Below are 115,343 nucleotides of genomic sequence, written 5' to 3'. Positions count from 1 at the left end.
GAGGGCTCGACGCGACCGAGGCCTCGATGGCGAAGTACTGGATCTCGGACCGGGCCACCGAGGTCGCAGACCGCTGCCTGCAGCTCTTCGGCGGCTACGGCTACATGGACGAGTACCCGATCTCCCGCATCTACACCGACGTGCGCGTGCTGCGCATCCTCGCCGGCGCGAACGAAGTGATGAAGGAACTCATCGCGCGCTCGCTCTGACCCCCGACGGAAGGACCGCTCATCGTGAGCACCGAATCATTCCCGCACGACCGCTTGGCCCCCTGATGGAGGCCTTCGGGGTCGAGCAGACCGGGCACGTCACCGAGGTGACGCTGCTCGGTCCGGGCAAGGGCAATGCGATGGGGGAGGCGTTCTGGCGCGAGCTCCCGCTCGTGTTCGAAGCTCTGGACGCCGACGACGACGTGCGCGCAATCGTCCTCACTGGCAACGCGAAGTCGTTCAGCGTCGGTCTCGACCTGCACGAGATGATGCCGCGGTGGGTCGAGGCCCTCGGCCCGGGTGCCGGCGCCCGGGCTCGTGCGCGCACCAGGTTCATGGGCGAGATCAGGCGGCTGCAGGCTGCCGTGACCTCGGTGGCTGCCTGCCGCAAGCCGGTGATCGCGGCCGTCTCGGGTTGGTGCATCGGTGGAGGCGTCGACCTGATCAGTGCTGCCGACGTCCGCCTGGCCAGTGCGAACGCCGTCTTCAGCGTGCGCGAGGCGAAGGTGGCGATCGTCGCCGACGTCGGCAGTCTGCACCGGCTGGTCGGCGTCATCGGCGAGGGCCACCTGCGTGAGCTGTCCCTGACCGGCAAGGACATCGACGCCGGCGAGGCCGAACGCATCGGCCTGGTCAACCGGGTGTTCGACACCCACGAAGAACTGCTGGCCGGGGCACGGGCGATGGCGAACGACATCGCCGCCAACGCGCCGCTGGCCGTGCAGGGCACCAAGCAGGTCCTCAACGAGGAGCGTGAGCACCGGATCTCGGCCGGTCTGCGCCACGTCTCGACGTGGAACGCGGCGTTCCTCCCCAGTGCGGACCTGAACGAGGCGATGGCCGCGTTCGCGCAGCAGCGCACACCGAAGTTCCACGGCAACTGAGACCACCACCGAGAATCGCGACACAGGAGACCGACATGTACCTCACCCAAGGACTGCACCGCGCCATCCAGGCCACTCCGGACAAGCCCGCCACCATCTTCGGTGACCGGGTCCGGACCTTCGCCGTGCACGGTGACCGCATCGCGCGGCTCGCCGGGGCCCTCCAGTCGTTGGGCGTCGTCGACAACGACCGGGTCGGCATGCTGTCGCTCAACAGCGACCGGTACGCCGAGTACCTCCTCGCCGTGCCGTGGGCCGGCGCCGTGGTCAACCCGATCAACATCCGGTGGAGCCCGGCCGAGATCGCCTACTCGCTCAAGGACTCCGGCACGAAGGTGCTGCTGATCGACGACGCCTTCGCGCCGATGGCACCGGCGCTCACGCCGAACTGTCCCGAGCTGACCGTGCTGATCCACTGCGGCGACGGCCCGACGCCGGAGGGAATGCTCTCCTACGAATCCCTGCTGACTGAGGCCGAGCCGGTCGAGGACGCCCGCCGCTCCGGCGAGGACCTGGCCGGCATCTTCTACACCGGCGGCACCACGGGCTTCCCCAAGGGCGTGATGCTCACCCAGGCCAACATGACCACGTCGGCGTTGGGCACCGTGGCCAGCGGCGAGCTCCTCGGCCAAGGTGCGGTCTTCCTGCACGCGGCGCCGATGTTCCACCTCGCCGACCTCGCCGCGTGGGCCGGCCAGGTCGCCCTGGGTGGCACCCACGTGATGGTGCCGTTCTTCGAGCCGGCGGCGGTGCTCAACGCCGTACAGACGCACCGGGTGACCGACGTCCTGCTGGTGCCGACGATGATCCAGATGCTCGTCGACCACCCGGACGTGCCCAACTACGACCTGTCGTCGATGGACCGCATGCTGTACGGCGGCTCGGTCATCTCCGAGGGCGTCCTGCAGCGCACCATGGACGCCTTCCCCGGCATCCGGATGACCCAGGCCTACGGGATGACGGAGGTCGCTCCCGTGGCGACGCTGCTGCTGCCGCAGGACCACCACGACCAGTACCTCCGCTCCGGTGGGCGTGCGGCTCCGCACTCCGAGATCAAGGTCGTCGACGCCGAGGGCAACGACCTTCCGGCCGGCGAGGTCGGCGAGATCTGCGTGCGTGGCGGCCACGTCATGCAGGGCTACTGGAACAAGCCCGAGGAGACCGCCGCCGTCCTGCGCGACGGCTGGTACTTCACCGGCGACGGCGGCTACATCGACGCCGACGGCTTCGTCTACGTCGTCGACCGGATCAAGGACATGATCGTGACCGGTGGTGAGAACGTCTACTCGGCCGAGGTCGAGAGCGCGCTCAGCAAGCACCCCTCCGTCGCCGCTGTCGCGGTGATCGGCCTGCCCGACGAGAAGTACGGCGAGCGCGTGCACGCGTGCGTCGTCCTGGCGCCCGAGAAGACCGTGACCGCCGAGGAGCTGCAGGCCCACTCGCGCGAGCACATCGCCGGCTACAAGACGCCCCGCAGCTTCGACTTCGTGGGTGAGCTGCCGATCAGCGGCGCCGGCAAGGTGCTCAAGCGCGAGCTGCGTGACTCCTACGCCCGATCCGTCGACCTGGCCGACGCGTGAGCCTCGACTCGCTCGCCCCCGCCGACGACGCGCTGGTCGACTCCTTCCCGGTGATGGGCGAGGACGACGTCCGCGCCGTCGTCGCCACGGCGCGCACCGCGTCGACGTGGTGGCGTGAGCTGGGCTTCGACGGCCGGGCCGCGCGACTGGCCGCGTGGCGCAGGCACATGTGGCGCCGCGTCGACGAGGTCGCCGACCTGATCCACCGGGAGAACGGCAAGCCCCTCGACGACGCCGTGCTCGAGGTCGTGCTCACGGTCGAGCACCTGCACTGGGCAGCCGGGAATGCCGGCAAGGTGTTGCGCTCGCACAAGGTCAACCCCGGGCCGCTGTTCTCCAACTACGCCGCACGCGTCGACTACGACCCGCTGGGCGTGGTCGGCGTGATCGGTCCGTGGAACTACCCGCTCTACGCGCCCAACAGCGCCGTAGCGTTCGCCCTCGCGGCCGGCAACACGGTGGTGCTGAAGCCGAGCGAGTTCACGCCCGCCGTGAGTCGGTGGTACGTCGACGCGTTCGCTGCGGCCAACCCCGACGCGCCGGCCGGAGTGCTGTCCCTGGTCACCGGCTTCGGCGAGACCGGCGCGGCACTGTGCAACGCGGGAGTCGACAAGATCGGCTTCACCGGGTCGACCCGCACCGGCAAGCGGGTGATGGCCCAGTGCGCCGAGACGCTCACCCCGGTCGTCCTCGAGTGCGGCGGCAAGGACCCGGTGATCGTGGCCGCCGATGCCGACGTGAAGGCTGCGGCCCGCGCCGTGGCCTGGGGTGCCTTCACCAACTCCGGCCAGACCTGTGTCGGCGTCGAGCGGGTCTACGTCGTGAAGGACGTGGCCGATGCGTTCGAGGCGGCCCTGCTGCGCGAGCTCGAGGGGGTGCGTCCGGGCACGGGGAAGGGCGCGACCTACGGCCCGATGACGATGCCGGCCCAGGTCGACGTCGTACGCCGGCACGTCGCGGACGCGGTCGAGCGAGGGGCGACGTTCCTCAAGGGTGGACCCGACTCGATCGGTGAGCGCCTGATCGAGCCGATCGTCATCACCGACCTGCCCGAGGACGCCGTCGCCGTACGCGAGGAGACCTTCGGCCCCACGGTGACGCTCCGCCGCGTCGACGACCTCGACGAGGCGGTCACCCTCGTCAACGACCACGACTACGCGCTCAGTGCGTCGGTCTTCTCACGTGCGCACGGCGACGAGATCGCCGATCGGGTGCGCGCCGGGCAGGTCACCATCAACTCGGTGATCGCCTTTGCCGGCATGGGAGCGGTGCCGATGGGAGGCGCCGGCGCCAGTGGGTTTGGGAGGGTCCACGGCGCCGACGGCCTGCGTGAGTTCGCCCGGCCGCGTGGCGTCGTCCGCCAGAAGTTCGCGCTGCCCGGCTTCGAGCTGATCACCCTGCGGAGGGCCGGTCACGTCATGCCCCTGATGAAGAAGGTGCTCGGGGTCCGGCACGGGCTCTGAGCGCGCCCTGAGGTCAGCGCTGGGACATCTCGCGCAGCACCATCGGCACGAGGTGGGCGCGGGCGAAGTCACGCAGCTTCTGGTGGGTGTCGAGGTCGACCAGGGCGCGCGGGGTGAGCATGTAGGAGTGCACGATGCGCACCAGGAGCTCGGCCGCGGCCTCCATGCCGTCGGTGGAGTCGAGGAGGCCGTCCTGGACGGCTTCGTCGAAGAAGCCGAGGGTGGCCACCGTGGCGCCGGTGACCAGCAGGCTGCCGTCGGTCGTGAGCTGCATCAGCACGGTCTCGGGCTCGACCTGCAGCATGCGGGCCAGCATCGCGTTGCCGCGCACCTGCTCCATCATCGAGGTGAAACCGAGCTCGACGCGCTCCTCGATCGTGGTGCCGCGACGCGCGGTGGCCGCGACCAGCTCGAAGAGACGGGTGGCCTCGCGGGTGACCACGGCCTGGATCACGGCGTCCTTGTTGCCGACCCGGCGGTAGACCGTCACCCGGTCGATGCCGGCCGTGCGGGCGATGTCGCCGATGGTCGTGCGCTTGATGCCGAACTCGGCGAACTGCTCGAGTGCCGCGTCGAGGATGCGTTGGGTCTCGGGCGACCGGCGTGCGGCGTCGTCAGGGCCCGCGGAGTCGGCGACCGCGGTCACGGCACGGCTCAGGGCGTCCTTCATGACGACGAGCATACGCGACCTTCCCTGAATCATTGCAACAATAAGTGTTGCTTTGTTACAGTCGGATGACCCGTTGATCTGGAGGGAATGACGATGTCAACCACGAAGCAGGCGTACTCCGACGAAGCGCTGGCGATCCACGCTCGAGACGTGTCCTTCGACTGGACAGACGTGCCGACCGAGTACATCCCCGGCCACCCCTACGCCACGCACTTCTGGAACGTCATGCACCTGGTGCTGCCCGAGGGTGAGCGCGCGATGGCCGACGTGCTCGGTCGCGCGCTGCCGCAGATCGACGACCCGCGTCTGGCCGAGGAGCTGGTCGGCTTCATCGGCCAGGAAGAGACCCACGCCAGCTCGCACGAGTCGTTCCGGATCCATCTGCAGGAGAACGGCTTCGACATCCCCAAGATCATGCGGCTGATGGAGTTCCTGATGGACCAGGTCTTCGGCGACCACGGCCTGAAGGGCCGCGCCGGTGAGGCGTGGTTCCACGAGCGCCTCGGCATCTACGCCGCCGCCGAGCACTTCACCGCCACCGTCGGCGAGTGGCTGCTCGACAACCGCACGTTCGACGAGATCGGTGTCGACCCGACCATGCTCGACCTGCTCCGCTGGCACGGCGCCGAGGAGATGGAGCACCGCAACGTCGCCTACGACGTGTTCCAGTACGTCGACGGAAGCTACGCCCGCCGGGTGCGTACGGCGCTGCTCGCCTCGGGCGGACTGCTCGCGCTGTGGCTCTACACCTCCAGCTGGATGTATGCCAACGACCCCAACGTCAAGGGCTCCAAGTGGGCGTGGCCGATCGCGTTCGTCAAGGACACCCGCAGGGGCCTCATGCCCGGCCTGAAGTTCATCTTCAAGGAGATCCCGCAATACCTCCGTCCCGGCTTCCACCCGTCGCAGATGGGCCCGATCGACAAGGCCGTGCGTTATCTCGCCCAGTCGCCCGCCGCGAGCGGTCTCTGATGGCGACGATGACGTCCGAGCGATCCAGCGAGCCCTCACGCGGGCTCCGGGCCCTGGCCAGGGGCGCCCAGGCCTACTCCGCACTCTTCGCGGCCAGCTCTGCCGCGCCGTACCTCTCGCGGTCGAAGCCCGTCCGCCGTACCGGCTTCGACCTCGAGCTCGTCGTCGACGCGGTCACCCGCGAGGTCGACGACGTCGTCAGCTTCACCCTGCGCCGGCCCGACGGTGAGGCGCTGCCGGTCTGGGTTCCGGGCGCACACCTCGACGTCTTCCTGCCCCCGGGCGTGCAGCGGCAGTACTCCCTCTGCGGCGATCCGGCCGACCGCACCAGCTACCGCATCGCCGTACGCCGCATCGACGAGGGCGGGGGCGGCTCCCTGGCCATGCACCGCCTCTCTCAGGGCGACGTGCTGACCGTGCGCGGGCCGCGCAACGCCTTCACGTTCATCGACGTCGAGTCCTACCTGTTCGTCGCCGGCGGCATCGGCATCACCCCGATCCTGCCGATGGTGCGCGAGGCCGCACGCCGCGGCGCCAGCTGGAAGCTGGTGTACGTCGGGCGCTCGCTCGCCACGATGCCCTTCCTCTCTGAATTGCGGAGTCTCGGGGGCGGGCAGCTCGAGCTCCGGCCGGACGACGAGTTCGGCGTGCCCGATGTCGCCGACCTGCTCCTTCGCGCCGACGAGGGCGCCGCGATCTACGTCTGCGGGCCGACCCCGCTGATCGATGCCGCGCGAGTTCTGCAGCCGACGCTGAACCCGACCGGGTCGCTGCACAGCGAGCGGTTCTCCGCTCCGCCCGTGGTGGGCGGCCGCCCGTTCGAGGTGCACCTTGCCCGCACCGGAGTGACCGTTCCGGTCGGCGCCGAGGAGTCGGCGCTGGCCGCGATCCGTCGCGAGGTGCCGGGCGTGCGCTACTCGTGCCAGCAGGGCTTCTGCGGCTCCTGCAAGCACGCCGTCCTCAAGGGCGACGTCGAGCACCGCGACACCAAGCTGCGGCCCGCCGAGCGCGACGACTCGATGCTGATCTGCGTCTCGCGCGCCGCTGGCGACAGCCTCACCATCGACCTGTGAAGCGAGGGAACCTGATGAGCCAACACGTGCGAGTCGCCATCATCGGTGCCGGATTCGGTGGCCTCGGCACCGCGATCCGGCTGAAGCAGGAGGGCATCGACGACTTCGTCGTGCTCGAGAAGGCCGGCGCAGTCGGGGGCACCTGGCAGATCAACGACTACCCGGGCGCCCAGTGCGACGTGCCGTCCCTGATCTACTCCTTCTCCTTCGCGCCGAACCCGAACTGGAGCCGGCTCTACCCGCTGCAGTCCGAGCTGAAGGACTACATGCACCACTGCGCCGTCGACCACGACGTGCTGCCCCACGTGCGCTTCCACACCGAGGTCACCCACGCCTCGTGGGACGACGACGCGCAACTGTGGCGGATCGCCACCAGCACGGGCGACCTGACCGCGCAGGTGCTGGTCGGCGCGATCGGCCCGTTCAGCGCACCGGCGGTGCCCGACATCCCGGGCCTCGACACCTTCGCCGGCACCGTCTTCCACTCCCAGGCCTGGAACCACGAGCACGACCTGCACGGCGAGCGGGTCGGCGTGATCGGCACCGGCGCCTCCGCGGTGCAGTTCATCCCGCGCGTGCAGCCACAGGCCGGTCACCTGACCGTCTTCCAGCGCACCCCCACGTGGATCCTGCCGCACCCGGATCGCCCCGTCAGCAAGGTCACACAGACGGTCTACCGCAGGGTGCCCGGTGCGCAGAAGGCCGCCCGCAAGGCCTGGGAGCTCACCTTCGAGGCGCTCGTGCCCGGCTTCATCCACGAGCCGAAGCTGCAGAAGCCGCTCGAGCTGATGGCCCGTGCGCTGTTGAAGAAGCAGGTCAAGGACCCCGAGCTGAGGGCCCGCCTGACGCCGTCGTACGCCGTGGGCTGCAAGCGGCCGACCTTCTCCAACGCCTACTACCCGGCGCTGACCGCCGACAACGCCACCGTGGTCAGCGACGGCATCGTCGAGATCACCGAGCGCGGCATCGTCACGGCCGACGGCACCGAGCACGAGCTCGACACGATCATTCTCGGCACCGGGTTCCGGATGACCGACCACCCGGGCTTCGACCTGGTCCACGGTCGCGGTGGCGTCAGCATCGGTGACCGGTGGCGTGAGGGCGAGATGGCGGCCTACCTCGGCACGACGCTGCACGACTTCCCGAACCTGTTCCTGATCCTCGGCCCGAACTCCGGCGTCTACACGTCGGCGGTGATCACGATCGAGGACCAGGTGCACTACATAGTCGAGGCCCTGCGCGAGATGGAACGAGCCGACCTTCGCTCACTCGAGGTGACCGCCGAGGCGCAGCAGGAGTTCCTCGAGTGGGCCGACAAGGGGCTCAGCAAGTCGGTCTTCCTCACCGGCGGCTGCCACAGCTACTACCTGAGCCCGACCGGTCGGAACTTCACCCACTACCCCGGCTTCTCCGCCGGCTTCCGGGCGCGCACCAGCACGGTCGACCTCGACCACTACGTCGCACGACGCGTGGCGAAGGAAGGGGTCCCGGCATGAGCGGCCTCTTCGGCAAGCCGGCGTACGACGTCCGCGGCAAGGTCGTGCTGATCACCGGAGTGGGGCAGGGGATCGGCCTGGCCCTGGCCCGACGACTGCACGACCAGGGTGCGTCGGTCGCGATGGTCGACGTGAACGAGGTCGGCCTCAAGGAAGCCGCACTGGGCCTGGGGAGTGCGCGGGTCCTGCCGATCACCGCCGACGTCACCGACCGTGACGCCATGGCTGCCGCGGTGGCCCGCGTGGTCGAGCACCACGGCCGGCTCGACGTCGTGGTCGCCAACGCCGGGGTGACCCCGCCGCCGGCCACGATCCGCACCATGAACCTGGCCGACTACGACCGCGTCGTGGCGATCAACCAGACCGGGGTGCTCAACACCGTGCAGCCCGCGCTCGACGCGGTGATCGCGGCCAAGGGGCATGTCGTCGTGGTGGCCTCGTGCGCCGCCTTCTCGCCCGGCGTCGGGGGCGTCGGCTACATGTCGAGCAAGGCGGCGGCCGAGCAGATCGGCCGTGCCCTCAAGCTCGAGCTCGCGCCCCACGGGGCCAGCGCGGGCGTGGCCTACTTCGGCTTCGTGGACACACCCCTGGCCACCGCGACCCTCGACGACGACCCGATGGGCCGCCGTCTCGACGAGCTGCTCGGCTGGCCGTTGAACCACCGCATCTCGGCCGACGCCGCCGCCGAGTCGATCGCCGACGGCATCGCCGGCCGCGCCGCCGCCACGGTCGCCCCGGCCCGTTGGGTGCCGTACTCCCTGTTCCGCGGGGTGCTCAACGCCGGTGTCGACCGGGTGCTCGCCCGCGACCGCCGGGTGCACGAGATGGTGCGCGACCTCGAGGCCCGCGCGGAGTCGGAGCAGTGAACCGCTTTCTCAAGCTGCTGGGGCCGAGCCTCACCAGCAGGGCCGTGGTCGCCGGTGCGCGGCTCGTCGTGCGGCCGCAGATCGACCATCTGCGACTCGAGGGCGCGCAGCTGCGCTACCTGCGTGGCGCCATCGCCGCCAGCGGAGTGCTTGCCGGCTGGCCCGGAACGGCCCAGGTCGAGCCGGTGTCCACGGCTCGCTTCTCGGGCGAGTGGGTGCGGGCCCGCAACGCCCGCACGGCCGACGACGGCGCCGTCATCTACTTCCACGGCGGGGGCTACGTGGCCTCCTCGCCGCGCGCCTACCGGTGCGTGACCGAGCCGCTCTCGGTGCTGACCGCCCTGCCCGTGCTGGCCGTCGGCTACCGCCGGGCTCCCGAGCACCCGTTCCCGGCAGCCCTCGACGATGCCCTCGCGGCCTACGACTGGCTGCTCGAGCAGGGCTACCCGGCCGACCAGATCGTGGTGGCGGGCGACTCCGCCGGTGGTCACCTGGCGATGGGCCTGCTGGTCACGCTCGCCAAGCAGAACCGACCGATGCCGGCTGGCGTCACCCTGTTCTCCCCGCTTCTCGACCCGGCGCTGACCGAGGCCGTACGCCGCGATGCGCAGGCGCCGGATCCCGTGCTGACCCCGACCTTCGCGGCGCGTTGTGCCGAGGTCTTCCACCCCGGTGGCGGCGACTACCACGACCCGCGCCTCTCACCCCTGACGACGAGCCTGCGCCTGCTGCGCACGTTCCCGCCGATCCAGACCCATGTCGGCGGCACCGAGTGCTTCGCCGGTGACTCGGTGGCCCTGCACGCGCGCCTCACCCGCGCCGGCGTGCTCAACAAGCTGATCGTCTCGCGCGGCCAGGTGCACTCCTACGTCACGATGTACCGAGTCGTGCCGGAGGCGCGCAGAGCCCTCCGCCGGGCCGCCAGCTTCCTGCGCTCCTGCATCGACGAAGATGTCGTCACTCCGTCCTCCAGCTCGCAAAGGATCGCCCAATGACCTGGTATCCCCTCGACCCCGCTGACGACGCCTTCCTGCGCACCGCCCCGGCGATCACCACAAAGGTGATCGAGGTTCCCGTGCCCGTCGAGACGTTGTGGCAGGCGCTCGCCGCCGACGACGCGGTCGTCTCCTGGGGGCCGGGTGCCACGAAGGTGCGGTGGCAGGGCGAGCGGCCGTACGGCGTGGGCACGATCCGCGAGGTCACCGTCGGTGGCGCGGTGACCGTGCGTGAGAAGTTCTACCGCTGGGACGAGAACGAGCGGATGACGTTCGCGGTGACCGAGTCGACCAAGCCCGGCATCCGCCGCTTCGCCGAGGACTACGTCGTCGAGTCGACGCCCACCGGGTCGAAGCTGACCTGGACCGTCGCGGTCGAGGTGGCCAAGTTCGCCGGGCCGAGTGCCGTGATCGTCAAGCAGGGCTTGTCATTGGCCGTCGGGTCGATGATCAACGGCTTGAAGAAGAAGCTCGAAGCCCGCTGATCAGGATGTCGACGGCCAGGTAGGCCGACTCGACGGGGTCGTCGCCGGGGAAGCCGACGCGCCTGGCCAGCTGCTGTGACGACGCCATGCCGCCGATGCCCCACGTGCTCAGGAAGAAGTACGCCGCGGGCACCGGGCCTGAGCGCACGAGACCGGCGTCCTGGAGTTGGGCGAAGGCGTCGATCGCGCGTTGCTGCACCGGCTCGATGTGGTGCGTGAGCATGTGGTCGAAGCGCGGGCCGGGGCGAGCCGCCTCCTGATGGATGATCCTGGCCAGGGCCGGCTGGGCGATCGTGGCATCGACGAAGCGGACCATCACCTCGCGGATTGCCTCGAGTGGGTCGGCCGGGTCGACCTCGGGCTCGGGGTCCCACATCGCCGCGTTCAGGGTGGCGAACGCGTGCTCCACCGCGGCATGCCACGCAGCGTTCTTGGACTGGAAACGCTGGTGGATCATGTTGTGGCTGACCCCCAGATGGCGACACAGGGCGCGCACCGAGGTGCCGTCGTACCCGAGGTCCGCGAAGGCCTCGAGCAGCAGGTCGAGGAGCTGTGGGTCCTCGACGGTGCGTGGCCGCATGTGGTCTCTCCTCTGGTCGGGCGGAACTCTATCGGGGAAGTTACTTGACAGATGTCAACCTAACGCAGCACAGTTGCCACATCATTAATTGACGACTGTCAACTAAGCATTCGGAGTCACCCCGTGATCACTCTCCAGGACGAGAACCTCCACCAGCCCGGCACCGACCCGGACTGGCAGGAGAGCTTCTACTTCAACTGGGCCACCACCGACGAGAGCACCTTCGGTCTCACCCGGATCGGCTTCAATCCCGCATCAGGCAAGGCCGATGCGGTCGTGGTGACCCAGCGCGACGGCAAGGCCGAGCACGTCTACGCCTCGGTCGGCACCACCGTCGAACCCGGCCAGCTCGACGGCCCACCCGAGGGCGGACTGCGGGTCGGCGACCTCACCTACACGATGCTCGAGGCCGGCCGGTCCTGGCGGATCCAGCTCGGCGACCGCCTTGACCTGACGTGGACCGCCTTCACCCCGATCGTCGACTTCCACCACGGCTTCCCCGGTGACGCCGACGAGATCCAGCACCACTTCGAGCAGTCCGGCACCGTCACCGGCACGGCCACCTTCGACGGCGTGACGCACGTGATCGACGGGCTCGGCCAGCGCGACAAGTCGTGGGGCGTGCGGGAGTGGGAGGGCATCACCGGCTGGGACTGGATCGCGTGCCAGTTCGGCCCCGACCTCTCCTTCAACGCGACCCGGACGGACATCAACGGCACCAGCACGCCGGTCGGCTTCGTCTATGACGCCGGCCAGGTCCGCCACGTCACCGCCGTCGAGATCGACTACACGTGGCTGGCCCCGCACCTGCCGAAGTCGGCCACCCTGCACGTGAGCGTCGAGGACGGTACGGCGTACGTCATCGAGGCCACCGCGCTCGGCAGCGTGCCCCTGCTGAAGAACAAGCTCTTCATCGAGGAGACCCACGCGTCCTTCCGGACCGAGATCGACGGGGTCGTACGCCGAGGGGTGGGTGTCCTCGAGCACGCGCACCACGTCAGCCACCTCGGCATCGCCAAGCGACTGCCCAGGCTGCTGCCGGTGTTCGCCCTGGCCAAGCGCGGGAGCAACAAGTGATCGCGCGGCTGACCGTCGAGAGTGGTGCCGACCTGGAGCTGATCGGCGGCAAGGGGGCAGGCCTGGTGCGACTGCTGGCCGCCGAGCTCGACGTGCCCGAGGCCTGGGTGGTGCCCGCGCCGGTGTCGCTGGACAGTGAGGCCCGGGCGACCTGCCTCAAGGAGGCGCTGCCCGACTGGTGGGCCGAGGCGACGGCCGAGTTCCCCGGTTCGCAGTGGGCCGTGCGCTCGTCCGCCGTGGCCGAGGACCTGGCCGACGCCTCGTTCGCCGGGGTCTACGAGACGGTGATGGGAATCGACTCCGTCGACGCCCTCGCCGCCGCCGTCGAGGAGTGCTGGTCGGCACGCGACACCGACCGCGCCGAGGCCTACCGGTCGCAGCAGGCCACCGAGCGCTCCGGCATCGCCCTGATCCTGCAGCGCATGATCCGGGCCGACGTGGCTGGCGTGATGCTCACCGAGAACCCGCTCCGCCCCTTCGACGACGAGATCGTGATCGACGCGTCCTGGGGGCTCGGCGAGGCCGTCGTGTCCGGGCGCACCGACCCTGACCACCTGGTGCTCGACCGGGAGTCCGGCGAGGTGCTCACCGAGCGCATCGGTGCCAAGGAGATCGAGCTGCACCCGACCGGGATCGGTGGGGTCGCCGAACGCGAGGTGCCTGCCGAGCGCCGCGCCGTGCGCTGCCTGGAGGAGCGTGACCTCAAGGCGCTGCACACGCTCGAGCACGACGTCACCGCCGCGATCGGTGCGCGTCGCGACATCGAGTGGGCGATCGAGGGCGGCCACCTCTACGTGCTGCAGGACCGGCCGATCACGGGGCTGCCGCCGCGCGAGCCGAAGGAGGTGTGGACCCGCCGCTTCGGTGACGAGTACCTCGCCGACTACGTGTCCCCACTGGGCAACGACCTGATGATCCCGTGGATCACCGGCCCCCAGATGGACGAGGTCGCCGCGCTCCAGGGCCGCGCGCGCATCGTCGAGATGACCAAGCTGCGCCGCCACAACGGCTACATCTACCTCAACGGCGACTACGCGATCGAGCTGGCCCGCGCGGTGCCGCTGGCCGACCGCGAGGGTCCGCTGACCGCCTGGTTCGACTCGACCTGGGCCGACAAGGTGCGGACCGCTAAGTTCGAGCCGAAGCTGCTGCTCGGCACCCTGCGGGCACCCCGCAAGGACAAGGGCCGCGGGCCGATCACGGTCAACCCGGGCGCCATGGACCAGCACTGCGAGCGGATCGAGAACGAGGTCGTCCCGCTGATGGACCAGGACTTCGCGGCACTCACCCATGAGGAGTGGCAGCGCCAGCTGGACCTGATCCACGAGCTCGGCCGCAACCACTTCCGGGTGATCCGCTGGGGGATGGCCCAGCATGCGCCGATCATCCACGCGCTGCTCGCCAAGCTGCTGCGCTCGTGGGCACCCGAGGAGCCGGCCGACACGTTCCAGCGGCTGATCAGCGGCCTGCCCGGCACCCGCACCGCCGAGATCAACCAGGACCTCTACGACCTGGGCGCCTCGGTGCGCCAGGAGCCGGGGCTGCTCGAGGCACTGCGCTCCGACGCGTCCTACGACGAGGTGCGCGACGCCACCGCCGACTCTGCGTTCTGGGCCGGGTTCGACGGCTTCCTCGCCACCCACGGCCACCGGTCCTCGAGCCGTGAGATCTCCGCCGAGCGGTGGGCCGAGCAGCCCTCACTCGTGCTCAGCCTCGTCCGTGCCCAGGTGGCCTCGCTCGAGGCCGGCACCAGTCCCGCCGAGTTCGAGCACGAGGCGGCCACGCGCCGGGTCGATGCCGAACAGCGGGTGCTCGCGGCCGCGGGTCGCGGCCTGAGCGGGCGGCTCCGCAAGCGGGTGCTGACCAAGGTGTTGAGGCTCAGCCAGGAGTACACGGTCTACCGCGAGAACCAGCGCTACCACCTCGACTACCTCCTGTCGCACGTGCACCAGCTGCTGCTCGAGCAGGGGCGGCGCCTCGTCGCCCGCGGTGCGCTTCCGCACGAGCAGGACATCTTCCTGCTCACCGGTGACCGGCTGGAGTCACTGCTCGCGACGTCAGGGCCGGTCGACGACCCCGAGCTGGCGGCGTACGTCGAGGAGGCGCGCGCGCACTGGGCGCTGCACGGCAACAAGCTGCCCGCGACCTTCCTCTTCGACGAGGTCCCGACCGAGGGGCGGATCCCTCCGGTCGGCGACCTCCCCGAGGGCGCGCTGCCCGGGCTGGCCGCGTCGGCCGGACTGGTCGAGGGCCCGACCAGGGTGGTGCCCACCCTGGCCGATCTCTCCGCCGTGCGGCCCGGCGAGATCCTGGTCGCCTCCAACATCGACCCCGGCTGGACCAGCGTCTTCCCGATCATCGCCGGCCTCATCACCGAGACCGGTGGCGTGCTCAGCCACGGCGCGATCCTGGCCCGGGAGTACGGCATCCCGACGGTGACCTGCCTGCCCGACGCGCTGAGGGCGCTGCCGACCGGCACCACCGTCGAGGTCGACGGCACCCGGGGCTTCGTGCGGGTGGTCAGCGAACCGAGCTGACCCGTCCTGCCCTGGTGAACGTGATCGTCATGCGCACGTTGGGCTCGGTCGACGTGCGGGCGCAGATGCCGTACGTCGTGCCGAGCCTCGTGAACGGTTGACCGACGGCCTTCATCACCGCGGTCGTCGTCATGCCCGGGCGCACGAGGCGCTTCACCGCGGTCGGCGTACGACGCAGGCCGGGGTTGCGGCACGAGTCGGGCTTGATGCCCTGTGCGCGCTCCCAGGTCTGGAGGTAGGCCTCGGGGCCGCGGTTCAGGTCCTCGACGATGGCCGCGCCGTCGGTGGCGCCACCGAGTCGCCGCAGGTCCTCGATCCAGTCCGGGTAGAGACCGTAGTGGGCCACGCCGTCGACGTTGACGTCGTAGACGCGTTCGCCGCTGTGCTGCTTGCCGATCGAGACCCCGTTGAGCCCGGCGAAGGGATAGGTCACCTTGTCCGGGGCGTCGGCCCCGCGCGGCTGGCCCTGCTCGGCGAGCCCGTTGATGTCGGCGCCGAAGCCGAACCCGAAGTAGTAGCGCCTGTCGGCCCAGCCGAGGTGGCGCTTCCACTTCTTCATGAAGCCGGTGGAGTCGCCGGCCATCGGCGCCACGAAGCCGCCCAGCCGGTAGATGCGCGGGTAGGCGTCGGGCGTCGACCACGAGTGGCTCGACACGACGCCCGAGTAGCGTGCCTCCTCGAGCTGGTCGAGGGTGGCGCTGCGGCCCTTCACGCTCATGTGGTCGGGGTCGATCAGCATCTTCCTCGCCATCAGCTGCTCGATCGCGAAGCCGCCCAGGTCGGTCAGCCCACGCTGGTTGCAGTGCAGTGGTGGGCCGTAGAGCGGCAGCGCCGGGAGGCCGATCCCGGCGACCTGCGCGACCGCACCGAACAGGGCGTCCTGCTGTCCGCCGCTGATGTCGGGGAGCGCGAGCTGCGTCTTGTCCGCGGACTCGCCGTCGGCGGGCTCGCAGTGCCTCATGTTCCAGAACGAGCCGGTCTCGAGGAAGTTGGCCAGGTTCACCACGGCCCCGACCGCGCCCTCGTCGCCGGCCACCCCTGAGAGCGCGTTGTCGAACTTGTTGACCAGCTCCATCTGGCGCACGCCGATGTCGTAGAGGTCGTCGAGCTGTCGGGTGATCGAGGCCCGGTTGCACTGCGGGATGTCGAGCTTCATCGTGCACCCGAACGGGATGCTCACCTCGATGCCCATCACCACCGCGAGCTTGCCCTGGTTGATCACCTTGCGCGCCTCGAACGGCGTCGTGACGATGCGGTACCAACCCTTGCCGGGGCCGCCTGCCTGCGCGTCGATGTAGCGCTCCATCGCCCGCATGTCCCTGGCCTGCAGCTTGGCCGACTCCATGTCGTCGCAGGAGTTCTTCTTCATCGGATAGACCTGACAGAGCTTGCCGTTCTCGACCAGCAGGTTGACCAGCAGCCGCTGGCCGCCGCGCCACGATCGCTCCATCCACTTGTAGTAGGTGCCCTCGTGGGTCAGCGACTCCGGCGCCGGCCAGTCCTTGAAGGTCGGCCAGCCGACCGGGTCGTGGGAGGTGTTGCCCGAGAGCACCGCCTCGAGGAGCGCGCCCTTGCCTCCGGTGAGGTTGTGGTCGGCGCAGTCCTCCAGCGCGTACGGCGCGCCGTACTTGTGCCAAGGCCGGCCGCAGTGCACCTTGCCGCCGAGGAACTCGAAGGCCATGCCGTGGACGTGGGCGTCGACGTAGCCGCGCACCTCCTGGAACGACGTGGTGCCGGCGTGCGGGTTGCCCGAGACGTCGACGTCGACCTCGGGGTACGCCGGGCAACCGGTCGTGGCGCGCAACGCGAAGGCCTTCGCGGTCGTGGCCGTGCTGGTGCCGTTGCCGGCGAGGTAGCGGCCGTCGGCCAGCTGGAAGGTGAAGCCGGCCGAGGTCTTGCGGGTGACCCACTCGGCGTCGGCGGACGGCTTCGCGGCCGCGGTCACCGCGCCCGACCGGGTGCCGGTCAGGAACGCAGAGTTCGAGGTGTAGAGCAGGTTCACCCCGAGGTCGGTGGCCTGGAACCGCACCGGCGTGCCGGCCAGGGTGTAGCAGCCACCGGCCACGGCGTAGCGGTTCTCCGGCACGGTCAGCCGCGGGCTGCGCAGCGTCGCGCGGACCAGCGTGGGGTCGGTGCTGGACCGGCTGCCGGCGGCGTACGCCGCGTTCCTGCGCGCCTGCTCGGCGGTGGTCGGGTCTTGGGTGCCCGCCCGGACGGAGGCCTGTGCGTCGGCGGCGAGCTCGTCGGACTGGCTGAGGTCGTTCTTGCGGGCCGGGTCGTGCTTGTGCCAATGACCGTCGGCCGCCTGCGCCGGTCGCGCGTCCTCGTAGGCCTGCTGCGTCGAGGCCGTCCGGGTGAAGGAGTACGTCGGCACGGTGATCGCGCTGGCGACCAGCCCCGCGGCGATCCCTCCGGCGAGCAGGAGTCGCAGGTGATGACGGTTCGGCGTGCACTTCATGTAGGGCACAACGAAAGGGGCTGGCTCAGGTCACTCCGGCCCGTGTGGGCGGGTATGTCCATTCGACTGCGGTACCCCTCCACGTCCCCTATTTTGGGTATGCGGAGCGCCGCTTCGGTGCTCGATGAATGGGTGTGGGGACACATGAACCGGCTTGCTCGAACTGTTTGCACACTCCTTCTTCTGGCCCTCGTGCCGGTGCTCATCGGAGGCCAGGCCACGGCAGCACCTGCCGCGCCGGATCCGGACAGTCCGTCGCTGATCACGCCACTGCCCGACATCCCTGACACGGTCGGCACCGACTTCTGGGTGGCCTTCCCGGACCTGCCGGGCTACCCGCTCCAGACGCGGGTCTACCTGTCGCCCACCAGCGACGGCACCGTCACCGTCGCCGACCGCGCCGGAACCGTCCTCGCCACCGTCCCGGTGACGTCCGGCACGGTCGCCCAGGTCGATCTGCCCTCCGGGCTGATGGTGACCTCGAACGACGGCGTCGAAGCCGCCGGTGTGAAGGTCACGTCGACCACGCCGATCTCGGTCTACGGCGCGCTGATCCACCCTGCCGCGTCCACCGGCTTCCAGGCGACCCCGGTCGATGCGCTCGGCACGTCGTACCGCGTGCTGAGCTACACCCAGAACATCGGCGGCTTCTCGAGCCGACTGACAGTGATCGGGTCGGCCGACGACACCGACGTGACGATCACGCCCCACACCACGGTCGGTGCCCGACCCGCCGGTGTGCCCTTCACCGTCACCCTCGACAAGGGTGAGACCTACCAGCTCGGCACGTCCGGCGACGGCCAGGACGTCACCGGCACCACCGTGACGGCCACGGCGCCGGTCGCGGTGTACGGAGGCAACGCATGCGTGAACATTCCGACCGGTTCTCCCGCGTGCAACCCGATCATCCAGCAGCTTCCGCCGACCTCGGCCTTCGGCACGGAGTTCATCTCGAACCGGTTCGCGACGCGGGCCAAGGGCGACACCTACCGCGTGCTGGCCGACCAGGACGGCACCGTCGTCACGATCGGCGACACCCAGGTCGCCACGCTGAACGCCGGCGAGTTCTACGAGGCGGTCCTGCCTGACGGTGCGACCGCCCCGGGCAACGACGCCGTGGTCATCAAGACCAGCAAGCCGACCCTGGTTGCCCAGTTCGGCAACGGCTCCGGGTACGACAACTCGGCGGGCGACCCGCTCATGGTGCTGGTCACCCCGATCGGACAGCACCTCACGGCGTACACCCTGGCCACACCCGACATCGTCTCGTCGGGCGCAGGAACGCTGCCGTGGATCAACGTGCTGGTGCAGACCCGCGACCTCGGGGCCCTGACCCTCGACGGGACGCCGGTGGATGCCGCGCAGTTCAACGAGGTCGCCGGGACCAACTACTCGGTGGCCCAGCTCAGTGTCAGTCTCGGCCAGCACTCCCTGAGCGCTCCGCACCAGTTCGGCGTGCAGGTCTATGCCTGGGGAAGCTACGACGCCTTCGGCTACTCGGGCGGCGCCGCGCTCGCCCCGATCGCCGACGCGCCCAACCCGCCGGTCGCCGACCCCCTGACCTCCGAGGCCATCGGGGCCCAGTCGGCCACCGTCGCCGTCGGCGAACAGCAGGAGGTGCGCCTGCTCGACGGGGTCACCCTCACCGACAGCATCACGATTCCCGGGCAGGGCACCTACGAGCTCGACAGGCCGACCGGCGTCATCACGTTCACGCCGCTGTTCGGGTACGCCGGTACGCCCACCCCCGCGACGTACCGCATCGTCGACGCATGGAACCAGCAGGCCGAGAGCACCTACACGCCGACCGTCCTGCCTCCGGCCGGGCCGGTCGCGTCGCCGTTGACCACGTCGGGGACCGGCGTGCAGTCGGTGGCGCTCACCCCGCCGACCGGCGGATCGGTGACGCTCGTCGATGCCGGAGGTGTCGAGACGACCACGGTCTCGGTCCCCCAGGGCACCTATCTCCTCGACACCGCCACCTCCACGGTCTCGTTCGTGCCGGACGCCGGGAAGACCGGCCGGGCGACAGCCGTGAAGTACCGCCTCATCGACGCCTACAACCAGACCGCCGAGTCGACGTACACGCCCACCGTGCTGGGCACTGTCGTGCCCCCGAACCCGGGCGCGGACAACCCGCGGGCCACGCTCCGGCTGCCCGGCTTCACCAAGGTTGCGTCCGGTCGGACCGCCCGGGTGCCGGCGACCTGCGTCGTACGACGTGCCACGACCCGGTCCTGCACGGTGACGTTGTTCGCCAACGTGGGTGGCACCCTCACCCGCGTCGGGCACGGCCAGGCGAAGGGCAGGAACGTGACGGTCTCGCTCAACGCGGTGGGCCGTGCCGTGGCCGCCACACCGGGCGGCAAGGTCCTCCAGGGACGCATGGTGCTGAGGACCACGAAGGGCAAGACGCTGCGTGACCGTGCCTCGACCCGGGTGGTCAGCAAGCGGTTCACGCTGCTGCGTGCCCCGTCGTTCTCCGTGTCCGGACAGTCGCTGCGCAGCTCGGATGCCGCCTATCTGCGCGCGGTGGGCACGAAGGTCGGACGGGTGACCACCGTGATCTGCACCGGCTTCACCGACAGCCAGGGCTCGGAGGCCTACAACCGCGGCCTCGGCCTGCGCCGCGCCAAGGCGGTCTGCGATGCCCTGCACCTGCCCGGCCGGGTCCGTACGCAGGTCGTGACCCTGGGTGAGCGGCAACCGGTCGCCGACAACGGCACCAGCAGTGGTCGCGCCCGCAACCGCCGGGCCACGGTGACGCTGGTCTACTGACGGTCCGACCGGTCGCAGTCGGCCTTCACCCGCGCAGTCGGACGGTCAGGATCTGCGCGGTGCGGCGCACCTCGTCGACGTACGCCTCGGAGGACTCCGCGCCCGGGTGGGTGATCGCGACGCCCGCCACCGGGTAGTCGTTGTGGTCGAGCACCGCCGCGGCGACGCTGGCGAACCCCGGGGTGACCTCGCCGTCCTCGGTGGCGTGCCCGCGTTGGCGGGTCTCCTGCAGCACGGCCGTGAGCTGGCGCGGACCCGACGGTCCCTTGCCGTGGCGGTCGACGAACGCGGCGCGGTCCGGGTAGGCGGCGCGCACCTGTGCGGCGGGCAGCGCGGCCAGGATGGCCCGGCCGCTGGCGGTCAGGTGGGCCGGGAGCCGTACGCCGACGTCGGTGACCAGCGGCGGCCGGCCGGGTGCCCGCTCCTCGATCACGTAGAGGACGTCGCGGCCGTGCAGCACCGCGAGGTGCGCACTCTGGCCGGTGCGGTCGACGAGCTCCGCCAGTGGGCGGCGCGAGATCCGCTGCAGGGGCGCCTGGCGGGTGTAGCCACTGCCGACCTCGAAGGCGGCAACGCCCAGCCCGTAGCGCCGCTCCTCGGCCAGGTGCGTCACGAAGCCCTCGTCGATCATCGTGTTGACCAGGTGGTACGCCGTGCTGCGGGGGAGGCCGACGCCGGTGATGATGCGGTCGAGCGGCACCGGACCTGGCTGCGCGGCAAGGAAGCGCAACACCTGGAGGGTCCGAGTGGCTGCTGGGACCTGGCTCATCGGGCACTCCTTCCGCGCGCGATTTAATGACGTGGACTCCCGCGAGCCCGGCACTAGTGTGGAGCATCCAGCCACCCACCCGGCCACGTGCGAGGCAGGAAGCATGCTCGAAGCTCTCGGGATCAGCGCCGAGGAGACCGCCGTCTACCGCGCGGTCGTGCGGCTCGGCGAGGCCAGCCTGATGGACGTCAGCACCACCGTCGGCCAGGAGGTCACCGACGTGGGGGCCGCGATCGGACGGCTCGAAGCGCTCGGCCTGGTCAGCCGGGACCCCGACGACCTCGTGCGCGCAGTGCGACCCGACCTGGCCATCGACGCGCTGGTGGCCGAGCGCGAGGGCGAGCTGCAGCGCGCGGTGCTGGCGGCCCGGTCGATCGCGGACGAGTTCCGGGCCGAGCAGCGCGAGGAGCCCAGCTACGGAGTGGCCGACATCGTGCGCGGTCGCTCGGCGCTCCAGGCACGCTATCGACAGCTGCAGCTGGGCGCCCGTGAGGAGGTGCTGACCTTCGACCGGCCGCCGTACGTCTCGACGCTCGGGGTCAACGAGGACGAGATCGAGCACCTCACCCGCGGCGCCCGCAGCCGAGGCATCTACGACACGGCTGCCTTCGACGTGCCCGGGCAGCTCGACTGGCTCGCCGCCGCGGCCGACGCCGGCGAGGAGGCGCGCGTGCTGGCCGGGCTGCCGTTGAAGATGTCGATCGCGGACCGCCGGGTGGCGCTGATCCCGTTGACGATGGACGCCGAGTCGGTCGGCTCGACCGGCCTGCTGATCGGGCCGTCGGCGTTGCTCGACGCGCTGGTGATGCTGTTCGAGGCGTTGTGGGAGCGCGCCGTACCCCTCGAGTCGGCGTTCGGCGGTGACGCACCCTCCGCCACCGGGGCGGCAGAGGGGCACCTCGTCGACCTGCCCCTGCTGACCCTGCTGACCGCGGGCCTGGGCGACGACGCGATCGCGCGGCAGCTGCAGGTCAGCGCCCGCACGGTGCGGCGCCGGGTCGCGGGACTGATGGACCTGCTCGACGCCCGCAGCCGCTTCCAGGCAGGGGTGCAGGCCCGGGCACGCGGCCTGGTGTGAGCCCCGGCTGAGCCCGTCGGCTGGCCGATAGTGGCGATGTCCGTTCTGGCCAGCGCACGGGCCCCCACGGCCCGCCCGCCGCCCCTAATGTCCTCGACATCGCACCTGTCGATCCGAGGAGCTCTGCCATGCGGGGAACGCAGTTCTGGCGCACCACCATCCTGGTGCTCGTCGTCGGCCCGGTCAGTGTCCTGGGCCTGGCTTCGGCCGGCTCGGGCGCCGTCGGTGCGGCGCGGGCCCCCGGACCGGACCTGCAGGAGACCGCGTCGTCGGCGACGGTCACCCTGGTCACCGGAGACGTGGTCCGCCTCGACACCGCGCCCGACGGCACCCAGCACGCCACCGTCGTACGCCGCGTCGACCCGCGCGGCGGCTATCACACGTTCACCTCCGGGGGAGACGTGCACGTCGAGCCCGGGCCGGCCTCGACGCTGATCGCGGCCGGGCGCCTGGACCCCGAGCTGTTCAACGTCAGCTCGCTCGTGCGCCAGGGGTACGACGACGCCCACCGGGCCACGCTCCCGGTCATCGTCGAGTACACCGCGGCCGCGACCGACCGGGCCCCGCTGGCCCGGAAAACCGCTCCTCGGGGCGCCACCAAGGACCGGGTGCTCGAGAGCATCGACGCGCTCGCCGTCTCGACCGCCAAGGCGCATGCCGAACAGTTCTGGGCTGACGTGGCCGGCACCGTCAGTGGCAGAGGAAGGGCACCAGCGCGACTGGCCACCGGGTTGGCCAGGGTCTCCCTCGACTTCCGTGTCGAGGCCACGCTCGACCGCAGCACTGCGCAGATCGGAGCACCCGAGGCCTGGGAGGCCGGGCTCGAGGGAGACGGGACCACGGTCGCCGTGCTCGACACCGGCATCGACGCGACGCACCCGGACTTCAGCGGTCGCATCGGCGCCACCCGCGACTTCGCGGAGACCGGCTCGGTGAACGACCTGGCCGGACACGGCACCCACGTGGCCTCGATCGTCGCCGGCTCGGGGGCGGCCTCCGACGGCGCCTACCGTGGCGTCGCACCGCACGCGAACCTGATGATCGGCAAGGTGCTCAACGACTCGGGGGCGGGTGCCGCGTCGTGGGTGATCGACGGCATGGAATGGGCCTCGTCCAACGACGCCGACGTCGTGAACATGAGCCTGGGTGGTCCGGTCACCAAGGGCGACGACCCGATCAGCCGGGCAGTCGACGAGCTCACCCGCCGGGACGGCACGTTGTTCGTGGTCGCCGCCGGCAACGGCAGCATCGGTCAGCCCGGCACGATGGACGTGACCGCTCCCGGGGCGGCGGCAAGCGCCCTGACCGTGGGCGCCGTCTCGCGCACCGACTCGAAGTGGTCGGGGTCGCGCAACGGAGTCATGGGCGACGGCGCCCTCAAGCCCGACGTGATGGCTCCGGGCATGGGCATCGTCGCCGCCCGCGCCGCCGGCACCGGGTCCGGCACCTCGCCGTACACCTCGATGACGGGGACCTCGATGGCCTCGCCCCACGTCGCCGGCTCCGCGGCACTGCTCCTGCAACAGCACCCCGACTGGACGCCGGTGCAGGTGAAGGCGGCCCTGACCTCGACCGCCCGGCCGACCACGTCGGGCGACGCGTTCGACCGTGGCGCGGGCGTCATCGACGTCGGTCGTGCCTCCCGCCAGGACGTGTACGTCGACTCCGGCATGCAGTTCATGGGCTACTTCGCCCGGCCGTTCGTCGACGGGCAGCTGACCTCCGACAAGCAGCTCAACTACACCAACACGTCGGACCAGGACGTCACCCTCGACCTGTCCACGACGCTGGTCGAGGACCACGGCGACCCGGTCGACGGCGACGTCCTCACGGTCACGCCGGCGACCTTGACGGTGCCGGCCGGTGGGCAGGCACACGCGACCGTGCACGTGGACGTCTCCGAGGTCGAGGCCGCCGAGTTCTCCGGCCTCGTCGTCGCCTCTGGTGCCTCGGGTGCTTCTGGCGCCGAAGGGCTCGAGCTGCGGACCACGATCGGCTTCCTCAAGCAGGACGACACCGTCGACGTGACCTTCCGGGCGGTCGACGCGCATGGTCGCCCGGCGACGGCGAGGCTGCGGGCCACGCCGTACCTCGCCAAGGACAACCGCTACTACCCGGACAACATCTACCTGACCGGCGACCAGACCGAGTGGACCCTGCGGCTGCCCGAGGGCGAGTACAACCTCTTCGGCCTGATCACCACGTTCGACGCCAGCGGTCGGTTCGTCGAGGAGCAGAGCATCGTCCACGACCCCAAGGTGTCGGTGCAGGCACCCAACTCCACGGTGACGCTCGATGCCCGCAACGCCACGCCGGTCGAGGTGCGCACGCCACGCACCTCGACACCGCGCGAGCTCACCATGAAGTTGCAGCGAGGCGAACCCGGCACCAACCTGGCGACCTCCGACGAGTGGTACTGGAACTACACCGACGGCGAGCCCTCACAGGTCTCCGTGGCGCCGACCGAGCACGTCGACGACGCCCCCTTCGCGCTGCTCTCGCAGTGGGAGACCGGCGTTCCGCTGCTGACCTCGGAGGTGACCGGTCGCGGACACCACACGGTGAACGCCGTGCAGGAAGGTGGGCCGGCGATCGACGGCAGCCGGACGCTGCGCGTGGTCGACGCCGGCCACGCCACCGCCTCCGATCTGCGCGGCCTCCGGCTGGCGGGATCGGTGGCACTGGTGCAGGAGTCCGCGACCATGACCTGGGCCGAGCAGGTGCGGGCAGTCATCGAGGCGGGCGCGCCGATGGTGATGCTCTACTCGGCCGAGGACGGCGTGTTCTATCCGTGGGTCGGTGGACCGATACCGGTGCTCGCGGTCGACCGGGCAGAGGGCGAGAGGCTGCGTGGCCTCTCACACGGCCACGCACCGACCATGCTCCGGCTGACCGGGACGCCGCGGACGCCGTACGCCTATGGCCTGACGTTCGTCGAGCAGCAGGAGATCCCCCGGCATCTCGAGTACGACGTACGCGAACGCGACCTGGCCACGATCTCCTCGCGTTTCCACACCACCGGCACCGGCGAGCGCGGGTGGCGCCTTCGCTACGGCTCGTGGGCACCCTGCGCGTGCAGCACCCCGACGGCCACCGACTACGTGCCCGAGCTGGGCTACACCCGCACCGAGTACGTCACCGCCGACCCCGACACCTCGACGTACGCCGCCTGGCAGTTCCTCTACAACATGCCCGGCGACCTGCTCTTCGCCAGGGACCGCACGGTGTTCCGGCCGGGGCAGAAGGTGACCGAGAACTGGCTCGCCGCCCCGCTGTCTCCCGGCATCGCGAACAACACCGCGACGCCGTACAACTGGAAGATGCTCAACGAGCGCACGGCGGGTGGGCAACTGCGCTTCGACCTGGCCGGGCTGACCGACTCGGCCGGCCACTGGATGAAGGGACTTGCCGGCAGCGCGGAGTCACTGCGCCTCTATCGCGGCGACGAGCTGCTGCTGGAGCGCGCCGGCACCCTCGCCGGGGGCGTCGCGGTGCCCGGCGAGCGGGCGACCTACCGCCTGGAGGCCGACACCGAGCACGACGGCACCGTGCTGGGGCTCTCGACGCGGACCCGGAGCGTGTGGACCTTCGGCTCGGCCGGGAACGGTGCCCAGCAGGTGCTGCCGCTGCTCGACGTCGACTACCCGGGGATCACTCGACGGGACAGCCCGACGCCGGCGCTCGACCTCGAGAACACGGGAAGGCCAGGGGAGGAGGTCACCCTGCACCTGAAGGCCACGCACCAGCGTGGATCGGGGGCCGGGGAGATCGGCACGATGGCGGTCTGGGTGTCGTACGACGACGGCGCCACGTGGACCGCCGCCCCCACGCGGGCCCTCGGCGACGGCGAGTTCGCTGCGGACTACCGGCACCCCCGCCACGGGGAGTTCGTCTCGCTCAAGGTGCGCGTCGGAGACCGGGACGGCAACACTCTCGAGCAGTCGCTGGTCCGTGCCTACCGACTCGGTGGGCGGTGAGTCCGGGCAGCCTGCGAGGCTTCCGCCATGACGATCGCGCAGGTGTTCATGGTCCTCGTGCTGGCGTTCTTCGTGCTGGTCGCGGTGATCGCGGCGCGCCGCTTCCGCGCGCATCGCACCCGCCTGCGCGACTGGGTGCCGGCGGAGGCGACGGTGGTCGGCGCCGAGCTGGTGCAGTCGTGGAACGGCAACGACAACCAGCGGCGCTACCTGGTGACCTGGCGCTACCGCACCCCTGACGGTGTCGAACGGGACTCACCCGGCCGTGACCCGATGTTCTCCGCGCCGGTGATCGGCAGCGTGATCCCGATCCGCTACGACCCGGCCGCGCCGGAGCAGTCGGCCTGGATGCCGCCGATGGGCACGCCCCAGCTCGCGGTCTACGGATGCCTGGGCGTGCTGTTCGTGGTGCTGGCGATCTTCTTCGCGTTCTTCGCCAGACTCATCCTCTGAGTCTTCTGCGGCCGAGGCGTGCGCTCAGCTGAGCGCACGCTCGTCGGCCACCGGCACCAACGCGATCGCGACCAGCGGGAAGAGCGCGGACGTCGCGAAGGCCGCGGCGTACCCCCACTCGGTGATCGCCAGCCCGGCAATGGGGGGTACGGCGGACGCGGCGAGGAACTGGGCGGTGTTCTGGATGCCGAGTGCCCGGCCCGACCAGAACGGTCCGGCGCGTTCGGCGACCGCGGTGAACGCCAGCCCGTTGTCGGCCACGGTGATCGCGGTGGCCAGGACCATCAGGCCCACGGCCACCGACCAGTCGGCACCGGAGGTCAGGCCCAGGAGCAGCATGCTCGCCGCAGCCCCCATCGCGACCCACCGCAGGGGCCGCATCCGACTGCCCACGACGTCGGAGAGGTGCCCGACCGCGATCCGCCCGAACGCGCCCACGAGCTGGGCGATGGCCACCAGCGTGCCGGCCGCCGCGGGTGACCAGTCGCGGTCCTGGACCAGCCAGACCAGCGCGAAGGTCCACACCATGAACTGCGGCACCACCAACAGCACCGACACCCCGTGGATCCGCGACAGGTAGCCGTCGGCGGCATACGGGTTGGGCGCGTCGCCGACCCGACGCTCGGGACGTGGCGGGTCGATCACCACGGCCGCCACCACCAGCAGGGCCAGGCCACAGGCGATGCTCGGCACCAGGAGCGCGGCCGCGATGCCGTGCCGGTCGGCGATGACGGCGATGCTGATCGCCGCGACGCCCACGCCGACGGGTTGGGCCATCTGGCGAATGCCCATCGCCAGGCCGCGCCGCCCCGCCGGGAACCAGCCGACCACCACGCGTCCGCTGGCGGAGCTGGTGGACGCGGCGGCCGCCCCGGCGAAGAACAGGGCCACGGCGAGCAGGACGCTGCTGTCGACCAGCACGGCGGCGATGCCGGCGACGGTGGTGCCGGCCAGTCCGGAGAGCAGCACGAAGCGCTCGCCGAAACGGTCGACGACCAGCCCCCACAGGACCAGGGTCAGCATCACGCCGATCGTGGGCGACGCCGCGACCAGGCCGGCCCGGGCCAGGCTCATGTCGCGCTGGTCGTGCAGCACCGGGATCAGGAATGCGGGACCATGGATCATCACGGCGCCGGCGGCCTGTGCGACTGTGCTGGCCGCGAGCATGGCCCAGCGGCGTACGTCGGAGATGTCGGTGGTGGACGACTGTGTCACCCACCCAGTGAACGTCACGGTCCAACGGCGGACCGTTTGATTCTCGAAATGTGGACGAAAATGTCTTGGAGTGCGAGACGGCTGCGACCTCCTAGGCTGACCGCATGACGACGTACGACTTCTCCCAGGTGGACGTGTTCGCGCCGGCTCCGCTGACCGGCAACCCGGTGGCGGTGGTGCACGACGCCACCGGCCTGACCGACGAGCAGATGGCCGCCTTCGCCCGCTGGACCAACCTGTCCGAGACGACCTTCCTGCTGCCGCCGACCGACCCGCGCGCGGACTACCGGTTGCGCATCTTCACGCCCTCCGCCGAACTCCCGTTCGCGGGGCACCCGACATTGGGCAGCGCCCATGCCTGGTTGGAGATTGGCGGTACGCCGGCCTCGAGCGAGATGGTCGTCCAGGAGTGCGGCATCGGTCTCGTCGAGCTGCGTCGGGACGGCGACGTGCTGGCCTTCCGAGCTCCCGGGTTCCTGCGCTCGGGCGAGGTGGACCAAGACACCCTCGACCACGCGCTGAGTGCCCTCGGTGTGGCGCCGGAGAGGGTGCGCGCGGTCAACTGGATCGACAACGGGCCGGGCTGGATGGGCCTGCTCCTCGACAGTGCGGACGACGTGCTGGCGTTGACGCCCGACTACGCGGCGATCGGGGACCTCGACCTCGGGGTGATCGGGCCGCACGCCGAGGGTGGTCCGGCCGACTACGAGGTGCGCGCGTTCTGCCCCGAGCTGGCCGTGCCGGAGGACCCGGTCACGGGTTCCCTCAACGCCGGGTTCGCCGTGTGGCTGATCGGTGCCGGCCTCGCGGCGTCGGCGTACACCGTCAGGCAGGGCACCGCCCTGGGCCGCTCCGGCGACGTGCGCATCACCACCGATGAGTCCGGTGACCAGTGGGTCGGCGGTGCCGCCAGGACGCTGATCAGGGGAACCTTGACGCTCTGACCCGACGCTCCGGCGGGTGCACGAACCGGACATGTGGTGTAGGACACTGCTATGGACTCTCGGGTAGTACCGTCGCTGTCGCCGCTCGCCGAACCGATCTACCAGGCCGCCGTGAATCTCGGTGATGCGACCGTGAGTGAGATCGCCAGACACGTTGCCCTCGACGACGGCATGGTCCGGCCCGAGATCACGGCTCTCGAGTCGGTCGGACTGGTCGAGCTGTCCGGCGGCAGTGTCCGGGCGCTGGCCCCGCAGCTGCCCCTGGAGCGCCTGGCGCTCGAGCACGCAAGGGCGATCGACGCCGCGCGGCTGACCGGCTCCGTGCTCGCCGAGATCTGGACGCGAGCCGCCAACCGGCAGAGCTTCGTCGAGATCGTCACCGACGAGTGCGCGATCAACACCGTGGAACGTGAGCTCATGGACGACGCCGTGACCTGCGTCGACGCCCTGTGCATCGGACCGGTGGCGCCCAGGCGGCTGCCGCCGGGCATGCAGATCCCCGAACCCACCGTGCATCCGGGATTCCACGAGGCGATCGACCGAGGCGTGAACGTGCGCGCCCTCTACGGCGTCAGCGTGTTCAACGACTCGCTCGGGTTCGCCGCCGTCCAGCAGTGCATGGCAGCGGGCGAGGAAGCGAGGGTGTTCTCGAACGTGCCGATCAACCTGACCGTCTTCGACCGGAAGCGCGGCTACCTCTCGGTGCCCGGAGAGGTCGGGTCGCGCCGCGCGCTCGTCGTCGTCCACGAGTCCGGCCTGCTCGACGCGATGGTCTCGATCTTCGAGGGCTACTGGCAGATGGGCGTGCCCCTCGGGGCCGAGTCCGACGTGCACGATCACGGCGCGAGCGAGGCGGAACGCCAGCTGCTGGCCTACCTTGCGGCCGGCCTCACCGATGAGGCGATCGCCCGCGACCTCGGCATCAGCGCCCGCACCCTGGGCCGACGCATCTCGCGACTCGAAGAGGTGCTGGGCGCGCGCAGCCGCTTCCAGCTGGCGCTGCAGGCCAGCCGGCGCGGCTGGCTCTGACAGGCCCTTGTGGCCACCGAGCTGCCTCGGCGACCACAAGGGCCTTGGGGTGTTCTGTCAGGGAGTGTTGCCTCAGAAGTTGGTGGCCACGTCGTCGATCACGAAACTCGTCTGGAGCGAGGAGTCCTCGGTCGCCGCGAACTTCAGCGTCACGTTCGTGCCCTTGTACGCCGACAGGTCGATCGACTTCTGCACGTACGAGCCCTTCGGTGTCGACGCGTTCGAGTAGCTGTGCTTGGTGACCCCGTTGATCTGCACGGTCGCCTTGTCGTACGGCGTGGAGGTCGAGCCCTCGGACGTGTCGATCCGGATCCAGTACGTCAGCGTCGGGGAGGACGCGCTGGCCGGGACGGCGAAGGTCTGGGACTCGTTCTCGGACGCGGTCTGGCCGTTGCCACCGAGCCACAGCTTCCACGTGCCGGAGTGTGCCGGACGTCCGCTGTTGTTCGTGATGGGTCCGGTGGTGCCGGTCCAGCCGGTCTGGCCGGACTCGAACCCGCCGTTGGTCAGCGTGCCGCCGGGAGGCGGGGTGGTGCCATCGCACTTCTCCGTGCCGGCCGGGACGGAGATGGCCGTGAACGCCGCCTCGACCGCCTTGCACTCCGCGGACGTGGCGCCGTACAGGTCCTTGGCGGACTTGATCGCTCCGGTGCGAGCCGCGGCGTAGTTGCTCTGCGAGGTCAGGTACGTCGACAGGGTGCGGTACCAGATCTTCTCGGCCTTCTGGTGGGTGATGCCGGAGACCGCGGGGGCACTGCCACACACGGGTGAGTTGTAGCTGACCCCGTTGATGGTCTTGGCGCCCGATCCCTCGGCGAGCATGTAGAACCAGTGGTTCAGCGGCCCCGAGGAGTAGTGCGGGTCCAGGCCGCCGAGCGTCGACGACCAGCAGTCGCGCGAGGCACCGTCCTTGGAGGGCTTGTCCATGTAGCGCAGCGGAGTGCCGTTGCCACGGATGTCGATCAGCTCGCCGATCAGGTAGTCCGGCACGTCGGAGGCTGCGTTGGAGTACCACTCGACCGCGGTGCCGAAGATGTCGGAGGTCGCCTCGTTGAGGCCACCAGCCTCGCCCGAGTAGATCAGTCGTGCCGTGTTCTCGGTGACGCCGTGGCTCATCTCGTGGCCGGCGACGTCGAGCTCGGTCAGCGGGGCGGCGTTGTTCACACCGTCGCCGTAGGACATCTGGCTGCCGTCCCAGAACGCGTTCGACATCTCGTCGGCGAAGTGGACCCGCGAGGGTGCGCCTCGGCCGTCGTTCCAGATCCCGTTGCGGCCCAGCTGCGTGCTGTAGTAGTTGAACGTCTTCGTCGCGCCGTAGATCGCGTCGACGGCCGCCGACGCACGGTCGGTGTAGGAGCCGTTGCCCCACACGTCGTCGGCGTCGAGGAACAGGTCACCGGCCGGGCCCTGGCCCGTGTTGGGGTCGCCCTGGTTGTGTACGTCGGTTGCCGTGTTGCCGTGGGTGTCGCGCATCTCGAAGCCACCGCCCGTGTGGGTCCGGGTCTCGATGGTGACGTTGTCGAGGTGGATGCCGTGTCCCTCGCCGGTCTTGATCTCGTCGTCGGTGGCGAGCACCGCGCCGGTGTCGGCGTCGACGTACGTGTGGAGTCGGGTCGGGACCTTGTCTGCCCGGATGCCGGTGGTCAACACGTCGTACGCGAGCTTCGGGCCCTGCGCGGTCACGAAGACGACGAGCTCGCCTGCCGAGGCCTTCTCGCCCTTGGTGGCCTGTGCGGTCGCCAGCCCCTTCGCCTTCGCGGTCGCGCTGCTCACCTTCGGGGAGAACGACGCCGGCGTCACGGACTTCCGGCCGAAGTTGTAGGTCACGTCCTTGATCGAACCGTTGGCGGCCTTGTGCGACACGAAGTCGCCGCCGATCACGCGCAGGCCGTTGACGGTGCGCTCGTAGCGCACGTGGGTGGCGCCGTTCGCGTCCTTGATGACCGACCTGACGGTCAGCTGCTCACCCGAGGCGAGGCCCAGTGCGGACTTCGCGGCGGCGGTCTTCGACTGTTCGGAGGCCTTGAGGCTCGATGACTCCTGGGCCACCGGGGTGGTCCTGTCGCCTGCGGCAGAGTGTTCGGCCGAGGCGGGTACGGCGGGAGCGATGGCCAGGGCCAGGGCGAGCATGCCGCCGGTGGCGGCGAGCCCGGACTTGATGGGATGCACGAACATTCTCCTTCGGACGTGGCCGGCGTCATTGCCGGCGCGGGGCGTCACCGAGTGTTGCCGCGCGGGAATGCGACCGGAAGGCCTTGGGCTGGCACAGATCGGCAGCGCCGAATCCGGTCACCCGCGCAGGGACATCACCCGCGGAGGTAGGTCAGCACGGCCGAGACCCGGCGGTCGCTGCCCGGCTCGAGGTCGAGCTTGGCGAAGATGTTGCCGACGTGCTTGCGGACGGCGGCCTCGCTCACCACCAGCTCGCCGGCGATGCCGCCGTTGGTGCGCCCCTCTGCCATCAGGGCGAGCACTTCGCGCTCACGCGCGGTGAGGCCCGAGAGTGGCCCGTCGTCGCGCCGTCGTCCGAGCAGCTGCCTGACGACCTCGGGGTCGACCACCATGCCGCCGTCAGCGACCCGGTCGAGGCTCTCCAGGAACTCGCGGACGTGGCCGACCCGGTCCTTGAGCAGGTAGCCGGTGCCCCCGCTCCCGGTCGCCTCGAGCAGTGCGGAGAGGTAGGCGTCGGCGACGTACTGCGACAGCACCAGGATGCCCGTCTCCGGGTGTTCGGCACGGATGGTGGCGGCCGCCCTCAGCCCCTCGTCGGAGTGGCCCGGCGGCATCCGGACATCGGTGATCACCACGTCGGGTGGGTCGTTGTGCACCCAGGCCAGCAGGGCCTCGGCCGTGTCGACCGCCGCCACCACTTCGTGGCCACCCCGCTCGACGATGCCGACCAGTCCTTCGCGCAGCAGGGCGAGGTCCTCGGCGATCACCACCCTCAGGGATCGATTCGGCACGGGCACTCCATCCTGATCTGCGTCGGGCCGCCCGAAGGGCTGTCCACGCCCAGCGTGCCACCGAGCGCGTCCAGCCTGGTGACGAGACCGGCGAGACCGCTGCCGCGGCCGACCGCGGCGCCCCCGACACCGTCGTCCGCGACGGTCAGCACGAACTGCTCGCCCTGGATCCAGCCGGTGATCCGGCAGCTCCGCGCGTCGGCATGGCGGGCCACGTTGGTGAGCGCTTCACTGACCACGAAGTACGCCGCTGCCTCCACAGGGGCGGGAAGTCGCCGGGGGAGTGCGATGTCGACCGACACCGGCATCGGCATGCGATCGGCGACCTCCCGCACCGCGGCCTCGACACCGAGGTCCACGAGCACCCGCGGGTGGATGCCGCGCACGGCCTCGCGCAGGTCGGCCAGGGCCGCCTCGGCCTCACCGTGTGCCTGCCGCACCAGGTCGAGCGCCGGGCCGTCGGGCACGTCGAGCTCGGCCCGGCCCAACGTCATGGTCAGCGCGACGAGGCGTTGCTGCACCCCGTCGTGGAGGTGCCTCTCGATGCGTTTCCGCTCCGTCTCGAAGGCGTCGACCAGGTCGAGTCGCGAGCGACGCAACGCACCGACCTGTACCTCGAGCTGTGCGTCGGTGGCACCCAGCAGGATCCGCGCCAGCGCGGACTGGCCAGCAGCGACCGCCGTCAACGCGTAGGCGAACACCACGTACGCGACCGGTACGCCGACCAGCGTGATCGGCAGCGCTTCCAGCGGCGTGTTCGCCTGCCACATCAGGACGTTGACCTGGTCGAACCGGGCCAGCAGGGGGCTGAGCGCCAGGATCACGGTGATGAGGACGGCATTGACCGACAGCACCAGGTCGATGACCCACAGGAGCACGGCGAGCAGCACCGTGTAGCCGAGCTCCCGACGCGGCACCTCCTCCCGCCTCCGTTGTCGGAACCAGGCGCGCACGCCCTTCCCGACGATCGGCGGGTGTGGGCTCGGCACAAGCGGCTGCCCCGGCGCCATCAACCGCAGGCGGCGTCGCTCGAGCGTGCCCACCACGGCACCCATGAGTGGCAGCGAGGCCAGCACGAACAGGCCGATCACCAACAGGCTGGTCACGATCCCGACCAGGACGAGCGCGATGAAGACGACGAGCGCGAGGAGCCCGGTGAGGGACGAGCCCGCGAGGTAGGCCCAGGAACGCCACGGCCATGACGACGTCAGGAAGCGCAGGGGGTTCCCGGCCAGGGCTGCCCAGGCAGTCGTCGGTCGGCGCATGGGCCGAGCCTAGGGGCCCTGCGGCACTCGTGTCGGTAGCGCAGGCGCTACCCCCGACCTCTCGCCCGGGCCATCGTGCGGGCCCAGGATCCCGGATTGGCTGGACGCATGACCCAGACCAGGATTCCCCCGCAGAGCCTGCCGACCCGCGCCCACGCGGTCGTCATCGACGGCATCACCCGCACGTACAAGTCCCGCGCCGGGACGGTCGATGCCCTCCGCGGCGTCACGCACGCCTTCGCCCCGCAGACGTTCACCGCGATCATGGGGCCCTCGGGCTCGGGCAAGTCCACCCTGCTGCAGTGCGCGGCCGGGCTGGACCGGCCCACACGTGGTCGCGTCGCGATCGGCGGCATCGACCTGGCCGGGCTCTCCGAGGTCAGGCTCACCGAGCTGCGGCGTGAGTCGATGGGTTTCGTCTTCCAGGCCTACAACCTGCTACCGGCACTCACCGCGTACGACAACGTGGCCCTCCCGTTGAAGCTGGCCGGTCACCGGCCCACACGGGCGCAGGTGATGGGGGCGCTGGCCAGGGTCGGCCTCCAGGACCACCACCGTCGACGTCCGCCCGAGCTCTCCGGCGGACAACAGCAACGGGTGTCGATTGCCCGCGCCCTGGTGACCCGCCCCGAGGTGGTCTTCGCCGACGAGCCGACCGGTGCCCTGGACCGCACGACCGGGCGACAGGTGCTCGAGCTGATGCGGGCGACCGTGGAGCGGGACGGTCTCACCGTCGTCATGGTGACCCACGACCCGGTGGCCGCGTCGTACGCCGACTCGGTGCTGTTCCTCGAGGACGGCCGACTGGTCGGCGACCTGGCCCGGGCGGACGCCGCACAGATCGCCGCTGCGATGAGCGAGCTCGAGCGATGATGCTGTCACTGAGCCGCCAGAACGTACGCCGCAACCGGGCGCTCTTCGCCGGATCCTTCGTGGCCCTGGGCCTCGGCGTGGCCCTGATCGCCCTCAGCACGATGCTGATCTGGTCGGTGGAGGAGTTCACCGCCACGGTCGACCCGGCCGACGAGGAGCTCCTGCTGGCGCTCGACGACACGATGGCGATGCTCGGTGTGGTCGCCGGCTTCTCCGGATTCATGGCCATCTTCATCGTGGCGAGCACCTTCGGGTTCGCGGTCACCGCACGCCAGCGTGAGCTGGGGCTCCTGCGGTTGATCGGCGCCACGCCCCGGCAGGTGAAACGGTTGGTGCGCGGGGAGTCGCTGGTCGTCGCGGCGGCGGCAGCTGTCGCCGGCTGTGTGCTGGGCTGGCTCCTGACGCCGGTGGCGCTGTGGGCGATGAACCGTCGTGGACTCGCGCCCGGGCAGATCCCCCTTGCTGCTCCCTGGTGGCCGATGGTGATCGCGGCCGGCGTCGGAGTCTCCGTCGCCTTCGTCGGAGCCTGGATCGCGGCCCGACGAGCCGCACGGATCCCCGCGATCCAGGCGATGCGGGAGGCCTCCGCCGAGCGGTCCAGGATCGGCATCGGGCGGGCGCTGACCGGCCTGCTCTGCCTGGTGGGAGCAGTAGTCATGCTGGTCGGCATCAGGGCCGGCAACGCCGAGCTGGCCCTCGCGCTCTCCATCTTCGTGCCGCAGCTGCTCGTGATCGGCCTGGTCTGCGTCGGGCCCCTCCTGATGCCCCTGCTCGTACGGCTGCTCACCCTCGGTCTGCGCGGCAACGTGCTGGTGGCCCTGGCCCGGGAGAACGTGCTCGCCATGCCACGCCGTACGACGTCTCTCGCGGCGCCGATCCTGGCCATCTCGGGGATCGCGGGGACGGTCATCCTGTCGCTCAGCTTCGCCGCGGACTGGGACAACGGGGTCACCAGGCAACAGCTCCAGGCGCCGGTGGTCGTGACCGGCGGCGACGAACGGACCGGCGAGCAGCTCGCCGCACGCGACGACGTCGGGGTGGCCGACACCGGACTCCTCGTGCCGATGGGCATCGGTGCCGATGGTCTCGAGTCGGGCGACACCGCCGAGGGCATCGACCCGGAGGCTGCGGCTGCCGGGCGAGGAACCAGGGCCCACAGGGGCGATCTCTCGGCGCTGACGGGCAAGAGCATGGCCGTGAGCCGCAGCTTCGCCTGGGATGCCGGGGTGTCGCTCGGGGACGTCGTGCCGGTCACCTTCGGCGACGACGCCAGGCTGGAGCTGACCGTGGTCGCCGTCGTCGACGATGCCAACACCCTTCAGGAGTCCGTGCTGGTGCCGCGCCGCCTGGCGGAGGAACACGGGGGACAGGGCACGGGCACCTGGTTCGTGGACCCAGCGAGCGGCGTGACTCCCGCGGCCATGGTCAGCGACCTCTCACGGGACCTTCCGGACGCGGAGGTGCTGGCGTCGGAGCAGTGGGTGGCCGACCGCGACGAGGAAACCCGGGCCAACAACGTGCTGAGCATGGTCGTGGTCCTCGGCCCGAGCGGGGTGTACGCCGCGATCGCCATCGCGAACACGCTGCTGATGGGCAGTCTCCAGCGACGTCACGAGTTCATCGCGACGCGTCTGGTCGGCGCCACCGAACAGCAGGTACGCCGGCTGGTGGTGCTCGAGGCGGGTCTCGTCGCGGGTGTGGCACTGCTCCTCGGAAGCCTGATCACCGTGGGGGTGGCGGTGCTGCTCCGCGCGCCGATGACCGACGGTCTGCACGACGTACCCCTGACGATTCCGTGGGGCAGCCTGCTGTCGATCGGGGTCTCCTGCGTGGTCATCGCGGTGGTTGCCGCGGTGGCACCGGCACGGGCCATCCTGCGCGGGGCCTCCCCGGCCCAGGCCGCGGCAGGCTGAGCCGATCGGCGCGTCGATTTGACGTGTACCAAGGTGATAATTTCTACTGGTCTACTATATAAACAAAGCCAATCACCTTGATCCACTATCGAAGGGACTCCGGCAATGCGGAAACTCCTCGTCCTCGGCGTCGTCGGGCTGCTTGCGCAGCTCATCGACGGCTCGCTCGGCATGGCCTACGGCGTGACCTCCTCGTCGCTGCTGCTGGCCGCGGGTGTCGCCCCGGCTGCCGCGTCTGCCGCCGTCCACTTCTCCGAGATCGGCACGTCGCTGGTCTCCGGTGCCTCGCACGCGAAGTTCGGCAACGTCGACTGGCGCACGGTCGGCATCCTCGCCGTACCGGGATTCGTGGGAGCGTTCGCTGGAGCCACGTTCCTGGTCAGTCTCGACGGTGACGCGGCCAAGCCGATCGTCGGCGGGATCCTGCTGGTCCTCGGTGCCTACGTGATCTGGCGATTCCTGGTGCTCGGCGGTCGCCGTCCGCAGTTCAAGGAGCGGCCGTCGGTCGCGTTCCTGGCCCCGATGGGACTCTTCGGTGGCGCGCTCGACGCGATCGGCGGCGGTGGCTGGGGTCCGGTGGGCACGACGTCGCTGCTCTCCTCGGGTCGCCTCGAGCCGCGCAAGGTGATCGGCTCGATCGACACCTCGGAGTTCGTGGTCGCGGTCGGCGGCTCGCTCGGCTTCATCCTCGCGCTCGGCTCGTCGGGCATCGAGTGGGGCTACGCCGTGGCGCTTCTCGCTGGTGGCGTCGTGGCCGCCCCGATCGCCGCCTGGCTCGTGCGGGTCCTCCCCGCCCGCGTGCTCGGCGTGGCCGCTGGTGGCCTGATCGTGGTCACCAACGCGCGCACGATCCTCGAGTCGCTCGGCCTCGAGACCTCCACGGTCTGGGCGATCGTCGCGGGCCTGGCCGCGGCCTGGATCAGCGGCATCGTCTGGGCCGTCAAGCAGGAGCGCCTCGCTCGTGAGCAGCTTGCCGCCGACGCCGACGCCGACGCCGACGAGGCCCTGGCTCCCGCCTGACCAACCGTGGCGCAGGCGTCAGGCGCGGTGATTGGGCCCGTTGAGGTCGAAGAGGCTGCCGTCGCTGTTGCGCAGGCTCCCGTCGGGGTAGGTCAGCGTGCCGTCGGGATTCGCGAGGGTGCCCTGTGGGTGCTGCGGCGCGTGGCTCGGGTCGCCCGTTCCGGCGGAGTGAGTCGTGCCCATGTGGGTGGTCGAGCCCGGCTGGGGCGTCGGGTCCGGGGTGGTGGGTGAGTAGTCCTTCGCCTTGTGGTCGACGTCCGGGTCGAGGCGGTCTGCCTCGCGCACCCTGCCCTCGACGTCGGCCTGCTGCTGGTCGACGGCGCGCTGCTTCTCGGCGGCCCGCTGTTCGGCACGCTCGGCCTCGAGTCGGACCTGATCGGCCTCCGTCTGGGCGGCTCGCGCTTCCTGGTCCGTGTTCTGAAGGCTGCCGGCCCGGCCGGCTGCCTCGTGGCGCAACTCGTCGGCCCGGGCCCGACGTGACTCGGCCCGCTGCTTGTTGATCAGTGCGGCGATCACGGCCGCCAGCGCCAGTACGACGACTACGGCGACGATGATCCAGATGATCGTGCTGGTCTCCACGGGAATCTCCAACCTGTTGGCGGGTGGCGCGCGCCCGGGGTGCAGGCGCCGCCCAAGGGTGTCCGGTACCCGTCCGATCCGGTCTTGCACCTTCTTGTCGAGATTTGTGTCGCGCAACAAGAATCCGGTGTTCGCGCATCAACGACACGCGGTTCGCGCATCAAAAACCCACGGTTCGCGGAGGGGAGGGAGGGGGAGTCTGGGATTCGAGACTGTGGGCGGCGGTAGGCACTGGTCGGGGGTGCTGGACCGGAGTTGGATGGTCGGCATGGACACCGTCGCAGTTGGTATCACCGTGGGCACCGGCCCGGTTTCGTTCGAAGAGCTCGTCGCCGTCACCCGCGACGGCGCCGCGGTCGCCCTCGGCGAGGACGCGCAGGCCGCGATCAACCAGGCCCGCGAGGTGATCGAGGAGCTGGCCGCCGGCGAGACCCCGACGTACGGCATCTCGACCGGGTTCGGGGCCCTGGCCACCCGCCACATCCCCACCGAGATGCGGGCCCAGCTGCAGAAGTCGCTCGTGCGCTCGCACGCCGCGGGCTCCGGCCCCGAGGTCGAGCGCGAGGTGACCCGCGGGCTGATGCTGCTCCGGCTCTCGACCCTGGCCACCGGGCACACCGGCATCCGCCTCGAGACCGCGCAGCTGATGGCCGACCTGCTCACCCACGGCATCACCCCGGTCGTGCACGAGTACGGCTCCCTCGGCTGCTCCGGCGACCTGGCACCTCTGAGCCACTGCGCACTCGCGCTGATGGGCGAGGGCGAGGTCCGCGACGCCGCCGGCACCCTGATGCCCGCCGCCGACGCGCTCGCCGCCGCCGGGCTGAAGCCGGTCGAGCTGGCGGCCAAGGAGGGCCTCGCGCTGATCAACGGCACCGACGGCATGCTCAGCATGCTGGTGATGGCGATCGCCGATCTGCGCATGCTCCTGCGTACGGCGGACATCGCGGCCGCCATGTCCGTCGAGGGCCAGCTCGGCACCGACCGGGTCTTCGCCCCCGAGCTGCAGGCGATCCGCCCGCACCCCGGGCAGGCGCTGTCGGCGGCCAACCTGACCTCGCTGATGGCCGAGTCCGGCATCGTCGCCTCGCACCGCGGGCCCGACTGCAACCGTGTGCAGGACGCCTACTCGCTGCGCTGCTCGCCGCAGGTGCACGGCGCGGCCCGAGACACCGTCGAGTACGCCGCGCAGGTGGCCGGCCGCGAGCTGGCCAGTGCCGTCGACAACCCCGTCGTGCTCGCGGCCAGCGACGGCCAGGGCGCGAGGGTCGAGTCCAACGGGAACTTCCACGGTGCCCCGGTCGCCTACGTGCTCGACTTCCTGGCGATCATCGCCGCCGACGTCGCCTCGATCAGCGAACGCCGTACCGACCGGTTCCTCGACAAGGCGCGCAACCACGGGCTGAACCCGTTCCTGGCCGACGACCCGGGCGTCGACAGCGGCCACATGATCGCGCAGTACACCCAGGCCGCGATCGTCTCCGAGCTCAAGCGCCTGGCCAACCCGGCATCGGTCGACTCCATCCCGTCGAGCGCCATGCAGGAGGACCACGTCTCCATGGGCTGGTCGGCCGCCCGCAAGCTGCGCCGATCCGTCGACGGGCTCACCCGGGTCGTCGCCATCGAGGTGCTCACCGCCGCCCGTGCGCTCGACATGCGGGCCCCGCTCGAACCGTCGCCGGCCACCGGTGCCGTCGTACGACTCCTCCGCGACGCGGGGGTGCAGGGCCCCGGCCCCGACCGCCATCTGTCGCCCGAGATCGAGACCGCCGTCTCGCTCGTCCAGTCCGGAGCGGTGCTGGCCGCCGCCGAATCAGTGATCGGAGAACTCAAGTGACTGAGCAGAACCCGCGCCTGCCGATCCACGCACCGCACGGCACCGAGCTGACCGCGAAGTCGTGGCAGACCGAAGCCCCGCTGCGGATGCTGATGAACAACCTCGACCCCGAGAACGCCGAGCGCCCCGAGGACCTCGTGGTCTACGGCGGCACCGGCAAGGCGGCCCGCAACTGGGAGGCGTACGACGCCCTGGTGCGCACGCTGCGCACCCTCGAGGACGACGAGACGATGCTCGTCCAGAGCGGGAAGCCGGTCGGCGTCATGCGCACCCACGAGTGGGCGCCGCGGGTGCTGATCGCCAACTCCAACCTGGTCGGCGACTGGGCCAACTGGGAGGAGTTCCGTCGACTCGAGGACCTCGGGCTGACGATGTACGGCCAGATGACCGCGGGCTCGTGGATCTACATCGGCACCCAGGGCATCCTGCAGGGCACGTTCGAGACCTTCGCCGCGGTGGCGGACAAGATCTCGACGAGTTCGATCGCCGGAGAGGGCGGCACGCTGGCCGGGACCATCACGCTGACCGCCGGACTCGGCGGCATGGGTGGCGCGCAGCCGCTGGCGGTCACCATGAACGACGGCGTCGCGATCTGCATCGAGTGCGACCAGTCCCGCATCACCCGCCGCATCGAGCACCGCTTCCTCGACGTGCAGGCCCGCGACCTCGACCACGCCCTGGAGCTGGCCGTCGAGGCCCGCGACGCCCGCAAGCCGCTGTCGATCGGCGTGCTCGGCAACGCGGCCGAGCTGCTGCCCCGGCTGCTCGAGCAGGGCGCCCCCATCGACATCGTCACCGACCAGACCTCCGCCCACGACCCACTGTTCTACCTGCCGGTGGGTGTGCCGTTCGAGGAGTGGCAGGCCCGGCGCGAGGCAGACCCCGAGGGCTTCACCAAGGAGGCCCAGGCCTCGATGGCCACGCACGTGCGGGCGATGGTGGAGTTCCAGGACGCCGGTGCCGAGGTCTTCGACTACGGCAACTCGATCCGCGACGAGGCCCGCAAGGGCGGCTACGACCGGGCGTTCGAGTTCCCAGGCTTCGTGCCGGCCTACATCCGCCCGCTGTTCTGCGAGGGCAAGGGCCCGTTCCGCTGGGCCGCACTCTCCGGCGACCCGGCCGACATCGCGGCCACCGACCGGGCGATCAAGGAGCTCTTCCCGGCCGACGAGAAGCCGGAGTACGCCCGCCTGCACAAGTGGATCGACATGGCCGGCGAGCGGGTCGCGTTCCAGGGCCTGCCCGCCCGCATCTGCTGGCTCGGGTACGGCGACCGCCACCGCGCCGGCCTGAAGTTCAACGAGATGGTCGCCTCCGGCGAGCTCAAGGCGCCGATCGTGATCGGACGCGACCACCTCGACTGCGGCTCCGTCGCCTCGCCCTACCGGGAAACCGAGGCGATGAAGGACGGCTCCGACGCGATCGCCGACTGGGCGCTGCTCAACGCACTGGTCAACACCGCGTCCGGCGCGAGCTGGGTCTCGATCCACCACGGTGGCGGCGTCGGCATGGGCCGTTCGATCCACGCCGGGCAGGTCTGCGTCGCCGACGGCACCGACCTGGCCGCGCAGAAGATCGAGCGGGTGCTGACCAACGACCCCGGCATGGGCGTGATCCGCCACGTCGACGCCGGCTACGAGCTGGCCGCCGAGGTCGCGGCCGAACGCGACGTACGCATCCCGATGCAGGAGTCCTGACCGCTTCCAGAAACACTGCCAGCACTGCTGGCAGGATGACGGGATGAGTGAGTCCCGGGAGGTCGTGGCAGCGGTCGCCGACCTCGTCGCCGACGTACGCCGGCCGGTGCTGGTCGGCATCGACGGCCCGGACGGCTCCGGCAAGACGCACTTCGCCCGGGCACTGGTCGACGAGCTCGCGGCTCGCGGCCGGCCCGTGGCGCGCTCGTCGGTCGACCACTTCCACCACCCCCGCGAGCACCGCCACGCGCTCGGGCGGACGCCGGAAGCGGTGTGGGGCCGGCACTTCGACTACCGCGCGATGCACCGCGAGCTGCTCGACCCGTGGCGCGTCGGCCCGGGGTCGACGTACACCCCGGTCTGGCACGACGTCGACACCGATGCGTACGTCGACCCACAGCCGGCCAGCGTTCCTGCGCAGGGGGTCCTCGTGGTCGACGGGGTTTTCCTGCAGCGTCCCGAGCTGGTGGGCCGGTGGGACCTCGCGGTCTACCTCGACGTGCCGCCCGAGGTGACGGTGGCCCGGATGTCGGAGCGTGACGGCACGCCGGCCGACCTCGCGCACCCGGACCAGCAGCGCTACCTGCGCGCCCAGGAGATCTACCGCGAGACGTGCGATCCGGTCGGGCTGGCCGACGTCGTGATCGACAACGCCGACTGGGAGAAGCCCGCGTTGCGCGTGGTCGGTGCCGCCGACGTGTGGCGTCGCGAGGGCGCCGAGATCGTCCGCGAGGTCAGGCTGCCCGCCGACGACGTCGCACGCGCAGCGGCGATCGACCGGCTCGCCGACGCAGGGTCGTAGATCAGCCCCTGCGCCACCAGCGTCGTCGGGCCTCGTCCGTCTCGCGTTGACGGGCCGCGGCAGCCTCGCGCTTCGCCGTACGACGAGTGCGCCACGCCTCCACCTCGGCCTCGACGTCACGCAGGGCCGTGACCACCGGCGGGCCACCCTCGAGCTGCCGGCGGGCGTTGACGATACGGCGGTTGAAGTCCTCGAGCGTCGAGCGGACCTGCTTCTCGCCGGCCTGCTTGTCGAGCACGGACTCGAGCTCGAGGTCTTCCTTGCGCAGCGCCAGGGCGGGCGGCAGGATGCTGATCTTCTCGCGCTCGACCAGCTTCTTGAGCCACCAGTCGGGGTCGTGGTGCTCGCCGAGGTCGTCGATCGGCTTGCCCGCGCCGGGCAGGTCGTCGAACTCGCCGCGCTCCATCGCCTGCTTGACCTGCAGGTCGACCCACAGGTGCGGTTCGCGCATGCGGGCAGCCGCGGCAGCACTGCCCTCAGGCGTACTTCTCTCGGGTCGGTCCTCGGGCTGGTTCTCACTCGCGGACACGTTCACCACCTCCTCGTCGACGGGAGCTCCGGCTCCAGACTACGTGGGTTTGGGGTGCCACCGAGGGGGCAAGAGGTGCGTGCTGCGCAACCCCGGTGGCCTCTCGGGCGTCACCGGGGCAGCGCGTGGCCCCGGTTCCGCGTCCTCAGCACGACACCGACCACGATGCGCACCAGCAGCGTCGCGGCCGCGACGATCACCAGCGTCCACAGGCTGGTCCAGAGCGACGACGCCAACGTGTCCCACACCGCGCCGAGCAGGTCCTCGTCCGGCGAGCGTTCGACGACCCGGTCGCGCGCGACGGACAGTACGGCGGCGAGCAGCAACAGCGTGATGATCGACCCGACGGCCAGGCGGCCGAGCGTCGCCAGGCGGCGGCGCGCGGTCAGCAGCAGCACGATCACCAGCACCACCCAGGCGATCGGCAGCCAGTAGCCAAGCCGGTCGATCGCGACGTAGCCGCTGCGGAACTTCTCCAGGTCGGAGGTCTTCATGACGTTGATGAACGTCGCGCCCGCCACCCGCGGCGTCGGGATGCCCGACCGGTCGAGGTCGCGTTCGAGGTAGGTGACCAGCGGCTCGAGGTCGATGGTGACGTAGCTGCCCGAGGTGTCGACGTTGCTGTTGTCGTTCTCCAGGACGGCGATCGCCTGCTGGTGCACGGTGCGGTTGGCGCTGGCCCAGACGGTGCGGAAGCGCCTGTCGGAGGTGACCTGCTTGATCACCCGGTTGACCTGGGTGGTCTGCTGGCCTGCTGCCGGGGTCCTGGCCATCGCCCGGACGGCTGCGATCTCGAGCTCGCGGCGTACGCCGGCCAGTACGTGCGGGTCCTCGGCCAGCGGCGTCACGGTCTCGACGTACTCGTCGGTGTCGGTGACCACCGCTGCGGTCCAGCTGCTGACCAGGGCGAGAGGGAGCAGCAGTGCGGCGATCAGGACCAGCAGGAAGGTGAGCGGACCGGGAAGGCGAGGGACGTGGGTCCGGCGTCGTTCATCGGTCACTCTGGCTCCTGGGGCTCCTTGGGGATGACGAAGAGCGCCAGTGCCGCGATCAGGGCGGCTGCGGCGCACACCGACCATACGGTGAGGTAGCCGCCGAGGGCGGCATGCCCCTCCTCGGGCCCCTCGAGGGATCCGGTTGCCGAGAGCGCGATCGCGAAGACCGCCGAAGCGATGGCCCCGCCGACCGTCTTGGTGGCATTGGTCATGCCGGTGGCGAAGCCGGTGCGCTCGGGTGGTGCGGCCGCCGCGGCCGCAGCGGGCAGCGCCGCCACGAGTGCGCCGGAGCCGATGCCGGCCACCGCCATGTTGATCAATGCCTGTGCGGTGGAGTCGTGGAACGGCAGGAACAGGGCGTAGCCGAGGGCCACCAGCAGGCAGCCGACGATCATCGCGCCGCGGGCACCCACCACGCGCGCCACGAGCGGCAGGGTGAGGGCTCCGATCACCAGTGCGACGACGTACAACCCGATCAGGGTGGACACGAACCCGGCGTCGGCGCCGAGGCCGTAGCCGGCCTCCGCGGGTTCGGTGCGGGCGAACGTCGACAGCGGGATCTGCGCGCCGAGCACCGACATGCCGAACAGGAACGCGGTCAGCTGGATCGGCCACTGGTCCGGCCGGGCGAAGAGGCGTACGTCGATCAACGGCTCGGACTGGCCTGCCTCGTAGCGGATGAACGGCACCAGGCTCAGCGCGCCCAGCACGATCAGGCCCCAGGCGAGCAGGCTGTCGACGCCCTGGAGGCGGACCACGATCAGGCCGCCCATCACCAGCCCGAGGGTGAGTGTGATCAGGCCGAGGCCGGGCAGGTCGACGCCGCCGGACGAGACCCCGCGGACGTCCTCGATGCCGAACCAGATCACGAAGAAGCACGCGGTGACCACGATCGCCGGCAGCGACAGCAGGAACGTCATGGACGTCGCCTCGACCAGTGCGCCGCTGGTCAGCGCGCCGATGATCACGCCGGTCTCGAGCGCCGCGACGAGGAACGCCGCGGCCCGTCGGGTGAGCACGGTCTGCTGGCCCGACGCGGCGGTGCGGCGGTGGATGATCGCGACCTCGAGCGGCAACCACACGACGTATGCGCCCTGGAGCGCCCAGCCGATCAGGAACGTGGTGAACGACGGCGAGAAAGCGAGCATCCACGAGCCGAACGCGGTCACCGCGGTCGAGATGAGCAGCACGTTGCGGTGGCCGATCAGGTCGCCCAGGCGGGCCAGCAGCGGTACGACGAGCGCGGAGAGGATCAGCTGGGCGGCCTCGAACCAGTTGACGTCGGCGTCACGGATGCCGAGGTGGTCGGCGATGTCACTGAAGATCGGCGTGTAGTAGCCCTGCAGGACGCCGCTGGCCAGCTCGACGCAGACCAGGAAGCCGACGATCGCCCACAGCCCGGGGACGACCGGGCCCTTCTGCTGCGCCGGTGCCATCGGCTGCGTCATCGGAGTCCCTCGACCAGGCGCCGGTAGAAGCCGACACCCTCGAGGTAGTCGTCCACCCCGATGCGTTCGTCGTAGCTGTGGATCGACTCGCGTTGCGCCTTGGTCATCCGGAACGGCGCGAACCGATAGACCCGCGGGCAGATCGCGGTGAAGAAGCGGGAGTCTGTCGCGCCCATCATCACGTACGGCGTCGCGACCGCGTCGGGGAACGTGGTCGCGATGGTGGCCTCGAGCAGCCGGAACGCGTCGTCGTCGGTCGGGGAGAGCGGGCTCGGCTCGTTGCTCTCGACGATGTCGACCTTGACCCGTTTGTCGTTGACCACCGTGCGGATCCGGTCGACCACCCCGGCCACGGTGTCGCCGACCATGATCCGCACGTTGATGCCTGCGGTGGCCCGCGAGGCGATCACGTTGTTGGCCGGCGATCCGCTCAGCGTGGTGACCACGGTCGTCGTACGCGTCATGGCGGCGGACTCGGGGCCGGCCGCCACCAGTGCCCGGGCCAGCGCGGGCCTGAGCCGGTCGACGTTGCGGGCGATCGGCCGCAGGGGCAGCGGCAGGTGCGCCGCCAGGCGTCGGAACATCTCCACCGTGGGCTCGGGCACCGAGCTGGGGAACGGGCTCTGGTCGAGCCGGAGGATGGCCCGGGCCAGACGGGCCGTGGTGTCCATCCTCGTCGGCATGCTGGCGTGCCCGCCGCGGCCCTCGACGGTGAGCCGGACGTTGGTGATGCCCTTCTCGGTGACGCCGATGACGGCCAGTGGCTTCGAGACACCTGGGAAGGCGTCGTAGGCGACGGCGCCGCCCTCGTCGAGCACGAACCACGGCTCGACGCCACGTTCGGTGAGGATGCGGACCGCCTCGGGGGCGGCCTTGCCCATCACCTCCTCGTCGCAGCCGAAGCTGAGCCAGACGTCCTGCGCGGGCGTGAATCCCTGCCCCAGCAGGGATTCGACCGCCTCGCAGATGCCGGCCAGGCAGCCCTTGTCGTCGAGGGTGCCCCGGCCCCAGAGCACGCCGTCGTGGATCTCGGCGCCGAATGCCGGGTGCTGCCAGGTGTCGGACTCCTCGACGGGGACGACGTCGATGTGCGCCATGAGTACGACGGGCCTGGCGTCGCTGGCGCCTCGCCAGTGGAAGAGCAGGCCGTGGTCGAGCACGACGGTCCTGTCGAGTTTCGCGTGCAGCAGGGGGAAGCTCTCGGCCAGCTGCCGGGCGAACTCCTCGAACGCCGTCGTGTCGGTGCGCGCGCGGTCGGCGTACGACACCGTCGGTATGCGGATCAGTGCCTGGAGCCGCCCGATCGGCGTGCTGGGGTCTCCCATGGCGCGACCCTATGCGCTACCAGCCGTTGCGGTGCACGACTTCGTCCACTGCCCTTCGCCTGCGCCGCGAGGGCGATCCCTTCGAGCCGGTGTCGGGGAGCCGGTGGCCGACGGTGATCGCGCCGATCGGCTTGAACTCCGGCGGTACGCCGAACTCGTCGCGGAACGACTGCGTGCACCCGTCGGGGATGCCGAAGAAGCACGCACCGAGGCCCTCGTCGACCGCGGTCTGCAGGATCAGCATGGCCGCCATGCCGGTGTCGATGTGCCAGTAGGGCACCGGCCAGCGCTGGTGGGAGGACTCCTTGTCCTCCTCGGCGTAGCGGGTCAGGTAGGCGTCCTTGTGGGACAGCGGCACGATCACCACCGGCGCCGTGCGCATGCCGTCCAGCCAGTCGTTGCTCGCGCCCTCGTCGGGGCTGGTGGCGCGCCAGAACCGCGCCACCGACTCGGGGGTGTCCAGACGCAGGAACGCCCAGCCCTGGGTGAATCCGGCGCTCGGTGCGCGGGTGGCGTGCTCGAGCATCCGGTCCAGCACGGCCGGGTCGACCGGGCGGTCGTCGTACCGCCGAACCATGCGCCGTCGTCGGACGACCTCACTGAACTCCATGGGCGGGAGCATCCCACGTCTCGGATCCGAGACGCGTCGCGGGCGGGCCGCGTTGACCCGGGGACCCGCGACCGGTGGACTGTCGGGGTGACCTTCGAGCAGCTGTGGCGTGACCTCGACCCGATCGGACGCTCGGCGAGCAGCGGCGGCTACTTCCGACAACCCTTCGGATCCGCAGAGCGCGAGTGCCACGCCTGGTTCCTCGAGCAGTGTGCGACCCGCGGGCTCGAGGTCGAGTCCGACGGCAACGGCAACACGATCGGCTGGTGGCGCGCCGCGTCGGCGGGGGGTCCGGGCGTCCTCACCGGCTCCCACCTCGACTCCGTGCTCGACGGCGGGGCGTACGACGGTCCGCTGGGCGTGGTCTCGTCGTTCGCGGCGATCGATCACCTGCGCGACCGTGGCTTCGTGCCCGCGCGTCCCATCGGCATCGGCGCCTTCGTCGAGGAGGAGGGCTCACGCTTCGGGCTCGCCTGTCTCGGCTCGCGCCTGATGACCGGTGCCACCACTCCCGAGCAGGCCCGGGAGCTGCGTGACCGCGCCGGCGTCCCGTTGCTCGACGCGATGTCGGCGGCCGGTCTGGAGCCCGAGCTCGGCACCGGTCACCTGCTCGAGAACGTCGGGGTCTTCGTCGAGCTGCACGTCGAGCAGGGCCGCGACCTCGTCGACCGTGGCGCGGCCGTGGGTGTGGCCAGCGAGATCTGGCCCCACGGGCGCTACCGCTTCGACTTCACCGGCGAGGCCAACCACGCCGGCACCACCCGCATGGAGGACCGGCACGACCCGATGCTGACCTACGCGATGACCGCCCTGGCGGCCAACAAGCAGGCCAGGCTGTCGGGGGAGCGGGCCACGTTCGGCCGCATCGAGGCCGTCCCCAACGGCACCAACGCCGTGCCCTCGAGGGTCACCGCCTGGCTCGACGCGCGCTGCGCCACCGACGACTCGTTGGCGGCGCTGATGGCCGAGATCGAGCGGATGGGCCACGACCGGGCCGGACTCGACGGCACAGTGCTGGCGGTGACCGCGGAGTCGGTCTCCGGGGCGGTGCACTTCGACGACGACCTGGCCAGGCGGCTCGCGACCGGCCACGCTGTCGGTGACTGGCCGATCATCCCGACCCAGGCCGGCCACGACGCCGGCGTCCTCTCCGCCGCGGGCATCCCGACCGCGATGCTCTTCGTCCGCAACCCCACCGGGGTCTCCCACTCGCCTGCCGAGTTCGCCGAGACCGCCGACTGCCTGGTCGGCGTCGAGGCACTCGCCACGACGCTGGAAAGACTGGCTGGAGAGGGTGCGGCCGGGTGAGCACGTCCTACCTGCTGGAGAAGGCACTGGTCGGCGATCGGGTCGAGGACGACGTCGTCGTGACGGTCGAGGACGGCCGCTTCGTCGACGTACTCCCCCGGCACACGGGCGACGGGGACGCGCGGCCGATCCGGCTGGCCGGGCTGAGCCTCCCGGGGCTGGCGAACTGCCACTCACACGCGTTCCACCGGGCCCTGCGCGGCCACACGCAGGGCAGTCACACGCGGGGCGGCCTGGGCAGCTTCTGGACCTGGCGCGAGCAGATGTACGCCGTCGCCGAGCGCCTGACCCCGGAGACGTACTACGAACTGGCCCGGGCCACCTACCGCGAGATGCTCGCCGCGGGCATCACCGCGGTGGGTGAGTTCCACTACCTGCACCACCAGCCCGACGGCACGGCGTACGCCGACCCGAACGAGATGGGCCACGCGCTGATCGCCGCGGCGAGGGACGCCGGGATCCGGATCGCGCTGCTCGACACGTGCTACCTCGCGTCCGGTATCGGCAAGGAGCCCGAGGGCGTGCAGGTGCGCTACTCCGACGGTGACGCGGACCGCTGGGCGGAGCGTGTGGACGCACTGAAGGGCGATGACTCGACCGTCATCGGTGCCGCGATCCACTCCGTGCGCGCCGTCCCGAAGGACCAGATCCCGACCGTTTCCCACCAAGCACGAGGCAAACCCCTCCACGTGCACCTCAGCGAGCAGGTCGCCGAGAACGAGCAGTGCCTGGCCGCCCACGGTTGCACGCCGACCGAGCTGCTCGAGGGTGCCGGCGCCCTGGGCGAGATGACCAGCGCGGTCCACGCCACCCACCTCACCGACCACGACCTGGCCCTGCTCGGCGGGTCACAGGCCCGCGCCTGCTTCTGCCCGACCACCGAACGGGACCTCGGCGACGGCGTCGGACCGGCCCGCGCCCTGGCCGACCACGGCGCCCGGCTGACCCTCGGGTCCGACAGCCACGCGGTGATCGACCCGTTCGAGGAGATGCGCGCGGTCGAGCTCGACGAGCGCCTGGCCACCCAGAAGCGCGGCCACTGGACGGCGATCGACCTGCTGCACGCCGCCACCCACGAGGGCCACGTCAGCCTGGGCTTCCCCGACGCCGGCCGCATCGCGGTCGGGCAGCGCGCCGACCTGGTCACCCTCGACCTGGCCAGTCCACGCACCGCCGGCACCGGCGCCGGCCCCGAGACGGCTGTCTTCGCAGCCGTCGCCGAGGACGTCCGCTCGGTGATGGTCGACGGCGTGCTCCACGAGACCGCAGCCACCCGTCACGAGATCGGCCACGAACTGCAGGCCGCGATCGAAGGAGTCCGATGAGCAGTCCGATGAGCAGTCCGATGAGCACCCTGGTCACCAACATCGGCGAGCTGGTCACCTGGCAGCACGACCGGCCCACCCTCGACCGGGCGGCGATGGTCATCGAGCACGGCAAGGTGGCCTGGGCGGGCCCGGCGATCGACGCACCGGAAGCCGACACGACGTACGACGTCGGCGGCCGGGCGGTCATCCCGGGCTTCGTCGACAGCCACAGCCACCTCGTCTTCGCCGGCGACCGGGCCGAGGAGTTCACCGCGCGGATGGCCGGCGAGGCCTACGCCGCCGGCGGCATCCGTACGACGGTGCGTGCGACGCGCGCCGCCACCGACGAACAGCTCACCTCCCACGTGGGCCGGCTGGTGCAGGAGATGCGCCGGCAGGGCACCACCACCCTCGAGATCAAGAGCGGCTACGGACTCAGCGTCCTCGACGAGGCCAGGTCGCTGGCCGTCGCGCGACAGTTCACCGACGAGACCACGTTCCTCGGCGCCCACGTCGTGCCCGACGGCACCACTCCCGAGGAGTACGTCGACCTGGTCACCGGCCCGATGCTGGCCGCGGCGGCACCACACGCCAGATGGGTCGACGTGTTCTGCGAGACCGGCGCCTTCGACGCCGACCAGGCCCGCACCGTCCTCGAGGCCGGGATCGCCGCCGGACTGCGGGGCCGCATGCACGCCAACCAGCTCGGAGAGGGCCCCGGCGTGCAGCTCGCCTGCGAGCTCGGGCTCACCGCGGTCGACCACTGCACCTACCTCAGTCGCGCCGACGTCGACGCGCTGGCGCAGAGCGGCACGATCGCGACCCTGCTCCCCGGGGTCGAGTTCTCCACGAAGCACCCGTTCCCCGATGCGCGTGCCCTGCTGGCGGCCGGGGTGTCGATCGCGATCGCCACCGACTGCAACCCCGGGTCGTGCTTCACCAGCTCCATGCCGTTCTGCATCGCCCTCGCCGTACGCGAGATGGGGCTGACCCCGACCCAGGCGCTCGACGCCGCCACGCGCGGTGGAGCCGGGGCGCTGGCCCGCGACGACGTCGGCACGCTGACGGTCGGGAGCCGGGCCGACTTCGCCGTCCTCGACGCCCCGAACCACCTGCACCTGGCCTACCGGCCCGGCGTACCACTTGTGCAGGAGACATGGGTGGCGGGTCGGCGAATCTGACCCCCCGGATCTGAGGCACCCAGGAGCCCACCTAGGGCTCACGCCCCATGTGGTGGCCTACCTCAGGCGCGCAGTCTCTGTGGCATGGACACGAACAGCATCTACTACGCCAACGCCGAGATCGACTACCGCAACAACCGGAACCGTGAGCTGTGGAAGCCCGTCCGCCGTCGTCGCAAGCTGCGCGACGCGGACCGAATCCCTTCAGTACGCCGCCCACTGGACGACGACATCGCGAGTTGAGCACCGTGCGGGTGAAACCCGCGAGCGAAACCACCCACGAACCCGGCATCATGGGGGACGTGGCGTCTCTCGGAACTCAACAGGCCCTCGTCGGACGCGACACCGAACTCGCTGAGCTCAGCGAAATGCTCGGAGTCCGTCCGCCGAGGGTCGAGGCGCGCCAGAACGCCCAGCCCACTGCCCAGTCCAATGCCCAACCGAATGTCGTGCTCCTGGCCGGTGACGCCGGGGTCGGCAAGACCCGCCTGCTGACCGAGCTGCGCGACGTCGCCTTCGCCGAGGGCTGGCAGGTCGTCGCCGGCCACTGCCTCGACTTCGGCGACAGCGCCCTGCCCTACCTCCCGTTCTCCGAGGTGATGGGCCGCCTTGCCACCGACCTGCCCGACGTGGTCGACACCGTCGCCGGCATGCACCCTGGCCTCGGCCGCCTCCAACCCGGCCGCCGCATGCTCAGCGGCGACGCCGGAGAGGGCTCGGTCGACCGATCCGACATCTTCGAGGCCGTGCACGCCCTGCTCGAGGCCGCCGCCGCGAAGGCCCCGACGCTGCTGGTGATCGAAGACGCCCACTGGGCCGACCAGTCCACCCGCGACCTGATCAGCTTCCTGTGCAGCCGGCCCTTCCTCGAGCCGGTCGCGATGGTGGTCAGCTACCGCGCCGAAGACCTGCACCGCCGCCACCCCCTGCGTGCCCAGGTTGCCGAGTGGTCCCGCATCCGCGGCGTCGAGCGCCTCATGCTCAGCCCCCTCGGCCCGGCAGCCGTGCGCGAGCTGATCCGCGAGCTGCACCCCGACACCCTCACCGAGTCCGGTGTCTCCGACATCGTCGACCGCGCCGAGGGCAACGCCTTCTTCGTCGAGGAGCTGGTCGGCGCGACCTGGGCCTCCCGTGTCCCCGAGGACCTCGCCGACCTGCTGCTGGTCCGGCTCGACCGGCTCGACGACGTCGGCCGCCAGGTGGTGCGCGCCATCTCCGTCGCCGGACGCCGGGTCTCCCACCGCCTCCTCGTCGAGGCCAGTGGCGTCTCCGAGGGCGACCTCGACCGCGCCCTGCGCTCCGCGGTCGACTCCCACGTCCTGGTCACCTCGCGCGACGACGCCTACGCCTTCCGCCACGCCCTGCTGGCCGAGGCGATCTACGACGACCTGCTCCCCGGTGAACGGGTCCGGCTGCACGCGTCGTACGCCGGGGCCCTGCGCGACGGTCGCGCCGGCGGTACGGCGGCCGAGCTCGCGCACCACGCCCGGGCGGCCCGCGACTTCGCCACCGCACTCGATGCCAGCATCCGTGCCGGTGACGAGGCGATGGCCGTCGGTGGGCCTCAAGAGGCCTCGCGTCACTACGAGCACGCCCTCGAGATCGCCAGCGACCCGAAGCTCGCCGCCGACATCGACGTGACCGACCTGGTGGTCAAGGCCAGCGACGCCCTGCTCGCCGTCGGCCAGCCCCACCGCGGGCTGACGTTGCTCGAGCGACACCTGGCCTCCCTGTCCGACGACACCGACCCCGAGGCGCTGGCCCACCTGCACCTGGCCGCTGCCCAGACCGCCCAGCTGTTCGACAACGACGCCAACTGGGAGGCGCATGCCGAGCAGGGCTATGCCCTGATCCCCACCGAGCCGACTCGCGGACGTGCCAAGCTGCTGGCCATCTTCGCCCGGGTGATGCTCGGCAGCGACACCAAGGAGCGCGCCCGCGAGGCCGCGATGGAGGCGCTCGCGCTCTCCGAGACGCACAGCCTGTCGAAGACCGCGGCCGACGTGACGGTGACCATGGTCGGCCTCGACAAACGAGTGCCGATGGAAGAGCTCGAGGTCGCCCTCGAAGACGCCGTACGCCGCGGCCTCGAGACCGGTGCGATCAACTCCGAGCTGCGCGCGCTCTATCTGCTCGGCCGCGCCTATCAGGACCGTGGTCGGTTCACCGAGGCCTGCGAGGCTTTCGCCCGGGGCACCGCACGGGCCAAGGAGGCCGGCGTGCCGTGGGCGCCGTACGCCTTCGACTGCCGGTTCCAGCACGCCCAGATCGCCTACGTGGTCGGCATGTGGGAGTCGGTGCTCGCGCTCACCGACATGACCGGGCAGTCGCCGCCGACGATGGCCGAGGACATGCTGGTCGCGCTGCGGCTGGCCGTCCTCACCGCCCGCGGTGGGGCGCACGCGACCGAGCTGCGCAGGCTGCGCAAGCACTGGGCGCGCGACGGGGTGCTGGCGATCATCTCGGCGCCGGTCGAGATCGAGGCGCTCGGACGGGCCGCCAAGCCGCAGGCCGTGGTCGACACCCACGACCTGGTCATCGACACGCTCACCCCCAACTGGCCCGAGCTCTTCCAGGCCCGGGTGCGCTTGTCCACGGTCACCATCGCCGCCCTCTCGGCGTCGGTCCCGGTGATGAGCACCGACGAACGGGCGACGTACGCCGCCACTGCCGAGAAGCTGCTCGCCGTCGGGCACCGCGTCCTCGACGCGGCCGCGGAGTCCGCGGTGCTGTGGGGTCCCGAGGGGCGGGCCTGGGGCAAGCGGCTCGACGCCGAGATCCTGCGCTTCCGCTGGCTGGCCGGCATCGACACCCCGCCGGTCGACGACCTCATCGAGATCTGGCGCGAGACGGTGATCCTCTTCGAGGACTTCGGGCACGCCCTCGAGCTGGCCTGGGCGCGCACCCACCTGGCGTCGGTGCTGCGGGCGTCGGGTGACGTGGCCGGAGCCCGCGAGCTGGCCGACCTGGCCCGCGAGTCCGCGCAGACGCTCGGCGCCAAACCTGTCCTCGACGCGTTGAAGTCGCTCGGCACCACGCCGGTGCGGGCCGAGTCGGCGGCCTCGACCACGCTGACCCCCCGCGAGACCGAGATCCTGACCCTGGTCGCGGTCGGGCGCACCAACGGCGAGATCGCCAAGCAGCTGTTCATCAGTGTGAAGACGGTCAGCGTCCATGTGTCCAACATCCTCGGCAAGCTCGGCGCGTCCGGACGCACCGAGGCCGCGGCGATCGGGCGCAGACGCGGGCTCATCCGGGACTGATCCGGGACTGATCGCCGGGGGCTGACGGGTGCTGGCAGACTGCGGGGTGTCCACCACCACCGTCAGGAGCCGGGTTTGACCACAGCCGCGCGTCGGGCACCCACGTGGGCGGTCATCACGGTGCTCTCGCTGGCCGGCATGCTCGCCGCGCTGCAGCAGACCCTGGTCGTCCCGCTCACCCCCGAGATCCCGCAGATCCTGGACGTCTCCGAGGCGAACGCCTCGTGGATGGTGACGATCACGCTGCTCACGGGCGCGGTGGCCACCCCGATCGTGTCCCGGCTGGCCGACATGTTCGGCAAGAAGCGGATGATCCTGACCGCGCTGGTCTGCATGGTGCTGGGCTCGCTCATGCTGGCCATCGGCACGGTGTTCCTGACCGCCCTGATCGGCCGGGCGCTGCAGGGCTTCGCCGCGGCGATGATCCCGGTCGGCATCAGCATCATGCGCGACGAGCTGCCGCCCGCCCGGGTCGGCTTCGGTGTCGCGCTGATGAGCGCCACCCTCGGCATCGGCAGTGCGCTCGGGCTCCCGTTGTCCGGCGTACTCTTCGAGCACTTCGGCTGGCACTCGCTGTTCTGGGTGTCGGCGTCGTTCGGGGTGCTGGTCACGGCCGGCGTCTACCTGCTCGTCGACGAGTCCGACGTCCGTTCTCCGGGGCGCTTCGACTACCGCGGCGCCGTCCTCCTCTCGGTCGCGCTCACCTCGTTCCTGCTCGCGGTCACCAACGGCGGACAGTGGGGCTGGACCAGCCCCGAAGTGCTCGGCTGCCTCGCGTTGTCCGCCGTCGTGATGGCGGGCTGGTTCCCCTACGAGCTGCGGGTCGGCGAGCCCCTGGTCGACCTGCGTACGTCGGCACGCAAGCCGGTGCTGCTGACCAACGTCGCGTCGGTGCTGATCGCCTTCTCGATGTACGTCAACATGCTGCTCACCGTGCAGCAGCTCGAGCTGCCCAAGGCCACCGGCTACGGCTTCGGCCTCGACGTCAGTGCCGCCGGGCTGGCGATGGTGCCCTCGGGACTCGTGATGGTGCTGCTGTCCCCGGTCTCCGGCATCCTGCTCGCCCGGTACGGCGGGCGCAGCACCATGTTCCTCGGCTCCGCGATCATGGCCAGCGGCTACGTGTTCCGCATCTTCGTGCACGAGTCGGTGCTCCAGATCATCATCGGGGCGACGCTCGTCGGCATCGGCACGGCGTTCGCCTTCGCGGCCATGCCGACGCTGATCATGGCCTCGGTGCCGATCACCGAGACCGCCTCCGCGAACGGCCTCAACTCGCTGATGCGGGCGGTCGGCGGGTCGACGTCCAGCGCCGTGCTCGCCGCGATCCTGACCTCGATGACGGTCGGCTTCGCCGGGCGGCAGATTCCCGCCGAGCACGCGTTCACGCTGATGTTCTGGCTCTCCGTGCTGGCCTGCTTCGTCGCCTGCCTGGTCATCCTCCGCATCCCGGTGCCTTCGACGGTGGCTGCCGGACGCGAGGGCGTCCCGGCGGTGGCGGTCGCCGGAGACCGCAGCGAGACCGTCGTGCGCGGCCGGATCCTGCCCGGCGGCGACGTGCCCCGCCAGACCCACACCATCGTCACGGTCACCCGCATGGACGGCCGGCCGGTCGACTGGGCCCGCTGCGACAACGAAGGCCGCTTCTCGGTGGCGCTGCCCGGCGCCGGGCAGTACCTCCTGATCGGCAACGCCGGCGGCTGGGCGCCGCAGGCACAGGTGCTCGACTTCCGTGGTGGCTCGCTGCAGCACGATGTCGCGCTGGAGCGACAGCTGACCCTGTCGGGCACGGTCACCGACGGTGGCGCGGTCGTCCCCGGAGCCCTGGTCACGCTGCACCAGGGCGGCGGCGACTTCGTGCTCTCCGACCACGCCGACGACGAGGGCGAGTTCACCGTGCCGCTGCCGCTGGCGGGCATCTACATCGTCAGCGCGGCCGGGGCCGACTCCGGTCGGGCCGCCTCCCGCAAGCTCACCGTCGGCGCCAAGTCAGAGGTCATCGACATCGACCTTGCCATGGAGATCAGGGCCGACGCGTGAGGCTCCTGCTCACCGGCGACTCGATCACGGCGGCCGGCCGCGACCTCACCGACCCGACCGACCTCGGCACCGGGTACGTCGCCCGCGTCGCCGCGGCCCTGCCCGCTCACGAGGTGCTGAACACCGGCATCAACGGCCACCGGGTCCCTGACCTGCAGCAGCGCTGGGGGCGCGACGTGCTCGCGCACGCCCCGGACGTCGTCTCCGTCATGGTCGGCGTCAACGACATGTGGCGCCGCTACACCCGTCAGGAGCCGACGCCGGTGTCCCGGTTCGAGACCGGATATCGCGACCTGCTGGTCCGCACCCGCGCTGCCGGCGTCGAGCGCATCATCGTGCTCGAGCCGTTCCTGCTGCCGGTGCGCGACGAGCAGTGGTCGTGGCGGGCCGACCTCGACGAGAAGATCGCCATGGTGCGCCGACTGGCGCAGGAGTTCGACGCGGACCTGGTGGCCACCGACGGGCCGATGGCGCAGGCCGCGTCGTCGGTCGGGGCTCGCGCGCTCGTCAGCGACGGCGTGCACCCGACGCCCGAAGGGTTCGACGTGCTCGCCGACTGCTGGCTCGGGGTGTTCGGCGCATGACGGACCCCGCGAACGTCTCCTCCGACCGGTTCCGGTGCTCGGTCGGTGCACTCGACGAGCAGTTGGCCGGATCGGCGGCCGTCGACGCGGCGTACCTCCTGGTCGAGCAGACCGGCCCCTGGGGCAAGAAGGCCCTCGCCGAGAGCGGCCTGCCCGAGCACGTACGGACAGGTCTCGCCGAGACCGCCGCCGCGGCCGGCGTACGCGTCCAGCTGATCAGGCGGCACGGTCGCTCCTCGACGACCGAGGCCTTCCGGGTGTTCCTCGGGTACGCCGCTCCGGGTCGCGCGTGGCTCGAGACCACCGTGTTCGAGGTGGCCGACGACCTGCTCGACCTCGATCTCGACGGGCTCGCCGAGGGCCGGTCGTCGGGCCTCGAACCAGTCGAGCACCCGCTGCTCCTGGTCTGCACCAACGGACGCCGCGACGCGTGCTGTGCCGAGTTCGGCCGGCCCGTCGTGGCCGCGTTGAGTGCTGGGCACCCGCAGGAGACCTGGGAGACCACGCACCTGGGCGGGCACCGGTTCGCCGGCGCCATGCTCACCCTGCCGCACGGCATCTCCTACGGTCGCCTCGACGTCGAGTCGGCCGAACGGGTGGCCTCGGAGACTCTCGCCGGCCGCCTCGTGCCGTCGCTCATGCGCGGCCGGACGGCGTACGACCCGCCGGTGCAGGCCGCGGAGATCGCCCTGCTGGAGGCCCGCGGGGAGACCCGGGTCGACGGTCTCGAGCTGGTCGAGGTCAGCCCGCCGGCCCAGGCGAGCTCGGCGCGGGCCACGACCAGCAGCGTGGTGTTCCGGCACCGTGTCGCCGGATCGACGACCCTGCACCGGGTGACCGTGACCGAGACCCCGGGCGATCCGGTGCGGGCGAGCTGTGCCGATGCGAAGACGAAGCCCACGAAGGCGTTCCGGGTCGAGATCGGGCGCTGGTAGCAACGCGCTTGTAGCATCCAAGGATGGCTCTCACCGACCAGCAGGTGTCCAGGCTGACCGACGAGCGACTGGCGCGCACCACGCTCCGCTCCGGCAGTCGCAGGAAGTTCCGCCGCGACGAGCTGCCGCCCAGCCTGCCGTGGCCGGCCCTCGCGCAGAGTGTCGGGCTGCTCCGCTTCCGGCACCGGTTCGTGCCGTGGATGCACCGGAAGTTCGGCGACGTGTTCACTGTGCGGCTGATCCCTGGGAGCCAGCCACTGGTGCTCTTCGCGCGGCCCGAGGCGGCCCGCGAGATCTTCGCCGGAAACCCGGAGTTCTTCCATGCAGGGAAGGGAAACGCGGTGCTCGGCCCGATCATGGGTGACCACTCGCTGCTGCTGGTCGACGGTGCCGACCACAAGCGGACCCGCAAGCTGTTGATGCCGGCGTTCAACGGCGCCGCACTCCACTCCTACGAGTCACTGGTCGCCGACGTCGCACGCGACGAGGTCTCGACCTGGCGTGACGGCGAGACCTTCCGCTCCCTCGACCGGATGAACGCCCTCACGCTCGAGGTGATCCTGCGGGTGGTCTTCGGCGTCACTGACGCCGAGCGGCTCGACGCGATGCGCCCCCGGGTGAACCAGATCGTCAACATCAGCCCGGTGATCCTGCTCGGCTGGGGATGGCCGAGGCTGCAGAAGTACGGGCCGTGGAAGGCGCAGGTCGAGAACCAACGTGCCCTCGACCGGCTGATCTACACCGAGATCGCCGAGCGACGGGACGCGCCCGACCTGGCCGAGCGCACCGACGTGCTGTCAAGGCTGATCCTCATCGACGACGCGGGCGACCGGCTCAGCGACGAGGAGCTGCGCGACCAGCTGGTCACGCTGCTGCTCGCCGGCCACGAGACCACTGCGACCGCCCTGGCCTGGGCGCTCCACGAAGTCGGTCGCGACCCGGAGCTGCTGGACCGCACCCGCACCGCTGCCCGTGAGGGCGACACCACCTGGTTGGAGGCGGTGCTGAAGGAGTCGATGCGCCTGCACCCGGTGATCCCGATGGTGGTCCGGACGTTGATGAGGCCGGCCACGATCGGTGGGGTCGACCTTCCTGCGGGCGTCACGGTCGGGCCGTCGATCATCCTGGCCCACGCCCGCGAGGAGAACCACGCCGAGGCCGGCCGCTTCCACCCGGACCGCTTCCTCGAACCGCACGGCAACCGGGTTGGCCCGGCGGCCAACACCTGGATCCCGTTCGGTGGAGGCGTACGGCGCTGCATCGGCGCCGGGTTCTCGTTGATGGAGGGCGTGGCCGTGCTGCGTGAGGTGTTCGCGGCGTTCGACGTGGAGGCGGTGGGCGAGGACGAACCGAAGGTCCGCAACATCACCAGCGTGCCGCGCGAGGGCGCGACGATCAGGGTGACCGCGACCCGGCGGTGACCGCGCGCATCAACTGACCAAGGCCGCTCGGTCGAGGTCGAACGTGGCCGCCACGTCGTCGAAGAGATCACTGAAGTCGGGATGGTCGCGGTGGTCCGCGCTGCAGGCCAGCGACCAGACCCGGCCCTCGCGCAGCCAGCTCCAGACCTCGACGATCACGTCGTGGCGCGGAGTGCGGTGGAAGAACCGGAGGTAGCCCACGTCGGCGCCCTGGAAGTCGTAGATGTCGGAGTCCTCGATGTCGACGCGGTCGAAGGTGCTCGCGACGAGCTCGCGCAGGGTGGCCTGGTGCTCGCGCATCCGGAGGTCCGTGGCCCGCGAGGTCAACGTGATCACCGGCTTGAACCCGCTCGGCGGCATGGTCTCCGGCGACACGGTGAGCAGGATGCCGGGCCCCGGCAGAGTGGTCGACCGCCACCCGCGGGGGACGTCAACGGGCAGCACGTTCAGCCGCCCAGAACAGGAAGTCGCCCTCAGCCTTGCCGTACACCTTCCCGGCATCCTGGGTCGCTTTCACGCATCGTGCATAGGCGAGGCGGTCCTTTGCGGCCCGGCAGAAGTAGAGCCCGGCGCCTATGCCGACGATTTCCCCGTGGTAGCGGTAGAGCGTGCGAATGTCGCGCTCGAGGGAGCCGTCGGCGTAGCGCCGCTCCAGCTCGTTCATGCCTGCGTCGAAGGTTCGGGTGAGCACTTCCTTGCCGACGGTGAACCCACCTTGGAGGAGACCGATGGTCGGCTGCGAGATCGGACCCACGGGCACCGGGACCTTGGACAGATCAGGCAGGTCGGGGATCAGGTCACCGAGCTTGCTGCCGGAACCGCCGGACGCGGCCTTGCCGAGGGTGCTGTAGTCGAACTCCTGCCAGACCAGAGTGTTCACCTGGCCCAGGGCGAGCAGCAGGGCCTCGTGCAGTCGGTGTTCGTGCTCGTGGGCCCGGGTGGCCACACCGACCGCATGGTCGAGCGCTCCCTCCTGCTCGGGCTTGAGGGCGACCTCGCCGACCTCCGGCAGCGAGGTACTGACCGGAAGGTCGGCCGCCACGGCGATCGCCCGGGCTCTCTTCATCTCGGCCTTCACGTCGGCCAACCCGGCGCCGAACCCCTCGAGTGCGCCGGCGAAGAGGTTTATCTCGTCGGCCACCCCGTCGGCGCGGTGGATGCGCTCCTTCACGAAGTCGGTGAACGCGTCGGAGCTCTCGCCGGTCCAGCAGCCGGCAGCAGTACCCATCGCGCGGGCGAGCATGTCGGAGGCGGCAGTGACCCGGCCACCCAACTCGCGCAGGTCGTGGGCGGCCTGCCGGCACGAGGCGGGCGACCCGTCGACGACCAGGTTGATGCTCATCGGAACGCCACCGCCGCGTACTGGTCCAGGACCCAGTTGACCTGGCCGTCGGCGTCCTTCACGACGTCGACCACGCCGTCCAGGCCGTCGGCGCAGACCCCGAGATCGGCCGCGAACAGGCCGACGGTGACGACGACACGGTCGATGGCGTCTCGGGTGTTGGTGGTGTTGACGCCGGTGTCCGGCGACGGCACGCTGCTGCCGCCCGTCAGCAGGTCCTGATGGGTGCGCATCGGCCCGGGCAGTGTCTCGATCTCGTCGAGGTCGATCTCGAATCCGCTCATGGCCACCACGCTAGGAACCGGTCAACACCCCGGCAACGCGTCGTACGGCGACCTGTGGAAACGAGCGTGAATTCCGTGCAGCCAGATGCACGCAGGCCAAGTTCACCCTCTCAGAACGCGGCGCGGACCTGCTCCTCGGTCAGCCCGTAGTCGTCCAGCGAGTAGCGGTGCGAGGGTCGCTTGCCGCCCTGCCGGGACTCGGCGTCGATGGCCTCGACGGCCGCCGCGACCGACGGCGTCCAACCCAGGTCGAAGCCCTCGTAGATCCGTCGGGTGGTCGCCACCGGGTCGGCCACGAAGTCGGCGTACTCGACGTCGATGAACTGCGCGGGGTCGTAGCTGGTCCGCGCCGACGCGAAGGTGTGCCACGAGCGGGACAGCATCTCGAGCTGGGTGCGGCCGATGGTGTCGCCGACGAACGTGGTCGACCATCCTGCCGTAGCCTCGGCCGACAGGGAGCACGACGACGCGATCGAGACCACCGGGTCACGGTGCGTCTGCACGATCAGCGCGTCGGGATAGACCGCCATGATCGCGTCGAGCGCCACCAGGTGCGACGGGTTCTTCAGCACCCAGCGCCGGTCGGGGTCGTTGAGACCGATCAGCTGCAGGTTCGCCTTGTGACGTTCGTAGGCGGGTGTCCAGTCCTGCTTCGCCAGCCAGGACGAGTACGTCGGCACATGGGCCAGTGACTCGTAGCCGATCGACATCCCGGCCTGTCGCAACAGGCGCCAGCACTCCTCGACCGATGCGGCATCCATGTAGTGGATGCCCATGAACTCGGGGTTCTCGACGTGGTGCTCGGCGTACGCCGCGTTGATGCCGTTGAACACCGGGTTGTCGGCCCAGGTCGCGCGCGGTGGCCGTGGCTGGGGGAACTCGGTCAGCCACAGCTCCAGTCCCTGGTGTCGCGGGTCTGCGGCGAGTAGTCGGTGCAGCGCGGTCGTGCCCGTGCGCGGCAGGCCCACCACGAAGACCGGCCGCTCGACCGGCACCTCGGCGTACGACGGGTTCTGCGTGAACCCGAGCTGCGAGAGCAGTCGACCCACCAGCGCGCTCTTCACCATCGAGCGCTGCATGTAGTTGCCCTCGCCGGTGAGGCCGGCGGCGGGCGCGTTCAGGTCGTCCACGAGGATCCGCAGACCCTCTTCGTGGTCGGTGCCGCCGAAGTCGGAGAGCCCCGTCGTGCGCACCGCGGCGGCCGCGATGTCGTCGTACGACCCGACGTCGTTCCGGACCCTAGTTGTCATGGAACTCGCCGCAGTCGACGTTGAGCATCGTGCCGGTCACCGCCGTGGCCAGGTCGCTGGCGAAGAACAGCGTCGCCTTCGCCACCTCGTCGGGCGTGGCCAGGCGCTTGAGGTCGGTGGGCGCGGCCTTCTCGTCGTAGATGTCCTGGTGCGTCACCCCGGCCTCGGAGGCCAGCCAGTCGAAGTAGGCCTTGTTCACGTCCTCATAGATGTACGACGGCGCGACGCTGTTGACCCTGATGCCACGCGGCCCGAGCTCGGTCGCGAGTGACGAGGCGAGGTGCTTGAGCGTGCCCTTGCTGAGCTTGTAGCCGGAGTACTCCGGCTGCGAGCTGTGCACGACACACGAGTTGACCATGATGATCGAGCCGCCCGGCTTGGTGGGAGTCTCGGCAAGGGCGTCCGCGAAGAGCGACGAGAGACGTAGCGGCGCGAACACGTTGGTCTCCTGCGCGGCCCGCAGGCTCTCCAGCGAGAGTGTGCTGATCGGGTCCATCGGCGGGATGCCGAACGCGTTGTTGATCAGGCAGTCCACGCGCCCGAACTCCTCCAGCGCCGCCTCGACCAGTGCCGCACGCTGCGACTCGTCCGTGATGTCGGTGGGTACGACGAGCGCCCGGCGACCGAGCTCGTGCACCACCGCGGCCATCTTCTCCAGCCGCTTCTCGGTGCGTGAGGCGAGCACGAGGTCGGCGCCCATCTTCGCGGCCTCCTCGCCGAGCGCGCGGCCGAGGCCGGGCCCGACGCCGGAGAGCACGATCACCTTGTCCTGGAGGAGATTCATGCGGAGTCCTGGAGGAGATTCATGCGGAGTCCTGGAGGAGATTCATGCGGACCAGAGTAGAACGTGTTTCAGTTTTAGTCGAGTGATTCGCCAACTGGTCACCTCTGCGCCACCGGGGTGCCGGTTGGCCGTCAACCGCCGCCACCATCGTGCACGCATGGCCCCTCGCAAGCTCCTGCCCTTCGTCGACCAGGCCCACGCCGGCGGTCGCAGCTCGATGACCTGTCTCTACCGCTGCGGAGACGCATGCGCCCACCCCGTGCCGAACGAGTCCGGCAACGAGCACTTCGAGCAGGTCGTGGCCCGTGCGGTGTCACGTCGCTCCGTCCTTCGTGCGGGGGCGGTGGGCGCGGCCGCGGCCGGCGTACTCGGCACCACTGGGTGGGGCGCGATCTCCCCGGCGGCAGCCACTCCGGCCGCGCGCGCGGCGGCGGCTGGCAGCGGACCCCTCTCGCGGTTCACCGGCATCGCGCCGACCCCCGCCACCACCGACGAACTCGTGGTCCCGAGCGGATTCGCCTGGGCGCCCGTCATCTCCTGGGGAGACCCGATCACGAGTCAGGCCCCGGCCTTCGACTTCGACAACCAGGACGTCGAGGCGCAGCGCAACCAGGCCGGCTACAACTGCGACTTCACGGCATTGCTGCTCGACGGTCGTGGGCGCGGCGGCCGCAGCGGCGTCCTCGCCTTCAACAACGAGTACACCAACGACGAGCTGATGTTCCGCGGGGTGGCCGGTTCCGCCGACCTCTCCGACGACCAGCTGCGGATCGTGATGGCCGCCCACGGCATGACCATCGTGGAGGTGCGGCGTGAGCGCGCCGGTGCACCGTGGAGCTACCAGCAGGACGGTCGCCGCAACCGCCGGCTGCACAGCGAGACCGAGTTCGCCGTCGACGGCCCCGCCGCGGGGCACGACGCTCTGAAGACCTCCGCCGACCCGACCGGCACGAAGGTCCTCGGCACGTTGAACAACTGCGCCGGAGGCGTCACGCCGTGGGGCACCGTGCTGTCGGGTGAGGAGAACTTCAACCAGTACTTCGACACCACCGGCGCACTCGACCCCGACCAGCACCTCAAGCGCTACGGGATCACCTCGACCGGTCGCGGCTGGGAGCGCGTCGACCCCCGCTTCTCGGTGGCGACGGAGCCCAACGAGGTCAACCGCTTCGGGTGGATCGTCGAGGTGAATCCCCAGGACCCCACCTCGACCCCCGTCAAGCACACCGCGCTGGGTCGGTTCAAGCACGAGGGTGCGACGATCCGGTTGGCCGACGACGGTCGTGCGGTCGCCTACATGGGTGACGACGAGCGCAACGACTACATCTACAAGTTCATCTCTCGCAAGAAGCACAAGCCCGGGAACCTGCGGCACAACCTGACGTTGCTCTCCGAGGGCGACCTGTACGTCGCGAAGTTCACCGGCGACGGCTCGGACGACGGCCTGTACGACGGCAGCGGCGTGTGGCTCCCGCTGGTGGTGAACGGCACCTCCCACGTGCCCGGATGGACAGTCGAGGAGGTGCTGGTCTGGACACGCCAGGCGGCCGACCTGGTCGGCCCCACCAAGATGGACCGCCCCGAGGACGTCGAAGCCAACCCGGTGACCGGCAAGGTCTACGCGGCCCTGACCAACAACACGGCCCGCCAGCCCGGCCAGGTCGACGAGGCCAACCCGCGCGGACCGAACAAGCACGGCCACGTCATCGAGATCACCGAGCGTCGCAACGACGCGGGTGCCCTCACGTTCACGTGGCAGCTCGTGCTGATCGCCGGCGACCCGACCGACCCGTCGACGTACTTCGCCGGCTACGACCGCAACCAGGTCAGCCCGATCAGCTGCCCGGACAACGTCACCTTCGACAAGGCCGGCAACCTGTGGATCTCCACCGACGGCATGCCCGGCACGCTCGGCTTCGCCGACGGCCTCTACATGCTGCCGCTCGAGGGCCGGGAGCGCGGCAGGCTGAAGCAGTTCCTCTCCGTGCCGGTCGGCGCCGAGTGCTGCGGTCCGGTGATCAGTGGTGACGAGCGCACCGTCCTGGTCGCCGTGCAGCACCCGGGCGAGGTCAGCGGCGCCAGCCCGGAGAACGTGGTCAGCAACTTCCCCTACCTGGGCGACGGCCAGCCACGGCCCGGCATCGTGCAGGTCTATCGGGAGTGATCAGCTGATCATCCTGCGCGCGATGCAGACCTGGCGGGCCTCGATGCGGGCTGTGTAGTCGTCGGGAGTGACGCGTTGGTCCTCGAGGTCACCGCGGGTCGCCAACGAGTCGAACGGCACGACCTCGACCCGTGGTCCGTCGTCGGCGCCCAGCGGACGCGCGACCCGCTGCCAGCGCAGCATCATCACGCCCTCCGGGTGCCCACAGGCCTCGAGCCAGTTGGCGACGCCCGGGTTGCGTTCACTGATCACGTAGCGCAGCAGGCCGTCCTGCCCGACGTACGACTGGGCGCGGGTCAGTGAGGTCTGGTGGTGCTCGTAGTCGGTCGAGACGTACCACCGCGAACCGATCTGGATCGCCTGGTACGGCGCATCGGCGCAGGCCGGCACGGTCACCACCATCGCCTCGTCGTCGTTCAGTGAGTAGTGGCCGATCGAGGAGAACTGCGAGGCCAGCCCGCCCGGCGTCGAGGCCGGGACGGTCAGCGTGTTGACCGGCTCCTTGTAGGTGAACCACTCGGGGAACGCGAACCACGTCTTGATGCGGCCGACCAGCATCTTCGCCGCGACGCCGTACCGCTTGTCGACACGTTCGGTCGTCAGTGCTCCGCGCGGCACACCGGCGGTGTCGAGCCGCTGGATGCGCAGGGTGCCGCGCTCCTCGGTGTTCCAGTCGTCGTAGACCTCGCGCACGATCAGCGTCGCGCCCTTGCCGACTCCGAGCTCCGGGCCGAAGTGCCACTCGAACGACCCGTCGTCGCCGATCTCGAGCTCACGGTCGTCAAAGGCCGCAACGCTTGCGGGGAAACCCGCGTCCGAGTAGCTGCCGTCCATTACCTGGAAGGACAGGTCGGTGGTCGTGCCGCGCACCCCGGACACGACGTACGACGCCCCGGAGTCGAGGTAGGCGTTGAAGTAGATCGCGTCGGGATTGTCGAGACCCTGGCGGGCGTACTGGTGCGTCGGGTTGATCAGCACCGGGTGCTCGAGGTCGTAGTCGAAGGCCATCTGCAACGACGACCGGATCGAGCCGGCGAGGTAGTCGAGGCCCTCGGCGAGGTCTTGTTCGCTGATCGGGAACGGTGGGTTGCGGATCAGCTGCTCGGCCTCGGCGATGGCCCGCTGGAACGCGTCTGTGCTCACAGCTTGCCGATCACGTTCTCTGCGTAGCCCTGGAGGTGCCGGACCTTCTTCTCCAGCGGCTCGGTGTCTGGTCCCTTGATGTAGGGCACCCGGAAGCCGACGATGCAGTCCGTCACGCCCTTGTCCTCGAGCCGCTTGATGCCGTCGGGGTCGTAGGCGTCGTACGAGATCACGTGCACCTCGAAGTCGTCGCGGGTGTCGCCCTCCTCCTTCCGGATCTCGGCGAGCCGGCCCAGCAACCGCTCCAGCTCCTCCCCGTCGCCGCCGGCGTGCATCCACCCGTCGCCCTTGCGTACGGCGCGGCGCAGCGCGGCGTCGCTGTGTCCGCCGACCAGCAGCGGGATCTTCTCGGTGGGGGCCGGGCACTGCTTGAGCGGGTCGAAGGAGAAGAACTCGCCGTCGTACCCGAAGAACTCACCTGAGGTCAGGCCACGCAGGACGTCCATGCACTCGTCCATCCGCTTGCCGCGCCTGGCCCAGGGCACGCCCATCACGTCGAAGTCCTCCGGCCACGGCGACAGTCCGACGCCCAGGCCGAGCCGGTTGCCGGAGAGGAATGCGAGCGACGACGCCTGCTTGGCGACCAGCGCCGGCGGCCGGATCGGCAGCTTGAGCACGAACGGCGTCAGCCGCAGGGTCGAGGTGACCGCGAAGAGGTGGGCGCAGAGGATCATCGTCTCGATGAACTCCTTGTCCTCGAGGAACTCCCGGTCGCCGGTGTCGGTGTAGGGGTACTTCGAGTCCGACTCCTTCGGGTAGATCAGGCTGTCGGCCACGGTCATGCTCGTGAAGCCGGCCTGCTCTGCGGCCTGGGCCAGGGGCGCGTAGTACTCGGCGCGGGTCATCGCCTCGGCGTAGGTGAATCGCATGGACCCCACACTAGAACGTGTTCTTGTTTCATGCCAGAGCGAGTCCCACTGGCGCTGTGCCAGAGTCTGGTCATGGACCTTCAGGAGCTCAGCGACCGCCAGGAGATCACCGACCTGCTGACCCGCTACACCCGTGCCGTGGACACGAAGTCCTTCGACGACCTGGACACGGTGTTCACCGAGGACGCCGTCCTCGACTATTCCGGTGCCGGCGGCCCGGTCGGCCCGCCTGACGAGGTGGTGCCGTGGATCGCCAAGGGCCTGGCCGGTTTCGTGCGCACCCAGCACGTGCTCGGCCAGATCTCCTGCGCCTTCGAGGGACCGGACCGGGCGGCCGTGACGGCGTACTTCACCAACCCGATGGTGGTGATCGACCCCGACGGGAACGAGTCGCTGTGGGAGGTGGGTGGCTACTACCACCACGACGTCGTGCGCACGCCGAGCGGCTGGCGCTCGACGAAGATCGTCGACGACGTGCAGTGGAGGCGTGGCTTCTAGAACGGCACTGCCTGAGCGGGCCCTGGGAGACGCGGCCTTGGCTGAGTCGCTTTCAAATCTGTGGATCCAACATCGGCCTGTAACAATGGGCACCGTCCCCCTCGACCCGAGAGAGCGAGCCCGTGAGCGATTCCGAAGACAAGCCGGTCGTCAACGGCCTGGTGGCTCTCGTTGCCGTTGCCGTCGTGGTGGGCCTGCTCGCCGGGATCGCGGCGATCATCGGCACGAAGGTGCTCGGGGTCGGAGGCGGTGGTGGAGGCTCTGACGACCCGGCTGCCGGTGACTCCCTCGTGATGCCCGACCCTGAGCGCACCACGCGGGCGTCCGACCCCCTGATTACGCTGGAGCCCAGCGACGATGAGGAGTCCGAGTCCGCGGCGGCCTCCGAAACGGCCAGCGAAGAGACGACCAGGAAGCCCAGGAAGCCGAAGGCGGAGATCACCCTCAGCCAGGGGGCGTTCCAGGTCTCGCCGGGCGAGGACCTCTACCTCTCCGGCATCTATCCGCAGGGCGAGGGCGCCGTGCTCGACGTACAGATCCGGGTCAACGACGGGGCCTGGGCCGACTTCCCGGTCGACGTCAACGTGTCGGACGCGACCTTCAGCACCTACGTCAACACCTCACAGACCGGCGAGATCGAGTGGCGGGTGGTCGACAGCGACCGCAAGCTCAAGTCGAACGCCATCAAGGTCACCTACGGGGGCTGATCCCGGTCCCTCGCCTCTGGTCGAGTCGGCGGGTCCAGTAGCCGACCCAACCGGTGCCGGCCAGGGCAGCGAGACCGAACACGACCGATGCCGTCGCGAGTGGCGCGACCAGCGTCACTGCGCTGATCAACAGGGGCCCCGACGTGCCGCCGAGGTCTCCGCAAAGTCGCCAGCCGCCGAGGTACTGCGAGCGCCCGGCCGCAGGCGCGGTGTCCGCGCCCAGCGTCATCACGATGCCCGAGCCGAGGCCGTTGCCGGCCGCGATGAGTACGGCGACCGCCAGCACCGCCGGTTCGTTCGTGGCCAGCGGCAGCACCAGGGCGCCGATCGCGACCGCCAGTACGACGGGCACGGCGACGACCGAACGGCCGCGATGGTCCATCAGCCATCCACCCGGGATGAAGCAGACGATGTCGACAGCGGCGGCCACCGCGAAGACCAGTGACGTCTCGGAGCCGGTCATCCCGATGTGGTCCGCCCACAGGGGGAGCAGGGTGCCGCGCGGATCGAGCGCGAGGCGCCGATCACGATGACCCCGACGCCCAGGGTCAGCAGGGTGTGGCGGTGGGCGAGCAGCACTGACGCGACGCTGGCGTGACCGGAGACGCCCTGCTCGGCGCGCGACTCGTGGCCCAGGTCGCGCATCAGTGAGGCCATCACCGCGGAGGCGAGCGACATGACCGCGGCCAGCACGAAGACCGCGGAGAGCCCGAGCCAGGCGATGACTCCGGCGCCGATCAGCGGACCGACCAGCATGCCGACCCGGTGGCTGGCGCCGAGGCTGGACATCGCCCGGGCCCGGTGCGTGATCGGAACCGCCTCGATCAGGAACCCTTGCCTGGCCAGCAGGAACCCCGTCCAGGACGCTCCGGAGAGCACCATCGCGACCGACAGCAGGAGCACCGACGAAGCCTGCCAGGCGATCAGCATGACGACGCAGTCGAGCAGCCCGCAGGCGATCAGCGTCCGGCGTTCCCCGATCCGCGCGACGACCGCTCCGGCGGGCAGGCTGGTCAGCAGCGACCCCACGCCCAGTAGTGCGACCACCAGTGCCGCCGTACCCACGTCCGCGCCGAGGTCCCTGGCCTGCAGGGCCAGGACGGGCAGTACGGCGCCGTGCCCGATCGAGCTCACGATCGTGGGACCGAAGGCCTCGAAGGCGACCGAGCGCAGCTTGAAGTCTGTCGCGGTCACTTCCGGATCCTGTCGGTCCAGACCTGCACCTCGACGTAGTGCTCGAAGTCCCCGTGCTGGTGCCCCGCGTAGTCCTCGGGGCTGGGGCTGTCGGGAAGTCCGTGCCGCGCTGCGACGCTCTCGAGCTCGTCGAGCAGGAAGACCTCGCCGTGGTGCGCCCGCGGGGTGACCTCGATGCCGAAGTCAGCAAGCAGGCCCATGGACGTGACGCTGTCCGGGACGGTGAAGCTGGTCTGCTCGCGCGGCAGCTCTTCGAGTCGCAGGCGCACCTCGCGCGCGTCGGCGTACAACCCCCTGAACCACGCGGACTCACCCAGCACGAAGTAGTGCGGACTCAGCCGTTCGGGACGTCCGCCGCGTTCGACGAACCGAGCCCACAAACGCTCCTCGGTGGCGCGCCGCAGCGCCATGTAGCGCGGTCCGAAGCGCCGTTCCGAACCGGGCACGGCTGCCAGTTCCGTGAGTACGTCGGCCAGCGCCGGCTCGTCGAGCTCGGAGAGATTGAGGAAGGGCTCACGATCCGGCAGGTGGTAGTGCGTGACGTAGTCCGGGATCGTGGGCACCACGCCATCCTGTCAGGGAGTCGGGTGGACTGTCGGTGGTGACGGCTTCAATGGGTTCATGGCGGATTTCAGTGATCTCGATGCGGGCGGCACGTTGCTGTTCGTCGAGGAGACGCTGCTCAAGCGCCGCGAGTGCGAGGTCCATGACCTGGAACTGGCCCTGCGGTGGGCCGACCTGCACGCCGACGACCCGAAGGAGTGGCCGGAGCATCGGCAACACCGTGGCATGCCGCACCTGGTCACCGTCGGTGGGGCGGGCACACCGCGGGTGCAGGACCTCTCCATCGCGGAGCTGGCGATCAGTCGACAGGCCCACCACCTCGCCACGCGCTGGCTTCTTGCCGATGCCCTCGACCTGCGGCACCGGCTGCCGTTGTGCTGGGCGGCGCTCCACACCGGCCGGGCCGAGGTCTGGCTGGCGCGCCGCATCGCCCGCGCGACCCGTGACCTGAGCCCGTCCGAGGCGGCGTACGTCGACGCGGCGCTCGCGGCGGCGCTGACCGGGGAGCAGCCGGCCCGGGTGCTCGACCTGCTCGAGGCGAAGGTGATCGAGGCCAACCCGAAGGCACACGCCGACAAGATCAGTGCCGAACGGGCCCGCCGTTACGTGAGCGTTGGTCGTGTCGACGAGGCCGGTCTGCGGCATGTGATCGCCCGGGTCGAGCACGGTGACGCGGTCTGGGTCGACGCGATGATCGACCGGATCGCTGCGATCCTCGCCGCCCAGGACGAGGCGGCCGGGCGCACCGACCGTGACCGAGACCGGCTTCGCTCCGATGCCTTTGGGTGGCTGGCCCGTCCCGCCGAACTGTTGAGGCTGCTGCTTGAGAACCAGGGCGACCTCGGCGGCGACAAGGGCGACGAGGGAGACAAGGGAGACAAGGGAGACAAGGGAGAAACGCCGGTCGATGATGCGAAACCTGCCGGCAGTGACAGCGAAGGCGACGGGGACGGCGCGGAAGACGGGGACGGCGCGGAAGACGGGGACGGCGAGTCGGCGTCCGGCAGCACGCACGCTGACAGTGCCCCGGGGAGCGAGGGCGACGACGCAGGTCACGGCGACCAGCACTCCGCCCCTGATCTGCTGCGCGGGATCAACGAGCGCCTGCTCGAACTCCTTCGCAGCGCCGACCTGACCAAGACCCGCCCCCGGGCCGTGGTCTACGTCCACCTGCACGCCGCCGCCCTGGCTGGCGTCGGCAACGGAGTCGCGCGCGTCGAGGCCGGCGGAGGTCCCCGCCTCTTCGAGCACCTTGCCGAGCTGCTCGGCAACGCCCAGGTGAAGGTCAGTCCGGTCATCGACCTCAACAAGAAGGTCGCCCTGAACGCCTATGAGACCCCGCAGTGGTTGCGTGAACGCATCCACCTGATCAGTCCCCGCGATGCGTTCCCGCACGCCACCACAATCAGCCGCAACGTCGACATCGACCATCCGGTGCCGTTCCAGCACGGGCAGTTGGGCAAGGACGCGCCGCCGGGCCAGTCAGGCACCCACAACTGCGCTCCACTGGGCCGATTCCACCATCGGGCCAAGACCCACCTGCGCTACCAGGTCCGACAACCCGGGCCAGGCACCCATGTCTGGCGGACCCCGAACAACCTCTTCCGACTTGTCGACACGAACGGCACCCACCGACTCGACGAGGCGATCGGTGACGCCCTCATCGAGGGCACTTCGGTGGAGAAGGGCTTCGCGCTCACGGTTGCCGAGCACGCCAACCGGGTTCCCGTCATCTGACGCTCGGCTACCGGTAGGCCGGCTCGGCCAGCGGGGGCCTGGAAGACTCCGGCTGCGGTTGGCCGGTCGCGGGCAAGTCAGTCGCGGGCAAGTCAGTCACCGGCAAATCAGTCACCGGCAGGGCACTCACGGACAGGTCAGTCACGGGCACGGCAGCCACAGGATCAAGGCGCGCGCCACCTACCTTGCGGCGCACGGCGGACACGACCGCCGGCTGTCCGAGCAGGACGCCCAGCAACACCAGGGCCATGCCCGCCGCCTGCACGGGGCCGAAGATCTCGTGCGCCAGCGCGACGCCGAGCAGGGTTCCGGCCACCGGGTTGAGCAGGCCGATCAGCGAGACCGACGCGGCCGGCATGCGCTGCAGGCCGCGAAACCAGACGTAGTTGGCCAGCGCGGTGCCGATCAGGCCGATGTAGAGGAAGCCCAGCACTGCGGGGCCGTCCACGCGGGGCGGTGCACCCTCCACCAGGAGGGCCACCGGCAGGAGCAGCAGCCCGCCGGCCACGAGCTGCCAGGCGGTCAGGGTGAGCAGGTCCACCGGGGCCTTCCAGCGCTTCAGGAGCACATAGCCGACCGACGACATCGCCACCGCGGACAATGACGCCAGGACGCCGATCATGTCGACCGAGAACCCGGCGCGGAGCACCAGCAGGGAGACGCCGAGCACGCCGACGACTGCCCCGAGCACGGAGGCGAAGCGCGGACGCTCGCCGATCAACAGCCAGGCGACGGCCATCATCGCGATGGGAGCGGTGGCGGTCAGGGTGGCGGCCATGCCGCTGGGCAGGCGGTAGGCGGCGATGAAGATCAGCACGAAGAACGCGCCGATGTTGAGGGTGCCGAGCACAAGGCTGCGCCACCACCAGGACCCCGTCGGCAGGGTCGGTCGCAGTGCGAGCAGCAGGAGCCCGACCGGCAGCGCCCGCATGAGCGCGGCGAACAGCGGTCGATCCGGAGGAAGGAAGGCTCCGGTCACGTAGTACGTCGACCCCCACGCGAGGGGAGCGATCGCGGTGAGCATCACGGTGCGCCACATTGTTTCCATGGAAAGTATAATCGCTTCCAAGGAAGGTATATTCCCGGCATGGCGAATGAACCTGATCACGTCGGTCGCATCATCGAGCAGTGGTCGGTCGAACGCCCCGACCTCGACACCGCCCCGATGGGCGTCATCGGCCGACTGCACCGCGTGGCCGACGCCGTCCGTGAGCGTCTCATCGAGGTGTACGCCGAGTTCGGGCTCAGTGAAGGCGAGTTCGACCTGCTGGCCGCACTGCGTCGCAGCGGGTCGCCGTACGAGCTCAGTCCGAGCAACCTCGCCGCCTCCACCATGGTCACGTCGGGCGCGATCACCAAGCGGGTCGACCGGCTCGAGGCCCGCGGCCTCGTCGTACGCCGCAAGCAGGAGCACGACGGCCGAGCCAGGACGATCGTCCTGAGTCCGGCCGGCCGGAAGCTGATCGACCGCGCGGTCGAGGCGCACTACGCCAACGAGAAGCAGCTCTTGGAGGGTCTGCCCGACATCGACCGGGCCCGGTTGGCCCGCATCCTCCAAGCATGGGGAGAGCTGCTCGAGTTGGAATGAGCAGGTCAGGCGAAGCTCAGATCAGATCAGCTCAGATCCGGTCGAACACCTTCGGGTCCGGTCCGATCCGTCCTTCGTCGCCACGATCGAGCGCGCTGATCGCGTTCACGTCGTCGGGCGTGAGCGAGAAGTCGAAGATCTCGAAGTTCTCCTGCATGCGCGAGACGTGCATCGACTTCGGGAAGATGATGTCGCCGCGTTCGATGTGCCAGCGCAACGTCACCTGCGCCGGGGTCTTGCCCAGGCGGGTTGCGATCTCGCCGATGGTCGGGTCGTCGAGGACGGCGCCGCGACCGATCGGGGACCAGGCCTCGGTGAGGATGCCGCGGTCGAGGCCGGCCGTCCGGGCGGCCGTGTTGGCGAACTGCGGGTGCACCTCGATCTGGTTCACCGCCGGCAGTACGCCGGACTCGTCGATGATCTTCGCCAGGTGGTCGGGCTCGAAGTTGGAGACGCCCACCGACTTGGCCCGCCCGTCGCTGGTGAGCTCGGTCATCGCCTTCCAGGTGGAGACGAAGTCGCCGTCGTACTGCGTGGGCAGCGGCCAGTGGATCAGGAACAGGTCGACGTGGTCGAGCCCCAGATCGGTCAGCGACTGGTCGAAGGTGCGGCGTACGTCGTCGGGCTTGTGGTTCGGGTTGCCGAGCTTGGTGGTGATGAAGAGGTCGTCGCGCTCAATGCCCGACGCGGCCAGCGCCTCGCCGACGCCCTTCTCGTTGCCGTACATCTGCGCCGTGTCGATGTGGCGGTAGCCGATCTCCAGCGCCGAGGTCACGGTCTCGGCGGTCTCGTCCGGCGGCACCAGGAACACGCCGAAGCCGAGCTGCGGGATGGAGTGGCCGTCGTTGAGCGTCAGGGAGGGAACAGTCATGCCTACTAGACAACCACGCGCGTGCAATTGTTCCGCGTGGTCAGGGTGCGATCGCTCGAGCCGTCAGACGGCGCAGTCCATGACCTCGGGCAGGACCCTCGCGAGCGCTTTGACGTCGTCGTCGGAGAACTCGCCGTCGTCAGCGGCCGAGATCGAGCCCGCGATGCGTGGCTTGTCGAGCTTGTCGTCGGCGATCAGCTCCAGGCCCTCGTCGGAGATGTCGGAGTCGTGCAGGACCTTCGCCATGCAGTCGATGACCTCGTCGTCGGCCTCTGCGAACGACCGCGCACCCAGGTATCCGAAGAAGTTGTTGTCCTTCTCCTGCAGCGCCTCAGCCAGGTCGTCCTCGGATGGTCGGCCCCCGCACCCGGCCAGCGTGATGAGCAGGAGTACGGCGAGGGCAGGCCCGAGGCGCTTCTTCATGGGGAACAGCCAACCACGTGACAGGCTGTTCGGGTGACCAATGCAGTCGTGGTCGGCAGCGGGCCCAACGGACTCGCCGCCGCGCTGACCCTCGCCGAACGGGGCGTCGACGTGCGCGTGCTCGAGGCCAGGGATCGGGTCGGCGGCGGCACGCTCACCTCCGAGCTGACCGTTCCCGGACTGCTGCACGACGAGTGCGCGGCATTCCACCCGACCGGCGTGGGCTCGCCGTACTTCCAGCAGCTGGGCCTGGAGGAGCTCGGGCTCCGCTGGCTGTGGCCCGAGATCCAGCTCGCCCATCCCCTCGACGGCGGCGGAGCCGGGCTGCTCTGGCGCGACGTGGGGCGTACGGCGGCCGGGCTCGGCGTCGACGGGCCGGCCTGGCAGCGGCTCTTCGGCCGCACCTCCCGCAACTTCGACGCCCTCGCCACCGACGTGTTCCGGCCCATCGCGCACGTGCCGAAGCACCCCTTCAAGCTCGCCCACTTCGGCCTCCACTCGCTGCTGCCGGCGCCGTGGGCGGTCCGACGCTGGAAGACCGAGGAAGCGCGGGCCCTCTTCGGAGGGATGGCGGCTCACAAGTTCGGTTCGCTCACGACTCCGCTCTCCGCGTCCGTCGGCCTGATGCTCGGTGCCGCCGCCCATGCCTACGGGTGGCCGGTCGCCGAGGGTGGCACGGAGTCGATCACGCGTGCCCTCGTCGCCAAGCTCGAGCACGCCGGCGCCCGCATCGAGACCGGCGTCCGCGTCATGTCGTACGACGAACTGGGCGACCCCGACATCCTCATCTTCGACACGGCGCCCGACGCGGTCGCCCGGATCATGGGCGACCAGCTCCCGTCAGGCACCCGGAAGGCCTACCAGCGCTATCGATTCGGCCCGGCCGCCTTCAAGGTCGACTACGCCATCGAGGGCGACATCCCCTGGGCCAACCCCGACGTGCTCAGGGCCGGGACAGTCCACCTCGGCGGCACCCTGGAGGAGATCGTCGCCAGTGAGGCGAAGGTCGGTCGCGGTGAGATGCCCGACCTGCCGTTCGTCCTGCTCGGCCAGCAGTACCTCGTCGACCCGCTGCGCTCCGGCGGCGACTCCGGCCTCAACCCGATCTATGCCTACGCGCACGTCCCGAACGCCTGGACCGGGGATGCCACCAAGGCGATCACGGCGCAGATCGAGCGGTTCGCTCCGGGGTTCCGCGACCGGGTCCGGCACGTGCACGTGCGTGACACGGCCGGGCTCGAGGCGCACAACGCGAACTACGTCGGCGGAGACATCTCTGCCGGGGCCAACAGCGGACTCCAGCTCGTGATGCGGCCCAGGATCGCGCGAAACCCTTATTCCACCGGGGTTCCGGGCGTCTTCATCTGCTCGGCGTCCACGCCTCCGGGCGGCGGCGTGCACGGCATGGGCGGGCACAACGCGGCCCTCTCGGCGTTGCGCGGACTATCCGGCTGAGCGGGCCAACCGCAACGTGACGATCTGGAACGGCCGCAGGGTCAGCGTGATCGGCTCTGTCGCGGCCAGCGCATCGTTCTGCAGCGGTCGCTCAAGCAGGTCGACCTCGGTCACCGCTGACGCCTCGAAGGCAGGCGTCAGCGTGACCGTGGTCCGTGCGCCCAGCGGCTCATAGAGGCGCACGACGACGTCGCCCGACCGGTCCTCGGCCAGCTTCACGCACTCGACGTACGCCGTCCCGCCACTGACGGTGACCAGTGGTGGCACCGACGCACCGACGACCCGGCGCACCGGAAGGTTCAACGCGTAGCCGGCTGCCGCGGCCTCGGCGACCCCCGCGCCCGGCACGAGCGACGAGCGGAACGTGTGCCTGCCCTGGTCGGTCTCCGGGTCCGGGTAGCGAGGCGCCCGCAGCAGCGTCTGGCGCACCGTGGAGAAGGTGCCACCACCGGTGCGGGGATGACGGGTGACGTCGTGTCCGTACGTCGAGTCGTTGGCCACCGCGACGCCGTACCCGCCGTCCTCGACCTGCACCCATCGGTGCGCGCAGACCTCGAACCGGGCGGCGTCCCACGTGGTGTTCTCGTGCGTGGGACGAGTGACGTGGCCGAACTGCGTCTCGTAGCGCGCACGGTCGGTGTGCACGTCGGTGTCGAAGGCGAGCTTGAGCACCTTCTCGCGCTCGTGCCAGTCGACGGTGGTCTCGATGTCGACGCGGCCGCCGACGAGCGTGATCACCTGCGTGTACGTCGATTCGCCGAATGCGCCGTGCACCTCGAGCGACCCGTCCGTTCCTGCTGACACCGACCCGGCCAGGTCGGTGACCTGGTTGCGGTAGAAGCGGTCGAGGTCCCAGGCGTCCCACTTGTTCGGGAAGTCGGGGTGGATCTGCAGCAGGTTGGCCGCACCACCGGGAGGCAGCACCTCGCGCCCGACGCCCAGGTCGCGGATCGACCTGATGACGCCGGTCTCGTCGACCTCGACCCGCAGGTGCTCGTTCTCCAGCACTGCGTGGCCGGTCGGCTCGGTGGTCGAGCGCTCTCTCTCGTCGGTCGAGTAGCGAGCGCCAGCGAGCGTATCGAGACCCCGTCCCAGGAAGGCGACCGGCGAAGCGTCGAACACAGCCCCGTCAGATCCAGCGCCAGGACCAGTCTCGGAACCAGCCTCAGCACCCGCCAACGCGGAGATCGCACGCTCGATGATCGCCTCGAGCTCACCGGCGACCCGGGCGTACTCGAGCTCGGCCTCGCGGTGCACCCAGGCGATCGACGAACCGGGCAGGATGTCGTGGAACTGCTGCAACAGGACGGTCTTCCAGATCGCCCGGAGCTCGTCGTAGGGGTAGTCGACCAGGCCGAGCAGGTCGGCGTACGTCGACCACAGCTCGGCCTCGCGCAGCAGGTGCTCGGAGCGTCGATTCCCTTGTTTGGTGCGGGCTTGCGAGGTGTACGTGCCCCGGTGGATCTCGAGGTAGAGCTCGCCTGACCACACCGGCGCGGCGGCGCCGTACTCGCCCTCGGCGGCGGTGAAGAACTCGGCGGGCGACTCGATGGCAACCTGCGGCGAGCCCTCGAGCGAGGCCGTACGACGAGCGCGCGAGAGCATGTCGCGGGTGGGGCCGCCACCGCCGTCGCCGTGGCCGAACGGGATCAGCGACCGCGTGGCGATGCCCTTGTCGCGGAAGTTCGACGCGGTGTGCGCGAGCTGGCTGGCGGCCAGGGTGCCGTTGTAGGTGTCGGCCGGCGGGAAGTGCGTGAAGACGCGGGTGCCGTCGATGCCCTCCCACCAGAACGTGTGGTGGGGGAACTTGTTGACCGTGTTCCACGAGATCTTCTGGGTGAGGAACCAGCGGAAGCCGGCCAGCTTCACGATCTGCGGCAGCGCGGCGGTGTAGCCGAACGAGTCGGGCAGCCACACCTCCTCGCAGTCGACGCCGAGCTTGTCGATGAACCACTGCTTGCCCATCACGAACTGTCGCGCCATCGCCTCGCCGCCGACCATGTTGGTGTCGGACTCGACCCACATGCCGCCGACCGGGATGAACCGGCCCGTCTCGACGTGCCCACGGACCCGCTCGAACAGCTCGGGGCGACTCTCCTCGAGCCACTCCCACTGCTGCGCCGAGCTCATGCAGTGCCGCAGGTCGTCGGTGGTGTCGAGCAGGTGGGTCACGTTCGCGACGGTCCGCGACACCTTGCGCACGGTCTCGCGCACGGGCCACAGCCAGGCCGAGTCGATGTGCGCGTGCCCGATCGCGGTGATGCGGTGCGCGCTGGCGTGTGCCGGCCGCGCGAGCACGTCGGCCAGTTCCGCACGTGCCGCGGCAGCAGTGCCGATCACGTCGTGGGGATCGAGGGCCTCGACCGCACGCTCCAGGGCGTAGCGGATCTCCCAGCGGCGGGCATCGCCCTCACCGAGAGTGCGTTGGAGTCCGTCGAGCACGTCGACGTCGGCGTTCAGCTCGAAGACGTCGACGTTGCGGGTGCAGATCTCGGCCCGGCTGATGCGGTAGAGCGGTTCGCGGGTCGAGGTGTCGCGATCGCCTTCCCTGGTTGGCGTGTAGCCCGGGCCGATGGTCGGGTTCGCCGCCGCCTCGACGTACAGGTCGATCTCTTCGCCGGGCGTCACCGCGATCCAGGAGTTCTGCGGGTTGAGGCCCTTCACGACGCTGCCGTCGGGTCGGTGGACCAGCGCCTCGGCCTGCATGCCCGGGCGCCGGGTCGACCAGCCCAGGTCGAAGACGATCTCCGGCGTCGCCACGTCAGTGGTCGCGGGATCGGCAGGCACGGTGCCGGCCAGGTGGAACCAGCTGGTGCCCCAGGCCGGTCCCCACCGGTCGCCGACCGAAGCCGGGGCGTACGTCGCCGCGCGCGCCACGTCGAACCCGACCGGCTCGCCGACCGTGCCGTCAGGGGAGGGCGGCACGTGCCACACCTCGACCCGGAGGTCCGCGATCCCGCGATGGATGGCGGGTCTGACCCGCTCCTCCATGACACGCCCGAGCCGGTCCTCGATCTCCTTGCCGCGATCATGCATGGCCCGACACTAGTGGGGTCGAACCGTCGAATCAGTTCTTGAAGCTCTCGACCGGGTCGAAGTACTCGTCGCACTCGCACGTGTAGCCGCCCCAGTCGGCGGGTGCGGCGAAGTCCTTGCCCGACGACACGAACACCATCGTCCGGCGCTCGACGGGGCCCTCGCCGGCCGAGAAGCGCACGAGGTCGTCCTTGCCGTCACCGTTCACGTCGGAGACCGACGTGTTGGGGTTCGAGTCGAGCAGGTTGAACGCGTCCTTCGTGTCGTCGAGCCAGATCTCGGAGTCCCAGGCGTCGCCTTCGCGGCGGAGCACGACGATCTTCTGCGAGACGCCGTCGACCTCGACCACCTCGTCGGCACCGTCACCGTCGAAGTCGCCGACGACGATGTCGTAGGCCGTGGTGTTGGTGGCCATGAACCCGGTCGAGGTCAGCGCCTTCCCGTCGGACTCCAGGACCCCCAGCTGTTCCGCATCGGGCTCGGCCAGCACGAGGTCGTCGTCGCCGTCACCGTCGACGTCTGCGGGAACCGCCTGCGCGACGGCGTCCGAGGAGCTGTGCACCCGCTGCAGGTCCTCGAACCCGTCACCCGTGCTCACCGCCAGCCAGACCACGAAGTCGTCACCCGTGGCGTTGTTCGCGGGTGCGATCACGAGGTCGTCGCGCCCGTCGCCGGTCAGGTCGCCCATCATGGCGCCCTCGGTGAAGTCGGGCTGGTCGGCGTCGTCGACCCCCACCTCCATCGTGCGCTGCTTGCCGCCGACGGACGCGACCGTGACCTCGCTGCCACCCGAGCCGGGTGCGACGGCCACCAGCTCCTGCGTTCCGTCGCCGTCGATGTCGCCCTTGATCACCGAGAAGGCCCCCGACATGACCTGCTCGGTCGGACCGAACGCGGAGCCGGTGCTGGCCATGACGACGGCCCGCATCGCCTCGCCGTCCCAGTCGTGGAGGGTCAGGTCGCCCCGGCCGTCGCCGGTCAGGTCGCCGGTCACTGCCTTCTTCGTCGAGCCCCCGGGAGTCGCGGACTCGCTGTTGCCGGAGTCGTCGCCGCGCAGTGCCAGTGCAGCCACGATGCCACCGGCGACCAGCACCCCGACCAGCGCCAGTACGCCGACCAGCGCCGGCACGCCCACCAGCCGACCGCGCCGACCGCTCGGATCCATCCCGGGTGGGCGCGGTGCAGTGGGCGGGTCCGGCCGCAGAGGTGGCATGGCAGCAGGGATCTCGGCCTCGAGCGCGGCCAGCGCGGCCCGCAGCTCGGCCGCGGTCTGGAACCGGTCGGCCGGGTTCTTCGCCATCGTGCGCCGCAGCACGCGGTTGAGGGCGGCAAGCCCGGGGCCGGTCTCCGGCACCTGGGGCAGCTCACCCTCGAGGTGGCCGATCGCCACGTCGACGTCGGAGCCCGTGTACGGCGGCTGGCCGGCCAGGCACGCCCAGAGCAGGCACCCGACCGCGTAGATGTCGGTGGTCGGAGCAGCCGGACTGCCCGAGGCGCGTTCGGGTGCGAGGTACTGCCACGTCCCGGCAACACCGCCGGCCACGGTGAGCCGGTTCCCGGTGTCGGCGATGCCGAAGTCGCACAGGTAGGCGTGCAGGTTGGTCGCATCCGGATCGCGCAGCAGCACGTTGCTGGGCTTGACGTCACGGTGCAGTACGCCGACCGCGTGGGTCGCCCGGAGCGCCTCCGCGACCTGCCCGCAGACCTGCACGGCGCGGTGTGGCGGGAGCGGGCCACGCGCCCGGAGCAGGTCGCCGAGCTCGCCCCCGCGGATCAACTGCGTGGCGATCCACAGGTGCCCGTCGCTCTCCCCGTGGTCGTAGATCGTCGTGACGTGCGGGGAGTCCAGTCGGGTCAGCACGTCGGCCTCGCGGCGGAAGCGCTCCCGGAACTCCTCCCCGCTCGCGAGGTGGTCCGACATCACCTTCAATGCGACGAGGCGGTCGAACCGGGTGTCGGTGGCGATGTGGACGGCTCCCATGCCGCCGGCGCCCAGACGCTGGCCGACGACGAAGCGCTGTGGTTGTTCAGGCACGCGCCCACACTGCCCTACGCCGCCTCACCGGAAACTCTCAGGCCGTTCGGCGAAAGCTCACTCGGTCGGCGCAGGGCCGACGGACTGCGGGTAGTCCTCCGCGCCGTGGGCGTACTCGCGCCACGACTCCACGGTCTCGAAGGCGAGGCCGCTCGAGAGGGCCACCTTGAAGTCGTACGACGGCGCGTCGTACTCGCCGCTGAAGAGGAGGACGTCGTCGCGCCGATCGCCGTCGAAGTCCGCGACCGACGGGGCCTTGATGCTGGAGACGAATGTGTCGGCCTGCAGGGTTCCCCGCACGTCGTCCTCCCACTGCTCGTCGGCGTAGGTCCACACCACCAGCCCGCTTCCCGTGCCGGTGGAGGGGACGCCGACGAGCTCGTCGGTGCCGTCGCCGTCGAAGTCGCCGGGCGCCAGGAGGCCGGAGGCCTGGGCCAGCCCCTGGGGCGTCGTGGCCGTGAGCTGCGAGCCGTTCGAGACCAGCAACCCCAGCGAGTCGGCCCCGTCGAGCAGGGCCAGGTCGTCGTCGCCGTCGCCGTCGAAGTCTCCGGGCAGCGGTCGGGGCACCTCGGTGTCGGAGGTGTACCACTGCGTGAACTCGGCGAACCCGTCACCGGTGCTGAGGCTCACCCAGATGCCCTGCGAGCCCGTGACGCTTCCGTCGCTGGCCAAGGCCAGGTCGTCGTTGCCGTCCCCGTCGAAGTCGCCCAGCGCCGGATAGAGGGAGCTGGACCCCCGCGGGGCTGCCAGGTCGGTGCTCTGGACACCGTCGACCCCGTCCCGGAGCACGGAGATGCGGTACTCCAGGTCGGCCCCCGGGGCCGTCTCGACAGAGAGGAGGTCGAACTTCTCGTCCCCGTCGACATCACCGCGCAGTGGGACGCCGACCTCCTCGGCCCAGGGCTGCGGCTCGCCGAGGGTGGTGCCGTCCGAGGAACGCAACAGCTCGACGTCCTGTCCCACGTCGGCGAGGTGGCTGACGATGAGGTCGCCGAACCCGTCGCCGTCCACGTCGCCGGTGATCGGTCGGTCGACCGGTTCGGCGGCTTCGTCGGCCGGGGGAGCGGTGCTCCGCTCGTCTGAGGTCGCGTCGGCCGGGGCGTCGTCCGAGGTCAGCGCCTTGATCCCGATGGCCGCACCGAGGACCGCGACCAGGGCGACCACGCCTCCGACCAGGAGGCCGCGGCGCCTGCCCGGCGTACGCCCGGGCTGGCCAGCAGCAGCCAGCAGACCCGCCCCGGCGGCGCGCAGCTCGGAAGCGAGTTCGGCCGCGGATCCCTGTCGCTGCAGGGGGTCCTTGCTCATCGCCCGTCCGATGACGGCGTTCAGCCGGCGCGCCAGCGGGGCCGTCAGACCTCGTCCCGGGCGAAGGGTGGGTGGCGCCTGCCGGGCATGGGCCAGGGCGACCTCGATCTCGGTGCCGTCGTACGGCGGGTGCCCGGTGAGGCAGGTCCACAACAGGCAGCCGACTGCGTACACGTCGCTCGCGGGGGTCGCCTGCTGCCCGGAGCCGCACTCGGGGGCCAAGTAGTCCCACGTGCCGGTGGCGCCGCGTACGGCGGTCAGGTCGGCGCCGATCTCACGGGCCAGGCCGAAGTCGGTGAGGTAGGCGTGCTGCTCCGCGGAGCCCGGGGAGGAGACGAGGATGTTGGCGGGCTTGACGTCGCGGTGGACGACTCCCCGCGAGTGGGCGTCCTGGAGCGCGTCGGCCACCTGGGTGCACAGCCGGATCGCCAGGGCGGCGGGCAGCGGCCCGTTGTGCGCGATGAGCTGGCCGAGGTCGCCGCCCTCGACGAGCTGGGTGGCGATCCACAGGTGACCGTTCTGCTCGCCGTGGTCGTAGACCTCGACGATGTGCGGGGAGTCGAGCCGCCCCAGCACCGTCGCCTCGCGCAGGAAGCGGGCCCGGAACGTCGGGTCCTCGGCAAGGTGGCCGGACATCACCTTCAGCGCGACCCGACGGTTGAGGTGTTCGTCGCGCGCGGCGTGCACGACGCCCATGCCTCCCGAGCCGATGACTCCCTCGACCCGGTAGCGCCCGACCACGGAGCCCGGTGTCAGCGACTCGAACATGCAGCGTCCCCCTTGGCACGTCGTCTCGATCGGTCCCCACACCCTAGAAGGTGCGGGGACCGATCGAGGCGCCGTGGTCGCCCAGGTCGACGCCTAGCTCACTTGAGCTTGAAGCGGGCGCTGATCGAGGATCCGTCCTGGGTGGTCATGGTGGCGGTGTAGCAGGTGCCGGCGCCGGTCGGGGTCTTCCAGTTCTGGATGAACTGGCCGCCGGTGGTGTCGTAGCGCAGGGACGTGCCACCGGTGGACAGGATCTCGATCGGGTCCTCGGTGCCGGTGCCGGAGGTGCAGCTCACCTTGGCGGTGCGGAAGCTGGCGACGACCGCGGTGTCGGTCAGCTCGGTCGGCCCGGCGAACACCTCGAACTTCAGGGGCACGGTGCTGCCGCCCTTGACGGTGTTCCAGACGCTGCCCATGTCGACCGGCTGCCTGAAGCCGGTGAGGGTCCACGCCAGCACCGTGTAGGTGAGTGTCGAGGTCGACGAGTTGCCGGCCACGTCGGTGGCGGTGGCGGTGTAGCTGTGCGTGCCGACGCTCGTCCCGCCTCCCGTGACCACGCAGTCGACCAGGCCCGACGTGGCGTCCGTGGACTCACACGTCGGGGCGGACGGGTCGTCGCCGTAGTAGTAGCTGCCGTCCGGCCCGCCGACGAGGGTCGGCGTGGTCGGCGCGGCCTTGTCGACCTTGTAGGACTTCGTGACCGCGCCGGTGGGCGTGGTGTTGCCTGCGGCGTCGGTGAAGGCCGGGCTGGCCACCTCGATCGCTGCGCCCTCGCCGGAGGAGGTCGCCGTCGTGCTGGCGCTGGCCGGACCGGAGAGTACGTCGGTCGCGGTGAACGTCACGGCCACGTCGGAGGTGTACCACCCGTTGTGTCCCGCGGTGCCTGACACCGTGACGTCGTTGTCGACGACCGGTGCTGTGGCGTCGCGCTTGAGGCTGACGGTCTGCTCGGCAGCAGAGCCGCCGGCACTGGTCGCGGAGCACGTGTAGCCGGTCAGCGACTGGTCGGTGGTGACCAGCTGGTCGACGCAGCCAGTGAGAGCCACCGAGCCCGGCGACTCGGGCTCGGACACGTGCCAGGTCAGCGAGACGTCGGAGCGGTACCAGTCATTGTCGCCGTCCGGCGTGGCCGGGTCCAGCGTGTAGGTGATGACCGGAGCACTCTGGTCGACGATCGAGTAGGTCTCTGACGCGGAGGCTGCCAGTCCGCCGCCGTCGGTGTAGGTGCAGCTGGCGGTCTGCGTGCCGATGCCATCGACGGCATAGGGGCCGGTGACCGCGCTGAGTGTGGCCGGGAACGACGACGGGCCGTCCTCGGTGTCGGCGACCTCGCAGGTGGCGTCCGGTACGGCGCCCTTCGCGTAGCTTGCGCCGCCTTCGATGCCGGAGACCGAGAGGGACGGTGCGGAGTTGGCGGGCGGAGCCACCGTGACCGTGAAGGTCGCGGGCGACATGTTGAACGAGCCCTGGCTGGTGTTGGTCATCTGGGTGGCCGACACGGTTGCCGACCCCTCGGCCACCGGCGTCACGGTCAACTGCTGGACGGTGCCGCACGAGGTGAAGGTCACCGACGCCGGACTGACCGTGGCGACCGCGGTGTCCGAGGACGAGACGGCGAGGGTCAGTGCGGTGCCGCCGGTCAGGTTGCAGCCGTTCTTCCCGTCGCCCCCCTGTGGCTTCACGTAGAGCGACGTGGTGCCGTTCGCGCCGCCGACGTTGAGCGGCAGCACCTCGGCGGCGGTGTCGACGGTCAGGTCGAGGTCGTTGGTGATGTCGTCGGCGACGGCGACCCCGCTCAAGGCCAGTGCCGCCGACATGGTGAGCGCGGTGAGTGTCGAGGCCCGGGCGAGCTGCTTCCGGGCGCGGCGGTGATTCTCGGAGACTCGCATGCGGAGCCCTCTTCCTGCTGGAACCCCCTGGCGTGGTCCCCGCCCCGGGACCCCCGGGGACTCGCACAGTGCCCTCGCTTCGGGAGGGATGTTCGCGATCCTGCCCCCGGGCTCGCCCCGACAGCCGGCGAAGCGGGGGATCTGATCAGCGAACCATCCGAAAGGGCTGGTCCAGACAACCGATCGGGCAGGGATCGGTCACATGTTCTCTCGCGGAGCGATGGGAGCCGTGTAGTCCTCGCACCCGCAGGTGTAGGTCCCCCAGTCGACCGGCGGCGCGAACTTCTTGCGTGAGGCGACGAACACCCGGATCGTGCGCGACTGAGGATCGGTCGTGCCCGCGAACTGCACCAGGTCGTCCTTGCCGTCTCCGTTCACGTCACTGATCGCGGCTCCCGGTTGCGACCACCCGACCCCGAACGCCCCGGACTTGTCGGTCAGCCACACCTGCGCATCCCAGGCACCGCGCTTGCGCTGCAGGACGACGGCCTTGCTGTCGACGCCGTCGAGGGTCAGCACGTCGTCGGCACCGTCGCCGTTGAAGTCGCCGATCATGAACTCGTCGACGGTGGTGAGGGTCTGTTCGAAGTCGGTCGGCGTGAAGGTTCCTCCGCCCGACTCGAGGACGGCCAGGCTCCCTTCGCTCTCGTCGGCCAGGACCAGGTCGTCGTCTCCATCCCCGTCGACATCGGCAGGTTCGACGTGCGAGACGACCTCCGGCCCGCTGTACAACCTCTTGAGTCGCTCGAACCCGTCGCCCGTGCTGATCGCGGCCCAGACGTCGAAGCTCTCGGCGTACTCCGCATTGGCCGTGGCCAGCACCAGGTCGTCGCGCCCGTCGCCGTCGAGATCGGCAAGCATCGCGCCGCCCGACCAGTCCGACTGGACACCCATTGCGCTTCTCGCCTTCAGGACCTGCGGCGTACCGGATGCCGAACCGACCGTGACGGTCATCGTCGTGTTTCCCTTGGTGCCGTCAGCAGAGTATTCCGAACCCTTCTCGACGCCGACGATCTCTTCGGCTCCGTCACCGTCGAGGTCGCCCCGCACCACCATCGTCAGGCCCTTCCTGAGCACCTGTGCCGGTGCGGCGAAGAAGCCGCCGCCGTTCGCCATCATGACGGCGGGCGTCGCGTCGAACGCATCGTGGAATGCCAGGTCACCTCTCCCGTCGCCGTTGAGGTCGAAGGTGACCGCCTGTTTGGTGGACGGATCGCGGACCGGCGGGGCCGGTTTCGCGGATGCGGACGGGGAGGGCTCGGCTGACGGCGACGTTCCCCCGTCGGACGGACTGGCGGACGGGCTGCCGGACGCGCTGGGGGAGGCGGAGCCGTCGGAGCGGTCCCCGTCGTCATCACGCAGTGCCCATGCAGCGCCGATGCCACCGCCTACCAGCAACAGCGCCAGGACTGCGGCCCCGATCATGCGGCCACGGCGTCGGGGTCGCGCTGTGGGCTCGGACGGAGCGGAGGGGCGCAGCGGGGGCATCGACGCCGGCAACTCGGCCTCGAGTCGGGCCAGGGCGTCCCGAAGGTCGGCCGCCGAGGAGTATCGGTCGGCCGGGTCCTTCGCCATGGCGCGCCGCAGGACCTCGTTGAGCCCGGCCTGCTCGGGTCCGTCCCCCGGAAGCTGTCGGATGTCTCCTTCGAGGTGTCCGACGAGGATCTCGACTCCCGAGCCGGAGTAGGGAGGATGGCCTGTCAGGCAGGCCCACAACAGGCAGCCGACGGCATAGATGTCGGTGGCCGGGGTGGCGGGAGCGCCGCCACCCCGCTCGGGTGCGAGGTACTGCCACGTGCCGGCGAGCCCGCCGGCAGCCGTCAACCGGTCGTTGCCCGTGTCGGCGATGCCGAAGTCGCACAGGTAGGCGTGCAGGTTGGCGGCGTCGGGGTCCCGGAGCAACACGTTGCTGGGCTTGACGTCGCGGTGCAACACCCCTGCCGAGTGACTGGCGCGCAATGCCTCGGCCACCTGCCCGCACACGCGCACGGCCTTGCGCGGTGGGAGTGGGCCACGGAGCCGGAGAAGGTTGCCCAGCTCGCCGCCCCGGACCAGCTGGGTGGCGATCCAGAGCGTGCCGTCGTCCTCCCCGTGCTCGTAGATGGCGGTGACGTGGGGGGAGTCCAGACGCGCGAGGACGTCGGCCTCCCGCCGGAAGCGCTTGCGGAACTCGATGCCGCCGGCGAGGTCTTCGGACATCACCTTGAGCGCGACGAGGCGGTCGAAGCGTGTGTCGGTGGCGACGTAGACCGCTCCCATGCCACCGGCGCCGAGTCGTCGGCCGACCTCGAAACGTCCGAACACTTGCGGACCCGCTCCTGGTTGGTCGTTCACTGGCCTGTCCTTCCCACGAACGCCAGGTCACGGTCCCAGGCAGGATGCAGCCAGGTCTCCCGATTCGCGAACGTGCTTCCCTTGGAGACTGCGACGAGGAGATTCGGCGCGTCGTTGAGCTCGCCCGCCAGGAAGAGGGCGTCGTCCCGGCCGTCCCCGTTGACATCGGCCACCGCCGGTGCCGCGTTCTGATGAACGCCGGGGTCCCTCTCGTCCGAGCTGCTCACCCGGGCGTTCCACTGGTTGCGGACATGTCGCCACACGATGATTGCTCCTCCGGCCTGGCTGTCTCCGACGAGCTCGTCCGTGCCGTCGCCGTCGAAGTCGCCGGCCGCGAGCGGGCCGAGCTCCTGGGGCATCTCCTGGACGCCGACGCCGGCGAAGGACGATCCGTCGGACTCCAGCAGCTTGATGCTGGTGGCGGCCACCAGCGCGAGGTCGTCGTCACCGTCACCGTCGAAGTCGCCCGGCACCGGCCGGACCTCCTCGTCCTCGAACTCGCGCCAGGTGCGGAGCCTGCCGAACCCACTCTCGGTGCTGCGGCTGACCCAGATCCGTGCCCGCTCGCCGGAGCGGACGTTCTGCGTGACCACCGCAAGGTCGTCGCGACCGTCACCGTCGTAGTCGCCGAGTGCCGACTTGACGTCCAGGGCCTCACCGGGTGCTCTCAGGACCGACTTCTCGACCTTCTTCGTGCCGCCGTGGGTCACCGTGACGCGAAAGGCGTCGTTGAAGCCCGTGGTGACGATCGACACGAGGTCCGACGTGCGGTCGCCGTCGACATCGGCCTGCATCAGCAGGTCGGCCCCTCGGGCCCACGTCTCCGCCGAGGACAGCGACTTCCCGTCCGAGACCATCAGTCGCGCGGACTTGACCGAGTCGTCGCTGGTCATGAAGACGTCTCCGAAGCCGTCGTCGTCCTGGTCGCCGGTGATCGGGCGGCCGGTCACCTTGACCGGGTTCGCGGACTCAGCCTCGCTCTGCTCATCGGTCGGTGGTGTGGCATCGGCCTGGGGAGGCGGGTTGCCGGGATCGGGCAGGTTGAGAGCCAGACCGACCCCGAGAATCGTGGCTGCGACTGCCGCCACGGCCAACAACGTGCTCCGACGCCTCCGGCGCGTTCCGGGAGCCCGCCCGGTGACCCGGCCTCGCACGTCGGCGGCAAGTTCGCCCGCGGACGCCTGCCGCCGGTGGGGGTCCTTGCTCATCGCCTTGGTGATGACGGTGTTCAGCTCGCTGGCGTCGGCCGCGGTGACCGACGGACCGGCGACCAGTGTCGGAGGCGCGTTCCGGGCGTGGGCCAGGGCGACCTGCGCCATGGTGCCGGCGTAGGGCGGACGCCCGGTCAGGCAGGTCCACAGCAGACACCCGACGGCGTACACGTCGCTGGCGGCGGTGGCCGGCCTGCCGGTGCCGCACTCCGGGGCGAGGTAGTCCCACGTGCCGGCGGTGCTGCGCACGGCGGTGACGTCGTCGCCGATCTCGCGGGCCAGACCGAAGTCGGTCAGGAAGACATGGGGCTCGGCGGCCCCGGGATTCGCGAGCAGGATGTTCTCGGGCTTGACGTCGCGGTGGACGACGCCACGCGCGTGGGCGTCCTGGAGTGCGTCCGCCACCTGGGCGCAGATGTGGCGGGCAAGTCGCGGCGACAGTGGCCCCCGCTCTGCGACGAGCCGGGCGAGGTCGCCCCCTTCGACGAGCTGGGTCGCGATCCACAGATGGCCGTCCATGTCTCCGTGGTCGAAGACCTGCACGATGTGCGGGGAGTCGAGACGGCCGAGCACGGCCGCCTCGCGGACGAAGCGCTGGCGAAACGTCGGGTCCTCGGCCAGGTGTCCGGTCATCACCTTCAGGGCGACACGACGGTTGAGGTGCTCGTCACGTGCGGAATGGACGACGCCCATCCCGCCGGAGCCCACGACGGCCTCGATGCGGTAGCGCCCGCCGACCAGGGTGCCGGGGCGCAGCGACGTGAACATGCACCCTCCCCCTCGTGCGATCAGATGCGGACGACCCTAGGACATTGCGACGGCCTTCCCGAACGCTCCTTCCCTGAAGCGTCGGGAATGAACCCCCGAAGTCCTGTGTTGGGCTCAGTGAGCAAACTTGAGTTGATTCGACTCAACTTATTTGCCACACTTCCTGCGGCGGCGCAGGATGGGCCCCACTCAGACTCCCCGGACGGTCCGACCAGGACGCCCGGGACCACCAGAAACACACACCGGAGGTACTCCCCATGGCACGAGCGGTCGGCATCGACCTCGGCACGACGAACTCCGTCGTCGCCGTCCTCGAAGGTGGCGAACCCACCGTCATCGCAAACGCAGAAGGCGCCCGCACCACCCCGTCGGTGGTCGCGTTCGCCAAGTCCGGCGAGGTCCTCGTCGGCGAGGTCGCCAAGCGTCAGGCGGTCACCAACGTCGACCGCACGATCCGCTCGGTCAAGCGCCACATGGGCGAGAGCTGGACGACCCAGATCGACGACAAGTCCTTCACCCCGCAGCAGATCAGCGCCTTCATCCTGCAGAAGCTGAAGCGCGACGCCGAGGCCTACCTGGGCGAGCCCGTCACCGACGCGGTCATCACCGTCCCGGCGTACTTCTCCGACGCGCAGCGCCAGGCCACCAAGGAAGCCGGCGAGATCGCCGGCCTCAACGTGAGCCGCATCGTCAACGAGCCGACCGCGGCCGCGCTGGCCTACGGCCTCGACAAGGGCGACGACCAGACCATCCTCGTCTTCGACCTCGGTGGCGGCACGTTCGACGTGTCCCTGCTCGAGATCGGTGAGGGCGTCGTCGAGGTCAAGGCGACCTCGGGCGACAACCACCTCGGTGGCGACGACTGGGACAACAAGATCGTCGAGTGGATGATCGCGAAGTTCAAGGCCAACAACGGCGTCGACCTCGGTGCCGACAAGATCGCCAAGCAGCGCCTCCAGGAGGCCGCGGAGAAGGCCAAGATCGAGCTGTCCAGCTCGAGCGAGACCCAGATCCACCTGCCCTACATCACTCACGGCGAGTCCGGCCCGCTCCACTTCGAGGAGAAGCTGACCCGCAGCGAGTTCCAGAAGCTCACCGCCGACCTGCTCGAGCGCACCAAGGCGCCGTTCCAGTCGGTGCTCAAGGACGGCGGCGTCGCGATCGCCAACATCGACCACGTGGTCCTCGTCGGTGGCTCGACCCGCATGCCCGCCGTGACCGAGGTCGTCACCGACCTGCTCGGCGGCAAGCAGCCCAACAAGGGCGTCAACCCCGACGAGGTCGTCGCGGTGGGTGCCGCGCTCCAGGCCGGCGTGCTCAAGGGTGAGGTCAAGGACGTCCTGCTCCTCGACGTGACCCCGCTGTCGCTGGGCATCGAGACCAAGGGCGGCGTGATGACCACGCTCATCGAGCGCAACACCACGATCCCGACCAAGCGCTCCGAGATCTTCACGACCGCTGACGACAACCAGCCGTCTGTCGAGATCAAGGTCGCCCAGGGCGAGCGCCAGATGTGGGCCCAGAACCAGGGCCTCGGCAACTTCGAGCTGACCGGCCTTCCGCCGGCCCCGCGCGGCGTGCCGAAGATCGAGGTCACCTTCGACATCGACGCCAACGGCATCGTGCACGTCTCCGCCAAGGACCACGCGTCCGGCCGCGAGCAGTCGATGACGATCTCCGGTGGTTCGGCCCTGTCCAAGGACGAGATCGACCGCATGGTCAAGGAGGCCGAGCAGTACGCCGACGAGGACCGCAAGCGCAAGGAAGCCGTCGAGGCCCGCAATCAGGCCGACGGTCTCGTCTACACGACCGAGAAGTTCCTGGCCGACAACGGCGACAAGGTGCCCGACGACGTGAAGACCGAGGTCCAGGCTGACGTCGACGCGCTCAAGGCGACCCTCGAGAACGCCGAGGCCACCGCCGAGGAGCTCGAGGCCGGTGTCTCCAAGCTCGGTGAGTCCAGCCAGAAGATGGGTGCCGCGATGTACGCCGCCGCCGAGGCCGACCAGGCCGCCGCCGGTGGAACCACCGGCGCGACCGGCGAGGCCGACGACGACGTCGTCGACGCCGAGATCGTGGACGAGGAGCCTGCCGAGGGCGCCGAGGGTGAGTCCAAGTGACCCAAGGCCCTGGTGACGAGTCCCCCGAGGACCCGGCTGCTGAGGAGCGCTCCGAGCAGTCCGCCGCGCCCGAGGAGCAGCCCATCGCGGGCCACTCCTTCGGCGAGGCGGCCGCCGAGATGGCCAACGAGTCGGAGGTCGAGGAGCCCCAGCAGTCGGGGGAGCGCTCCGACCCGGCCGACGACGAGCTGGCCGTCGCCCGCATGGAGCTGGAGGAGCGCACGCTCGACCTCCAGCGCCTGCAGGCGGAGTTCCTCAACTACAAGCGACGGGTCGACCGCGACCGTGAGCTGATCAAGGAGAACGCCACGTTCTCCGCGTTGGCCCCGATCACCGAGGTCCTCGACAACATCGACCGGGCCCGCGCACACGGGCCGCTCGACGAAGGCTTCCGGGCCGTCGCCGACCAGCTCGAGCGGGTCGTCGCGGGCCAGGGCCTGGTGCGCTACGGCGCCCCGGGCGAGGCCTTCGACCCGTCGCTCCACGACGCCCTCTCCCACATGGGAGAAGACGCCGAGGTCGAGGTCACCACGGTCAAGGTGGTGGCCAAGGCGGGCTACAAGATCGGTGACCGCGTCGTGCGCGCGGCCCAGGTGCTGGTCGTCGACCCGGCGCCCGACGCCACCGACGGCTGACCCACCACTGAACACATCGAGAACTGACGAAGGGAGGCGCGCGTGAGCGGCAAGGCTGACTGGGCGAGCAAGGACTACTACAAGGAGCTCGGGGTCTCGAAGGACGCAGGTGCCGACGAGATCAAGAAGGCCTACCGTCGTCTCGCGCGCGCCAACCACCCCGACTCCAACCCGGGTGACAGTGCCAAGCACGAGAAGTTCAAGTCGGTGGCCGAGGCCTACGACGTCGTCGGCGACCCCGAGAAGCGCAAGGAGTACGACGAGATCCGCAGCGCGCCCCGGTTCCCGACCGGTGGCGGCGGTGGGGGCTTCGACGTCAGCGACCTCTTCGGCCAGCGCGGTGGAGGCGGTGGCGGCGGAGGCATCGGTGACATGTTCGGTGACCTCTTCGGCGGCGGGCGCCCACGCCAGGCCCGGCCGCAGCGCGGCGCCGACGTCGAGAGCTCGGCGACGATCAGCTTCGAGGACGCCATGGAGGGCGTCACGATCAGCCTGCGGCTGACCAGTGACGCGCCCTGTCCGAGCTGTTCGGGCACCGGCGGCAAGCCGGGCACGAAGCCCCACATCTGCATGGTCTGCGAGGGCGCCGGCATGGTCGCCTCGACCGCGGGCGGTGCGTTCACGCTCAACGAGACCTGCCCGGCCTGCGGCGGTCGCCAGCTCGTGTACGACGAGCCGTGCCCCACGTGCCACGGGTCCGGTCGCGGCAGTTCCGCGCGCTCGATCCAGGCCCGCATCCCGGCCGGGGTCAAGGACGGGCAGAAGATCCGCCTTCGCGGCAAGGGTGCCCCGGGCGAGAACGGCGGCCCGGCCGGTGACCTCTACGTGCACGTCAAGGTCACGTCGCACCGGCTGTTCGGGCGCAAGGGCGACAACCTCACCCTCGACGTGCCGGTCGGGTTCGACGAGGCCGCGCTCGGTGCCGAGATCAAGGTGCCCACCCTCAAGCACGGGCCGGTGACGTTGAAGGTGCCGGCCGGTACGCCGAACGGCCGCACGTTCCGGGTCCGCGGCAAGGGTGCCCGCAAGGCCGACGGCACCAACGGCGACCTCCTGGTCACCCTTGAGGTCCAGGTGCCCGCCGTACTCGACACGGCGGCTCGTGAGGCCGTCGAGGCCTACCGCGCGGCGATGGTCGGCAAGCCGCTGCGTGGCGGCCTCTTCGAGGAAGTCTGAGCATGGTCACCCCCGACCCCACAGTCGGTGTCTACGTGATCAGCGTGGCCGCCGAGCTGGCCGGGCTGCACCCCCAGACGCTGCGCACCTACGAGCGGATGGGCCTGATCACTCCTGGCCGCACCGGTGGCGGCGGGCGTCGCTACTCGCACCACGACATCGAGATGCTGCGGGTGATCGCCGACCTGACCTCCCACGGCATCGGCATCGAGGGGGTCCGCCGCATCCTCGACCTGGAGAACCAGGTGCTCGCCCTCTCGGCGCGCAACGAAGAGCTCGCCGCTGAGGTCATGGGTCTGCGCGAGACCCTGCGCGGGCTCCTCGGCAGCTCTCGCGCCGCGGCGGCCGGCAACCTGCCGGTCCTCCGGTCGCCCTCGACCGGCCAGGTCGTGGTGTGGCGCCGCAACAAGCCGTGAGCACCACGTCGACCCCGACATTCGGGCGTCGAAGTCTTTGACGTTCTTGGGGTCATGTAAAGTTGCCGCATGAGCCAGTCGAGCGGTCGCGCCAAGGGTGCCGAGTCCTTCAAGGACAAGGTGCACGGGTTGCTGCGTGAGTCGATCCTCGACGCCGCCTGGGCGCGGGCCACACACGCGTCGTGGGGGCAGGTCCGCATCGCCGACATCGCCGAGGACGTCGGCGTGAGCCGGCAGACGATCTACAACGAGTTCGGCACCAAGGACCAGCTCTCGCTGGCCCTCTTCGACCGGGAGCTCCAGCGGGTCCTTGCCGAGCTCGAGACCCGGCTGGCCTCTTCGGAGAGGTTCGAGGAAGGCATCCGCCGGGCGCTTCTCTGGATGCTCGACGAGGTCACCGACCACGCCCTTCTCGGTCGCATGGTGACCGACGCCAGGTCCGGCGGCGGCGACGGGCTGGTCCCGGTGCTGACCGTCCGTTCCGACATGATCATCACCCCGGTGCGCGCCACCCTCACCCGCATCGCGATGGAGCGCTGGCCCGAGGCCGACGCGTCCGCCGTCGAGGTGGTGTCGGACATGTATGTCCGGTTCATCCTCAGCCAGATCATCACCCCCACCGATCTCGACCGCGTCGCGATGGTCGACGCGATGGTCACCATGGCCAAGCACATCCAGATCCCGGCATCCGCGAGATGAGGGACCGCACCCGCGAGGTCGGCGTCTTCGCTGCCGGCCTCGTCGCCGGCGTCGTGCTCGCACTCCTGCTGCCGATCGTGATCAGCAAGATCAGTGGTCTGGTCCCCGACTCCGACGACCCGCTCGACTACGTGACTGTCGTCGACCCGACGGCCCCCATCTCGCCGAGGCTTTCCGCGGTCGCCAAGCGCCTCGACCTGAGCACCGACGTCGACTGGCGGGCCACCCTGCTGGAGCGCTCCACGGTCGTCTCCCGCAGGTCGACGCTCACCCCCGCCGCCCTCAAGGCGCTCAAGAAGTCGGTGACCGTCCCCGACGCGGAGCAGTTCGAGCTCCTCGGCGTGGTCAGCAACCTCGACTCGCCGAAGTCAGTGCGCACCAACGGCGCGTTCTACATGGTCGCGCTGTCCCGACAGGCACCGGCCGAGACCTGGCTGCGCGAGGACCACCGCATCTTCGCCGACGACGCCATGGAGAAGACGCGCGTGACCTACCAGGCGGGCGCGCTGATCTTCTACTACGCGCCGGTCGGCACGGCCGACTACTCCCAGGCGATCCGCCGCTACGTCGGTGAGGTGGTCAGGTGTCCGCGCGACACCAGCGCCTGCCCGGAGTGAGCGCTCCGGGCTGAGCGACCCTAGTCGTCGACCGGCTGCAGTGACGCGGGGTTGTCGACCGTGCCCATCCGGCTGAACGGCTGGATGCGGCGGTTCATGATCGCTCCGATGTCGTCGGCGGCGACGACACCGAAGACCCGGGAGTCGTCGGACCCTCCCCAGTTGTCGCCGATCAGCCAGTAGTGGTCGTCGGGCACGGTGAACGCCTTCGCACGGTTCTCCATCACGCCGTCGGCCGAGCAGCACTTCTGACCGACGCGGTCGCCGTACTGGCTGGCCCAGGCGTCGCTGACGACCTCCTGCCAGGCCTTCTCTCCCGCGGGCCGCAGGAGTACGACGGGCTTGCGGTCGCGCTGGCGTACGACGATGCGGTCGCCGGGAACTCCGATCACCCGCTTGACCACCTTGTTGCCGTCGACTGTGGCCTCGATCACATCGAAGCGGTCGATGTCGCCGCGTCCGAGGATGTTGGTGAAGAGGCGATCGCCCGGCTCGAGGGTCGGTTCCATGCTGTGCCCCTGCACCTTCACGGAGAAGGTGAACGCTCCCACGGGAACGAGAATTGCCAACAGCACAAGGGCGATCAACACAAAGCCGAGGAATCTGCCTGCCCGTCCGATGTCGCGGTCGCGGAGTGCCATGAGGGTGCCTGATTTCGGTGGTGGGGCAAGGGGTCGAGCGAAATCTACTCCCGGGTGGCCGGGTTTACATGAATTGGTCAACGTAAAGCAGAAAGACCTTGGACGGTATCTGTCGACAAGGTGTTGTTTCGGACATATGGTGTCCCACGTCATGACGAACCGGGGCGCTTGTCGCCCACTTCGCATGCAGGGTTGGGAGGCCCGGTGCGGAGCGTTCTCGGGGTCGGCGATCGATGTCGCCGGGTGCAAGGGGAGTTGGGACATCCGATGGTGCGAGCGTGCCATCGTCGTGTTCTTCCTGGGAGGGAAGCATGAAGGAAAAGGGTATGGGGCGTACGCGCCTCGGCCGCTTCGCAGCAGTGACGGTCCCCGCCACGGCAGCAAGCCTGGGTCTCGGTTTCGCCATCGTCACCGGCATGGTGTCGGCGTCCGTGTCGTCGGCCGGCGGCTTCCAGGTCGGCGGTGACGCGGCTCGGGCAGACGGCATGAAGATGTCGCTGGCGAGCACCGACGTCGCCCAGAACGAGGCAGACGCGACCGGTCAGGCCTCCGAGGCCGCACTGGTCACGCTGGAGGACGGTTACCTCGACGGCATGTGCCTGGCCGTCAACCAGAGCCTGCCGGTCATCGGCCAGGTGAGCCTGACCCTCGGCGTGCCCACCGGCACCGTCGGAGTCGGCACCATCGACCTCAACGCCTCGCAGGTCAACACCGGAACCGCCAACCTGCCCTCCACCACCATCGGTGTGGCCGCGGGCGAGACCGGACAGAACGTCGCCGCCAGCAACGTCGGTGGTTTCGGCCTGAAGACGAACGACACCACCGGTGTCGAGGGCACGGACGAGGCGGCCGCGTCGGCCGTCAAGCTCGCCGACCTCAACGCAACGGCCTACCAGCTGACGCTCAACAACGGGCTGGACGTCGGCTCGCTGGAGATCGGCGTCTCGCGGAGCACGGCCACCTGCTGATTGCAGGCAACGCCCCGATGACCGCTTGAGGGAGCGGGCGGGCCGGTGACCCCGGCCCGCCCGCTCCACCTGCGGCCCCCGAATGCACCAGTCGCAGCACCCCGCATGACTTTGGAGAAGCACATGAGCGTCGCGAACGAGATCGACCCGAACCACACGGACACTGACCCGAACCACCGTGAGATCGACCAGAACCACGCCGGCACCGACCCAGAGCGTTCGCGTCTCGGCTCGATCGTCCACTCCGTCAACCGCTTCCGGCGTACCCGCCCGTTCTGGGGGTGCATCATCCTGGCCCTCGGCGGCTGGTTCGTGCTCAAGCCGGTGATCGGCTCGGCTGCGATGACCCTCGAGCTCGGCGTGGGTGGGGTGTCCGGCTACATCCTCGGCGGCGGCATGATCGCCGCGGCCCTGATCGCCTTCGTGCTGCCCGCCCAGCGTCACTTCCCGGCCCTGATCGCGACCATGCTGTCGGTGGCCTCGCTGCCACTGGCCAACCTCGGCGGCTGGCTGATCGGCATGTTCCTCGGCATCGTCGGGGCCGGCATGGTCTTCGCCTGGGCGCCGTACAGCGACAAGCAGCTCGCGAAGTTCGCGGCCCGCGCGGAACGTCGCGCCGAGCGCAAGGCCCTGCGCAAGTCCGGCAGCTCATCGGCCAGCACGTCCGGCAGCGCCGCGAGCGCCTGATCAATCTTTTCCTGGGGAGGGAATGGCAGTGAGCAGCAGCCACAAGAATGCCCGCAGTGTGCGGTCGCGCGTCGGTGAGGTCCTGGGAGGGAGACTCGACTCGGCGCGCAGCAACATCGATGCGATGGTCGAGCAGGCCGAATCGACGCGTCGAGGCACCCGGCGGCGCGCCCTTGCGCCGCTGTTCGGCGGGGTGGCTGCGCTCGCTGCCATGTTCAGCATGGTCGGCAGCGGTGTGCTGGCGGTGAACTTCACGTCGGCCAACCAGTCCTACAAGATCTACACGGACCGGGTCGTCGGCCAGTACGCCGCCGGCTACCTCAGCTCGCAGGCCCAGCAGAGCGGGTCGACCGCCGTGGCGCAGATCGGGTTCCAGCAGGCCGACCTCTTCGGCTTCTGTGCGATCGCCAAGCAGACCATCGGCGGGGTGCCGGTCTCGCTGCTCGTCACCGGCGGCGAGCCGGTCAACGGGACGGTCACCGACCCGAGCAAGAAGATCACCGCGAACCAGCTGTTCATGGCCAGCAACACCCTGACCGGCAACGGCGAGAACATCTCCAAGATGACCCTGGGCCAGTCGGCGGACACCCTCACCATGGGCGAGGGCAACCCCAACCCCGGCACGCCCGGAGCCTTCGGTCTCCAGGCCGAGCTGATGCAGATCGCCAACCTGGACGGCGACTCCTACGGCATCGACCTCAAGGGCAACATCAACCTGCCCGACCTCAAGATCCGGGTCCTGCCCCGTGAGCTGACGAAGGCGGACTGTGCATCATGAGCGTTGAGGCGATGAAGATGACGGAGTCGACTGCGAAGACGAGCTTGTCGACCAGGACGTGGCGCGGGATCGGGCTGGCCCGCCGCTGGTTCCGCGCGTTCCGGCGTACTCGTCCGTTCTGGGGTGCGCTCTGGCTCGCCCTGGGCGGCCTGGTGATCATCCACTTCGCCCGCTCGCCGATCACGATGGTGATCGGTGGCGGCTGGAACTCCTCGGCCGGCTACATCCTCGGTGGCGGCATGGTCATGTTCGCCCTGGTCGCGCTGTTCGCGCCGCTCTACCGCAGCCTGGTCGGAATCGTCGGCGTGCTGCTCGGCCTGGCTGCCTTCATCGCCGCCAACCTGGGTGGCTTCCTGATCGGCACCCTCCTGGCGATCTTCGGTGGCTCGATGATCTGGGCCTGGGGCGAGAAGAAGCCGCGCAAGACCAAGGCTGACCGGACTCGCAAGCGCGAGATCGCCGAGGTTGCCGAGACAGCCGAAGGCACCGACGATCGATGAACCTGACGAAGAGCAAGCAACGGCTCCTCGTGGGACTGGCCCTGTTCGGCTTCGTGCAGGCGATCGGGACGCAACCGATCGGCTCGGGCGGTCCCGAGGCGGCACACGCCGCCGTGGCGGACTGCGGCAGGGACGCGCAGGCGCTCGCGGGCCTGGTCACGGGGAACACGCTCACTCTCGGCAACGGCACCACCGTCAAGCCGTGCATCCCCAACGCGCCCATCCACATGCGGATCGGCTACAGCGACGGCGGCACCGGCGGCGCCACTGGCAGCAGCACCGCGTTCACCACGGACGGAATCACCTTCCCCGACGGCAAGTTCACCCGCAAGTACACGAGCTGCGGAGCCTTCCAGCGCAACGACTCGACCATCGCCAAGCCCACGATCCTGAAGTTTGCCGACGGCACGCAGTCGGCCGGACCGAGCAACGTCGCCACCAGCTCGAAGTGGGGCGCGTTCGGCACGTGCCCGTTCGACCGCACTCTCTACCAGGACAACGGCTGGTCGACCTCGTTCGCGAAGAATGACAACGCGATGCTTGTGCACATGCGGTTGAAGAACCTGCAGATCAACCGGAACGCCTACATGACGGTGGTGCCGCAGGCGACCCCCGACAACCCCTCGGCCGCGGGCACCGGTGAGTACAAGCTCACCTTCAACCCGGCCAACCAGGGCAGCGCCGGCTGGAACATCGGCGACGGCTGTGTCTACACCGATCTGTGGCTGCGGGCCGACACGCACATCAAGGTCAACATCTTCGGCATCAACACCTCCGTGGGGTCCCTGGCCGGAGACGACAGCCTGTGGGGCAGCATCCTGGCGTCCATCGCGAGTGGCGACGACATCCCCGGCCTCGAGCTCGATGCGTGGGTCTACTACATGAACACCAACAAGGGCGGCGACTGCACCGGCACGCCCACCACGCTCAACCTGCCCAACACGAACATCCAGGTCACGCCGTGAGCGACGAGGTGGAGGAGGCCCCCCGCATGGGGGTGCGCTGGCGCCGGGCGGCCGGGATGAACCTGGTCGGCATGGGCCTGCTCGCCTACATGGTGAGCCAGCTGTGGACCGGAACCGTGATGGGCCTCGGTGCCGGACTGGTCTTCTCGGGCAAGCAGTCGCAGTTCAGCAGCGCGAAGCTGAGCACCACCAACGTCGGCATCGGCGTCGTGCCCATCCAGCTGCGCGACGCCGCGTCCCAGACTGCCTCGAAGTACGCCCTGCGGATGGGGTTCGCCGGCGGAACCCTCGACGGGTTCTGTGTCTCGCAGACCGAGTCGATCCTCGGCCAGGACTGGACCATCCGCCTGACCGCACGCGACAACCAGCTCAACGTCAATGACGTCAGCGGGAAGAACGTGCAGTTCGACGTGAGCAACGTGACCTCGTCGAGCGCTCCGAACACGAGCGGCAACGGCATCGTCCTCCGCGGGAACGTGGCGCTCGGGGTGACGCCGCAGACCATCACCACCTGGAAGGACGCGGGAGGTGTCGATGCGGTCAACCCGCTCGACGCGCCGGAGACCTATGCCGGGACGAACGGACGACTCTTCGGCATCGACTCCGACGTGGGTGACCTCTACAACGTCAAGGGTGAGCTGTACGACGCCGTCATCGAGGGACCGCTCAGCCTGAAGAACCTGAAGATCGAGGTGCTCCACGCCAGCGCCGCCACCGCGGGCTGCAAGAACATCCCGATCGTGTACTGACTGATGGCCGTGGACCGACTGATGACGAACGTGAGAGGCGCCGGCGGCGTCGGCCTGTGGCGCTTCCTGTTGGTCACCGGGCCGGCCACAGTGATCAGCCTGGGCATCGGAGCGTTGGCCGTGCTCGGCTATGTCTCGGTGGTGATCACCAGCACCCAGCCGATCACGATGGCCAGCTCCGGCGGTACGTCGGACAGCATGGTGCTCGGCGTGGGCACCGTCGGCACGATCGTCGAGGACGACGACGCGCTGGCCGGCGACTCGGCGGCCGCGATGGTGCGCATGGGTACGACGCACCTCGACGACCTCTGCCTGGTGCCACGCGTGGAGTTGCCCCTCGTGGGTGACCTGCTGAGCATCCGCATCAGGAGCGCCGCGCCGGTGACCCTCGGCGACGTCACGCTGGCTGCTTCGGGGGCCAGGCTCGGCGGACTGCACACGCCACGGACCACGATGGGACTCGGCGCCGGGTTCGAGGCGCGCACCGAACCGGGGCCGGACGCGATCACCCTCGGCGATCTCGACCTCGAGACCCACGGGATCGTTCTGGACGGCGGACTGCGCCTCAGCTCGCTCGGCGTACGCACGTCTGCAAAAGAGTTGAGCTGCTGACCGGAACCCGGTGCGTGATACATCGTTACAAGAACTGTTGCACATGGATAGGCTCACGCGTCAGGGACGGGTGACTGAGTAAGGGTGTGAGGAACTCGCTGGACGCACTGGGTGACTACTTCAGTCACGTCGACTGGTTCTTCCAGGACGTCGACGAGCCCATGGAGTGGGTCGCGCTCGTCTCGATCCCGCTCTTCACGGCCGTCATCGGCTGGCTGATCAACTGGACCGGCCTGATCATGCTCTTCTACCCGATCCACTTCCACGGCTTCAAGATCCCGGGCATGGCCGAGCTGGCCCGCCTGGCCCCTCGAAAGCTCCAGGAGGTGCCGGGCGTCCTGCAGGGCGGGGTGGGCTGGCAGGGCATCGTGCCCGCGCGTGCCGCGAAGATGGGCAGCATCGCGGTCGACAAGGCGATCGCCAAGCTCGGCACGCCCGGCGAGTTCTACCAGCAGCTCGAGCCGGACCAGATCGCCGAGCACATCGTGAAGATCTTCACCCCGGAGATTCCCTCCCTGGTCGACGAGGTCATGCGAGAGAGCCACCCGGCCCTGTGGCGCGACCTGCCCAACGCGGCGAAGAAGGCCGTGATCGCACGGGTCCAGGCGCAGCTGCCCGCCGTCGTGAAGACCGTGACCGACGAGATCGGCACGCACATCGACCAGCTCCTCGACCCGAAGATCATGGTCATCGACCACTTCCGCACGCACCCCGAGCTCGTGGTCCGCGTCTTCAAGGACGTGGGGCAGAAGGAACTGAACATGATGGTGACCTTCGGGTTGCTGTTCGGCTTCCTGCTCGGCATCCCGGTCGCGTTCGCCGACCACTGGTTCCACCAGTGGTGGCTGCTCCCGGTGCTCGGCATCGGGGTCGGCTGGATCACCAACGCCTTGGGCATGTGGCTGATCTTCGAGCCGACCGTGCCGACGAAGAAGTTCGGCATCACGTTCCAGGGACTGTTCCTGCGACGTCAGAACGAGGCCGCCGAGGTCTACGCCAAGATCATCGCCGACGACGTGATCACCCTCGAGCGCATCGGCGACTTCCTGCTCGACGGACCGCGCGGCGACCGGACCCGGCAGATGCTCGCGGTGGCCCTCGGCCCGGCCATCGACCGCGCCGCCGGACCGACCCTCGGCGCGGCCAAGGTGGTCATCGGGCGCGGCAACTATCGCCGGATCCGGGAGTCGTTCGCCAAGGAGGCGGTCGGGCGTACCCTGACGCCGTTCAAGGACCCCGAGTTCAGCAGGCAGCAGTCCAACAAGATCCGGGCGATGGTCTCGCAGCGCACCAAGGAGCTGCACCCTGACGACTTCGTCGAGATGATGCGCTCGGCCATCAAGGAAGACGAGTGGATGCTCTACGCACACGGCGCGATCATGGGACTGGCGGGTGGGTTCATCCACCTCGCGATCTTCGGAGTAGGTGGAGGATGACGGACGAGAAGGGCCTGGAGCGGGCCGACCATGAGCAGTCGCCGGCGCTCGACGCGATTCCCGGGCTGATCCGGATCGCCGCGTCGTCGTGGGTGCGCACCGCGGAGTGGAGCGTGGTCGCCGGGCTGCGCACCGGGCGTCGCATGCTCAAGGCGGCCACCGACCCGCACACCGCGGTCGAGCTGGCCCAGGGCGCCGCCGCGGCCTCGGGCATCGTCGCCGACATCGCCAAGGCGGTCAGCTCCGGCGAGTCCGTGCCCCAGGCCATCCAGCAGGTCGCCGCCTCGCTCGGTGGTACGTCGGACCGCAGGGCCGTCGAGCTCCACAACGGGCGTGACCGCGATGTCGAGAGCACCGACCTGCGCAGCTCGTTGCGCGAACAGGGCGCCAAGCTGCTCGAGCGCTCCCGTGACGTGTGGAGCAACGACACCGGCCACCCGGCGTACGCCCGGATCCTGACCGAGCTGGCCCCCGACGAGGGCCGCATCCTGATGTTGCTCCTGCGCAGCGGTCCGCAGCCGATGGTCGACGTACGCACGGGCGGTGCGGTGGGCATGGTCAGCTCGACGCTGATCGCGCCGGGCCTGAACATGATCGGTCCGCGGGCCGGCACGCGCTACGTCGACCAGGTGCCGTCCTACCTCAACAATCTGTTCCGGCTCGGCCTCGTGTGGTTCTCGAAGGAGCAGCTGAAGGACCCGCTCGACTACCAGGTCGTCGAGGCGCAGCCCGACGTCCTGGCTGCGATGCACTCGGTGCGTTCGGCGAAGCTGGTCCGCCGCAGCATCCACCTGACCCCGTTCGGCGAGGACTTCTGCCGCACCTGCCTGCTGGAGGAAGAGGTGCCGCCCGAGGACCTGCCCGTGCACCAGGCGCCGAACGACCTGGAGTAGCGGCGGCAGCAGCAGAGCTGCGAAGCAATGTGGGAGTCCGTGTCTGGGAGGGCCGGACGGATCGAGGGAGCAAGCACATGTCTGTACGCGAGCACGTCCGGACGCAGAGGCGTCGACTGGTCGAGCTGGTGGCGTTGTTGGCCATCGGCGCCCTGTGGGTGGCGGTGATCGTGGTCGGTGCCGGGTTCGCCCTGGCGCAGGTGTACGACGGCCGCACGGTCGCGGCCGTCGGCCTGACCGGGGGCGGACTCGGACTGGTGTGCGTCGGCGCGCTGCTGGTGTGGGCACACTTCACGGGCAACGGTCGCGTCGCGCACACCGACACGTCCGGGCACGGCGGCCGGGAGGTGTCCGTGGTCTCGCGTGACGGCACCCGGCTCCATGTCGAGGTCGACGGGCCGGACGACGCCGAGGTGACCGTCGTGTTCGTGCACGGGTGGACCTGCCAGCTCAGCGCGTGGCGTCACCAGCGTCGCCACCTGGCCGGCAGGCCGGTGCGTTCGGTCTACTACGACCAGCGTGGCCACGGCCGCTCGGACTGGATCGGCATGGGCGAGGGGGAGCGCGGCGTGCGCCATCTGGCCGACGACCTGGACGCAGTGGTGGCGGCGACCGCGCCGACGGGTCGTCTGGTCCTGGTCGGCCACTCCATGGGCGGCATGACGATCATGGCCTCGGCGCAACGGCACCCGGAGGTCGTCGCGTCGCGGGTCGACGGCGTGCTGTTCTGCGGCACCGCCGCGGGGCCGCTCTCGGAGTCGATGGCCCTGGGCCTGCCGGAATCCATGCGGCCCCTGCACCACTTGGTGCGCCGGCACGCGGTGTCGATGCTGACCCTGCTCGGCTTCATGCCGCGGCCGATGGCCCGCCTGCTCGGCGTCGGGCCCTACCTGTTCTTCGGCAACCTGCTCGCCGTCGGCAGCCGCTCGGAGTCGGCGAAGCAGGTCACCGCGCAGGGCCTGTGGGACACGCCGCTGCCGGTCGCCGGACGGATGCTCAAGGCCGTGATGACCCACGACGAGCGCGACGCCGTGCCGTCGCTCGACCCGACCCGCGTGGTCGTCGTCTCCGGGAAGGCCGACCGCCTGGTGCCGTACGCCGACCAGCTCGAACTGGCCCGCCTCGTCGGGGACGCCCGCGTGGTCGGCCTCGAAGGGATCGGCCACATGGTGGCCCAGGAGGCGCCCGACGTGGTGAACGCCGAGCTCGACGGCGTGCTCGCCCTGGCCGGGGTGCAGGGGGATCACGAGGCGTCCGTGCTCGCCTGAGACACGTCAAAATATTTGGAGAAGGGCAAAGTTGAGTGGAACAGACTCAACTTCTGGCGCGTTGAGATGAATGACGGACACACTGGGTGCCGTCACACTCACGCATGAGGGGGCCCTCGACCTATGAGCACTTTCGGTGCCGAGAAGTTCACCACCCGGAGCCGCGCGGCGATCGAGGCCGCGCAAGTGTCGGCGACCACGGCCGGCAACTCCCAGACCGACCCGTTGCACCTGCTCGTCGCGCTGCTGCGCGACCAGGAGGGCACGGCGCGCAACCTGGTCACCAAGGCCGGCGCCGACGTCAACACACTCACCCTGAAGGCCGAGCAGGCGATGGCCGCCCTGCCCAGCGCGAGCGGTGCGACCGTGCAGCAGCCCGGCGCCTCCGCCGCGCTGACCCGGGTGCTGGCCGGCGCGATCGACCTGGCGTCGTCGATGAAGGACGACTTCGTCGCCACCGAGCACCTGCTGATCAGCCTGGCCACCGTCGAGAGCCAGGCCCGCACCCTCCTGACCGACGCCGGCCTCACCGAGGACGGACTGCGTGAGGGCCTGACCGCCGTACGCGGCAACCGTCGGGTGACCAGCCAGGACGCGGAGTCGACGTACGAGTCGTTGGAGAAGTACTCCGTCGACCTCACCGCAGATGCCCGCGACGGCAAGATGGACCCCGTCATCGGCCGTGACGCCGAGATCCGCCGGGTCATCCAGGTGCTCTCGCGGCGCACCAAGAACAACCCCGTCCTGATCGGCGAGCCCGGCGTCGGCAAGACCGCCGTCGTCGAGGGCCTGGCCCAGCGCGTGGTCGCCGGCGACGTGCCCGACTCGCTCAAGGGACGCCGCGTGCTCAGCCTCGACCTGGCCGCGATGGTGGCCGGTGCGAAGTACCGCGGCGAGTTCGAGGAGCGGCTCAAGGCCGTCCTCGAGGAGATCAAGGACGCCGGTGGCCAGGTGGTCACCTTCATCGACGAGCTGCACACGGTCGTCGGTGCCGGCGGAACTGGCGACGGGTCGATGGACGCCGGCAACATGCTCAAGCCCATGCTGGCCCGCGGCGAGCTGCACATGATCGGTGCCACCACGCTCGACGAGTACCGCGAGAACATCGAGAAGGACCCGGCCCTGGAACGGCGCTTCCAGCAGGTCTTCGTCGGCGAGCCGTCGGTCGAGGACACCATCCAGATCCTGCGCGGCATCCAGGAGAAGTACGAAGCCCACCACGGCGTCCGCATCACCGACGCCGCCCTGGTCGCCGCGGCCACCCTGAGCGACCGCTACATCACCGGGCGCCAGCTGCCGGACAAGGCGATCGACCTGATCGACGAGGCCAGCTCGCGGCTGCGCATGGAGATCGAGTCGTCGCCCGAGGAGATCGACCAGCTGCGGCGTTCGGTCGACCGGCTCAAGATGGAGCAGTTCGCCCTCGAGAAGGAGAGCGACCCGGCCAGTGTCGAGCGGCTCGAGAAGCTGCGCGCCGACCTCGCCGACTCCGAGGAGCAGCTCCGCGGGCTCGAGGCCCGTTGGGAGCGCGAGAAGACCTCACGCGAGGGGGAGGGCGAGCTGCGTCGCCAGCTCGACCAGCTGCGCAGCGAGGCCGAGAAGCTCCAGCGCGAGGGTGACCTCGACAAGGCCAGCGAGATCCTCTACGGCCGGATCCCGGCACTGGAGGAGCAGATCCGTACCGCCGAGTCCGAGGAGGCTGCCGAGACCGCCGAGATCGAGCCGCTGGTCGGTGAGGAGGTCGGCGCCGAGCAGATCGCCGACGTCGTCGAGGCCTGGACCGGCATCCCCACCGGCAAGATGCTCCAGGGAGAGACCTCACGCCTGCTCGACATGGAGGCCGAGATCGGCCAGCGGTTGATCGGCCAGGAGGCCGCCGTCAACGCCGTGAGCGACGCCGTACGCCGGTCGCGTGCTGGCGTCTCCGACCCCAACCGGCCCACCGGGTCGTTCCTGTTCCTCGGCCCGACCGGCACCGGCAAGACCGAGCTGGCCAAGTCGCTGGCCGACTTCCTCTTCGACGACGAGCGCGCGATGGTGCGCATCGACATGAGCGAGTACGCCGAGAAGCACTCGGTCTCGCGCCTGGTCGGTGCCCCTCCCGGCTACGTCGGGTACGACGAGGGCGGCCAGCTCACCGAGGCGGTGCGGCGTCGGCCCTACTCCGTCGTGCTCCTCGACGAGGTGGAGAAGGCGCACCCCGAGGTCTTCGACGTCCTGCTGCAGGTGCTCGACGACGGTCGGCTGACCGACGGGCAGGGTCGCACCGTCGACTTCCGCAACACGCTGCTGATCCTGACCAGCAACCTGGGCTCGAACTTCCTGGTCGACCCGTCGCTGTCCCCGGAGGCGAAGCACGAGTCGGTGATGGGCGTCGTACGCGGCCACTTCAAGCCGGAGTTCCTCAACCGGCTCGACGAGATCGTCATGTTCGAGTCGCTCAGCAAGGAGGCGTTGACCCACATCGTCGACCTCCAGCTCGCGCTGCTCGAGAAGCGGCTGGCGGTCCGCCGGATCACGATCTCGGTCACCGACGAGGCGAGGACCTGGCTGGCCGACCAGGGCTACGACCCGGCGTACGGCGCCCGTCCGCTGCGCCGGCTGATCCAGACCACGATCGGAGACCCGCTGGCCCGGCTGCTGATCGGTGGCCAGGTCGCCGACGGCGGCTCGGTGACGGTGTCGGTCGGCGACGACGGACTCGTGCTGACAGCGGGCTGAGTCTCACGGCGCGGGCGCCGAGACTGCGATGACGCCGTCGGCCACCTCGGTGCTCCCGCCATCACCGACCAGGGTCAGCGTTCCGGTGGCCCGCTGACCCTGGGACTGGCCGGACGGCGGGGCGCCGGAGTCGGCGACCAGCTCCACGTGTGCACCTGAGGGCAGGTCGCGGGCACCCAGCACGGGCCGCCCGTCGTCGAGCACCCACGTGTCACCGTTGAGGCGCCACTGCTGGATCGGGATCTCGGGCGTCGTGCCGGCCTCCCAGTCGCAGTCGAGGCGGTGGGAGCTGGCGCGCAGCACTCCGTCGTCCCCGAACCACACGTCGTCGATGGTCTCGATGTACATGAAGTCCTGGGCGGACTCGGGGAACATCGCGGAGGTGTCCGTCTCCAGAGGTTTCGCAGGGTTGGCGGGATCGACCAGGAGCACCTCGGCGCCCTGCGTGCAGGCGCCGCCGCTGCCGTAGGCCACCACGGCCGCGCGCGGACCGCCGTACGCCGTCTCGCCGGCGTACGCCATGTCACCCACCGAGCTGCCGACCAGGGTGTCGCCGACCTGGGTGGCGGTGCCGTCCTCGTCGAACAGGTAGAGGTCCGCCGCGCCGTGGGCTCCTGCCTCCTCCTCGTTGTTGCCGGAGGCCAGCACCTGGTCGCCGGCGGCGGCGACGGTGTACCAACTGACCCCGAGCGAGTCTTTGGGGGTGAAGTCCTCCGTGGTGTCGAGGGACCCGAGCCGGCGCCACTGCATCGGCTGGAGCGCCGGATAGGTCACGCCCTGGTCCACGGTGATGACCTTGTCGTCCCAGGGCAGTGCGGCCGTCGGCGCGCACTCGGCGCACGGGGTCCGTCTCGTGGTGCCCTTGTCGACGTCGACCAGGGTCAGTGTCGCGCCGTCTGCCACCGCCAGTCGGCTGCCGTCGTCGCTCCACGCCATCGCGGGCTCCTCCCACGCCTGCATGGCGGCGGTCTTCACCGCGGTGACCCGCTTGCCGTCCTTCATGACCACGATCTGGCCGGCGGTCGCGTAGGCGAACACGTCGGGCGTCACGGCGACCTGCTGGGTCGCCGAGCCGTCCTCGTCACGGTTGGCCACGTAGACGCCGGCCGCGGTGCTGGCGGCGACCACGGAGGCGACGCCGATCGCGGCGACCTTCGCGACGCCGATGCCGCCGATCGTGGCGCTGGCGCCACCGGCACCTGCAGCTCCACCCGCCGCTCCACCCGCGGCTCCACCTGCAGCTCCGCCAGCCGCTCCACCCGCGGCTCCACCTGCAGCTCCACCCGCCGTGCCGCCTGCGGTTCCCGCCACGCCGATTGCTCCACCTGCCGACCCGGCGACCCCGGCGGTACCGGCCGCTCCACCCACCACGGCCGCCGTGCCGAGCATGCCGGCACCGGCGGGCAGGGCCGCGATCACGGCACCGATCACGCCGCCCAGGCTCGCACCGGCCAGCCACGCGGGGCCGTACTTCGCACGGGCCGCGTGCTCGAGGCTGTTGTGGAAGGCCGTCGCGTTCTGGTGCCGCACCGATGGGTCCTTGGCGAGGTCCTGCAGGCAGATGCCGGCCAGGTCCTCGCCGAGGTCGGGCACGGTCGCCCGGGGATCCGGGACCGGCTGGGTGAGGTGCAGCTGGGCCGTGAGGTCGGCCGTCTCGCCCTTGTAGGGCTGCCGTCCGCAGAGCAGCTCGAAGAGGACCACGGCCGTGGAGTAGATGTCGCTGCGCGCGTCGACGTGGCTGCCGGCCACCTGTTCGGGGCTGATGTAGGCCGGCGTCCCCGACCACGTGCCCGGCCCGTCGAGGCGGCGCGGTGGGCCGGCGAGCCCGAAGTCGATCAGCCGGGACGTGCCGCTGGAGTCCACGAGGATGTTGTCCGGCTTGAGGTCGGCGTGCACGAGGCCGGCGGCGTGTACGGCGGCCAGGCCGTGCAGGGCGCCGTACAGCACGCCGAGGGACTGGGGTCCGTCGAGCCGACCGCGCTGCCTGAGCACCTGTCGCAACGAGGCGCCTTCGACGTAGTCGGTGACGATCGCGGCCAGGCCGGGCTCGTCGATCACGTCGCGCACCCGCACCACGTTCGGATGGTCGACCCGGAGCATCGCCGCGGCCTCGGAACGGAACATCGCCCGCAGCCGCCCGTCACCGGGCAGGTTGAGCACCTTGATCGCGACGGTCTCGCCGGTGCCGGGGGCGGAGCCACGGTAGACGGTGCCGAATCCGCCCGCGCCGAGGATCCCGCTGATCCGGTATCTGCCGATGCGTTCCATGGACCACATCCTCGGTCATCGGCCCGGTCCCGGCCATGGGCGGATCGACCCCAAACATGTGGGTAGTCGGCGGGGTCGCGTGTGACAGGATCGGAACGATGATCCGGTTGAGCCTCCAGGACGGCACCCAGCACCATCTGCTGGAGGTGGAGCGACTCCCGGCCCGTATCGGCCGCTCAGCCGAGTGCGACGTACGGCTGCCCGGCGACCCCACGGTGTCGCGCGTGCACGCGTTCGTCGTGTCCACCGAGCACGGGCTCGAGATCCAGGACGCCGGCAGCCGCAACGGGACCTTCCTCAACGGTCAGAGAGTCGAAGGGAGCGCACTGCTCACCGCCGCGGACCGGGTGCGGATCGGTCCGTTCGTGCTCAGCCTCGTGGGCGACGGCGACGACCAGCAGGAGACGGTCGAGGCCGGTGGGCCGGCGGCCTCCCGGGTGCGCATGGAGACCGGCCTGTCCGCACGCGAGATCGAGGTGCTGGGCCTGGTGGCGGCAGGATGCACGGACCAGCAGGTCGCGGAACGACTCTTCCTGAGTGTGAAGACCGTGCACTCGCACCTGGACAGGATCCGGGACAAGACCGGCTGCCGGCGCAGGCCCGAGCTCGTCCGCTTCGCCCTCGACCACGGGATCGTCTGACGCCCGCCGGAAGGTGCGTGTTGGTCGCCCTGAGAGACTGGGCCGCATGACGCAGAGCAGCGCCCCCGCGAGACCGCCCCAGGTGACCATGGCCGGATGGATGACGGTCGGTGCATCGCTCTTCATGCTGGTCAACGTCTTCACCTACGTGTCCCAGCTGCGCACCATCGAGAACCGCGAAGCCGTCGCGAAGACGCTCTCCCGGGACCCGCTCAAGGGCATGGGCATCGACCTCGAGCAGGCGCTCTCCATGCTGCACGGCGCGTCCCTCGTGGCCGGCGCCTGTGCTGCGGCCACGGCGATCCTCGGCTGGTTCGCCCTGCAGCGCAACCACCACGCCCGCATCGCGCTGAGCGTGCTCGTGCTGCCCCTCTTCTTCACCGGCCTGGTGGCCAGCCCGTTCCTCTCGTCGATGATCGCCGTCTCGGTCGTGCTGCTGTGGGCCCGTCCGGCCCGCGACTGGTTCAACGGCGTCACTCCGGAGCCACCGGCCCGGAAACCCGAGCAGCCTTCCTCGTCGGTGACACCACCGCCGCCCCCGGAGGAGCCGCGCGCCTTCGAGGGCTTCGGCCAGTCACAGCCGACCCGTCCCAGCGATCCGACGCAACCGGTGTCGATGCAGTCGATGCCGCCGTTCCCGGCTGCCCGGCCGGTGCGACCGGGTGAGCTGCTGCAGGCGTGCATCATCACCTGGATCATGAGCGGTGTCGTGCTGCTCGGCATGGCGATCGTCGTGATCGGCCTGTTCACGACGCCCGATCTGCTCAAGGACGTCTACGAGAGTGACTCCCGCTTCGGCGAGTCCGGCGTCAGCGTCAGCCAGCTGAAGGTCGCCTCGATCGTGATGGCGTTGGTCTTCTCCGCATGGTCGGCCGTCGCGATCGTGCTGGCGTTGTTCGTCTTCAACGGCCACAACTGGGCGCGGATCACTCTCGTCGTCTCCGGCTCCGTGGCCGGCTTGCTCAGCCTGGTGCTGGTGATCAGCTCGCCGGTGCTGCTCGTGGTCACGGCGGCCTGCGTGGCCACTGTCGTGCTCCTGCTGAGGCCGCCGTCGACGCAGTTCTGCAAGCGCTAGCAGGGCACCTAGGCGCGCAGGTCCGCCGCGGACAGCCGGTCGATCCCCTCCGCGATGACGTCGGGCTCCTTGCAGAACGCCCAGCGGATCAGGTGCCGTCCCTCCTCGAGGTCGTCGTAGAACGCCTGGCCCGGAATGGCCACCACTCCGGCGCGCTCGGGGAGGGCCCGGCAGAAGGCGTCGCCGTCGGCCCAGCCGAGTCGGCGTACGTCGGTGGTCACGAAGTAGGTGCCCTCCGGGACGCGTACGTCGACGTCAAGCTTGTCGAGCCCCGCGCACAGCTGGTCGCGCCGGTCCTGGAGCGAGCGGGTCAACCCGACATAGAAGTCGGACTCGTGGTCGAGTGCGTGGGCGACCGCGGGCTGGAGCGGCGTGCCGCTCGAGAACGACAGCCACTGCTTCGCCCCCAGCACCGCCTGCACGAGATCGCGCGGACCGGTGGCCCAGCCGATCTTCCAGCCGGTGAAGGAGAACATCTTGCCGGCGCTGGAGAGCGTGACCGTGCGCTCGAACATGCCGGTCAGGGTGGCCAACGGGATGTGTTCGTGGTCGTCGAAGACCAGGTGCTCGTAGACCTCGTCGGTGACCACCAGCAGGTCGTGCTCGACCGCCACGTCGGCGATCGCCTGCAGCTCGTCGCGGTTCAGCACGGTGCCGGTCGGGTTGTGCGGAGTGTTGACCAGCAGGAGCTTGGTGCGGTCGGTGACCGCGGCCCGGAGCGCGTCTACGTCGAGCCGGAAGTCCGGAGCACGCAGGGTGACCGGGCGTCGTACGCCGCCGGCGAAGGCAATCATCGCCAGGTAGGAGTCGTAGTAGGGCTCGAGGACGACGACCTCGTCGCCCGGGTCGACGAAGGCCAGCAGCGCGGCGGCGATGCCCTCGGTGGCGCCGGTCGTGACGACCACGTCGTGGCCGGGGTCGAGCTCGAGGCCGTAGTGCCGCGCCTGGTGGGCGGCGATCGCCTCACGCAACGGGAGAATGCCGCTGCCGGGGGCGTACTGGTTCTCTCCCGCGCGCAGGGCGGTCACCGCGCGTTCGACCACCGAGGCTGGGCCGTCGACGTCCGGGAAGCCCTGGCCGAGGTTGATCGCACCGGTCGCGACCGCCAGCGCGGACATCTCGGTGAAGATCGTGGTCGGAATGCCGTCGAGTCGTTTCGCTGGGCGTGCCATGCGTTTCAGGGTAGTCGGGCACAATCGCGGCATGACCTCGACGACCCTGCCGCGCGGCCGTTCCCGAACCTGGTGGGCCGGGCTCGTGCTGCTCGTCGGTGGGCTGGCCGTCCTCGGCTGGGTGGCCTGGCAGTTCTGGGGCACCAACTGGGTCTCGCACCGCGCCCAGGACCGCATCGTCAAGCAGGTCGAGAAGAAGTGGGAGGCCGACAGCGTCGACGTCGTCGAGGTGCCCGAGGGGAACGTCAGCGCGCTGATCCGCATCCCGGAGTTCGGTGACGACTACGTGATCCCGGTGCTCGAGGGCACCTCGGACGACGTGCTGTCGTCGGGTTTCGGGCACTTCGACGACACGGCAGGGCCGGGGGAGGCGGGCAACTTCGCGCTGGCCGCCCACCGCATCACGCACGGCGAACCGCTGCGTGACATGCCCAATCTCGAGGCCGGCGACGAGGTCGTCGTCGAGACCCGCGACGCGACGTACACCTATGTGCTGACCACCGGCGGCGACGACCTCACGGTGTCGTTCGAGGACGGGTGGGTGCTCGACGCGCTCCCGAAGAACCCCGAGAAGGGCGGCGTCCAGCCCGACCAGCGCCAGGGCCAGAAGCTGATCACGCTGACCACCTGTGCCGAGCTCTTCCACACCGACGAACGACTGGTGGCGTTCGGCGTGCTCAAGGAACGCACGCCGCGCTAGACGGGATCCTTGGCACTCCGGTGACGCCACCACTCGAAGAGCATCGGGAGCACCGAGATCGCCACGATCACCAGGATCGCCGCCTCGATGTTGTGCTGCAGGAACTCGACGCCACCGAGGAAGTAGCCGAGCACGGTGATGCCGGTCGCCCAGAGGACGGCACCGACGGCCGACCAGAGGAAGAAGTGTCGTCGGTCCATCTTGCCGACACCGGCCACCAGCGTGATGAACGTGCGCACGATCGGCACGAAGCGCCCCAGGACCAGCGCCTTCGCACCGTGCTTGTCGAAGAACGCCTCGGTCTTGGTGAAGTGCTCCTGCTTGAGGAAGCGGCCGCGGTGCTCGTAGATCTTCGGGCCGATCGCCCGGCCGATCTCATAGCCGGTGATGTTGCCGAGCAGGGCCGCGGCCGAGAGCAGGACGCAGGCCACCACGATGTTGACGTCGATGCCGGCCTCGCCGGCGCCGGAGCGGTGGATGAACAGGCCCACGCTGAACAGCAGCGAGTCACCGGGCAGGATCGGGAAGAGCAGTCCGCACTCGACGAAGACGATGGCGATGCTGACCCAGAACATCTCCTGGCCGAACTTGTCGAGCAGCCACTCGGGGTCCATCCAGCTGATGCCGAGCAGCAACGGATGCAGGAGGTCGGGGATCACGCGCGCAACCCTAGCCGGGCGCACTCAAGCGCGGGCCGGGCGCACTCATGCGCAGGGAAAACAGCGGCCCGTGTCCAATGGGGGACATTTGGACACGGGCCGCTGGGCTTGTGCGGGCTGGATCAGGCGCGGCGCCTCCGCTCGCGCATCATCAGCCAGGCCCCGAGGACCACGAACAGTCCGCCGACCACGCCGTACAGGCCGCTACCCGAAGGTGCGCCAGTGTTGGGCAGGACGCCGTCGTGGGTCTTCGGTGCCGCGTGGGTCTTGGGTCCGTCGGTCTTGGGCCCGTCGTGCGTCTCCGGCCCGGTCTCGGGCTGCTGCGGGTTGGCGCACGCCGTCGTCGCCTGCGGGTACGCGACGACCAGCTCGTAGTGCGGGTTGACCTCGAAGGTCACCTTCACTCCGTCTCGGGTCCAGGCGTAGTTGCCGGTCGTCTCCGTGTAGCTGCCGTCCGGGTTGCGCACCCAGCCGGGCCAGCCGGCGGGATCCACCGAGGCACCCGGCCACAGGAGCTTGCCCGACAGCGGCTGCCCGGTGACGACGTAGTCCTTGCCGCTGGGGTTGACGAACGTGATGGTCACGTCGGTCGGTCCCACGTAGCCCTCCTCGAGGATCAGTGCGTAGCTGAGGTAGGGCACGGCGTCGACACACGTCGACTCGATCGCACCCGGCTCGAGCGTGCACTCCTCGCCGGAGTCGGCGGAGGGCTGGAACCGCACCTCGGTGACGCCGGGGCCGAAGGCCGCGCCGTTGATCGCAGTGGCGACCGCCTCACCGGTGGCCTCGTCGACGGACCACGCGACGTTCTCGAGCGTCGGGAAGGTGTCCCACTTGACGTTGTTCGTCACGTTGCCCGGGTTGCACACGTCGAGCTCGGCCGGCTGTGCCGGGACCTCCAGGCAGCTCGGGGCTGCGGGGATGTCGACCTCGAAGGTCCAGTAGGCGTCGGTGTTCTCGTAGCCGGCGAGGACCGTGGCGGTCAGGGTGCCGGACAGCGGACCGGCGTACGTCCCCGGTGCGACCGTCGTGCCGTCGAGGGCGTAGACGACGCCCTCGGTGGCCGGGACGGTCAGGGTGCCCTCGACCTCGCAGCCCGTGGACTGCGTGACCTCCGGGTCCACCGGTGCGGCGCAGATGATGCCGTTGTCCGTGGGCAGCGGGTAGCGCTTCTCGGTGGCACCGCCGGCGAAGGCCATGCCGTTGGTCGCGGTGGCGACCGCGTCACCGGTGGCCTGGTCGACG

97 protein-coding genes (1 of these 97 running past the window's edge) are annotated in these 115,343 nt (G+C 70.1%); 59 read left to right on the top strand and 38 right to left on the bottom strand.

Annotated elements, in window-relative coordinates; all coding sequences use genetic code 11:
- From ASD66_RS15640 to ASD66_RS15625, 4 genes are all read left to right on the top strand, one after another.
- Positions 1 to 209: the final stretch of an acyl-CoA dehydrogenase family protein gene (locus ASD66_RS15640; protein WP_235530125.1), read on the top strand. It extends 961 nt beyond the left edge of the window; only the last 209 of its 1,170 coding nucleotides appear in the window; its start codon lies beyond the left edge, outside the window; it ends in the stop codon at positions 207 to 209.
- Positions 210 to 274: 65 nt separating this feature from the next.
- The gene (locus ASD66_RS15635; protein WP_056683260.1) at positions 275 to 1,093 is read left to right on the top strand and encodes a crotonase/enoyl-CoA hydratase family protein; all 819 of its coding nucleotides are present in this window, start codon (positions 275 to 277) and stop codon (positions 1,091 to 1,093) included.
- Between the two features lie 35 nt (positions 1,094 to 1,128).
- Positions 1,129 to 2,673 (top strand): acyl-CoA synthetase, encoded by a 1,545-nt coding sequence (locus ASD66_RS15630; RefSeq protein ID WP_056683257.1) that lies wholly within the window; start codon positions 1,129 to 1,131, stop codon positions 2,671 to 2,673.
- On the top strand, positions 2,670 to 4,136 hold the full coding sequence (locus ASD66_RS15625) for an aldehyde dehydrogenase family protein (protein WP_200950082.1): 1,467 nt from the start codon (positions 2,670 to 2,672) through the stop codon (positions 4,134 to 4,136). The genes ASD66_RS15630 and ASD66_RS15625 overlap by 4 nt, the downstream gene beginning before the upstream one ends.
- A gap of 13 nt (positions 4,137 to 4,149) precedes the next feature.
- On the opposite strand, the gene ASD66_RS15620 is transcribed toward ASD66_RS15625, so the two are convergent.
- Complete coding sequence (locus tag ASD66_RS15620; RefSeq protein WP_162254284.1) at positions 4,150 to 4,806, bottom strand: TetR/AcrR family transcriptional regulator; 657 nt, start codon at positions 4,804 to 4,806, stop codon at positions 4,150 to 4,152.
- Between the two features lie 93 nt (positions 4,807 to 4,899).
- Here ASD66_RS15620 and ASD66_RS15615 point away from each other — a divergent pair, with 93 nt between their 5' ends.
- From ASD66_RS15615 to ASD66_RS15590, 6 genes are read left to right on the top strand one after another with little or no spacing between them, the layout of a single operon-like run.
- A complete protein-coding gene (locus ASD66_RS15615) occupies positions 4,900 to 5,778 on the top strand; it encodes a metal-dependent hydrolase (RefSeq protein WP_056685093.1) in 879 nt (292 codons plus the stop codon).
- A gap of 8 nt (positions 5,779 to 5,786) precedes the next feature.
- On the top strand, positions 5,787 to 6,851 hold the full coding sequence (locus ASD66_RS15610) for a PDR/VanB family oxidoreductase (protein WP_200950081.1): 1,065 nt from the start codon (positions 5,787 to 5,789) through the stop codon (positions 6,849 to 6,851).
- A 14-nt stretch (positions 6,852 to 6,865) separates the two neighbouring features.
- Positions 6,866 to 8,347, top strand: coding sequence for a flavin-containing monooxygenase (locus ASD66_RS15605; protein ID WP_056891728.1), 1,482 nt, complete (start codon positions 6,866 to 6,868; stop codon positions 8,345 to 8,347).
- Positions 8,344 to 9,213 carry a short-chain dehydrogenase/reductase gene (locus tag ASD66_RS15600; protein ID WP_056891543.1) on the top strand — a complete coding sequence of 290 codons (870 nt, stop codon included), beginning with the start codon at positions 8,344 to 8,346 and terminating at the stop codon, positions 9,211 to 9,213. The genes ASD66_RS15605 and ASD66_RS15600 overlap by 4 nt, the downstream gene beginning before the upstream one ends.
- Entirely contained in the window at positions 9,210 to 10,208 is a 999-nt protein-coding gene (locus tag ASD66_RS15595) for an alpha/beta hydrolase fold domain-containing protein (RefSeq protein WP_056683239.1), read from the top strand. The genes ASD66_RS15600 and ASD66_RS15595 overlap by 4 nt, the downstream gene beginning before the upstream one ends.
- Positions 10,205 to 10,693, top strand: a complete 489-nt coding sequence (locus ASD66_RS15590; RefSeq protein ID WP_056683235.1) for an SRPBCC family protein — start codon at positions 10,205 to 10,207, stop codon at positions 10,691 to 10,693. Before ASD66_RS15595 ends, ASD66_RS15590 begins: the two co-directional genes overlap by 4 nt.
- Here ASD66_RS15590 and ASD66_RS15585 read toward each other — a convergent pair.
- Positions 10,659 to 11,273: a TetR/AcrR family transcriptional regulator gene (locus tag ASD66_RS15585; RefSeq protein ID WP_056683231.1), complete on the bottom strand. Its 615-nt coding sequence runs from the start codon at positions 11,271 to 11,273 to the stop codon at positions 10,659 to 10,661. The two genes, ASD66_RS15590 and ASD66_RS15585, sit on opposite strands and share 35 nt — an antisense overlap.
- Positions 11,274 to 11,396: 123 nt before the next feature.
- Here ASD66_RS15585 and ASD66_RS15580 point away from each other — a divergent pair, with 123 nt between their 5' ends.
- Both ASD66_RS15580 and ASD66_RS15575 read left to right on the top strand, forming a co-directional pair.
- Positions 11,397 to 12,350, top strand: coding sequence for a hypothetical protein (locus tag ASD66_RS15580; RefSeq protein ID WP_056891542.1), 954 nt, complete (start codon positions 11,397 to 11,399; stop codon positions 12,348 to 12,350).
- Positions 12,347 to 14,887, top strand: coding sequence for a PEP/pyruvate-binding domain-containing protein (locus ASD66_RS15575; RefSeq protein WP_056891541.1), 2,541 nt, complete (start codon positions 12,347 to 12,349; stop codon positions 14,885 to 14,887). Before ASD66_RS15580 ends, ASD66_RS15575 begins: the two co-directional genes overlap by 4 nt.
- Here the strand turns inward: ASD66_RS15575 and ASD66_RS24500 are convergent.
- Positions 14,871 to 17,345, bottom strand: a complete 2,475-nt coding sequence (locus tag ASD66_RS24500) for a hypothetical protein (RefSeq protein WP_056891540.1) — start codon at positions 17,343 to 17,345, stop codon at positions 14,871 to 14,873. The genes ASD66_RS15575 and ASD66_RS24500 overlap by 17 nt on opposite strands.
- A 192-nt stretch (positions 17,346 to 17,537) precedes the next feature.
- Between ASD66_RS24500 and ASD66_RS15565 the strand changes: the two genes are divergently transcribed.
- On the top strand, positions 17,538 to 20,123 hold the full coding sequence (locus ASD66_RS15565; RefSeq protein WP_056683217.1) for an OmpA family protein: 2,586 nt from the start codon (positions 17,538 to 17,540) through the stop codon (positions 20,121 to 20,123).
- Positions 20,124 to 20,148: 25 nt separating this feature from the next.
- Here ASD66_RS15565 and ASD66_RS15560 read toward each other — a convergent pair whose 3' ends face one another.
- Positions 20,149 to 20,892 (bottom strand): IclR family transcriptional regulator, encoded by a 744-nt coding sequence (locus ASD66_RS15560; RefSeq protein WP_056683214.1) that lies wholly within the window; start codon positions 20,890 to 20,892, stop codon positions 20,149 to 20,151.
- Positions 20,893 to 20,995: 103 nt separating this feature from the next.
- Between ASD66_RS15560 and ASD66_RS15555 the strand changes: the two genes are divergently transcribed.
- The 3 genes from ASD66_RS15555 (at position 20,996) to ASD66_RS15545 (ending at position 26,400) form a co-directional block, all read left to right on the top strand.
- Positions 20,996 to 21,970 (top strand): helix-turn-helix domain-containing protein, encoded by a 975-nt coding sequence (locus ASD66_RS15555; RefSeq protein ID WP_056891539.1) that lies wholly within the window; start codon positions 20,996 to 20,998, stop codon positions 21,968 to 21,970.
- Between the two features lie 128 nt (positions 21,971 to 22,098).
- Complete coding sequence (locus ASD66_RS15550) at positions 22,099 to 25,947, top strand: S8 family serine peptidase (protein WP_056891538.1); 3,849 nt, start codon at positions 22,099 to 22,101, stop codon at positions 25,945 to 25,947.
- A 27-nt stretch (positions 25,948 to 25,974) separates the two neighbouring features.
- The gene (locus ASD66_RS15545; RefSeq protein ID WP_056683205.1) at positions 25,975 to 26,400 is read left to right on the top strand and encodes a DUF3592 domain-containing protein; all 426 of its coding nucleotides are present in this window, start codon (positions 25,975 to 25,977) and stop codon (positions 26,398 to 26,400) included.
- Between the two features lie 24 nt (positions 26,401 to 26,424).
- On the opposite strand, the gene ASD66_RS15540 is transcribed toward ASD66_RS15545, so the two are convergent.
- Complete coding sequence (locus ASD66_RS15540; protein WP_235530124.1) at positions 26,425 to 27,615, bottom strand: MFS transporter; 1,191 nt, start codon at positions 27,613 to 27,615, stop codon at positions 26,425 to 26,427.
- A gap of 104 nt (positions 27,616 to 27,719) precedes the next feature.
- On the opposite strand from ASD66_RS15540, the gene ASD66_RS15535 reads away from it, so the two are divergent.
- The gene (locus tag ASD66_RS15535) at positions 27,720 to 28,559 is read left to right on the top strand and encodes a PhzF family phenazine biosynthesis protein (RefSeq protein ID WP_056891537.1); all 840 of its coding nucleotides are present in this window, start codon (positions 27,720 to 27,722) and stop codon (positions 28,557 to 28,559) included.
- Between the two features lie 51 nt (positions 28,560 to 28,610).
- Positions 28,611 to 29,588, top strand: a complete 978-nt coding sequence (locus ASD66_RS15530) for a helix-turn-helix transcriptional regulator (RefSeq protein WP_056891536.1) — start codon at positions 28,611 to 28,613, stop codon at positions 29,586 to 29,588.
- Between the two features lie 72 nt (positions 29,589 to 29,660).
- Here the strand turns inward: ASD66_RS15530 and ASD66_RS15525 are convergent, their stop codons facing one another.
- From ASD66_RS15525 to ASD66_RS15515, 3 genes are all read right to left on the bottom strand, one after another.
- Positions 29,661 to 31,757: a M4 family metallopeptidase gene (locus ASD66_RS15525; RefSeq protein ID WP_082563972.1), complete on the bottom strand. Its 2,097-nt coding sequence runs from the start codon at positions 31,755 to 31,757 to the stop codon at positions 29,661 to 29,663.
- A gap of 137 nt (positions 31,758 to 31,894) precedes the next feature.
- Positions 31,895 to 32,551 (bottom strand): response regulator transcription factor, encoded by a 657-nt coding sequence (locus ASD66_RS15520; RefSeq protein WP_056685085.1) that lies wholly within the window; start codon positions 32,549 to 32,551, stop codon positions 31,895 to 31,897.
- Positions 32,533 to 33,816 carry a sensor histidine kinase gene (locus ASD66_RS15515; protein WP_056891535.1) on the bottom strand — a complete coding sequence of 428 codons (1,284 nt, stop codon included), beginning with the start codon at positions 33,814 to 33,816 and terminating at the stop codon, positions 32,533 to 32,535. The genes ASD66_RS15520 and ASD66_RS15515 overlap by 19 nt, the downstream gene beginning before the upstream one ends.
- Positions 33,817 to 33,924: 108 nt before the next feature.
- Here ASD66_RS15515 and ASD66_RS15510 point away from each other — a divergent pair, with 108 nt between their 5' ends.
- The 3 genes from ASD66_RS15510 (at position 33,925) to ASD66_RS15500 (ending at position 37,622) form a co-directional block, all read left to right on the top strand.
- Positions 33,925 to 34,689, top strand: coding sequence for an ABC transporter ATP-binding protein (locus tag ASD66_RS15510; RefSeq protein WP_056891534.1), 765 nt, complete (start codon positions 33,925 to 33,927; stop codon positions 34,687 to 34,689).
- Positions 34,686 to 36,602, top strand: a complete 1,917-nt coding sequence (locus tag ASD66_RS15505) for an FtsX-like permease family protein (protein WP_056891533.1) — start codon at positions 34,686 to 34,688, stop codon at positions 36,600 to 36,602. The genes ASD66_RS15510 and ASD66_RS15505 overlap by 4 nt, the downstream gene beginning before the upstream one ends.
- A 105-nt stretch (positions 36,603 to 36,707) precedes the next feature.
- Complete coding sequence (locus ASD66_RS15500; protein ID WP_056683188.1) at positions 36,708 to 37,622, top strand: sulfite exporter TauE/SafE family protein; 915 nt, start codon at positions 36,708 to 36,710, stop codon at positions 37,620 to 37,622.
- A gap of 18 nt (positions 37,623 to 37,640) precedes the next feature.
- Here the strand turns inward: ASD66_RS15500 and ASD66_RS15495 are convergent, their stop codons facing one another.
- Complete coding sequence (locus tag ASD66_RS15495) at positions 37,641 to 38,201, bottom strand: hypothetical protein (protein ID WP_056891532.1); 561 nt, start codon at positions 38,199 to 38,201, stop codon at positions 37,641 to 37,643.
- Between the two features lie 268 nt (positions 38,202 to 38,469).
- On the opposite strand from ASD66_RS15495, the gene hutH reads away from it, so the two are divergent.
- The 3 genes from hutH to ASD66_RS15480 are packed head-to-tail and all read left to right on the top strand — an operon-like array spanning position 38,470 to position 42,537.
- Positions 38,470 to 40,038 (top strand): histidine ammonia-lyase, encoded by a 1,569-nt coding sequence (gene hutH / locus ASD66_RS15490; RefSeq protein WP_056891726.1) that lies wholly within the window; start codon positions 38,470 to 38,472, stop codon positions 40,036 to 40,038.
- The gene (gene hutU, locus ASD66_RS15485) at positions 40,035 to 41,735 is read left to right on the top strand and encodes a urocanate hydratase (protein WP_056683182.1); all 1,701 of its coding nucleotides are present in this window, start codon (positions 40,035 to 40,037) and stop codon (positions 41,733 to 41,735) included. Before hutH ends, hutU begins: the two co-directional genes overlap by 4 nt.
- A gap of 43 nt (positions 41,736 to 41,778) precedes the next feature.
- Entirely contained in the window at positions 41,779 to 42,537 is a 759-nt protein-coding gene (locus tag ASD66_RS15480) for an AAA family ATPase (protein ID WP_056891531.1), read from the top strand.
- Position 42,538: 1 nt separating this feature from the next.
- On the opposite strand, the gene ASD66_RS15475 is transcribed toward ASD66_RS15480, so the two are convergent.
- The 5 genes from ASD66_RS15475 to ASD66_RS15455 all read right to left on the bottom strand — a co-directional run bounded on the left by ASD66_RS15475 (position 42,539) and on the right by ASD66_RS15455 (position 47,444).
- Positions 42,539 to 43,066: a DUF1992 domain-containing protein gene (locus ASD66_RS15475; RefSeq protein ID WP_056891725.1), complete on the bottom strand. Its 528-nt coding sequence runs from the start codon at positions 43,064 to 43,066 to the stop codon at positions 42,539 to 42,541.
- A 110-nt stretch (positions 43,067 to 43,176) separates the two neighbouring features.
- Positions 43,177 to 44,067 (bottom strand): hypothetical protein, encoded by an 891-nt coding sequence (locus ASD66_RS15470; protein WP_056683174.1) that lies wholly within the window; start codon positions 44,065 to 44,067, stop codon positions 43,177 to 43,179.
- Positions 44,064 to 45,509 (bottom strand): MFS transporter, encoded by a 1,446-nt coding sequence (locus tag ASD66_RS15465; RefSeq protein ID WP_056891530.1) that lies wholly within the window; start codon positions 45,507 to 45,509, stop codon positions 44,064 to 44,066. The genes ASD66_RS15470 and ASD66_RS15465 overlap by 4 nt, the downstream gene beginning before the upstream one ends.
- On the bottom strand, positions 45,506 to 46,834 hold the full coding sequence (locus ASD66_RS15460) for a M20/M25/M40 family metallo-hydrolase (protein WP_056891529.1): 1,329 nt from the start codon (positions 46,832 to 46,834) through the stop codon (positions 45,506 to 45,508). Before ASD66_RS15460 ends, ASD66_RS15465 begins: the two co-directional genes overlap by 4 nt.
- A 16-nt stretch (positions 46,835 to 46,850) precedes the next feature.
- Positions 46,851 to 47,444, bottom strand: coding sequence for a nitroreductase family protein (locus ASD66_RS15455; RefSeq protein ID WP_056683163.1), 594 nt, complete (start codon positions 47,442 to 47,444; stop codon positions 46,851 to 46,853).
- A gap of 87 nt (positions 47,445 to 47,531) precedes the next feature.
- On the opposite strand from ASD66_RS15455, the gene ASD66_RS15450 reads away from it, so the two are divergent.
- From ASD66_RS15450 to ASD66_RS15415, 9 genes are all read left to right on the top strand, one after another.
- Complete coding sequence (locus ASD66_RS15450) at positions 47,532 to 48,752, top strand: allantoate amidohydrolase (protein WP_056683160.1); 1,221 nt, start codon at positions 47,532 to 47,534, stop codon at positions 48,750 to 48,752.
- Entirely contained in the window at positions 48,749 to 50,077 is a 1,329-nt protein-coding gene (locus ASD66_RS15445; RefSeq protein WP_056891528.1) for a formimidoylglutamate deiminase, read from the top strand. The genes ASD66_RS15450 and ASD66_RS15445 overlap by 4 nt, the downstream gene beginning before the upstream one ends.
- 20 nt (positions 50,078 to 50,097) lie before the next feature.
- Positions 50,098 to 51,240: an imidazolonepropionase gene (gene hutI, locus ASD66_RS15440; protein WP_056891724.1), complete on the top strand. Its 1,143-nt coding sequence runs from the start codon at positions 50,098 to 50,100 to the stop codon at positions 51,238 to 51,240.
- 84 nt (positions 51,241 to 51,324) lie between these two features.
- Positions 51,325 to 51,483 carry a hypothetical protein gene (locus ASD66_RS24495; protein WP_156388729.1) on the top strand — a complete coding sequence of 53 codons (159 nt, stop codon included), beginning with the start codon at positions 51,325 to 51,327 and terminating at the stop codon, positions 51,481 to 51,483.
- 59 nt (positions 51,484 to 51,542) lie between these two features.
- The gene (locus tag ASD66_RS25640; RefSeq protein ID WP_162250981.1) at positions 51,543 to 54,503 is read left to right on the top strand and encodes a helix-turn-helix transcriptional regulator; all 2,961 of its coding nucleotides are present in this window, start codon (positions 51,543 to 51,545) and stop codon (positions 54,501 to 54,503) included.
- A 75-nt stretch (positions 54,504 to 54,578) separates the two neighbouring features.
- On the top strand, positions 54,579 to 56,543 hold the full coding sequence (locus ASD66_RS15430) for an MFS transporter (protein WP_200950080.1): 1,965 nt from the start codon (positions 54,579 to 54,581) through the stop codon (positions 56,541 to 56,543).
- Positions 56,540 to 57,127 carry an SGNH/GDSL hydrolase family protein gene (locus ASD66_RS15425; RefSeq protein WP_056891527.1) on the top strand — a complete coding sequence of 196 codons (588 nt, stop codon included), beginning with the start codon at positions 56,540 to 56,542 and terminating at the stop codon, positions 57,125 to 57,127. Before ASD66_RS15430 ends, ASD66_RS15425 begins: the two co-directional genes overlap by 4 nt.
- Positions 57,124 to 58,062 (top strand): sucrase ferredoxin, encoded by a 939-nt coding sequence (locus ASD66_RS15420; protein ID WP_056891526.1) that lies wholly within the window; start codon positions 57,124 to 57,126, stop codon positions 58,060 to 58,062. Before ASD66_RS15425 ends, ASD66_RS15420 begins: the two co-directional genes overlap by 4 nt.
- Positions 58,063 to 58,085: 23 nt before the next feature.
- Positions 58,086 to 59,483 carry a cytochrome P450 gene (locus tag ASD66_RS15415; protein WP_082599551.1) on the top strand — a complete coding sequence of 466 codons (1,398 nt, stop codon included), beginning with the start codon at positions 58,086 to 58,088 and terminating at the stop codon, positions 59,481 to 59,483.
- Between the two features lie 9 nt (positions 59,484 to 59,492).
- On the opposite strand, the gene ASD66_RS15410 is transcribed toward ASD66_RS15415, so the two are convergent.
- The 5 genes from ASD66_RS15410 to ASD66_RS15390 all read right to left on the bottom strand — a co-directional run bounded on the left by ASD66_RS15410 (position 59,493) and on the right by ASD66_RS15390 (position 63,143).
- Positions 59,493 to 59,858 carry a hypothetical protein gene (locus ASD66_RS15410; protein WP_156388727.1) on the bottom strand — a complete coding sequence of 122 codons (366 nt, stop codon included), beginning with the start codon at positions 59,856 to 59,858 and terminating at the stop codon, positions 59,493 to 59,495.
- Positions 59,859 to 59,913: 55 nt separating this feature from the next.
- Complete coding sequence (locus ASD66_RS15405) at positions 59,914 to 60,825, bottom strand: WXG100 family type VII secretion target (protein WP_056891524.1); 912 nt, start codon at positions 60,823 to 60,825, stop codon at positions 59,914 to 59,916.
- Positions 60,822 to 61,109 (bottom strand): hypothetical protein, encoded by a 288-nt coding sequence (locus ASD66_RS15400; RefSeq protein WP_056891523.1) that lies wholly within the window; start codon positions 61,107 to 61,109, stop codon positions 60,822 to 60,824. The genes ASD66_RS15405 and ASD66_RS15400 overlap by 4 nt, the downstream gene beginning before the upstream one ends.
- Positions 61,110 to 61,219: 110 nt before the next feature.
- On the bottom strand, positions 61,220 to 62,359 hold the full coding sequence (locus ASD66_RS15395; protein WP_056891522.1) for a sulfotransferase family protein: 1,140 nt from the start codon (positions 62,357 to 62,359) through the stop codon (positions 61,220 to 61,222).
- Positions 62,349 to 63,143: an SDR family oxidoreductase gene (locus ASD66_RS15390; RefSeq protein WP_056683134.1), complete on the bottom strand. Its 795-nt coding sequence runs from the start codon at positions 63,141 to 63,143 to the stop codon at positions 62,349 to 62,351. The genes ASD66_RS15395 and ASD66_RS15390 overlap by 11 nt, the downstream gene beginning before the upstream one ends.
- A gap of 157 nt (positions 63,144 to 63,300) precedes the next feature.
- On the opposite strand from ASD66_RS15390, the gene ASD66_RS15385 reads away from it, so the two are divergent.
- Positions 63,301 to 65,307, top strand: coding sequence for a PhoX family protein (locus ASD66_RS15385; protein ID WP_056891521.1), 2,007 nt, complete (start codon positions 63,301 to 63,303; stop codon positions 65,305 to 65,307).
- Here the strand turns inward: ASD66_RS15385 and ASD66_RS15380 are convergent, their stop codons facing one another.
- On the bottom strand, positions 65,308 to 66,450 hold the full coding sequence (locus ASD66_RS15380; protein WP_056891520.1) for a hypothetical protein: 1,143 nt from the start codon (positions 66,448 to 66,450) through the stop codon (positions 65,308 to 65,310). It abuts the gene before it with no gap.
- The gene (locus ASD66_RS15375; RefSeq protein ID WP_056891519.1) at positions 66,447 to 67,319 is read right to left on the bottom strand and encodes a TIGR03619 family F420-dependent LLM class oxidoreductase; all 873 of its coding nucleotides are present in this window, start codon (positions 67,317 to 67,319) and stop codon (positions 66,447 to 66,449) included. The genes ASD66_RS15380 and ASD66_RS15375 overlap by 4 nt, the downstream gene beginning before the upstream one ends.
- Before the next feature lie 72 nt (positions 67,320 to 67,391).
- Here ASD66_RS15375 and ASD66_RS15370 point away from each other — a divergent pair, with 72 nt between their 5' ends.
- Both ASD66_RS15370 and ASD66_RS15365 read left to right on the top strand, forming a co-directional pair.
- Complete coding sequence (locus ASD66_RS15370; RefSeq protein ID WP_056891518.1) at positions 67,392 to 67,817, top strand: nuclear transport factor 2 family protein; 426 nt, start codon at positions 67,392 to 67,394, stop codon at positions 67,815 to 67,817.
- 122 nt (positions 67,818 to 67,939) lie between these two features.
- Positions 67,940 to 68,524, top strand: coding sequence for a hypothetical protein (locus ASD66_RS15365; RefSeq protein ID WP_056891517.1), 585 nt, complete (start codon positions 67,940 to 67,942; stop codon positions 68,522 to 68,524).
- On the opposite strand, the gene ASD66_RS25005 is transcribed toward ASD66_RS15365, so the two are convergent.
- Genes ASD66_RS25005 through ASD66_RS15355 form a run of 3 tightly spaced genes read right to left on the bottom strand, consistent with a single transcriptional unit; the run spans position 68,508 to position 70,281 of the window.
- Entirely contained in the window at positions 68,508 to 68,987 is a 480-nt protein-coding gene (locus ASD66_RS25005; protein WP_200950079.1) for an MFS transporter, read from the bottom strand. The two genes, ASD66_RS15365 and ASD66_RS25005, sit on opposite strands and share 17 nt — an antisense overlap.
- The gene (locus ASD66_RS25000) at positions 68,984 to 69,718 is read right to left on the bottom strand and encodes an MFS transporter (protein WP_200950078.1); all 735 of its coding nucleotides are present in this window, start codon (positions 69,716 to 69,718) and stop codon (positions 68,984 to 68,986) included. The genes ASD66_RS25005 and ASD66_RS25000 overlap by 4 nt, the downstream gene beginning before the upstream one ends.
- Positions 69,715 to 70,281 carry a hypothetical protein gene (locus ASD66_RS15355; RefSeq protein WP_156388726.1) on the bottom strand — a complete coding sequence of 189 codons (567 nt, stop codon included), beginning with the start codon at positions 70,279 to 70,281 and terminating at the stop codon, positions 69,715 to 69,717. Before ASD66_RS15355 ends, ASD66_RS25000 begins: the two co-directional genes overlap by 4 nt.
- Positions 70,282 to 70,339: 58 nt before the next feature.
- On the opposite strand from ASD66_RS15355, the gene ASD66_RS15350 reads away from it, so the two are divergent.
- Positions 70,340 to 72,019, top strand: a complete 1,680-nt coding sequence (locus ASD66_RS15350; RefSeq protein WP_056891515.1) for a DUF222 domain-containing protein — start codon at positions 70,340 to 70,342, stop codon at positions 72,017 to 72,019.
- A 7-nt stretch (positions 72,020 to 72,026) separates the two neighbouring features.
- Here ASD66_RS15350 and ASD66_RS15345 read toward each other — a convergent pair whose 3' ends face one another.
- Positions 72,027 to 73,067 (bottom strand): DMT family transporter, encoded by a 1,041-nt coding sequence (locus ASD66_RS15345; protein ID WP_082599550.1) that lies wholly within the window; start codon positions 73,065 to 73,067, stop codon positions 72,027 to 72,029.
- Between the two features lie 39 nt (positions 73,068 to 73,106).
- Here ASD66_RS15345 and ASD66_RS15340 point away from each other — a divergent pair, with 39 nt between their 5' ends.
- On the top strand, positions 73,107 to 73,607 hold the full coding sequence (locus tag ASD66_RS15340; RefSeq protein WP_056891514.1) for a MarR family winged helix-turn-helix transcriptional regulator: 501 nt from the start codon (positions 73,107 to 73,109) through the stop codon (positions 73,605 to 73,607).
- 31 nt (positions 73,608 to 73,638) lie between these two features.
- Here the strand turns inward: ASD66_RS15340 and ASD66_RS15335 are convergent, their stop codons facing one another.
- Positions 73,639 to 74,478, bottom strand: coding sequence for an aldo/keto reductase (locus tag ASD66_RS15335; RefSeq protein ID WP_056891513.1), 840 nt, complete (start codon positions 74,476 to 74,478; stop codon positions 73,639 to 73,641).
- Positions 74,479 to 74,541: 63 nt separating this feature from the next.
- Complete coding sequence (locus tag ASD66_RS15330; protein ID WP_056891512.1) at positions 74,542 to 74,901, bottom strand: hypothetical protein; 360 nt, start codon at positions 74,899 to 74,901, stop codon at positions 74,542 to 74,544.
- Positions 74,902 to 74,934: 33 nt separating this feature from the next.
- Here ASD66_RS15330 and ASD66_RS15325 point away from each other — a divergent pair, with 33 nt between their 5' ends.
- Positions 74,935 to 76,356 carry a phytoene desaturase family protein gene (locus tag ASD66_RS15325; RefSeq protein WP_056891511.1) on the top strand — a complete coding sequence of 474 codons (1,422 nt, stop codon included), beginning with the start codon at positions 74,935 to 74,937 and terminating at the stop codon, positions 76,354 to 76,356.
- On the opposite strand, the gene ASD66_RS15320 is transcribed toward ASD66_RS15325, so the two are convergent.
- The 6 genes from ASD66_RS15320 to ASD66_RS15295 form a co-directional block, all read right to left on the bottom strand.
- Entirely contained in the window at positions 76,345 to 79,392 is a 3,048-nt protein-coding gene (locus tag ASD66_RS15320) for an alpha-mannosidase (RefSeq protein WP_056891510.1), read from the bottom strand. The two genes, ASD66_RS15325 and ASD66_RS15320, sit on opposite strands and share 12 nt — an antisense overlap.
- Before the next feature lie 31 nt (positions 79,393 to 79,423).
- Entirely contained in the window at positions 79,424 to 81,427 is a 2,004-nt protein-coding gene (locus ASD66_RS15315; protein WP_156388725.1) for a serine/threonine-protein kinase, read from the bottom strand.
- 57 nt (positions 81,428 to 81,484) lie between these two features.
- A complete protein-coding gene (locus tag ASD66_RS15310) occupies positions 81,485 to 83,500 on the bottom strand; it encodes a serine/threonine-protein kinase (RefSeq protein WP_056891508.1) in 2,016 nt (671 codons plus the stop codon).
- 98 nt (positions 83,501 to 83,598) lie between these two features.
- Positions 83,599 to 85,389 carry a PxKF domain-containing protein gene (locus ASD66_RS15305; RefSeq protein WP_056891507.1) on the bottom strand — a complete coding sequence of 597 codons (1,791 nt, stop codon included), beginning with the start codon at positions 85,387 to 85,389 and terminating at the stop codon, positions 83,599 to 83,601.
- 198 nt (positions 85,390 to 85,587) lie between these two features.
- The gene (locus tag ASD66_RS15300; protein WP_056891506.1) at positions 85,588 to 87,693 is read right to left on the bottom strand and encodes a protein kinase domain-containing protein; all 2,106 of its coding nucleotides are present in this window, start codon (positions 87,691 to 87,693) and stop codon (positions 85,588 to 85,590) included.
- 26 nt (positions 87,694 to 87,719) lie between these two features.
- A complete protein-coding gene (locus tag ASD66_RS15295; RefSeq protein ID WP_056891505.1) occupies positions 87,720 to 89,702 on the bottom strand; it encodes a serine/threonine-protein kinase in 1,983 nt (660 codons plus the stop codon).
- Positions 89,703 to 89,959: 257 nt separating this feature from the next.
- Here ASD66_RS15295 and dnaK point away from each other — a divergent pair, with 257 nt between their 5' ends.
- The 6 genes from dnaK (at position 89,960) to ASD66_RS15265 (ending at position 95,365) form a co-directional block, all read left to right on the top strand.
- A complete protein-coding gene (gene dnaK / locus ASD66_RS15290; RefSeq protein WP_056683083.1) occupies positions 89,960 to 91,822 on the top strand; it encodes a molecular chaperone DnaK in 1,863 nt (620 codons plus the stop codon).
- A complete protein-coding gene (gene grpE / locus ASD66_RS15285) occupies positions 91,819 to 92,457 on the top strand; it encodes a nucleotide exchange factor GrpE (protein ID WP_056891504.1) in 639 nt (212 codons plus the stop codon). Before dnaK ends, grpE begins: the two co-directional genes overlap by 4 nt.
- Before the next feature lie 42 nt (positions 92,458 to 92,499).
- Positions 92,500 to 93,633 (top strand): molecular chaperone DnaJ, encoded by a 1,134-nt coding sequence (gene dnaJ, locus ASD66_RS15280; RefSeq protein ID WP_056683077.1) that lies wholly within the window; start codon positions 92,500 to 92,502, stop codon positions 93,631 to 93,633.
- A gap of 2 nt (positions 93,634 to 93,635) precedes the next feature.
- Positions 93,636 to 94,049 carry a heat shock protein transcriptional repressor HspR gene (locus ASD66_RS15275; protein ID WP_056683075.1) on the top strand — a complete coding sequence of 138 codons (414 nt, stop codon included), beginning with the start codon at positions 93,636 to 93,638 and terminating at the stop codon, positions 94,047 to 94,049.
- 69 nt (positions 94,050 to 94,118) lie between these two features.
- Complete coding sequence (locus ASD66_RS15270; RefSeq protein WP_056891503.1) at positions 94,119 to 94,748, top strand: TetR/AcrR family transcriptional regulator; 630 nt, start codon at positions 94,119 to 94,121, stop codon at positions 94,746 to 94,748.
- Positions 94,745 to 95,365 carry a hypothetical protein gene (locus ASD66_RS15265; RefSeq protein ID WP_056891502.1) on the top strand — a complete coding sequence of 207 codons (621 nt, stop codon included), beginning with the start codon at positions 94,745 to 94,747 and terminating at the stop codon, positions 95,363 to 95,365. The genes ASD66_RS15270 and ASD66_RS15265 overlap by 4 nt, the downstream gene beginning before the upstream one ends.
- Positions 95,366 to 95,385: 20 nt before the next feature.
- Here the strand turns inward: ASD66_RS15265 and lepB are convergent, their stop codons facing one another.
- The gene (gene lepB, locus ASD66_RS24785) at positions 95,386 to 96,006 is read right to left on the bottom strand and encodes a signal peptidase I (protein WP_268788528.1); all 621 of its coding nucleotides are present in this window, start codon (positions 96,004 to 96,006) and stop codon (positions 95,386 to 95,388) included.
- 311 nt (positions 96,007 to 96,317) lie between these two features.
- Here lepB and ASD66_RS15255 point away from each other — a divergent pair, with 311 nt between their 5' ends.
- From ASD66_RS15255 to clpB, 11 genes are all read left to right on the top strand, one after another.
- A complete protein-coding gene (locus ASD66_RS15255) occupies positions 96,318 to 96,974 on the top strand; it encodes a DUF6230 family protein (RefSeq protein WP_156388724.1) in 657 nt (218 codons plus the stop codon).
- Positions 96,975 to 97,097: 123 nt separating this feature from the next.
- Entirely contained in the window at positions 97,098 to 97,661 is a 564-nt protein-coding gene (locus ASD66_RS15250) for a DUF6114 domain-containing protein (RefSeq protein WP_056683058.1), read from the top strand.
- A gap of 28 nt (positions 97,662 to 97,689) precedes the next feature.
- Positions 97,690 to 98,439, top strand: a complete 750-nt coding sequence (locus ASD66_RS15245; protein WP_156388723.1) for a DUF6230 family protein — start codon at positions 97,690 to 97,692, stop codon at positions 98,437 to 98,439.
- 17 nt (positions 98,440 to 98,456) lie between these two features.
- Entirely contained in the window at positions 98,457 to 98,939 is a 483-nt protein-coding gene (locus ASD66_RS15240; RefSeq protein ID WP_200950077.1) for a DUF6114 domain-containing protein, read from the top strand.
- Positions 98,936 to 99,904 (top strand): hypothetical protein, encoded by a 969-nt coding sequence (locus tag ASD66_RS15235; RefSeq protein WP_056683052.1) that lies wholly within the window; start codon positions 98,936 to 98,938, stop codon positions 99,902 to 99,904. The genes ASD66_RS15240 and ASD66_RS15235 overlap by 4 nt, the downstream gene beginning before the upstream one ends.
- Entirely contained in the window at positions 99,901 to 100,653 is a 753-nt protein-coding gene (locus ASD66_RS15230; protein WP_056891500.1) for a DUF6230 family protein, read from the top strand. The genes ASD66_RS15235 and ASD66_RS15230 overlap by 4 nt, the downstream gene beginning before the upstream one ends.
- Positions 100,654 to 100,674: 21 nt before the next feature.
- Positions 100,675 to 101,265: a hypothetical protein gene (locus ASD66_RS15225; protein WP_156388722.1), complete on the top strand. Its 591-nt coding sequence runs from the start codon at positions 100,675 to 100,677 to the stop codon at positions 101,263 to 101,265.
- A gap of 86 nt (positions 101,266 to 101,351) precedes the next feature.
- The gene (locus tag ASD66_RS15220; RefSeq protein ID WP_156388721.1) at positions 101,352 to 102,701 is read left to right on the top strand and encodes a hypothetical protein; all 1,350 of its coding nucleotides are present in this window, start codon (positions 101,352 to 101,354) and stop codon (positions 102,699 to 102,701) included.
- Positions 102,698 to 103,594 (top strand): Abi-alpha family protein, encoded by an 897-nt coding sequence (locus ASD66_RS24995; RefSeq protein ID WP_056683039.1) that lies wholly within the window; start codon positions 102,698 to 102,700, stop codon positions 103,592 to 103,594. The genes ASD66_RS15220 and ASD66_RS24995 overlap by 4 nt, the downstream gene beginning before the upstream one ends.
- 77 nt (positions 103,595 to 103,671) lie before the next feature.
- The gene (locus ASD66_RS15210) at positions 103,672 to 104,862 is read left to right on the top strand and encodes an alpha/beta fold hydrolase (RefSeq protein WP_056891498.1); all 1,191 of its coding nucleotides are present in this window, start codon (positions 103,672 to 103,674) and stop codon (positions 104,860 to 104,862) included.
- Positions 104,863 to 104,985: 123 nt separating this feature from the next.
- Positions 104,986 to 107,583 carry an ATP-dependent chaperone ClpB gene (gene clpB, locus ASD66_RS15205; protein WP_056891497.1) on the top strand — a complete coding sequence of 866 codons (2,598 nt, stop codon included), beginning with the start codon at positions 104,986 to 104,988 and terminating at the stop codon, positions 107,581 to 107,583.
- A 3-nt stretch (positions 107,584 to 107,586) separates the two neighbouring features.
- Here clpB and ASD66_RS15200 read toward each other — a convergent pair whose 3' ends face one another.
- A complete protein-coding gene (locus tag ASD66_RS15200; protein WP_056891496.1) occupies positions 107,587 to 109,851 on the bottom strand; it encodes a serine/threonine-protein kinase in 2,265 nt (754 codons plus the stop codon).
- 98 nt (positions 109,852 to 109,949) lie between these two features.
- Between ASD66_RS15200 and ASD66_RS15195 the strand changes: the two genes are divergently transcribed.
- Together ASD66_RS15195 and ASD66_RS15190 are read left to right on the top strand one after the other, a co-directional pair.
- Positions 109,950 to 110,492 (top strand): FHA domain-containing protein, encoded by a 543-nt coding sequence (locus ASD66_RS15195; protein ID WP_056891495.1) that lies wholly within the window; start codon positions 109,950 to 109,952, stop codon positions 110,490 to 110,492.
- Positions 110,493 to 110,538: 46 nt separating this feature from the next.
- Positions 110,539 to 111,567, top strand: coding sequence for a hypothetical protein (locus tag ASD66_RS15190; protein WP_156388720.1), 1,029 nt, complete (start codon positions 110,539 to 110,541; stop codon positions 111,565 to 111,567).
- 8 nt (positions 111,568 to 111,575) lie between these two features.
- On the opposite strand, the gene ASD66_RS15185 is transcribed toward ASD66_RS15190, so the two are convergent.
- Positions 111,576 to 112,739 carry a pyridoxal phosphate-dependent aminotransferase gene (locus ASD66_RS15185; RefSeq protein WP_056891493.1) on the bottom strand — a complete coding sequence of 388 codons (1,164 nt, stop codon included), beginning with the start codon at positions 112,737 to 112,739 and terminating at the stop codon, positions 111,576 to 111,578.
- A gap of 31 nt (positions 112,740 to 112,770) precedes the next feature.
- On the opposite strand from ASD66_RS15185, the gene ASD66_RS15180 reads away from it, so the two are divergent.
- The gene (locus tag ASD66_RS15180) at positions 112,771 to 113,439 is read left to right on the top strand and encodes a class E sortase (protein ID WP_056683019.1); all 669 of its coding nucleotides are present in this window, start codon (positions 112,771 to 112,773) and stop codon (positions 113,437 to 113,439) included.
- Here the strand turns inward: ASD66_RS15180 and ASD66_RS15175 are convergent.
- Positions 113,436 to 114,098: a DedA family protein gene (locus tag ASD66_RS15175; protein WP_235530123.1), complete on the bottom strand. Its 663-nt coding sequence runs from the start codon at positions 114,096 to 114,098 to the stop codon at positions 113,436 to 113,438. The genes ASD66_RS15180 and ASD66_RS15175 overlap by 4 nt on opposite strands.
- Positions 114,099 to 114,220: 122 nt before the next feature.
- Positions 114,221 to 115,343 (bottom strand): LPXTG cell wall anchor domain-containing protein (locus ASD66_RS15170; RefSeq protein ID WP_056891492.1); only part of this gene is annotated, 1,123 nt, incomplete at its 5' end.

Origin of the sequence: Nocardioides sp. Root151 (genome assembly GCF_001427925.1) — a bacterium.
Lineage (GTDB): Bacteria > Actinomycetota > Actinomycetes > Propionibacteriales > Nocardioidaceae > Nocardioides.
Note: the sequence above shows the minus strand (reverse complement) of the source record. Positions and strands in the feature narration are given on the sequence as shown.

What these genes read in the sequence shown, in the direction of transcription:
- ASD66_RS15635 (WP_056683260.1), top strand. Translation starts at nt 275, where the DNA reads ATGGAGGCCTTCGGGGTCGAGCAGACCGGGCACGTCACCGAGGTGACG.
- ASD66_RS15630 (WP_056683257.1), top strand. Translation starts at nt 1,129, where the DNA reads ATGTACCTCACCCAAGGACTGCACCGCGCCATCCAGGCCACTCCGGAC.
- ASD66_RS15620 (WP_162254284.1), bottom strand. Translation starts at nt 4,806, where the DNA reads ATGAAGGACGCCCTGAGCCGTGCCGTGACCGCGGTCGCCGACTCCGCG.
- ASD66_RS15615 (WP_056685093.1), top strand. Translation starts at nt 4,900, where the DNA reads ATGTCAACCACGAAGCAGGCGTACTCCGACGAAGCGCTGGCGATCCAC.
- ASD66_RS15610 (WP_200950081.1), top strand. Translation starts at nt 5,787, where the DNA reads ATGACGTCCGAGCGATCCAGCGAGCCCTCACGCGGGCTCCGGGCCCTG.
- ASD66_RS15605 (WP_056891728.1), top strand. Translation starts at nt 6,866, where the DNA reads ATGAGCCAACACGTGCGAGTCGCCATCATCGGTGCCGGATTCGGTGGC.
- ASD66_RS15600 (WP_056891543.1), top strand. Translation starts at nt 8,344, where the DNA reads ATGAGCGGCCTCTTCGGCAAGCCGGCGTACGACGTCCGCGGCAAGGTC.
- ASD66_RS15590 (WP_056683235.1), top strand. Translation starts at nt 10,205, where the DNA reads ATGACCTGGTATCCCCTCGACCCCGCTGACGACGCCTTCCTGCGCACC.
- ASD66_RS15585 (WP_056683231.1), bottom strand. Translation starts at nt 11,273, where the DNA reads ATGCGGCCACGCACCGTCGAGGACCCACAGCTCCTCGACCTGCTGCTC.
- ASD66_RS24500 (WP_056891540.1), bottom strand. Translation starts at nt 17,345, where the DNA reads ATGAAGTGCACGCCGAACCGTCATCACCTGCGACTCCTGCTCGCCGGA.
- ASD66_RS15560 (WP_056683214.1), bottom strand. Translation starts at nt 20,892, where the DNA reads ATGAGCCAGGTCCCAGCAGCCACTCGGACCCTCCAGGTGTTGCGCTTC.
- ASD66_RS15555 (WP_056891539.1), top strand. Translation starts at nt 20,996, where the DNA reads ATGCTCGAAGCTCTCGGGATCAGCGCCGAGGAGACCGCCGTCTACCGC.
- ASD66_RS15550 (WP_056891538.1), top strand. Translation starts at nt 22,099, where the DNA reads ATGCGGGGAACGCAGTTCTGGCGCACCACCATCCTGGTGCTCGTCGTC.
- ASD66_RS15545 (WP_056683205.1), top strand. Translation starts at nt 25,975, where the DNA reads ATGACGATCGCGCAGGTGTTCATGGTCCTCGTGCTGGCGTTCTTCGTG.
- ASD66_RS15535 (WP_056891537.1), top strand. Translation starts at nt 27,720, where the DNA reads ATGACGACGTACGACTTCTCCCAGGTGGACGTGTTCGCGCCGGCTCCG.
- ASD66_RS15530 (WP_056891536.1), top strand. Translation starts at nt 28,611, where the DNA reads ATGGACTCTCGGGTAGTACCGTCGCTGTCGCCGCTCGCCGAACCGATC.
- ASD66_RS15515 (WP_056891535.1), bottom strand. Translation starts at nt 33,816, where the DNA reads ATGCGCCGACCGACGACTGCCTGGGCAGCCCTGGCCGGGAACCCCCTG.
- ASD66_RS15510 (WP_056891534.1), top strand. Translation starts at nt 33,925, where the DNA reads ATGACCCAGACCAGGATTCCCCCGCAGAGCCTGCCGACCCGCGCCCAC.
- ASD66_RS15505 (WP_056891533.1), top strand. Translation starts at nt 34,686, where the DNA reads ATGATGCTGTCACTGAGCCGCCAGAACGTACGCCGCAACCGGGCGCTC.
- ASD66_RS15500 (WP_056683188.1), top strand. Translation starts at nt 36,708, where the DNA reads ATGCGGAAACTCCTCGTCCTCGGCGTCGTCGGGCTGCTTGCGCAGCTC.
- hutH (WP_056891726.1), top strand. Translation starts at nt 38,470, where the DNA reads ATGGACACCGTCGCAGTTGGTATCACCGTGGGCACCGGCCCGGTTTCG.
- ASD66_RS15480 (WP_056891531.1), top strand. Translation starts at nt 41,779, where the DNA reads ATGAGTGAGTCCCGGGAGGTCGTGGCAGCGGTCGCCGACCTCGTCGCC.
- ASD66_RS15465 (WP_056891530.1), bottom strand. Translation starts at nt 45,509, where the DNA reads ATGACGCAGCCGATGGCACCGGCGCAGCAGAAGGGCCCGGTCGTCCCC.
- ASD66_RS15460 (WP_056891529.1), bottom strand. Translation starts at nt 46,834, where the DNA reads ATGGGAGACCCCAGCACGCCGATCGGGCGGCTCCAGGCACTGATCCGC.
- ASD66_RS15455 (WP_056683163.1), bottom strand. Translation starts at nt 47,444, where the DNA reads ATGGAGTTCAGTGAGGTCGTCCGACGACGGCGCATGGTTCGGCGGTAC.
- hutI (WP_056891724.1), top strand. Translation starts at nt 50,098, where the DNA reads ATGAGCACCCTGGTCACCAACATCGGCGAGCTGGTCACCTGGCAGCAC.
- ASD66_RS24495 (WP_156388729.1), top strand. Translation starts at nt 51,325, where the DNA reads ATGGACACGAACAGCATCTACTACGCCAACGCCGAGATCGACTACCGC.
- ASD66_RS15420 (WP_056891526.1), top strand. Translation starts at nt 57,124, where the DNA reads ATGACGGACCCCGCGAACGTCTCCTCCGACCGGTTCCGGTGCTCGGTC.
- ASD66_RS15415 (WP_082599551.1), top strand. Translation starts at nt 58,086, where the DNA reads ATGGCTCTCACCGACCAGCAGGTGTCCAGGCTGACCGACGAGCGACTG.
- ASD66_RS15405 (WP_056891524.1), bottom strand. Translation starts at nt 60,825, where the DNA reads ATGAGCATCAACCTGGTCGTCGACGGGTCGCCCGCCTCGTGCCGGCAG.
- ASD66_RS15400 (WP_056891523.1), bottom strand. Translation starts at nt 61,109, where the DNA reads ATGAGCGGATTCGAGATCGACCTCGACGAGATCGAGACACTGCCCGGG.
- ASD66_RS15395 (WP_056891522.1), bottom strand. Translation starts at nt 62,359, where the DNA reads ATGACAACTAGGGTCCGGAACGACGTCGGGTCGTACGACGACATCGCG.
- ASD66_RS15390 (WP_056683134.1), bottom strand. Translation starts at nt 63,143, where the DNA reads ATGAATCTCCTCCAGGACAAGGTGATCGTGCTCTCCGGCGTCGGGCCC.
- ASD66_RS15385 (WP_056891521.1), top strand. Translation starts at nt 63,301, where the DNA reads ATGGCCCCTCGCAAGCTCCTGCCCTTCGTCGACCAGGCCCACGCCGGC.
- ASD66_RS15375 (WP_056891519.1), bottom strand. Translation starts at nt 67,319, where the DNA reads ATGCGATTCACCTACGCCGAGGCGATGACCCGCGCCGAGTACTACGCG.
- ASD66_RS15370 (WP_056891518.1), top strand. Translation starts at nt 67,392, where the DNA reads ATGGACCTTCAGGAGCTCAGCGACCGCCAGGAGATCACCGACCTGCTG.
- ASD66_RS25005 (WP_200950079.1), bottom strand. Translation starts at nt 68,987, where the DNA reads ATGACCGGCTCCGAGACGTCACTGGTCTTCGCGGTGGCCGCCGCTGTC.
- ASD66_RS15350 (WP_056891515.1), top strand. Translation starts at nt 70,340, where the DNA reads ATGGCGGATTTCAGTGATCTCGATGCGGGCGGCACGTTGCTGTTCGTC.
- ASD66_RS15345 (WP_082599550.1), bottom strand. Translation starts at nt 73,067, where the DNA reads ATGGAAACAATGTGGCGCACCGTGATGCTCACCGCGATCGCTCCCCTC.
- ASD66_RS15340 (WP_056891514.1), top strand. Translation starts at nt 73,107, where the DNA reads ATGGCGAATGAACCTGATCACGTCGGTCGCATCATCGAGCAGTGGTCG.
- ASD66_RS15335 (WP_056891513.1), bottom strand. Translation starts at nt 74,478, where the DNA reads ATGACTGTTCCCTCCCTGACGCTCAACGACGGCCACTCCATCCCGCAG.
- ASD66_RS15330 (WP_056891512.1), bottom strand. Translation starts at nt 74,901, where the DNA reads ATGAAGAAGCGCCTCGGGCCTGCCCTCGCCGTACTCCTGCTCATCACG.
- ASD66_RS15320 (WP_056891510.1), bottom strand. Translation starts at nt 79,392, where the DNA reads ATGCATGATCGCGGCAAGGAGATCGAGGACCGGCTCGGGCGTGTCATG.
- ASD66_RS15310 (WP_056891508.1), bottom strand. Translation starts at nt 83,500, where the DNA reads ATGTTCGAGTCGCTGACACCGGGCTCCGTGGTCGGGCGCTACCGGGTC.
- ASD66_RS15305 (WP_056891507.1), bottom strand. Translation starts at nt 85,389, where the DNA reads ATGCGAGTCTCCGAGAATCACCGCCGCGCCCGGAAGCAGCTCGCCCGG.
- ASD66_RS15295 (WP_056891505.1), bottom strand. Translation starts at nt 89,702, where the DNA reads ATGTTCACGTCGCTGCGCCCCGGCACCCTGGTCGGCGGGCGCTACCGC.
- dnaK (WP_056683083.1), top strand. Translation starts at nt 89,960, where the DNA reads ATGGCACGAGCGGTCGGCATCGACCTCGGCACGACGAACTCCGTCGTC.
- ASD66_RS15275 (WP_056683075.1), top strand. Translation starts at nt 93,636, where the DNA reads ATGGTCACCCCCGACCCCACAGTCGGTGTCTACGTGATCAGCGTGGCC.
- ASD66_RS15270 (WP_056891503.1), top strand. Translation starts at nt 94,119, where the DNA reads ATGAGCCAGTCGAGCGGTCGCGCCAAGGGTGCCGAGTCCTTCAAGGAC.
- ASD66_RS15265 (WP_056891502.1), top strand. Translation starts at nt 94,745, where the DNA reads ATGAGGGACCGCACCCGCGAGGTCGGCGTCTTCGCTGCCGGCCTCGTC.
- lepB (WP_268788528.1), bottom strand. Translation starts at nt 96,006, where the DNA reads ATGGCACTCCGCGACCGCGACATCGGACGGGCAGGCAGATTCCTCGGC.
- ASD66_RS15255 (WP_156388724.1), top strand. Translation starts at nt 96,318, where the DNA reads ATGAAGGAAAAGGGTATGGGGCGTACGCGCCTCGGCCGCTTCGCAGCA.
- ASD66_RS15250 (WP_056683058.1), top strand. Translation starts at nt 97,098, where the DNA reads ATGAGCGTCGCGAACGAGATCGACCCGAACCACACGGACACTGACCCG.
- ASD66_RS15240 (WP_200950077.1), top strand. Translation starts at nt 98,457, where the DNA reads ATGACGGAGTCGACTGCGAAGACGAGCTTGTCGACCAGGACGTGGCGC.
- ASD66_RS15235 (WP_056683052.1), top strand. Translation starts at nt 98,936, where the DNA reads ATGAACCTGACGAAGAGCAAGCAACGGCTCCTCGTGGGACTGGCCCTG.
- ASD66_RS15225 (WP_156388722.1), top strand. Translation starts at nt 100,675, where the DNA reads ATGACGAACGTGAGAGGCGCCGGCGGCGTCGGCCTGTGGCGCTTCCTG.
- ASD66_RS24995 (WP_056683039.1), top strand. Translation starts at nt 102,698, where the DNA reads ATGACGGACGAGAAGGGCCTGGAGCGGGCCGACCATGAGCAGTCGCCG.
- ASD66_RS15210 (WP_056891498.1), top strand. Translation starts at nt 103,672, where the DNA reads ATGTCTGTACGCGAGCACGTCCGGACGCAGAGGCGTCGACTGGTCGAG.
- clpB (WP_056891497.1), top strand. Translation starts at nt 104,986, where the DNA reads ATGAGCACTTTCGGTGCCGAGAAGTTCACCACCCGGAGCCGCGCGGCG.
- ASD66_RS15200 (WP_056891496.1), bottom strand. Translation starts at nt 109,851, where the DNA reads ATGGAACGCATCGGCAGATACCGGATCAGCGGGATCCTCGGCGCGGGC.
- ASD66_RS15195 (WP_056891495.1), top strand. Translation starts at nt 109,950, where the DNA reads ATGATCCGGTTGAGCCTCCAGGACGGCACCCAGCACCATCTGCTGGAG.
- ASD66_RS15190 (WP_156388720.1), top strand. Translation starts at nt 110,539, where the DNA reads ATGACGCAGAGCAGCGCCCCCGCGAGACCGCCCCAGGTGACCATGGCC.
- ASD66_RS15185 (WP_056891493.1), bottom strand. Translation starts at nt 112,739, where the DNA reads ATGGCACGCCCAGCGAAACGACTCGACGGCATTCCGACCACGATCTTC.
- ASD66_RS15180 (WP_056683019.1), top strand. Translation starts at nt 112,771, where the DNA reads ATGACCTCGACGACCCTGCCGCGCGGCCGTTCCCGAACCTGGTGGGCC.